This is a genomic window from Lactiplantibacillus daoliensis (genome assembly GCF_005405005.1).
In the GTDB taxonomy this organism is placed as follows: Bacteria; Bacillota; Bacilli; order Lactobacillales; family Lactobacillaceae; genus Lactiplantibacillus; species Lactiplantibacillus daoliensis.
The window spans coordinates 57,672-155,273 of the sequence record NZ_BJDH01000010.1 but is presented as its reverse complement, the minus strand read 5'-3'; the positions used below and the strand labels follow the sequence as shown (position 1 = coordinate 155,273).

General features: G+C 43.6%; 83 protein-coding genes and 1 riboswitch (1 of these 84 cut by a window edge). Of the genes, 45 read left to right on the top strand and 38 right to left on the bottom strand.

What is annotated here, in order from left to right; translation table 11 throughout:
- Positions 1-137: 137 nt before the first annotated feature.
- Complete coding sequence (locus FFM64_RS11000; RefSeq protein WP_137608073.1) at positions 138-332, bottom strand: PspC domain-containing protein; 195 nt, start codon at positions 330-332, stop codon at positions 138-140.
- Between the two features lie 333 nt (positions 333-665).
- Between FFM64_RS11000 and FFM64_RS10995 the strand changes: the two genes are divergently transcribed.
- Positions 666-1,088 carry an Hsp20/alpha crystallin family protein gene (locus FFM64_RS10995; RefSeq protein WP_137608072.1) on the top strand — a complete coding sequence of 141 codons (423 nt, stop codon included), beginning with the start codon at positions 666-668 and terminating at the stop codon, positions 1,086-1,088.
- A 76-nt stretch (positions 1,089-1,164) separates the two neighbouring features.
- Here the strand turns inward: FFM64_RS10995 and FFM64_RS10990 are convergent, their stop codons facing one another.
- Together FFM64_RS10990 and FFM64_RS10985 are read right to left on the bottom strand one after the other, a co-directional pair.
- Positions 1,165-3,363: an SH3 domain-containing protein gene (locus FFM64_RS10990; protein ID WP_137608071.1), complete on the bottom strand. Its 2,199-nt coding sequence runs from the start codon at positions 3,361-3,363 to the stop codon at positions 1,165-1,167.
- A gap of 219 nt (positions 3,364-3,582) precedes the next feature.
- The gene (locus FFM64_RS10985) at positions 3,583-5,538 is read right to left on the bottom strand and encodes an SH3 domain-containing protein (RefSeq protein WP_137608070.1); all 1,956 of its coding nucleotides are present in this window, start codon (positions 5,536-5,538) and stop codon (positions 3,583-3,585) included.
- A gap of 343 nt (positions 5,539-5,881) precedes the next feature.
- Between FFM64_RS10985 and FFM64_RS12515 the strand changes: the two genes are divergently transcribed.
- The 7 genes from FFM64_RS12515 to FFM64_RS10945 all read left to right on the top strand — a co-directional run bounded on the left by FFM64_RS12515 (position 5,882) and on the right by FFM64_RS10945 (position 12,409).
- Positions 5,882-6,079 (top strand): family 1 glycosylhydrolase, encoded by a 198-nt coding sequence (locus FFM64_RS12515; protein ID WP_137608081.1) that lies wholly within the window; start codon positions 5,882-5,884, stop codon positions 6,077-6,079.
- A gap of 993 nt (positions 6,080-7,072) precedes the next feature.
- A complete protein-coding gene (locus tag FFM64_RS10970) occupies positions 7,073-8,302 on the top strand; it encodes an MFS transporter (RefSeq protein ID WP_137608069.1) in 1,230 nt (409 codons plus the stop codon).
- An 81-nt stretch (positions 8,303-8,383) separates the two neighbouring features.
- Positions 8,384-8,683, top strand: coding sequence for an ArsR/SmtB family transcription factor (locus FFM64_RS10965; RefSeq protein ID WP_379858854.1), 300 nt, complete (start codon positions 8,384-8,386; stop codon positions 8,681-8,683).
- Positions 8,684-8,742: 59 nt separating this feature from the next.
- Entirely contained in the window at positions 8,743-9,927 is a 1,185-nt protein-coding gene (locus FFM64_RS10960; protein ID WP_137608067.1) for a CynX/NimT family MFS transporter, read from the top strand.
- A gap of 304 nt (positions 9,928-10,231) precedes the next feature.
- A complete protein-coding gene (locus tag FFM64_RS10955; RefSeq protein WP_137608066.1) occupies positions 10,232-11,104 on the top strand; it encodes an aldo/keto reductase in 873 nt (290 codons plus the stop codon).
- 187 nt (positions 11,105-11,291) lie between these two features.
- A complete protein-coding gene (locus FFM64_RS10950; protein WP_137608065.1) occupies positions 11,292-11,849 on the top strand; it encodes a helix-turn-helix domain-containing protein in 558 nt (185 codons plus the stop codon).
- A gap of 104 nt (positions 11,850-11,953) precedes the next feature.
- Positions 11,954-12,409 carry a nucleoside 2-deoxyribosyltransferase gene (locus FFM64_RS10945; protein ID WP_137608064.1) on the top strand — a complete coding sequence of 152 codons (456 nt, stop codon included), beginning with the start codon at positions 11,954-11,956 and terminating at the stop codon, positions 12,407-12,409.
- Positions 12,410-12,487: 78 nt separating this feature from the next.
- Here FFM64_RS10945 and FFM64_RS10940 read toward each other — a convergent pair whose 3' ends face one another.
- Positions 12,488-13,123 (bottom strand): DUF6198 family protein, encoded by a 636-nt coding sequence (locus FFM64_RS10940; protein ID WP_137608079.1) that lies wholly within the window; start codon positions 13,121-13,123, stop codon positions 12,488-12,490.
- A 195-nt stretch (positions 13,124-13,318) separates the two neighbouring features.
- A complete protein-coding gene (locus FFM64_RS10935) occupies positions 13,319-14,131 on the bottom strand; it encodes an HAD family hydrolase (protein ID WP_137608063.1) in 813 nt (270 codons plus the stop codon).
- A gap of 208 nt (positions 14,132-14,339) precedes the next feature.
- Here FFM64_RS10935 and FFM64_RS10930 point away from each other — a divergent pair, with 208 nt between their 5' ends.
- On the top strand, positions 14,340-16,034 hold the full coding sequence (locus FFM64_RS10930; RefSeq protein ID WP_137608062.1) for an oleate hydratase: 1,695 nt from the start codon (positions 14,340-14,342) through the stop codon (positions 16,032-16,034).
- A 72-nt stretch (positions 16,035-16,106) separates the two neighbouring features.
- Here FFM64_RS10930 and FFM64_RS12360 read toward each other — a convergent pair whose 3' ends face one another.
- Positions 16,107-16,973 (bottom strand): hypothetical protein, encoded by an 867-nt coding sequence (locus FFM64_RS12360; protein WP_171000391.1) that lies wholly within the window; start codon positions 16,971-16,973, stop codon positions 16,107-16,109.
- A 298-nt stretch (positions 16,974-17,271) separates the two neighbouring features.
- Here FFM64_RS12360 and FFM64_RS10920 point away from each other — a divergent pair, with 298 nt between their 5' ends.
- Positions 17,272-18,789, top strand: a complete 1,518-nt coding sequence (locus FFM64_RS10920) for a hypothetical protein (RefSeq protein WP_137608060.1) — start codon at positions 17,272-17,274, stop codon at positions 18,787-18,789.
- A gap of 215 nt (positions 18,790-19,004) precedes the next feature.
- Here FFM64_RS10920 and FFM64_RS10915 read toward each other — a convergent pair whose 3' ends face one another.
- The 8 genes from FFM64_RS10915 to FFM64_RS10880 all read right to left on the bottom strand — a co-directional run bounded on the left by FFM64_RS10915 (position 19,005) and on the right by FFM64_RS10880 (position 26,695).
- On the bottom strand, positions 19,005-19,328 hold the full coding sequence (locus FFM64_RS10915) for a PTS sugar transporter subunit IIB (RefSeq protein ID WP_137608059.1): 324 nt from the start codon (positions 19,326-19,328) through the stop codon (positions 19,005-19,007).
- Positions 19,329-19,464: 136 nt separating this feature from the next.
- Entirely contained in the window at positions 19,465-19,791 is a 327-nt protein-coding gene (locus FFM64_RS10910; protein WP_137608058.1) for a PTS sugar transporter subunit IIB, read from the bottom strand.
- 30 nt (positions 19,792-19,821) lie between these two features.
- Complete coding sequence (locus tag FFM64_RS10905; RefSeq protein ID WP_137608057.1) at positions 19,822-21,294, bottom strand: PTS sugar transporter subunit IIC; 1,473 nt, start codon at positions 21,292-21,294, stop codon at positions 19,822-19,824.
- Positions 21,294-22,676: a glycoside hydrolase family 1 protein gene (locus FFM64_RS10900; protein ID WP_137608056.1), complete on the bottom strand. Its 1,383-nt coding sequence runs from the start codon at positions 22,674-22,676 to the stop codon at positions 21,294-21,296. The genes FFM64_RS10905 and FFM64_RS10900 overlap by 1 nt, the downstream gene beginning before the upstream one ends.
- A 249-nt stretch (positions 22,677-22,925) precedes the next feature.
- Entirely contained in the window at positions 22,926-23,765 is an 840-nt protein-coding gene (locus tag FFM64_RS10895) for an energy-coupling factor transporter transmembrane component T family protein (RefSeq protein ID WP_137608055.1), read from the bottom strand.
- On the bottom strand, positions 23,765-25,465 hold the full coding sequence (locus FFM64_RS10890; RefSeq protein WP_137608054.1) for an ABC transporter ATP-binding protein: 1,701 nt from the start codon (positions 25,463-25,465) through the stop codon (positions 23,765-23,767). The genes FFM64_RS10895 and FFM64_RS10890 overlap by 1 nt, the downstream gene beginning before the upstream one ends.
- Before the next feature lie 2 nt (positions 25,466-25,467).
- Positions 25,468-26,028, bottom strand: a complete 561-nt coding sequence (locus FFM64_RS10885; protein WP_137608053.1) for an ECF-type riboflavin transporter substrate-binding protein — start codon at positions 26,026-26,028, stop codon at positions 25,468-25,470.
- 397 nt (positions 26,029-26,425) lie between these two features.
- Positions 26,426-26,695: a hypothetical protein gene (locus FFM64_RS10880; RefSeq protein WP_137608052.1), complete on the bottom strand. Its 270-nt coding sequence runs from the start codon at positions 26,693-26,695 to the stop codon at positions 26,426-26,428.
- 546 nt (positions 26,696-27,241) lie between these two features.
- Between FFM64_RS10880 and FFM64_RS10875 the strand changes: the two genes are divergently transcribed.
- The 11 genes from FFM64_RS10875 (at position 27,242) to FFM64_RS10825 (ending at position 38,755) form a co-directional block, all read left to right on the top strand.
- Positions 27,242-27,958 carry a GntR family transcriptional regulator gene (locus FFM64_RS10875; protein WP_137608051.1) on the top strand — a complete coding sequence of 239 codons (717 nt, stop codon included), beginning with the start codon at positions 27,242-27,244 and terminating at the stop codon, positions 27,956-27,958.
- Between the two features lie 169 nt (positions 27,959-28,127).
- Entirely contained in the window at positions 28,128-28,466 is a 339-nt protein-coding gene (locus FFM64_RS10870; protein WP_137608050.1) for a helix-turn-helix transcriptional regulator, read from the top strand.
- A gap of 48 nt (positions 28,467-28,514) precedes the next feature.
- On the top strand, positions 28,515-29,309 hold the full coding sequence (locus FFM64_RS10865) for a DUF2812 domain-containing protein (RefSeq protein ID WP_137608049.1): 795 nt from the start codon (positions 28,515-28,517) through the stop codon (positions 29,307-29,309).
- 32 nt (positions 29,310-29,341) lie between these two features.
- A complete protein-coding gene (locus tag FFM64_RS10860) occupies positions 29,342-30,139 on the top strand; it encodes a hypothetical protein (protein ID WP_137608048.1) in 798 nt (265 codons plus the stop codon).
- Positions 30,140-30,491: 352 nt separating this feature from the next.
- Positions 30,492-30,983 (top strand): alcohol dehydrogenase, encoded by a 492-nt coding sequence (locus FFM64_RS10855; protein ID WP_137608047.1) that lies wholly within the window; start codon positions 30,492-30,494, stop codon positions 30,981-30,983.
- A 139-nt stretch (positions 30,984-31,122) separates the two neighbouring features.
- On the top strand, positions 31,123-31,917 hold the full coding sequence (locus FFM64_RS10850) for an SDR family NAD(P)-dependent oxidoreductase (protein ID WP_137608046.1): 795 nt from the start codon (positions 31,123-31,125) through the stop codon (positions 31,915-31,917).
- Between the two features lie 250 nt (positions 31,918-32,167).
- Positions 32,168-33,088 (top strand): ABC transporter ATP-binding protein, encoded by a 921-nt coding sequence (locus tag FFM64_RS10845; RefSeq protein WP_137608045.1) that lies wholly within the window; start codon positions 32,168-32,170, stop codon positions 33,086-33,088.
- Positions 33,089-33,096: 8 nt separating this feature from the next.
- Positions 33,097-34,713, top strand: a complete 1,617-nt coding sequence (locus FFM64_RS10840; RefSeq protein WP_137608044.1) for an ABC transporter permease — start codon at positions 33,097-33,099, stop codon at positions 34,711-34,713.
- A 19-nt stretch (positions 34,714-34,732) separates the two neighbouring features.
- Positions 34,733-35,377 (top strand): TetR/AcrR family transcriptional regulator, encoded by a 645-nt coding sequence (locus FFM64_RS10835; protein WP_137608043.1) that lies wholly within the window; start codon positions 34,733-34,735, stop codon positions 35,375-35,377.
- Positions 35,378-35,462: 85 nt separating this feature from the next.
- The gene (locus FFM64_RS10830) at positions 35,463-37,067 is read left to right on the top strand and encodes an FAD-binding protein (protein WP_137608042.1); all 1,605 of its coding nucleotides are present in this window, start codon (positions 35,463-35,465) and stop codon (positions 37,065-37,067) included.
- 167 nt (positions 37,068-37,234) lie between these two features.
- Positions 37,235-38,755 carry a flavocytochrome c gene (locus FFM64_RS10825; protein WP_137608041.1) on the top strand — a complete coding sequence of 507 codons (1,521 nt, stop codon included), beginning with the start codon at positions 37,235-37,237 and terminating at the stop codon, positions 38,753-38,755.
- Between the two features lie 48 nt (positions 38,756-38,803).
- Here the strand turns inward: FFM64_RS10825 and FFM64_RS10820 are convergent, their stop codons facing one another.
- On the bottom strand, positions 38,804-39,322 hold the full coding sequence (locus FFM64_RS10820) for a folate family ECF transporter S component (RefSeq protein ID WP_137608040.1): 519 nt from the start codon (positions 39,320-39,322) through the stop codon (positions 38,804-38,806).
- A 239-nt stretch (positions 39,323-39,561) separates the two neighbouring features.
- Between FFM64_RS10820 and FFM64_RS10815 the strand changes: the two genes are divergently transcribed.
- From FFM64_RS10815 to FFM64_RS10770, 10 genes are all read left to right on the top strand, one after another.
- Positions 39,562-41,733 carry a glycoside hydrolase family 31 protein gene (locus FFM64_RS10815; protein WP_137608078.1) on the top strand — a complete coding sequence of 724 codons (2,172 nt, stop codon included), beginning with the start codon at positions 39,562-39,564 and terminating at the stop codon, positions 41,731-41,733.
- Between the two features lie 220 nt (positions 41,734-41,953).
- Positions 41,954-43,651, top strand: a complete 1,698-nt coding sequence (locus FFM64_RS10810; RefSeq protein ID WP_137608039.1) for a glycoside hydrolase family 13 protein — start codon at positions 41,954-41,956, stop codon at positions 43,649-43,651.
- A gap of 18 nt (positions 43,652-43,669) precedes the next feature.
- Positions 43,670-44,926, top strand: a complete 1,257-nt coding sequence (locus FFM64_RS10805) for an ABC transporter substrate-binding protein (RefSeq protein ID WP_137608038.1) — start codon at positions 43,670-43,672, stop codon at positions 44,924-44,926.
- Between the two features lie 14 nt (positions 44,927-44,940).
- Entirely contained in the window at positions 44,941-45,840 is a 900-nt protein-coding gene (locus tag FFM64_RS10800) for a carbohydrate ABC transporter permease (protein WP_137608037.1), read from the top strand.
- A complete protein-coding gene (locus FFM64_RS10795; RefSeq protein ID WP_137608036.1) occupies positions 45,840-46,718 on the top strand; it encodes a carbohydrate ABC transporter permease in 879 nt (292 codons plus the stop codon). The genes FFM64_RS10800 and FFM64_RS10795 overlap by 1 nt, the downstream gene beginning before the upstream one ends.
- Before the next feature lie 69 nt (positions 46,719-46,787).
- The gene (locus FFM64_RS10790) at positions 46,788-47,891 is read left to right on the top strand and encodes an ABC transporter ATP-binding protein (protein WP_137608035.1); all 1,104 of its coding nucleotides are present in this window, start codon (positions 46,788-46,790) and stop codon (positions 47,889-47,891) included.
- Positions 47,892-47,995: 104 nt separating this feature from the next.
- Positions 47,996-50,275, top strand: a complete 2,280-nt coding sequence (locus FFM64_RS10785) for a glycoside hydrolase family 65 protein (RefSeq protein ID WP_137608034.1) — start codon at positions 47,996-47,998, stop codon at positions 50,273-50,275.
- A gap of 194 nt (positions 50,276-50,469) precedes the next feature.
- Positions 50,470-51,477, top strand: a complete 1,008-nt coding sequence (locus FFM64_RS10780) for a LacI family DNA-binding transcriptional regulator (protein WP_137608033.1) — start codon at positions 50,470-50,472, stop codon at positions 51,475-51,477.
- 14 nt (positions 51,478-51,491) lie between these two features.
- On the top strand, positions 51,492-53,168 hold the full coding sequence (locus tag FFM64_RS10775) for an alpha-glucosidase (RefSeq protein ID WP_137608032.1): 1,677 nt from the start codon (positions 51,492-51,494) through the stop codon (positions 53,166-53,168).
- Positions 53,169-53,170: 2 nt separating this feature from the next.
- On the top strand, positions 53,171-54,454 hold the full coding sequence (locus tag FFM64_RS10770) for an alpha-amylase family glycosyl hydrolase (protein ID WP_137608031.1): 1,284 nt from the start codon (positions 53,171-53,173) through the stop codon (positions 54,452-54,454).
- Between the two features lie 203 nt (positions 54,455-54,657).
- On the opposite strand, the gene FFM64_RS10765 is transcribed toward FFM64_RS10770, so the two are convergent.
- A complete protein-coding gene (locus FFM64_RS10765) occupies positions 54,658-56,826 on the bottom strand; it encodes an alpha-galactosidase (protein ID WP_137608030.1) in 2,169 nt (722 codons plus the stop codon).
- Between the two features lie 20 nt (positions 56,827-56,846).
- Complete coding sequence (locus FFM64_RS10760; protein ID WP_137608029.1) at positions 56,847-58,805, bottom strand: sucrose-specific PTS transporter subunit IIBC; 1,959 nt, start codon at positions 58,803-58,805, stop codon at positions 56,847-56,849.
- 257 nt (positions 58,806-59,062) lie between these two features.
- Between FFM64_RS10760 and FFM64_RS10755 the strand changes: the two genes are divergently transcribed.
- Together FFM64_RS10755 and FFM64_RS10750 are read left to right on the top strand one after the other, a co-directional pair.
- Positions 59,063-60,511, top strand: a complete 1,449-nt coding sequence (locus FFM64_RS10755; protein WP_137608028.1) for a sucrose-6-phosphate hydrolase — start codon at positions 59,063-59,065, stop codon at positions 60,509-60,511.
- Between the two features lie 20 nt (positions 60,512-60,531).
- Positions 60,532-61,512: a LacI family DNA-binding transcriptional regulator gene (locus FFM64_RS10750; protein WP_137608027.1), complete on the top strand. Its 981-nt coding sequence runs from the start codon at positions 60,532-60,534 to the stop codon at positions 61,510-61,512.
- A 337-nt stretch (positions 61,513-61,849) separates the two neighbouring features.
- Here FFM64_RS10750 and FFM64_RS10745 read toward each other — a convergent pair whose 3' ends face one another.
- Positions 61,850-62,764 (bottom strand): NADP-dependent oxidoreductase, encoded by a 915-nt coding sequence (locus tag FFM64_RS10745; RefSeq protein WP_137608026.1) that lies wholly within the window; start codon positions 62,762-62,764, stop codon positions 61,850-61,852.
- A gap of 130 nt (positions 62,765-62,894) precedes the next feature.
- Complete coding sequence (gene nhaC, locus FFM64_RS10740; protein WP_137608025.1) at positions 62,895-64,292, bottom strand: Na+/H+ antiporter NhaC; 1,398 nt, start codon at positions 64,290-64,292, stop codon at positions 62,895-62,897.
- Positions 64,293-64,971: 679 nt separating this feature from the next.
- Between nhaC and FFM64_RS10735 the strand changes: the two genes are divergently transcribed.
- Positions 64,972-66,645, top strand: coding sequence for a glycoside hydrolase family 13 protein (locus FFM64_RS10735; protein WP_137608024.1), 1,674 nt, complete (start codon positions 64,972-64,974; stop codon positions 66,643-66,645).
- Positions 66,646-67,301: 656 nt separating this feature from the next.
- Here FFM64_RS10735 and FFM64_RS10730 read toward each other — a convergent pair.
- From FFM64_RS10730 to FFM64_RS10720, 3 genes are all read right to left on the bottom strand, one after another.
- Complete coding sequence (locus tag FFM64_RS10730; protein ID WP_137608023.1) at positions 67,302-68,207, bottom strand: LysR family transcriptional regulator; 906 nt, start codon at positions 68,205-68,207, stop codon at positions 67,302-67,304.
- Between the two features lie 984 nt (positions 68,208-69,191).
- Positions 69,192-69,410, bottom strand: a complete 219-nt coding sequence (locus FFM64_RS10725) for a hypothetical protein (RefSeq protein WP_137608022.1) — start codon at positions 69,408-69,410, stop codon at positions 69,192-69,194.
- Between the two features lie 125 nt (positions 69,411-69,535).
- A complete protein-coding gene (locus tag FFM64_RS10720; RefSeq protein ID WP_137608021.1) occupies positions 69,536-70,723 on the bottom strand; it encodes an MFS transporter in 1,188 nt (395 codons plus the stop codon).
- Between the two features lie 968 nt (positions 70,724-71,691).
- On the opposite strand from FFM64_RS10720, the gene FFM64_RS10715 reads away from it, so the two are divergent.
- Both FFM64_RS10715 and FFM64_RS10710 read left to right on the top strand, forming a co-directional pair.
- Positions 71,692-74,730 carry a SpaA isopeptide-forming pilin-related protein gene (locus tag FFM64_RS10715; RefSeq protein ID WP_137608020.1) on the top strand — a complete coding sequence of 1,013 codons (3,039 nt, stop codon included), beginning with the start codon at positions 71,692-71,694 and terminating at the stop codon, positions 74,728-74,730.
- Positions 74,730-74,966, top strand: a complete 237-nt coding sequence (locus FFM64_RS10710; RefSeq protein ID WP_137608019.1) for an LPXTG cell wall anchor domain-containing protein — start codon at positions 74,730-74,732, stop codon at positions 74,964-74,966. Before FFM64_RS10715 ends, FFM64_RS10710 begins: the two co-directional genes overlap by 1 nt.
- 89 nt (positions 74,967-75,055) lie before the next feature.
- Here the strand turns inward: FFM64_RS10710 and FFM64_RS12475 are convergent, their stop codons facing one another.
- The 7 genes from FFM64_RS12475 to serC all read right to left on the bottom strand — a co-directional run bounded on the left by FFM64_RS12475 (position 75,056) and on the right by serC (position 82,764).
- Positions 75,056-75,187: a hypothetical protein gene (locus FFM64_RS12475; RefSeq protein ID WP_263390148.1), complete on the bottom strand. Its 132-nt coding sequence runs from the start codon at positions 75,185-75,187 to the stop codon at positions 75,056-75,058.
- A 90-nt stretch (positions 75,188-75,277) separates the two neighbouring features.
- Positions 75,278-76,120: a helix-turn-helix domain-containing protein gene (locus tag FFM64_RS10705; RefSeq protein ID WP_137608018.1), complete on the bottom strand. Its 843-nt coding sequence runs from the start codon at positions 76,118-76,120 to the stop codon at positions 75,278-75,280.
- 157 nt (positions 76,121-76,277) lie between these two features.
- Positions 76,278-77,933 carry a peptide ABC transporter substrate-binding protein gene (locus tag FFM64_RS10700; RefSeq protein ID WP_137608017.1) on the bottom strand — a complete coding sequence of 552 codons (1,656 nt, stop codon included), beginning with the start codon at positions 77,931-77,933 and terminating at the stop codon, positions 76,278-76,280.
- A 291-nt stretch (positions 77,934-78,224) separates the two neighbouring features.
- Positions 78,225-79,892, bottom strand: coding sequence for a peptide ABC transporter substrate-binding protein (locus FFM64_RS10695; RefSeq protein ID WP_137608016.1), 1,668 nt, complete (start codon positions 79,890-79,892; stop codon positions 78,225-78,227).
- A gap of 168 nt (positions 79,893-80,060) precedes the next feature.
- Positions 80,061-80,495 (bottom strand): GNAT family N-acetyltransferase, encoded by a 435-nt coding sequence (locus tag FFM64_RS10690; RefSeq protein WP_137608015.1) that lies wholly within the window; start codon positions 80,493-80,495, stop codon positions 80,061-80,063.
- 9 nt (positions 80,496-80,504) lie between these two features.
- Complete coding sequence (locus tag FFM64_RS10685) at positions 80,505-81,674, bottom strand: phosphoglycerate dehydrogenase (protein ID WP_137608014.1); 1,170 nt, start codon at positions 81,672-81,674, stop codon at positions 80,505-80,507.
- Positions 81,661-82,764 (bottom strand): 3-phosphoserine/phosphohydroxythreonine transaminase, encoded by a 1,104-nt coding sequence (gene serC / locus FFM64_RS10680; RefSeq protein ID WP_137608013.1) that lies wholly within the window; start codon positions 82,762-82,764, stop codon positions 81,661-81,663. Before serC ends, FFM64_RS10685 begins: the two co-directional genes overlap by 14 nt.
- A gap of 901 nt (positions 82,765-83,665) precedes the next feature.
- Between serC and FFM64_RS10675 the strand changes: the two genes are divergently transcribed.
- From FFM64_RS10675 to FFM64_RS10665, 3 genes are all read left to right on the top strand, one after another.
- Positions 83,666-84,289 carry a histidine phosphatase family protein gene (locus tag FFM64_RS10675; RefSeq protein WP_137608012.1) on the top strand — a complete coding sequence of 208 codons (624 nt, stop codon included), beginning with the start codon at positions 83,666-83,668 and terminating at the stop codon, positions 84,287-84,289.
- A gap of 11 nt (positions 84,290-84,300) precedes the next feature.
- Positions 84,301-84,936 (top strand): GyrI-like domain-containing protein, encoded by a 636-nt coding sequence (locus tag FFM64_RS10670; protein WP_137608011.1) that lies wholly within the window; start codon positions 84,301-84,303, stop codon positions 84,934-84,936.
- 332 nt (positions 84,937-85,268) lie between these two features.
- Complete coding sequence (locus FFM64_RS10665; RefSeq protein WP_137608010.1) at positions 85,269-85,490, top strand: hypothetical protein; 222 nt, start codon at positions 85,269-85,271, stop codon at positions 85,488-85,490.
- Between the two features lie 45 nt (positions 85,491-85,535).
- Here the strand turns inward: FFM64_RS10665 and FFM64_RS10660 are convergent, their stop codons facing one another.
- Both FFM64_RS10660 and FFM64_RS10655 read right to left on the bottom strand, forming a co-directional pair.
- Complete coding sequence (locus tag FFM64_RS10660) at positions 85,536-85,886, bottom strand: iron chaperone (protein WP_137608009.1); 351 nt, start codon at positions 85,884-85,886, stop codon at positions 85,536-85,538.
- A 5-nt stretch (positions 85,887-85,891) separates the two neighbouring features.
- Entirely contained in the window at positions 85,892-86,755 is an 864-nt protein-coding gene (locus FFM64_RS10655; protein WP_137608008.1) for an NFACT RNA binding domain-containing protein, read from the bottom strand.
- 109 nt (positions 86,756-86,864) lie between these two features.
- On the opposite strand from FFM64_RS10655, the gene FFM64_RS10650 reads away from it, so the two are divergent.
- Both FFM64_RS10650 and FFM64_RS10645 read left to right on the top strand, forming a co-directional pair.
- Entirely contained in the window at positions 86,865-88,052 is a 1,188-nt protein-coding gene (locus tag FFM64_RS10650; protein WP_137608007.1) for an acetate/propionate family kinase, read from the top strand.
- A gap of 136 nt (positions 88,053-88,188) precedes the next feature.
- Entirely contained in the window at positions 88,189-88,383 is a 195-nt protein-coding gene (locus tag FFM64_RS10645) for a small multidrug resistance protein (RefSeq protein WP_137608006.1), read from the top strand.
- 44 nt (positions 88,384-88,427) lie between these two features.
- On the opposite strand, the gene FFM64_RS10640 is transcribed toward FFM64_RS10645, so the two are convergent.
- On the bottom strand, positions 88,428-88,781 hold the full coding sequence (locus FFM64_RS10640) for a fluoride efflux transporter FluC (protein WP_137608005.1): 354 nt from the start codon (positions 88,779-88,781) through the stop codon (positions 88,428-88,430).
- A complete protein-coding gene (locus FFM64_RS10635; RefSeq protein WP_137608004.1) occupies positions 88,775-89,164 on the bottom strand; it encodes a fluoride efflux transporter FluC in 390 nt (129 codons plus the stop codon). Before FFM64_RS10635 ends, FFM64_RS10640 begins: the two co-directional genes overlap by 7 nt.
- Before the next feature lie 314 nt (positions 89,165-89,478).
- Between FFM64_RS10635 and FFM64_RS10630 the strand changes: the two genes are divergently transcribed.
- On the top strand, positions 89,479-90,993 hold the full coding sequence (locus tag FFM64_RS10630) for an ABC-F family ATP-binding cassette domain-containing protein (RefSeq protein WP_137608003.1): 1,515 nt from the start codon (positions 89,479-89,481) through the stop codon (positions 90,991-90,993).
- A 54-nt stretch (positions 90,994-91,047) separates the two neighbouring features.
- On the opposite strand, the gene FFM64_RS10625 is transcribed toward FFM64_RS10630, so the two are convergent.
- From FFM64_RS10625 to FFM64_RS10615, 3 genes are read right to left on the bottom strand one after another with little or no spacing between them, the layout of a single operon-like run.
- On the bottom strand, positions 91,048-91,707 hold the full coding sequence (locus FFM64_RS10625) for an energy-coupling factor transporter transmembrane component T family protein (RefSeq protein ID WP_137608002.1): 660 nt from the start codon (positions 91,705-91,707) through the stop codon (positions 91,048-91,050).
- Positions 91,704-93,122 (bottom strand): ATP-binding cassette domain-containing protein, encoded by a 1,419-nt coding sequence (locus tag FFM64_RS10620; RefSeq protein WP_137608001.1) that lies wholly within the window; start codon positions 93,120-93,122, stop codon positions 91,704-91,706. The genes FFM64_RS10625 and FFM64_RS10620 overlap by 4 nt, the downstream gene beginning before the upstream one ends.
- A gap of 15 nt (positions 93,123-93,137) precedes the next feature.
- Positions 93,138-93,716 (bottom strand): ECF transporter S component, encoded by a 579-nt coding sequence (locus FFM64_RS10615; RefSeq protein ID WP_137608000.1) that lies wholly within the window; start codon positions 93,714-93,716, stop codon positions 93,138-93,140.
- A 108-nt stretch (positions 93,717-93,824) separates the two neighbouring features.
- Positions 93,825-93,917: riboswitch (TPP riboswitch) on the bottom strand.
- Positions 93,918-94,068: 151 nt separating this feature from the next.
- Here FFM64_RS10615 and FFM64_RS10610 point away from each other — a divergent pair.
- Complete coding sequence (locus FFM64_RS10610) at positions 94,069-94,542, top strand: glutathione peroxidase (protein ID WP_137607999.1); 474 nt, start codon at positions 94,069-94,071, stop codon at positions 94,540-94,542.
- A 44-nt stretch (positions 94,543-94,586) separates the two neighbouring features.
- Complete coding sequence (locus tag FFM64_RS10605) at positions 94,587-95,417, top strand: aldo/keto reductase (protein ID WP_137607998.1); 831 nt, start codon at positions 94,587-94,589, stop codon at positions 95,415-95,417.
- A gap of 267 nt (positions 95,418-95,684) precedes the next feature.
- On the opposite strand, the gene FFM64_RS12355 is transcribed toward FFM64_RS10605, so the two are convergent.
- Entirely contained in the window at positions 95,685-95,840 is a 156-nt protein-coding gene (locus FFM64_RS12355) for a hypothetical protein (RefSeq protein WP_171000390.1), read from the bottom strand.
- Between the two features lie 292 nt (positions 95,841-96,132).
- Positions 96,133-96,603 carry a transcription elongation factor GreA gene (greA, locus tag FFM64_RS10600; RefSeq protein ID WP_137607997.1) on the bottom strand — a complete coding sequence of 157 codons (471 nt, stop codon included), beginning with the start codon at positions 96,601-96,603 and terminating at the stop codon, positions 96,133-96,135.
- 547 nt (positions 96,604-97,150) lie between these two features.
- Here greA and FFM64_RS10595 point away from each other — a divergent pair.
- On the top strand, positions 97,151-97,602 hold the 5' portion of the coding sequence (locus FFM64_RS10595) for a glucosamine-6-phosphate deaminase (protein WP_137607996.1). 262 nt of this gene lie beyond the right edge of the window; the window shows 452 of its 714 coding nt (coding positions 1-452); its start codon is at positions 97,151-97,153; the stop codon falls past the right edge of the window.

Below are 97,602 nucleotides of genomic sequence, written 5' to 3'. Positions count from 1 at the left end.
GTCACCGAACCAATGCCCTATATTTTTATCATGAATCGTTTATTCAACAACATTCCTATTGACAAGACGTAGAAAAAGGCGACGTCGTTTGGCTTAAATTTGCCAAGCAACGTCGCTTTTGTTTCACGTGAAACATTTTAATTTTCAATAGGATCTTTCATAATTAACCAGAGGACCAAGTAGGCAATAATTCCTGGGAACATTGGTGTAATGGCCAGAATGACAAAAATCAAACGGGCTAAATTGGCATTCCAATCAAAGTGTTCTGCAATGCCACCGATTACTCCTGCAATGACTCGATCTTGACGTGAACGATGAATATTAATTTTCATGATTACTTCCTCCTTTGCTTAGTACTTTGTGCATCAAGTGTAGCTTTTTTAGAGGGTGTAGTCTACCAAAATGATTAGCAGATAGTTAGGATTGATAATGTGAACGAAGTTAAAGCAGATCATTTTCCAAAATATTACAGCGCCAGCTTAATGCATCGAATTGGTGAAATTAGACTTTAAATTTAGCACTCGTTATACGAGAGTGCTAAATCCTTGCAAGTTGAATAGCACCTGTTAGAATAGATATTGAAGGTCAGGAAAGGTCAAAGGAACTCAAATGACACTGACCCGGTAGTTCTAGCCAAGTATTAATTTTGAAAGGGGATTGTGATTATGGCTAATGAAATGATGAATCGGAATGGTTTTGGCATGTTGGATCCTTTTGAACGGATGGCGCAACGTTTCTGGGCACCTTTTGATGATGGTGAACAAGTGCTGAAGACTGACATTAGTGAAACGGACGATCAATATCAAGTGAAGGTTGATATACCAGGTATTGATAAACAAGACGTTAAGTTAGCCTATCGCGGTAACTTGTTGTCGATTAAGGTTCAGAAGCATTCTTTTGTGGATCATAGTGATCAGAAACAGAATGTTGTGATGAACGAACGTCATGAGGGGTTACTGCAACGTGATTATATGTTGCCAGATGTTGACCCAGAACAAATTAAGGCGACTCAAACGGATGGCGTCTTAACGATTACTTTGCCAAAGTCAAAGCAAGTTACGGATAACGGTAAGATCGAAATTGACTAACTTGTTTATAAATTAAAAACGGCGCTTAAACTTGAGATTTTCAAGCTTAGGCGCCGTTTTTTTACAATTGTTTGAATTAGCTAACCATCGCGACATAACGATAGTTGCCGGATGCGGATAGGTATTTCAGCCATTGGTAGCCATTGACTGAAACAAGTCCTAGATAATGAACCGTTTCTCCAGCATAGTACGTGCCAACGATTGAAGCACTCAGGCTCGCAGCAGTTCGGATATTAGTGGTTGCTTTGAAAGTATAGGTCCCTGTCTGAGCTGATGTCGTGCTAGTGTTGGTGGTGCTTGTCGAAGAAGAGGCCGTTGAGCCACTGACTTTAACATACCGTTGAGCACCACTAGCGGCCAAGTAACGTAACCAAGTTTGCCCGTTGACGGTGATCTTGGCATTGTAGTTGACCGTACTCCCTTTGTAATAGGTTCCGACAGTCGAAGCAGTGTCACTAGTTGCTGACTTGATCGCTGTTGCCTGTGTAAAGGTATAAGTGCCAGCGGTTGCAGTCGTTGTCGCACTAGAATTATTGTTTGATGAGGAGCTCGTAGATGAACTTGTTGAACCGCCGCTAATCTTAACGTAACGTTGAGCGCCACTGGCAGCTAAATAGCGTAGCCAAGTTTGCCCGTTGACGGTGATTTTGGCGTTATAGTTGACCGTACTCCCTTTGTAATAAGTTCCAACCGTTGATGCAGAGTCATTAGCAGCCGATTTAATGGCCGTCGTACTACTGAAAGTATAGGTGCCAGCAATGGCTGTAACGGCTTCGCTAGTACTGCTAGTCGAAGTTGAGCCGCCAATCTTAACGTAACGTTGGGCACCACTAGCGGCTAAATAGCGTAGCCAGGTTTCACCATTCGCTGTGATTTTGGCATTGTAGTTGACCGTACTACCTTGATAGTAAGTGCCGACAGTTGATGCCGAGTCACTAGCAGCTGATTTGATCGCGGTAGTACCGGTAAAGGTATAAGTTCCTGATGTTACCGTAGTCGTGGTACTGGTACTCGTATTTCCCGTTGAAGTGGAGCCAGTTGTCGCTGAACTTGTGCCAAAGGTCGCCGTCCCGGCGCTATCTTCAGTTAAGCCAGTATAATCAATGCTGACATCTAAATAGCCAGTGTATGAAGCGCCAGATGGTAACTGTGCTGTTGAAGCAAACTGCCAAGCACCACTAGTCGTATTTAGGAGATTACTACTTGATGGTGAATAAGGATATTGCGCCATCCAAACGCGAGAACTCCCAACGGTATTGGTGACTGCGGTGATATAAGCATAGTATTTTGAGGCATAAACGCCGTGATTTGTATAACCAGCTGCGTCTAAAGCGGACCAGAAGGCATTCAAGTTAGCTTCGGCATTGACTGAATAGGTCAGAGAGTCTTCCATGTCAGCGAAGATAAGCACATTCTTGTTAACACTATTATTCGTTAAAAATGTAACCAAGTTGGTCGCTTCGGCATTGGCTTCTGTCGTTGTATTAAAGGTCGCATAGTGATAAAAATCAACATTCAAACCAGCTTGGTTAGCCATCTTGGCTTCACTAACGGCCGCAGGGTTAACATAGGTGGTGCCTTCTGTTGCTTTGACAATCACGGTTTTGACGCCCACAGACTTCAAGGTATTATAGTCTGATTGGCTCATACCTGATTGATAGGACGCCACGTCCACAACATCGACGCGTGGTCGAGAGGTGTCACCAATGGTCCAAGTATCTGCGGTGGTAGTTGATTCAGCAACCGCCGCAACTGCGGCTTTTTTAACTGTGGTAGCTACTTGACTGTTGGCACTTGTCGCAACAGTTGAGTCTGCGCCACTAGTAGCAGCTGAGCTAGTATTGGAATTAGTGTTTACACTAGAACTATTAGTGGTACTTGAACTAGCGCTAGAAGCAGTACTTGTGCTGGAACTATTAGCGGTGCTAGCACTACTTTCGTTGGAGCTACTACTGGTACTAGTGGCTGTGTCGGCTTGACTTGTACTTGCGCTAGTTGTTTGTGTCGTGTCGGTATCGTTCACGTCAGTACTTTTGGTTGCGGCGCTGACATATGTATTAACACTGCTGGCACTAGAGCTAGTTGCGGCACTACTAGTTGAATTATTAGGCGTTTCGACAGTGTCGGCATGAGCTACTGAATTACTATTGAGTAACGTGCCACCTAAAATTGAGACAAATGATAGTCCAGTTACAAGCCAAAGCTTACCGGATTTATAGAGCTTGAATCTTTTTGATTGTTCAAAATTAAGCTCGTTTCGTGATTTAAAAGCCATGTAAAAATGCACATCCTCATCTATAATCTTATTCGAACAGTTTAATTATAATGAAATTAATAATATTATCAAGGTTTTATAGCGAAATAATTTATACTATTGAAGCTTTAGGCAGTTTTTAGCATTTTTGAGGAGACTAAAAGCCAGCGCATTGCTTAGTCGTTTAACGATTAAGCAATGCGCTGGCTTCATAGATATATTTGAAAAATTATTTTTGGGTTAATTGATTTCTGCAACGTAACGATAGTTGCCAGAAGCTGCTAAATATTTCACCCAAGTATAACCATCAGCTGAGACGGTTCCAATATAGTGAACAGACTCACCAGTATAGTATTCACCAACAATTGATGCATTTAGACTAGCACCAGTCCGAATGTTGGTATTAGTGTTGAAGGTATAGTAACCAGCATTATTTGAACTTGAAGAACTAGCTGTTGTGCCAGCAATTTTGACGTAACGTTGAGCACCACTTGCAGCTAAATAACGTAACCAAGTTTGGCCGTTCTTAGTAATTTTAGCATTGTAACGAACGGTACTACCTTTGTAGTAAGTTCCGACAGTTGAAGCAGAATCATCATCGGCAGACTTGATTGCAGTGGTTCCAGTAAAGCGGTAAACGCCAGATTCAGAGTTAACATTTTCGTTGTTATTGTTAGCTGGAGCACTGACTGTGGCGCCAGCAATTTTGACGTAACGTTGAGCACCACTTGCAGCTAAATAACGTAACCAAGTTTGGCCATCCTTGCTGATTTTAGCATTGTAACGAACACTATCACCCTTATAATAAGTCCCAACGGTTGAGGCAGAGTCACTGTCTGCCGATTTAATTGCGGTTGTACCCGTGAATTTATAGGTGCCAGTTTCGGCAACGTTAGTATTGTTTGTATTACCAGTTACAGCAGTTGAAGAACCATTGGAGAATGTTGCTGTTCCGGCGCTTTGCTCTATGAAGCCGCTATAATCAATAGTGACATCAATTGGACCAGTATAAGTTGACCCAGAAGGAAGTTTTGCGGTAGAAGCGAACTGCCAAGCACCGTCAGTCGTATTCCATAGATCTGTCTTGGAAGGTGAGTATGGCCATTGAGCGCGCCATACGTGTGATGGGCTAACTGTTCTAGTAACGGCATCTCGATATTCATATGAAGTTGAGGTGTAAACACCATGGTTGGTATAACCAGCAGCGTTTAAAGCAGTCCAAAAAGCATTTAAGTTTGCTTGGGCGTTAACGTTGTAAGTATCAGGATCTTCCATATCTGCAAAAAGTAAGACTTTTTGAGAGACACCATTGGTGGTTAAGAAAGAAACTAAGTTAGTGGCTTCAGCTTTTGCCTGAGATGTTGAGCTAAAATGCGCATAGTGATAAAAATCAACGTTCAAGCCTGCTGTATTAGCTTTTTTAGCCTCACTAACAGCATCAGGATTAGTGTAATTCGTGCCTTCGGTCGCTTTAACAATCACAGTTTTAACGCCGACCGATTTCAAAGTATTATAGTCCGACTGTGTCATACCTGCTTGATAGTTAGCGACATCGACTGCATCTACACGTGGCCGAGAAGTATCTCCAATTGACCACGTGTCAGTAACATTGGCTGATCTTGCCAGCATAGCACGTTTAGGTGCTGGCGTTGCGGGGGCTGGGACAACTTTATCAGCAGAAGTATCTTTCTGATTATCAACAGTGTTAACAGGTGAATTGTCACTGTTATTAGCTACATTACTATTAGGCGTATTGTTTCCACTATTTTGGTTGTTGACATTGGGTGTATTGCTATTAGGCGTATTATTTTCGCCAGTTTGGTTGTTGACATCAGGGGTATTGCTACCAGATGTGTTATTTTTGCTATTTTGGTCGTTGACACTAGATGTATTGCTATTAGGCGTATTGTTTGCACCTAATGCATTGTTCTTAGAATTGTTGTTTACGTCGCTAGTTGTAGGATTACTATATGTATCGTTGGCATTATTGCCCACAGTACCGGTACCTTGACTATTCGATTTGGCTGCTACAACTTGAGGGGTAACGTCAGCATGGACGGTTGAATTACTGATTATCGTGCCACCTAAAAATGAGAAAAATGTTAGTCCGGCAACTAGCCAAAGCTTTCCGGATTTGTAAAGTTTAAACCTTTCCGATTGATCAATTTCAAGTTTGTTTCCCGATTTAAAATTCATTCCAATTTACCTACCTTTTTTTCTTTTGTGGACAATTTAATTATAAAAGTTTTCTTAATATTAGCAAGGTCCTATTGTAGAATTATTTAACATGTTGATTTTTAAACTTTCCATCCATATAAGTGTTAAGCTAATTTATCTTGAACTTTGTAATTATCATAGTCCGAATAATAGTTGCAAAAGAGCGATAATAATATGGAAGATACTTGTTGGCTGACAGTTCATTTAAAAAATTCTGTTACAGTAACTTTGAATGATCGGTATGATGCAAATGTATGTGTATACATTTAAAAAATACTTTTTATCAGTTAGAAAAAGTGATTGAGATGTCGATAAGAAAGAAATTAGCACCGCGGAAATAGTCGAAGGCGGGATCTTTGAGGCCGCACGGCACTATACGGCAACGTTACAGCCAGACACGTATTATCTATCCATCACATACATCGAGTGTTTTTATCACCACCGGCGTGAAGATTTAAAGTTGCTCCATGAAGTGGGCTATAACATGTATCGGCTATCGATCTCTTGGACAGTGCCGTGACTATGGAATTGAACCGATTGTTACTATTTTACATTATGAGACACCCTATCATTTAGCGCAGAAGTACTAGGGTTGAGTAGATCGTCAGGTGATTGATTTTTACGTTAAATATTGCAAAGTAATTTCCTGGCATGTAAAACCTGGTCCATTATTGGTTAACTTTCAATGAAATCAACAGTTTGATCATGATAAGTGACTATGTTGGTACCAGATTACCTTTAAAAGATGGCGATACGATGTTTGATGGGTCAATGATGGATGCTACTCAACAAGAAGTGGCAATAAATAATTGATACTGCGGAGACGTGCAGGTGTGTGGGGTTATCCTTACTTTTCTAAACATCATATTGATTTAGTTATTATTCGTCTAGTGCGCGGCTCGCTGAAGCGATTGTTTTACAGGTCTACTTGAATGCGGTTTATGACGTTACGGTGATAGTCGTTGAAAATGGGCTTGATACACGTGACGATCTGACTGCTGATAATCATATTAATGATGACTATGGGATTGTATGCTTGAAAGAATATATCGAAACGATGCATATTGCGATTGATGGTGGGTGTATCCGATTGATATACGCCCTGGGAATGTAGCGATTGGGTGTCAGCAGAAACTGGTCAAATGTCGAAACGTTATGGTTTTATCTAGGTTAACACCGTGATGAGCAACAATGAGGTGACCTTCATCGACTTCCTAAAAAGAGCTTTGACTGGTACCCGGCAAGTTGTTGCATCGAATGGTGCAGATTTGAGCTCAGATGTTTCACAAAAAAGGAATTGTAATTAATTGGTGACTAGTGACTGACTTTAGGCTAGTCGCGGTCGCTTTTTTTTGAGAGTGATAATATTTCCCGGGAAATATCCCGACGCTAGCTGCCGGGGAGTCCGACAAACAAATTAAGTCCGCCTAAATTCGCAAAAATGTGATAAGCTTGTTGACATGACAACTACTTACTGAAAATTAGTTGACCTTTTAATTTGGAGATGACTTTCGTGGACGACGCAGAACGTGAACGTGGACCATGGCATCGTAATTTGATTGTGCTGTGGTTTTGTACGTTTGTTGCTGGGATGGCTTTTAGTGAAATTATGCCATTTTTATCATTATTCGTGAGTCAATTAGGTGATTTTAATAAACAACAAGTGACCTTTTATAGCGGCCTGGCATACGCCGCAGATTATGCCATAGCGGCAATCTCTGCGCCACTATGGGGCATTATTGCGGATAAAAAAGGTCGCAAAATCATGCTACTCCGTGCATCGTTAGGAATGGCGATCGCAATGGGGCTAATGGGTTTTGTGACTAATGTGTGGCAGTTGGTGGCGTTGCGTGCGCTACAAGGTGTTTTCGCCGGATTTATTTCAAATGCGCAAGCGTTAGTTGCCTCACAGACGCCGCGAAAACACAGTGGCCGTGCACTGAGCACATTGATTACGGGTGCTGTTAGTGGCCAACTCTTTGGCCCCGTGATTGGTGGAATATTGGCACAACTTTTCTCAATTCGAAATACCTTCTTTATTACAGCTGGTTTATTGATACTGGCCTTCGTGCTAAGCCTGGTTTTTGTGCAGGAACATTTCAAGCCCGTCGAACACCATCGGCAACCAGGTGAGAGTCGCAATCCGCTAACGGCTTTCAAAAATCCAACTTTGATTATTATGATGCTGTGTTCTACCATGATCGTACAGATGGGGAACGCGTCAATTGCGCCAATCATCAGTCTATATGTGAAGCAGTTAATGCATAACGTTGGTCCGATCACGGTTGTCGCGGGGATTATTGCTGCCTTACCAGGGATTTCAAACATTATTGCGGCGCCAAGGTTGGGTAAATATGGTGACCAACACGGTTCTGGTCGGGTTTTACTCTTTGGCTATATTTTTGCCGTGGTGATGTATTTCCCACAAGGATTAGTCTCAAGTGTGGTTGTTTTAGGATTTTTACGGTTTGCTATCGGAATCTCGGATGGGGCATTATTCCCTGAGATTCAAACGATGTTAACCAAGAATACCCCGGTGCATTTAACATCAACAATTTTTAGTTATAATCAATCTTTCCAAGCCATTGGGAATATGGTTGGTGCCTTTGCCGGTGGGGTGATTGCGGGTATTTTCGACTATAACGCAGTCTTTATTCTAACCGCAGTTGTATTATTAATTAATTTATTGTTGATTCTATGGTTAGTACCAGGTATTTGGAAGAATAATCGTCAAGCAGTCTAATGATATTGAAAATGGTTAGTCAAATTACCGACTAATCATTTTTTGTTGCTGATTTTTTTGATGAAGGGTATACTTAGTTTTGTGAATATCGAACAAGCAAACTCGGCCGCTGAAGATGAGCGGCGCGTGGCAATTTTTAAGGCATTAGCTGAGCAAAATCGGTTACGAATTATCCGGGTACTTTATCAAACACCTCGAGAGATGACTTGCAGTGAAGTGGGGGAGCAATTAAATATTAGCAAGTCCACGGTGTCTTACCATTTTAAAGCCCTGCGGCTAGTCGGATTAACCAATACGCGCCAAGTTGCCCAAACCAAATATTTATCGCTACAGCTAGCGACTTTTGACCGTTACTTACCAGGGTTCTTAGCAACCCTGTAGTTTTTGATTTTGTGGTTCGATAGTTATCGAACTAACGACACAGAAAGCAGGCACTATCCATGACGAAAACACATCAACATAGTCGCTATCTTGCTTTAGGTATGGTGCTAGCTGCGACTAATATGCGGTTACCTATTACTATGATGCCAGGTCTAATTAGCGCTTTGAAGCAGACGCTCGGTTTACCTAGCTCAATGGCAGGGTTTATCACGACAATTCCATTATTAACTTTTGCCATCATGTCACCCATCATCGCTCGATTGGGACATCGTTTCGGTAATGAATTGATTATCTATCTGATGCTAATTGTTCTAGCGGCTGGGAGCTATCTTCGAGTCGTGCCATCAATGATGCTCTTATTTATTGGGACCTTATTAGTTGGGATTGGCGTGGATGGTGGCAATGTTTTGATTCCAGCGATTATCAAAGATAATTTTCCCAAACGGATTGAACTAGCGACAAGTAGTTACACCCTTTCGATGGTATTCGTTGGGTCACTTGGAACGGGGTTATCAGGATTAATGGCAGCACATTGGTCATTGACTAGCAGCATGGCAATTTTGTCCGTGATTGGTCTCGTCAATCTGATCGTTTGGATCCCCAACCTCAAGTACAATCATCGCGCACCACTTATGACGAAGGCTGGTAATCAACAGGATAAGCGTCCTAGTGTTTGGCGACTACCCCTAGCTTGGATCGTGACTGCTTTCTTCGGTCTCCAAGCGTTAGTTTATTATTCGTTATTAACGTGGCTCCCGACAATTTTTATGGCGCGTGGTTTTAGTGTGGTAGTCGCGGGCAACTTGGTCACGATTATGCAGCTGAGTGGGTTACCCATGTCTTTCTTAGTGCCCGCAACTTCCGGTAAAAAAGCTGGTGTCGTGACCATGATTACCGTGATTGGCGTTGGTTTTATGGCCGGTGCGGCTGGAATTTTATTGCCCGGGTTAAGTTTTGGGTTGTCAGTTATCCTTTGTGTGTTACTCGGCCTGGGGTCCGGTGCGGCCTTCAGCTTGGCGGTTGTCTTCTTTACCCAGAAAACAACGAACGGTTTTGAAACGGCGGATTTATCAGGGATGGCACAGTCGGCCGGTTACTTGTTAGCCGCCTTTGGACCGGTGATCTTTGGTTGGCTGGGAAGCCATGTTGGTTGGGGCTTAGTGCTATGGTTGGCAATTGGTTTTTCGGCGTTATTAACGTTATGTGGTGTGATCTTGCAACGGCACGTTTCGATCTATGACTAATAATTGACGAAATCGGCTTGATTTTTGAAACTTAGGGGTTGCCTTCGAGTAACTAGAAGCTTGTATACTCTGTTTTATCAATTTTAAAGCGGAGGGATTCAAGATGGCAATTTTGCAAATTTTAGCAGTTGTACTGGTTGCCACGGGGTTATTGACCTTGGTGGGCGATCCAACCAAGTCTAAACCGCGGACGACGGCCATTAAAGTGAAGACTAAGTAGCGGGCAAAATAATTGACTGTGCCCTTGGTCTAAGGACTACACTATATTGGTAAATAAGGTTAACAAAATGATAGGAGCGATTTGATGGCAACACTTAACGCAGCTAATGCGGGAACCTACGCATTTGATGACACATTTAAAATTAATCGTTTAGGTTATGGCACGATGCAATTAACTGGACCCGGCACTTGGGGGCCATACAAGGATCCTGAAGCTGGGATCAAGGTAATCAAACAGGCGCTGGATTACGGTATCAACTTTTTTGATACGGCTGATTCATACGGTCCTTGGTTCGCTGACCGCTATCTGGCAGCAGGCCTGAAGGGTGCGGCTAACCGTGACCAAATCTTTATTTCAGATAAAGTTGGTCAAACTAGGCAAGGACCGAACGTTTGGACGCCACATGGTGAACCAAACTATTTACGGCAACAAGTTGAAGTTTCAATGATGACGCTCGGTTTAGATCATGAGGACTTAGTGTTCTTACATCGTATCGATACGCATTTTTCGGTGGCAGACCAGGTTGGTGAGCTGAAAAAGTTACAAGATGAGGGTAAAATCAAGCACATTGGCTTAAGCCAAGTAACGGTAGATCAAATCAAGGAAGCACAAAAAGTTGCTAAAATTGATGCGGTTGAAAATCTGTATAATGTGGCTGATCATCGCGATGATGACGTGTTAGCCTATGCAGAATCACAGCAGATGGCGTTCTTGCCATGGTTCCCACTGGCAACTGGGAAATTGGCTCAAGCTGGTAGTCCGTTAGCAACGATGGCACAAAAATATGAAGTCAGTCCGGCTCAGATTGCGCTTGCTTGGTTATTGAAGCGTTCTAAGGCAATTTTACCAATTCCAGGAACGAGTTCCGTTGACCATTTGGCGGATAATGTTGCCGCGGCAAATGTGGTCTTGTCGTATGCTGATTTTAATGAATTAAGTCAATTGAGTGTTAAATAAAGCAATCAACGAGTTAAGTCTACTGATTTGGCTCGTTTTTTTATACAATTCTCGCGTATAATTAAGTTGGAAAGTTACTGAAAAGCGTGATTAATCAAGGTGCAATGCAGCGTTGCGTCCTTATTTAGCGGGGAGCAACGAATTGGTGCATGATTTAAGATTCCAATCAGAATGGGGAACGCTTATTGTGAAAATAGCAGTTGGTAAAAACATCAAAGCGCAGCGTGACAAAAAAGGCTGGTCACAGCAAGACTTGGCAGGTCAGTTACGACTTTCACGTCAAACGATTTCTAAGTGGGAGTTGGGACGGAGCTATCCGGATATCGAAAACTTAGTTCGTTTGAGTCAATTGTTCCATGTCTCGACGGACGAGTTGTTGGATTTAAAACCAGCCAAGCCGAAGAAACCAGCCTTCAGTTGGCTATTTCACAAAAGGAGTTCTAAGACGATGACAACAAGCAAATGGGACACAAGTGGTCAATCAAAGGCTCGCGTGGCGACGGGCTTAATTGTTGAAATTGTGGCAAATTTAGATCCGGAAAAAGAGCAACCGTTGCGTGAGCTCTTGGCAGCTTATTATACTGAATTGATCAATCAGCGTTCTGGTTCTAATTTAGCGGTGTTGAGACGGCTTTATTTAGGTGTCAGCAAGTGTATGCAACAAAATAGCATTATCCTAGATGCTGACAATGAGCAACGGTTGAACGCGTTACTAGCTTTAGGGGCGGTACGTTATCCGAGTTAAAAGGAACGGTGACGGGTAGCAGCGAAAAGTAAAGCTTGTGTTTATCAAGTGATAACGACTAGAATGAAAAAATATTGGATTGAGAGAGAGAGAGGTTGGATAAAATGAAGTCACGACTCAAAAGTGATCACCCCGCAATTTATTTAGCTGGGCCGTGGTTTACGGCTGGTGAGCCAGAACGACTTGCCAAAATTGAACAACTCATGAACGATTTGGCGCTAACTTATTATAGTCCACGTTTAGATGGTATTGATTTAACTCCTGATGCGACTGAAGCGGACCGGAATGCGGTTTTTACAGATAATGTCGCTCATTTAAAACAAGCGCAGTTAGTCGTTGCCGTGATTGATGATTTTGATACGGGCACGATTTGGGAAACTGGGACAGCATTTGGGCTAGATATTCCCGTTGCCTATTACGCCGAAACCTTGGCTGGGGGCACATTTAATGTGATGTTGGCTAAATCTGGTAAAGCGGTGATTGAGAATATGACGGATTTGAAAGCCTTTCTACAGGCCCCAACTTCGGATGCTTTTCAGTATACGGGCCCAATTCGTTAAAATTGAACGACTGGTCAAAAAAGAACTGGGATAATTTTCCCAGTCCTTTTTAGGTTTGATAGTATTTATGCCACTTTTTTAGTCACGTTTAACTTTGAAATTATGCACTAACTTTGGAAAAACCAGCCGATCCGCAGTGGCAATCAGAAAGCCATTCATCAAGAATGAATAGAAAGTCCCAATATTGACGGCATCGACGCGATGGGTAATGGTGAAAGTGACCGCCATGATGATAATTGGTGGCACGAAGTCGATTAACTGTGACGCGGTGGCATTACCTTTCAGATACATGAATCGTAAAATATTGGTTGTGTCATCATTCGGATGCATAAAAATATTGGCGCGTTGGTAAACTGAGATGGCAACACAGAAGGTTGAAACCCCTAAAATAGAAATCAACATGCGCACGAACCACGGTAAACTAGGAATTCCCACGGCTGTGAAAGCCATTGTAAATAGGTCAACAAAATAGCTGAAACATAAGACAAAGACGACTTCGCCAATAAAACGTTTGATATCCAAGCGACGGATGAGAAATTGGTTCGTGATGGCGTTGACCAGGCCGATTAAAAAGAGTAATAAGCCAACGTCCAGGCCGAATGCTTCATGCATATTGACGGCCGAGGCGGTCCAAATCCCACTACCAACGTTTGAAGTGATACATAAGGCATTTCCACAAGCATTTAAAATTAAACTAAAAACTAACGCAGCAATTCTCGCGGTGAGCGAATTGGCGGTTTTGGTTGATTCATGGCTCAAAGTAGTGCCTCCTAGAATATTATCCGGATCGGACCTCACGTCCGCCGATTGAGATTGTGACTTGTCATAAACTTATTAATAAGTGGTAATGAACTTTAAAGTACTGATAAAGCGATGTAATTATTAGTCGAATGACTGGTATTTTGACACTTAGTTCGGTAAGTTGAAGAAGTTCCGAAGATAGATGGCAACCCCATCCTGTGTGTTAGGTAAGGTGATTGCTTGAGCGGCTTCTTTTAGCACGTCGTCCGCATTTCCCATGGCAACGCTGTATTTTGCCACTTTAAACATACCCAGATCGTTCAGGCCGTCGCCAAAGACGATCGTGTGATCATGGTCGATACCAGTGGCAGCTTGAATGGCAGTAATCGCAGTTGCTTTATCAATCCCATGAGGAATGATCTCTAAATTGTTGTCGTTAGAACTTGCAAGGTTTAAGTTGGTCTGCTGTGCTAAAGCGATGCGAACCAAGTTTAAATCGGCAGGTTGACCGTAAGCAATTGCGTTGGTTATGTGACCGGCCAAGTTGGGTAACATTTCTGGGCCAATCAGCGGTAAGGTGTTCAACTCCGGCATGGTGACGACGTTAGCCTGGGCAGCATCTTGCGCATACGGCACTTCATCACCGGTGTAGTAGAGGCGATTGGTTTCAAAAAAGAAGACTTTACAGTTGTACCCAAGGACGACTTCATAGATTTTATCAAGTTGTTCAGCCGTCAGATAGGTGGTGACTAAATCATTATTTTGTTCAAAAGTGGCACCATTGGCCGCAATCACTTTAACGGGGCCACCGACTTGTTTGGCTGCTTGACGTGCTAGTGGTAGCATGCGGCCACTGGCAATATAAAATTGGTGGCCAAGCGCCATGACTTGATGGAGCGTCTGTTTGGTCACATCTGTCAGCTGCGTATGGTTGATCATCAGCGTGCCATCAACATCGGAAAAGATTAAATAAGTTGTCATTATTTTCACTCCTAGTAACTTCAATTATACTAGACCTAAGCGGTTGTAACTCGTTTTATTATTAAATTTATGAGTAGCTCAAAAGTCCGGTATAACAGTGATTCTATGAAAATAATGAAAAATTTTCACTTCAAACTAGACAATTGGTATCCAAGTTGTATAATGTACCTGTAAGCGTTAACAAAAACCGAATTTGGGGGCGTTATTTATGGTTAAAAGTAAAGCAATTATGATTGGTTCTGGGCTATCAAACATGGCTTCAGCAGTTTATTTGATTCAAGATGGCCATTGGGATGGTAAAGACATTACCTTCTATGGTGTTGATATGCACGGTGCCAATGATGGTGGGGTTACGACTGATTTCACAAATGAATATTGGAACAAGAAGCATCCAATGGAAAACACGACCGGGTATGTTGCCCGTGGTGGTCGGATGTTGAACTACCGGACCTATGTTGACCTAATGGACGTATTGGACCGGATTCCATCAGTGACGGAACCAGGGATGACGGCGGCTGAAGATACGCGTGACTTCGATTCGAAGCACCGGACCTTTGACAAAGCCCGCTTATTACAAGGTGGCAAAGGAATTCTCAATGCCAGCAAGATGGGCTTTAACAATAAAGACCGCGAACTGCTGACGAAGTTGATTTTGATGCCTGATAACGAAGAAGAGAAGCTCGACAACGTTTCAATCGCCGACTACTTCAAGGATGATCCACACATGTTCCAGACAAACTTCTGGTATATGTGGGAAACGACTTTTGCCTTCAGAACGCAAAGTTCAGCGCAAGAATTACGTCGTTACATGCATCAAATGATTTATGAATTTACGCAAATTGAACATTTGGTTGGGGTCAACCGGACCCGTTACAACCAATTTGAAAGTATGATTGAACCATTGATCAAGTACTTACAAGGCCAAAATGTTACTTTCATCGACAACAAGATTGTTGAAGACTGGAAGTTTAAAGACACGGCCATGCAAGACGAAATCACAGTTACTGGACTGAAAGTAAAGGATGTTGCCTCTGGCGAAGTTGAAGATGTTGAAGTAGACGATGACACTGCGGTTATCTTTACTAATGGGTCCATTACCGACTCAGCAACCATGGGTGATTACAACACACCAGCACCTGAAAACATGGAATATGGGATTAGTGCCGCGCTTTGGAAGAAAGCTACGGAACGGTTCTACAACTTAGGGACACCAGACAAGTTCTTTAATGATCGGAACGCTAGTGAATGGGTCAGCTTCACCTTGACGACTAAGGACCACTTGTTCTTAAACGAAATCGTGCGGATTACGACTCAGGAACCAGGGAATGCGTTGAACTCCTTCTTGTCAACGACGCCAATTACGCCATTGAATCAAAAGGATATCAACATGTCGATCGTGGTTCATCATCAACCACATTTTACCACTCAAAATCCTAATGAAACTGTGCTTTGGGGCTACTTCCTCTATCCACGGCGGCAAGGTGAATTCGTTCATAAGCCATATATTAAGATGACTGGTAAGGAAATGGCACAAGAATTAATTGGTCAACTCTCCAAGGTTGATCCTGGTCCTGGCAACATCAAGGATAAGGAAAAGGAAATCATGGACAGTATCATCAATAACATTCCAGTTTACATGCCATATGCTTCCGCACTCTTCAACAACCGTGCCAAGACTGACCGGCCAGAAGTTTTGCCAAAGCATTCAACAAACTTAGCCTTCACAGGTGAATTCGCTGAACAACCTTACCAAATGATCTTCACGGAACAAAGTGCAGTTCGTTCTGGTGAGATTGCAGCTTATCACTTTGCAGGGGTTCCAATGGAGAACTTGGTCAAGACACCACGTTATGACAAGGATCCTAAGACCTTGATGAAAGCCACTAAGAAGTTATTTGATTAAGATTTGAACACAAAAAGCGGCTCCGTTGCCAAAAACGGAGTCGCTTTTTCTTATGCCGATCAGGATAACTGATTATTTAGCTGTTTTAAGTGCTGTTGCTGGTGTCCAGCCCGCACCAGTCAATAAGATGTACTCATGGGTGCTGGCTTTGGCGCTAGTTTTAGCGTAAAAAGCTTTGGTTGCGTGGTAAGTCTTGCCGGCTTTGAGCGTGCCGGCCTTGGTTAATGAAACAGTTGGCCGATCCGCAGCGAAGGCCGCCCGATAATAAGGTGAGGCTTTAGCGGAAGTGTAAGCTTTCTTAGTGAGGGTTGCCCGTTTAGTGAGTTCAAGCCAAGTTGTTTTAGCCGCGACGGCCTTTTTAGGCGTCTTTTTTACGGTTAATTTGGCTGTTTTCTTAGGCGTGGTTTTTTTAGTAGCCTTTTTAGTGGTTGCTTTCTTAGTGCTCTTTTTTACCGCTTTTTTGGTTGTGGCCCGTTTAGGTGCTTTCTTTGTGGCTGTCTTCTTGAGTTTAGTCTTTTTGGCAGGAACCTTGTAGGCACCTTTGGTTAAACTAGTCGCTTTTACCCAGCCAACGGCGCTGCCTTTAGTCGTTTTAAGCAAAAGATAGGTCGTTGATTTAGTGCCCTTCTTACCGGTTGTGACATCGACAGTCTTAGTTGTTGTATAAGTGGTCTTGGTGGCAACCGCTTTGGTGGTAGGGGTCAGCGTTGCAACCGATTTGTCAGCGGCAAAAGTAATTTTGTAGATTGGCACGCCGGTTTTGATGGCATGATAAGCGACTTTTTTAATGGTTGGTGCTTTTAAAAGATTTTCAGTGGTTGATTTAGCAGCTTTGGTGGTTGCGGCGTTGGCAAGCAGGGTCGCTGTCGGTGCTAGTGGTGTAACGGCCATTGGCCAAGCTAACGCAACAGTTGCAAGTAATGTTTTAAATTTTTTCATATCTAGAATCCCCCTTGAATAACTCTTTCTTTGATACAGGGACAGTCTAGTGCCTTAATTATATTTTTACAATAATATTGCCAGTAATTGTTTTAAAATATTTGGTTAGCGTAGTTATTATAATTAACGGGTTAATATCGCGTTTTGAAATTGAAATTTTGACTTAAGTGCGGTCGAAATGATAGCCAATATTTTTCAGAGCTATACAAGAAAAAATCAAATTTTAAGGCATGGAAGAGGGTCAGAAGCAGTGAGTGTGCTATGCTAGAAAGGTATTTTTTTCGAGGAGGGGACAACCATGCCGACAGTGACAACTTTAATTACCCCGGCAGAAAATCGATTCTTTCGACTGAGTGAACAAGCACGCCGCACCACGTCACTACAACAGATTAGTGGCCTATTGCGCGAGCATGTCACGGTCAAAGTCGATAGTCCATTTTTATTAGATACGGTTCGTAACTTAATTATGCATGATCATGCGACCTGGTTAACGACTTGTAGTCACGAGTGGCAGCTGTTAGCAAGCTTGCCTTACGTGATTAATCCAAGTGATAACCGTCGTCAATGGCAGCATTGCGAACTATGTCATAAGCCGGTACGCTATGAATATCATGTTCAAAATAAGCATGATCAACGTGAGCTCGTAGTCGGTTCCGAATGCGTTAAGAAATTTATGAATGCCGAAACGCGCTATTTAATGGTGATTACTACCGAGGATAACTTTTACGCGGTGGCCCAATATCAAACTTTGACGGCACAAGTTCCAGCGGTACCGACCATGATGTTTAAACAACCGTGGTTTCAGCAACTGCCATCAGCACATCAAGCAGAAGCCCGTACTGTTCGGCGTGAGACACATCAAACGGTCACAACTTACTTGAAGCATCGTACTAAGAGATTGCCATTAAGTGATTTAACGCCAGCTGTGAAACATTATGAGACGTTGGTACAGTTGGAAACTGAGTCGATTAAAGCCCAGCAGTCTGCTCAGGCCGAGCAGACTGCCAAGGCACAACATCAAGCTCGTACAAGAGCCCAGCAAGTTGCAGCGGCCGATGAACAAAATTTACGCCAAAGCCAGGCTTACCGGCAATATTTGCGACAATTAGCTGGTATTTTGGTACAACGCCCCACTAGAACTGTGGCTAAACAGTTATTTGATGGGCTAAAAGGACCGGATTTGAAACGCCCATTAGTTAATTCATATCAGTTCGGTTTAATGGTGACAGAGTATGCACAAACGCGGCAAGTTCAAGTGCGACGGCTAGCAATGTTGGATCGTCAATTTGTCGCGGATCTAAATCAGTTGACCCAACAACTTGACCAGCGGCAGACGACGCGCTTTTATGATGATGTCTTTAACAGCTGCTGGGGGTGGGATTATCATCGCGAGGCCGACCAGCAAGCTGATTGGCAACGGTTGTTAAGCACGCGCTGGGCAATCAAGTTATCATTAGACTGGTTTCAACAAGCCGCACAATTGAGAACGGTGGCTGAGATTCAAACGTGGTTAAAATCCCAGCCAGAATCATCACTAACTCAGCAATTAACACGACGAATCGCCGCACAGCCACAATTAACTGCCATTCCGAGAAAGCAGCTTAAGCGTTCTGACTTGCGCGAGTTTTGTCGACGTGAATTAACAACTAGTGCCGATTTAACGACCTTTGTGCAACGGTTTGGAACAGCTTACCAGCTGTCTGACACGAAACAGGCTCAGACACAGGAAACTTTAGCTTATTATTATATCGCCAAACATAGTGCTGGTGATCATCAAGTTGCGTTAGCACAATTAAAGATGTTACTGACAGATTAAGGCTAAATGAAAAGAGTCTAGGACAAAACCCCAGGCTCTTTTTGTTGTTCCTAATATTTATAGCTGAAACGTGGAACAAAAGGCTGCGACCTCCGCTTAGCTACGAAAGTCGAACGATTGAAAATGCCAATCATTCGACTTTCTAGGCTATGCTCGGTAGCAGACCGCCTTTTATCCCACTCTTTGAGTAGAGTCGTTGTTTCACGTGAAACATGTTAGTCGTTTAAGAGCCGTTTAGCGGTATTTAAGACTTTAACACCGTTCATGGTACCGTAGTCATGCATATTAATGACAGTCATTGGAATGCCAACTTGGTCTGCCACAACCTGTGCTTTGTCGGCAATATAACGAATCTGTGGCCCGAGTAGCAAGACATCGGGACGATGATCACCAGTCAAGCGATCCTGAATTTCAGCCGCCGCAGTGGCAAAGATTTGAAAGTTATCGTGGTTCGCTTTGGCCGCGGCTTTCATTTTAGTGACTAGCAGTGAAGTCGACATACCACCGGCACACGCCAGCATAATTGTTTTTTGAGTCATAGAAAACGCCTCTCATTTCGGTTATTCGATAAGTAACGGTAGCATAGTTTTTATAAAATAGAAAGCCAGACCAATCAGCGGAGACGCAAAAAAGCTGCCCAACAACTTGTATGGTTGTCGGACAGCTTTCTTTAAATTACTTGTCGCCAAGTAATTTTTCAGCATTTGTCAAAACGGCTTCACCGTTCATCATGCCATAATCTTGCATGTTAATCATGGCCATTGGAATACCAACTTTGTCAGTCTTCTGCTTAATGTCATTAGCCATGTAGCTAATTTGTGGGCCAAGGAGTAGGACATCTGGCTTGGTCTCACCAGCTAGTTGATGGTCAATGTCAGAAGCGGCAGTTGCGAAGATTTTGTAGTCAACGCCATCTGCCTTGGCAGCAGCCTGCATCTTAGAAACTAAGAGTGATGTTGACATGCCAGCAGAACAAGCCAACATAATTGTTTTTTCAGCCATAATGATTAAATCCTTTCTAACTTCGAACAGTTACTTAGCAGCTTCTGCTTTGCCAGCAGCGGCTTCAGCAACTTCTTTATCATGTTCTTGTTTCGTCAAGACAGCATCATACTTCTTAGCAAATGGGAAGTAGATTCCGACGGACATTAACAAGGTAATCGTTTGCCAAATAGCCATCTTCCAACCACCGATTAAGAAACCAGAAATGATGGCAGGAGTTGTCCAAGGCGCAGCGAAACCATTTAATGGTGGCACGATCCCGAAACGGATGACCAGGTAAGTGGAAGCCGCAACGATGACTGGTGTCAGGAAGAATGGAATTGCCAAGAATGGGTTCAAGACGATTGGTAACCCAAACAGGAATGGTTCGTTAATGTTGAATAAAGCTGGAACCAATTCAATTTTACCAATGGTCTTAAATTGAACTGAGTGAGCCGCAACTAAGGTAAAGACAACTAATCCAATCGTAATCCCAGAACCAGTCAAGTTAATGAAGTTATTGTAGAATTCGTTGGTAACCACGTGGGCACCTTGGGCGATTGTTAATTTACCAGCGTGATATAAAGCAGCGTTATCAAAGGTGTTAGGAATTAAAATCCCACTTGTAATACCACCCATGATTAAACCACCATGGACCCCAAAGAACCAGAAGAATGGGACTAAGAAAGCAATGATAACTGCACCACCGAAGGAATCAGATAAGCCTTGAAGTGGCGTTTGAAGTAATTTGTAGATTAATTGCAAAACATCGGTATTGCCGAAAGCAGAGAAGGCTGCGTAGATTAACATCGCAACGATCAAAATGACGCCGGCAGGAATCATGGCAGTAAATTGGTTAGCAACACTTGATGGGACTTGTTCTGGTAAGGTAATCTTCCAGCCCTTACGAATCATAGCAGAGTAAGCCCAACCAACGATAATCCCACAGAGAATAGCGGCAATCATCCCTTGGCCACCAAGCCAAGTAATGTTAATGACACCGGTAACTGGGGAGGTTAAGAAACCTTGTAAAGCGTGTGGCAATTTGTCAATGTTGGCAGCAACAGCAGTGCCAGACATAACAGTTTTACCAGCGGCATTGGTGATCCCAGTACCAGATTTGCCCATGGCACCAACCAATGGGCTAGCAATGTTCAATGTTTGGAGCAGTAAGAAGGTTGCCATGGAAGTTAATCCGGCTGGTAAGGCTTCATACCCTTCATTGCGAACATAAACATAAGCAATCCCAACAGCGGCCCAAAGCGCCATAATCCCGAAGGTAACGGTATAGGCTTGATTGAAGAAGGCTGCCCAGCCAGAAGCTTTCATGGCCGCGGCAACGGCTGGAATAGGAATGTTGGACAAGATCAAGAAGACTGATCCAATAATGATAAATGGTAAGGCGTAAACCATCCCATCTTGTAAGGCTTTCACTGGTTTAGTGTTAACAAACTTCATGACCGGTGGCAAAATTTTGTTGTTAACGAAGTTACTAAACGCACTATTACTTTGCGTATTATCCATTACAATTCATCTCCGTTTTTTTCTAGTAAGGCTTGTAACCAATAGAAGGACTTTTTAGGAACACGCTGCAAGTCTTTCAAATCGTGGTTACTGCGGTTGACATAAACGACCCCGTAACGTTTTTCGATATCAGCATGTGAACTTGGAATATCAATTAATCCCCAGCCAAGATAACCTAAGACCTTGGCACCATCAATGAACATGGCATCTTTCATCGCCTTGATGTGTTCTGCGTGATATTTGATCCGTAAATCATCTTCGATCATATGCTGGCCGTCCCAATGCTCGCTAATCCCGACACCATTTTCGATTGGGAAAACGGGGACTTGGTAGCGATTATATAGGTCGGTAATCAAGGTACGAAAACCAAGTGGATCAATGGTCCAATCCCATTCATTGCTGTCAAGGAAGCGATTATCTTCCATACCATAATTTAAATAGCGATTAGGCGCTGTCCCTGCTGGAATCTTATCGGCATTGATCGTGGTCGTACGATAATAGCTGAATGAAATAAAGTCAGCGTGCATTTTGGCGAGAATTTCGTTATCGCCAGGTTGCAAGTCATAATCGATATCATGATTCTTGATATAGGTTAAAACTTCGTGGTCATAGTGACCGTAAACGAACGCTTCGTTCAAATTTTGATTTGAAAATTGATCTAACTGCCGAGCAGCAAAGACATCGTTGGGTTTAGCGGTGGCCGGATAAACTGGTGTATCCGCTAACATTCCGCCGAATTGAACATCGTCATAATGATCGTGAACATATGCATCTAGTTGCGCGTGAGCGAGCATGGTGTGATGGAAGATGGTGTACATATCGTTGAGGGAACGATCACCCTTGGTGTAACCAGAAATATTGAAAACTTCATCACTGAAGTAGAGATTGTGTTCGTTGAACGTAATCCAGTATTTAACGCGATCCGCGAAGTGGTCGATTACTTTTTTGCCAAAACGAACGAAGGCGTCAACCGTGTGGCGTGACATGAATCCGTTTTCTTTTTGTGCTAACGCCAGTGGCATATCAAAATGGTACAGACAAATCATTGGGGTGATGCCACGTTTGAGCATGGCGTTCACGAGTCGGTCATAGAATGCTAAACCGGCCTCATTAAAATCACCATCACCATCGGGAACGACTCGTGACCAAGAAACTTGGATCCGATACATATTCATATGCATTGACTTCATCAAGTCAAGATCTTCATCGTAACGATGATATTCATCGATGGCATCGTGCCAATCGGAAGTCTTGTCGGTCGCTGGGCGCACGTCGTAAACGGACAACCCTTTGCCGTCAATATTCCAGGCGCCTTCGGTCTGCATACTTGAAACTGAGTTACCCCAGAAAAAATCTTTGGGCATTTTACGTGAAACTGACATAGTCTCCTCCAATCTGAAATTTATCAGGAAGCGCTTTCCTTAACATTGGATAGTATAAACTGAATTGGTGTTAAAAACAATCCTTTTGACGCTGTTTGTATAGTCTTTTATAAAAACTAGTATATGTAATCGTTTTCAATCCCGTCAAAATAGCATTCTGGAAAATAAAAGTTTTTAAGAAAGAATAAAAAAGTGCGTCGACGGTCAAAGTCGACACACTTTATCTAAGTTAACTAGCAGTGGTATCTTTTAAGATTTGAATGGGTTCCAGAAACGGCCGGCATTCACTTGGAATAGCCAAATGCCTAGGATAATCAATCCGGCAACGACTAATAATGCTAAGTAGTCATTCTGTTTGAATTTCTGTGCCATGTACCAGCTGCGATGTTTGCCCTTACCGAAGCGGCGAAGTTCCATCGCTTGGCTGATAATTTCAATTCGATCTAAACTCGAAAAGATTAATGGTAGCAGAATTTGGATGCCACCACGGACACGGGTCATGAATTTAGCTTTTTTGGAAATTTCAAACCCACGGGCCTGTTGAGCCAAACTAATCGTACGGTAATCGCTCTGAACATCGGGGATGTAGCGTAGCGCGATTGCAACGGAGTAGCTCACGCGGTAAGAAATCCCAATTTTGTTCAGACTGGCCGCGAATTCACTGGGATTGGTTGTCATCAAAAAAATCAACGCCAGCGGCACCGCAAAGGTATATTTCAAAAGTAGGTTGAATTCATAAAATAACTGTTCCGTCGTCAGGTTGAAATAGTGTTGGTTACTTCCCAGCAATAAGTGCTCGGTTCCATAGATTGAGACCCCATAGTGGGGGGCAAACACATAGACCATCACGAGGTTTAAAACTGAAAAACCGATGATGACACTGACAACGAATGAAATTTCACGGGTTTTGATTTTTGAAAAATGAAAGATGACCAGTGAAAACAGCATGATGCCAATCAGATAACGGGTATCGTACGTCATCATCCCAATGACGGATAGGCCGACGAAGCAGAGTAACTTGGTACTGCCGCTCAACCGGTTTAAAAAAGTCTGGCGATCCGCATAGCCAATTAATAGTTGGTGTTGCATTAGCGGGCCTCCCGTTCTGCTTGGACAAATTTAGCGACAAAGGCGGTTGGATTGAGTTGGTTTTGTTCAGCCAACGTGTAAAGACTCGTTTTCGCCAATGAGGCTTCTTCAATGATGGCATCGTTGGTCAACACATCAGCTGGGGCAGCGTCCATCAAGACGTGACCATTTCCGAGAACAATGGTGCGATCTGTATATTCGAGCATCAGATGCATATCATGGGTAATCAACATGATGGTCATCCCTTGTTCATGGTTGATTTTGGTTAAAAAGGCCATCATTTCCGTATAGTGTTGCAAGTCTTGTCCGGCAGTCGGTTCATCGAGAATTAGCATTGCTGGTTCGAGGACTAAGATGGCTGCAATGGTGACCCGTTTCTTTTGCCCAAAACTTAGCGCTGAGATTGGCCAGTGCCGAAATTCATAGAGACCGCAGACTTTCAAGGTTGCGAGTACGCGTTGTTCGATGGTTTTGGCATCAAGGCCGCGTAAAACTAAGCCGGCAGCAACTTCATCGAAAATCAAAGTCTTCGAAAGCATTTGGTTAGGATCTTGTAAAATATAACCAATGTGATCGGCGCGTTCTTTGACGGACAAGTCAGCGAGATTCTGGCCGTCAAAGGTCATTTTTCCAGCTTGTGGCGTTAGGAAACCGGTCATCAGATTACTCAGCGTTGATTTACCGGTCCCATTTTGCCCGACTAGGCTAATCATTTCACCACGATGGAGCGTTAGTGAAAGGTTGTCGATAATTGGCCGCTTAGGCTCATAACCGAAGGATAACTGGTCAATGGTTAGTAGTGGCTCAGTATGCACGACCGGTGCCTTGAGTGTGACACCGGCTGCCCAAGTTTGTAAGCGCTGGGCTAAATTAGGCACCGTTAATTCGGCTAGACTGTCCAAGTGGTCGCAATCCTCTAAATCAATACCCGCATGTAATAAAGCTGACAGGTAGAGCGGCTCATGCAACCCGAGTTGAGCCATCAGTGATTGGCGCAAAATGGGTTCTGGATGGTCGTTGGCAACAATTTTGCCTTCTTGCATGACGACTAGTCGGTCGATCGGCTGTTGTAGGACGTCTTCAATGCGGTGTTCAATGATAATGACCGTTAAGTCTTCGGTATGTGCTAGTTTATCAATTAAGGCCATTGATGCCTTGCCAGATGCAGGGTCCAAACTTGCTAAAGGTTCATCGAATAGTAAAATTTTACTGTTATCGATGAGGACGCCGGCCATGGCAACGCGTTGTTTTTGACCACCAGATAACTCTTGTGGTCGGTGTGTCAACAAGTTTTGTAGGTCTAGTGTTTCGGCCCACTTAGCGGTGGCCGCACGCATAGTAGTCTGGTCCTGCTGGTCATTTTCTAATGAGAAGGCCATGTCTTCGACCACGGTCAGACCAACGAATTGACTGTCGGGATCTTGTAAAACCGTGCCAACTTGCATGGACAGATCAAAAATAGAGCTGGTTTGGATTTCTTGGCCGTTGATCAACACTTGACCACTAATCTTACCGGGGTAAGATTGTGGAATCAGCCCATTTAAACAGCGGCCGAGTGTGGATTTTCCAGAACCAGAAGGGCCCGCGATTAGGACTTTTTCACCGGGATAAATATCCAAATTGATGTGTCGTAAGGTGGGCTCAGTTTGACTATCATATTGAAATGAAAAATCTTTAAAACTGATGATCGGTGCAGTCATAATTAACGTTCCTTTGTTAAGCTCCCGCGTTGAGTTCGAGTTTTAGCGTATAAGACGAGTAAAATCGTCCCAATCACGGCAACTGAGATTGAATCCACAATCCAAGTTGTAATCCCTTGAATGTAAACTTTGTTAGCTGGTTCATGATAAATAATGATATCACCGGTTGGCGCCAAAAGCACCCAACCAATGAAGTTGACGATAATTTGGTATATGTTGAACCAAATTAACTTGGCTTTACCAAGGACGCCAGAGTCAATTTTGAGTCGGTTTTTGGCGAAACCAAAGGCAACCCCAATTAAACCATCGACAATGACCCAGGTCCACCAGGGTGAACCGTAAGTTACGAAGTCATTGAGGGCGTGGCCGATGAAGACGGCAAGTCCGGCGGCAACTGGGCCAAAAATGGCGCCTAATAACGCCAGAAAACCGATGGCAACGTTGACTTGGGTGTTTGGAATCCCAGTTGGAATCGCGACAAACTTCATCAGGACAAAAATAACGGCGGCGCCGATACCGGTCGCAACGACGGTACGGATGGAATTAGATTGTTTGTTTTGCATAATCAAGACACTCCTTAAGATAGATGATAGTAGTAACAAAAAATAATGGCAGGTTAATTCAGCAAACTAAAGCCAACAAAAAACGCGTCCGAAAGCGAATGCTTTCAAGGACGCGTTAGCGCGGTACCACCTAGTTTTTCCGATGACTCGGACTTCTCTTGATGGTAACGGATCGCTCCGGCTAGGCTGAGCCTAGCAGCTTCTTCAAGACCATCTTCAACGTATGTTGCCATCGCTCACACCAAACGCGACTCTCTGGGGACAATCACACGGTTACTCATCTTGTCACAGCTTTTTCTCATCTGAATTTAACTTATCATAGCATACGCCAATCTGTGGTCACACGCAAGCAAATCCGAACGAATGAAGCCGGTTACATACTGATTGACCGGATAATTTATTTTTTATGAACTTTATGAGCCATATAGTAAGCGCCCCATTCGGCTAATTGACCTTTTGAGATGGCCTTGGCGTAACCTTGTTCTAATAATTCTTCAAAAACTGGCAGAAATTGAGCTGTCGTCTCCTTAGCGAGAATGCTAGCTTCTTCTTGATTGGTTGTTTTAGAAAAATCAACATCGATTTCTGGTTTAAAACCAGCAAGTGCTTTAATGGCAGCGGAGTAGATGACTGCCTCTTGATCGAGTTTAAAAGTATGGACTTCCATGTGGGTCACCTCAGTTTGATTTTTTTGTATTTAAGTGCAAATTGTGGTTAATTGCCGCCTGCCGGTTGGCAGCGATGAGGCTGGAACGTGGTGGGCACGTTTACGAGCCAAAGGGCGGTCTCGTAAGCCGGCCTTTTACTAAGCCACCGGCTGATCCCGTCGCTGACTAAGTAAAATTTCACCACTGGGCCTCATCACTGCCAACCTCTCAGCTAAAGGTTGAAAGACCCAAAAGCCATCGTAAATGTCGTAGTACCAGTAACTATCGCATCTAAAGTAGCTTCACCCAAACTCAGCACTCCGTCAGTCAAAATTTGTGAGATTGAATATAGGTAAAGACTGTTTCATCCTCATCTGACTTGACCGGCAGGGGGGACACGTTGTTATCTAAGTATTATAGCGATTTAGCAGTTGTGGTGGGTACTTAAAGCTCTGGTCAAACAAAAATGAGTTTTTGAATAAAAAGTATATACAAATGTTTCCTTTTGGGTATGAAATGGGGTAAACTATTTGACAAGAAGTTAACAAAGAAAGAATGTGACTAATTTGGCTTACAAGTATGAAGCAATCGCTGACAGCTTGCGTCAGGACATTAAAACTGGTAAATATGCGCCTGGGGAGCTCATGCCTGATCAGAACAAACTGGCAGCGACGTTTGATACAACCCGGATTACGATTCACAAAGCCATTCAATTGTTAATTATTGAAGGGATGGTTTATTCGAAGCGTGGTGCGGGGACTTTTGTGCGTAAAGATTTCGGTCTGACGAATGCTCGGCAAGAATCACAAGTTGATCGCCCATTGGGGACCACGCGAACCAACCAAGGTAAAAAAGTGACGAGTAAAGTTTTGGAATTGGAAGCGCGACTCCCAACTGAACTTGAAGCTGAACAATTAATGATCGATGCCATGGACCCCGTCTATGTGATTCGGAGGACGCGGTATGTTGAGGGCAAGGTTTGGGCATATGAACATACAATCATGCCGACCAGCATTGTTACTTTGACCAAACAAGTTTTGGAAGGTTCAATCTATGGTTATCTTGAAAAAGAACGCGGCCTGTCAATCGCTGGCACGCACCGTTTGATTTCAGCGGCCAAAGCGACGGCAGAGGATGTTGAAGCCATGGATGCTAAGCTTGGTGATCCAGTCTTAGTGATTAATCAGGTGAGCTATACTGATGATGGGCAACCGTTCGAAGTTTCAGAATCACACTTTCCATATGCTAGTAGTACAGTGGTGGCAGATATTCAAGTCCACTAGGGCACGAAAAGACTCGTTAAGGGGTCTTTTTTTATGGCTCATTTTAAGCTATAAACTGCGTCGTATCGGTAATTTGGCATTAGTTGAGCTGGTTTGCAATCACAAAATAAGAGGTGCATAATTTAGTTAATTAAGTAAGCGCTTTCTATAATGAAAAGGAGTTGTTATTATGGCTGGGAATTTTTATCAACGGTTAATCGATAAGTACGAACCAATGACTGAGGCGGCATTTTTGACACTGGTCAGTGTTCGCAAGCCCATTAAAAGTGATGATATTCCACAAAAAATTGCAACGCTGACCCAAAATAAATTGCAATTGGGTTTAGGAACCTTATTCACAAATTTACATGCAATGACGAAAGACTATTTGATGACCGAACGTGTTGATACAGATGATGTGCATATTTATGAAATTACTGGGAGCGGTGAAGCCCTGCTGATTGCTGAGCGTGACCGGCTGAAGCTACTAACTGAAATAATCGAAAATGAAGATCTAAAAGTAGAATAGTGATTGGACTAGGGGGAGACTAGTTCAATTGAACGGGGAGTGGTTGACATGCGACGTTATCGAACGTTGATAAAGGGATCATCAACAGAATTAAGCTGGTTAAATAAACAGGCCGCTAAAGGGTGGTTATTAACGCGGGTTCATGGTAATTGGTATGACTTTGAAAAAACGACAGCTCACTATCGCATTTTTAGTGAGTACGTGCCCAATGAGTTAGCGCCAACTTTAGCCAATCATGAGCAAGTCTTCAAAATTTTGGCAACGACACCATTAACTGTTGAAGACGTGCAGGTGATGTATACCGGTAGCTCAGAACCAAAAATGCAGCAGCCGCGGGTTGATCGACAGGATGCGCCCCTACAATTGAAGATTGCGCTCGCAATGCGGACACATGATTTAAATGTGATGAACGTCTTTTTCTTCGTTGGTCTAGTCTTTATCATTACGGCAATTTTTGTGACGAAGGATAGTATTCCGGATAATATCGGTGAATTGATGCTTAGTATTTGGTTACTAATTGTCGCCGTTTTAGCCATTCGAGCCATAAAAGTACACGCGATTGTTGCGCGGTTGCGTCGCCAGACCCAAAATTATGATGGTGCTTGGATGCCAACCAAGCATGTTTTTATTAAACATTTGGCAACGGAACTAGAAACCGAAAAAGTGGCCAGCTTGGGAAGTTGGCAGCTAGTTGGTCATGATAAAAAGGGATTCTATTGGTACGATATTCGCACATTAGCCAGTGACACTGAAGTTCGAGATGCGGTTAAAGCAATTGTGCCAACTGAAGCCACGGTAACTGTGGTTGGTATGTTGGGACTAGCACCAATCGGTTACTTTTAAAGGAGCGTATTACTAAAAGGGGAAGCGATAAAATGTGGCGATATCGGTTTTTAATCAAGGGATCTGAACAAGAATTAAAATGGTTGAATAAGCTAGCACAGCACGGCTGGTGTTTAGCCGGTTTACGTGGTAATTGGTATCATTTTAAACACGTCAAGACGACCTTTCGAATTTTTAGTGAGTATGTCCCAAGTGAATTGGTGGCAGAAATGACAAAATCAAGCCACTTATTCCAAGTCCTAGCAACGGTTCAAGTTCAAAAGCCAGATATTCAGGTTGTGTATACGGGTAGTGATCGTCCAGAAGTAGTGGCGGCTCAAGTCTCGCCAGGCGATCCCAAAATGCGGTTGGAAGTCGCACTGGGGATGCGTGATAAGGCGATGAACACCATTAATTTGCTGATCTACTTAGGCGTCGGTTTCTTTGGGGTCTTAATCTTTACGATGCAAACTGGTAATCAGTTGCTGATTTCACAAATATATATGTTGATTGGTGTTTGTGTTTTGTTCCGGTTTTGGTGGAGTGCTAAAAATTTACAAAATCAAATTGTCATTCTGCGCCGTGATACGCGGGAGTATGATGGCGCGTGGCTGCCGACCATGCATGTGTACATTGAGCCACTAAAAGATGGTATTGATACGGATACTTTAAAATCATTGGGACGCTGGCACTTGGTTGGGCATAGTCGTAAAGGCGGATATTGGTATGACCTGCAAACACTGGCGACCGAAAGCGAAATCAAGCAAGTTTTACGACCAATGGTCCCAACTGAAACAACGGTGAACGTGATTAGCTGGTTGGGATTGGCGCCAATTGGCTGGATTATTTAATGCTATATCGTTTGCATAGCGCTATACAGATGATTAAAAGTCTAATGACTGGCGTGACCAATAAAAGTTGGAAACGCCTTTTTTTGTTGTGTGCTCAATTAGTGTAAGTTTGAAATAATTATTATATAAATAATATTAAGTGACATTAAATAAAAATAGTAGTATTCTATTGAATGACTAAAGCCGGTATGGGTTGAGTGTTTCAGAAATTCATGGCTAAAATTTAGATTTAAATAAATAATGCTATGAATATTTTTGTATTCGTCATACTATTTTCATAAAATCAGTATAGATTGTACTTAAGGCCAATGAGTAATAGGTACAAGAAATAGATAAAAACGAGGTGAGTTTGATGCGACTAAAAGATTTAACTGGTGAGACGTTTACCCGATTAACGGTCATTAAGCGTGCAGAAAGTGCGCCAAATGGGAATGCCCGGTGGTTGTGTCAATGTTCATGTGGTAACCAAGTTGTTGTCGACAGTTATCGGCTTCGTAAGGGAATTACTAAGAGTTGTGGTTGCTTACGTGCTGATGTCAGTCGTAAGAATATTTTTGATAACCCTAAGACGCGCCAAAATATGGGGCGGAGCGATAATTTACCACTCTATCAAGGAACTTCAGTGGATCGGTTGAAGCCGAATAGCCGTAACCGTAGTGGTGTCATTGGCGTTTCCTTTGATCGTTGTTCCCAAAAATGGGTGGCACGATTGATGTATCGTGGTCATTTAGTGTTAAATCAACAATTTGCCGATATGGATGATGCCATTGTGGCACGGAAACAAGCCGAAGAACGTTATGTTAAACCAATTCTAGAAGCTTATGCTAAAACGAGCGCGGAATAAAACGCGTACATATAAAGACGAGTCGCAGCAATCATTGCTGGGCCCGTCTTTTTTGTCACTTAAAGGTAGTTTAGTTGTGTTTCAAGCAAGGAACCGCTAAGCTTAGTCAGAAAATTAAGTTGAACGGAGGATTTCACGAATGGAAATGGGTTTGGAACATAAACGAGTGTTGGTCACCGGATCGACCAAAGGTATTGGTCGCGCAATCGCTGAAGCATTTGCCAAAGAAGGTGCGGACGTCGTGATCAATGGGCGGCGGGCAGAAACTGTTCAAGCGGTTGTGACGACGTTAGCGGCAGATTATCCTGAAACACAGCCAATTGCGGCCCCGTATGACATTAGTGATCCAGCGGAAGCGGCTCAGTTATTTGAACAGGTGCCGACCGTGGATGTGCTGGTTAATAATATGGGAATCTTTGCCCCGATGGCTTACGATGCCATTGATGATGCGACTTGGGAACGGTTCTTTAAAGTGAATGTCCTATCCGGAAACCGCCTCGCACGTCATTATTTACCGGCGATGTTAGCAAATGATTTCGGTCGCGTGATTTTTATTGCGAGCGAAGAAGCAGTCATGCCTTCTGGTGAGATGCCACAATATTCGATGACGAAGTCAATGAACTTATCCTTAGCAAAAAGTTTATCAAAACTGACGGTTGGCACACACGTTACTGTGAATACGGTCATGCCGGGTTCGACGTTGACGGAAGGCGTCCAACATATGCTGAATGAAATGTATGCTGATTCGAACTTGCCGGCGGATCAATGGGAACATGATTTTATGATCAATCATCGCCCCTTATCTCAAATTCAACGCTTAATTCGGCCTAACGAAATTGGTCGGTTAGCTGTCTTCGTTGCAAGTCCATTCGCTAGCAGCTTTTCAGGTGAGGCCTTGCGAGCTGACGGTGGGTTAGTGCCAACGATTTTTTAAATTAATGAATGAGCAGCGGCTAAAAAGAGTCGCTGTTTTTGTTAGTCGTTATTTAAGTGAATTTCAGATTATAAGTGCCCGATTTATCAGTGTTTTAGTCGGTATAAAAAATTTTAGATGATTATTGACTCACAAGTCATTGACTTGTGAGTCAACGTGGATTATTATTGCTTCTGCATTAGAAAATCTTAGTGTGACTGCACGCATCAGACTGACAGCTTGCGTGGTCACATCCGAGGGGGAAACGACGATGACAACGCCATTATTAAAGATTTCGCATTTACAGAAACGTTTTGGCAAGTTTCAAGCGTTAAAAGATATTGATTTTGAAATTTATCCGGGGGAAGTTTTTGGGTTTATCGGCCCTAACGGCGCTGGTAAATCGACGACAATCCGAGTGTTACTAGGTATTTTAAAGGCGAACGGTGGATCCGCAACTATTTTTGGTGAAGATGTGTGGGAAAAGAGTGTCGCCATCCATCAGCGGATTGCCTATGTGCCGGGGGATGTCTATTTATGGCCTAACTTGAGTGGCGGTGAAATCATTGATCTTTTCTTGAAGATGAATGGTGAACACCATTCGGAAAAGACGGATGCCTTGATCAAAGAATTCGGCTTAGACCCACGTAAAAAGGCCCGGACTTATTCAAAAGGAAATCGTCAAAAGGTCGCTTTGATTGCAGCGTTCTCAACGGATGCGGATTTTTATATTTTTGATGAGCCGACTTCCGGCTTAGATCCACTTAATGAACAGACCTTCCAAGAACACGTGCTCCAGCTTAAATCTGCGGGAAAGAGTATTTTACTCTCAAGTCATATTTTGTCAGAAGTTGAAAAAATGTGTGATCGGATTGGCATTATTCGGGAAGGCGCCATTGTTGAGACTGGCACATTGGCCGAGATGCGGCATTTGACGCGCACCACGATCGATGTGCAGACGGTACAGCCATTAACGGGCCTAGCAACGTTACCAGGGGTCCATGGTCTAACGACCAAACATGGTGAGAATCATGTCAGCTTGGCTGTTGAAGCGGATCAGCTCACTGCAGTCATGCAGTATTTAACCGCGAAACAACTAGTCACTTTGACGAGTACCCCGCCAACTTTGGAAGATTTATTTATGCGGTATTATGAATCACCAAATGATGCGCGGACTGCTGATGGGGAGTGAGTCGGATGATGTCAGGACAATTATTTAAACGGACCGGATTACTAATTCGGCTTAATTTAAAGCGTGATTGGACGAAAATCTTGATTTGGACGGTCACTTTGGCGGGACTATTAACAGCGATTGCCGCTAAGTTCGATGGCATTTATAGCACATCCAAGGCCATTGACTCGATTGTGAAAACGTTGAAGTCACCAGCGATGGTCTCTTTGTTTGGGGCCTTCATGGCGAAACCACCCTATACGACCGCAAAGATTTTTGCGACGGAAATGGTGGTGTTCATGGCCATCGTTATGGTGATTATGAATATTATGTTAGCCGTCGCAACGACCCGGGGTGAAGAAGACGATGGCTTGTTAGAACTTGTTCGCGCACATGCCGTTGGCCGTCTAGCACCACTAACAGCGGGCGTTGTGGAATTAACTGGACTGAATTTTGTCCTCGGCTTACTGTATGGGGCGGGGCTACAAGTTTCAGGTATGCCAGGTGCTGATACGGCTGGTAACTGGCTGATTGGTTTTGGTCTGGCTGCGATGGGTTGGTTATTTGGGATGCTGACACTACTCATTGCGCAATTAGCCGATAATGCTGGTGAGACGACCATGCTCAGTTATGCCATTTTTGGTGTTATGTATATCGCACGGATGAGCACGGATGTCAGTGACCCGCAGACCACTTGGTGGATTCCATTCGGTTGGATCGAAAAGTTGAGTATTTATCAAAATAATGATTGGTTACCGATTCTTTGGATGCTACTGTTTGGTTTGGTCTGTGCAGGTTTGGCGGCGACGTTGAATTGGCGACGCGACATGGGTGCCGGTTTCATCGCGACACGTCAAGGTCGACGGACGGCATCACCATTTTTGGCTGGACCGATGACGTTACTGTGGCGTGAATCACGAACCGCCTTGCTAGCCTGGACCGTTGGTAATTTAGTCTTGGGTGCTGCTTATGGCTCCATTTTCAATACGATTGGTGATTTAGCCAAAAGCAATCCAATGATTAAGCAACTATTAGGGACCTCGGCATTAGCGGCCGCAAATCGGGTGATTGTGAAAAACTTTATCGCTATTCTTGCAATCGTAATTGTGGTCGTGGCATTGATTCCAGCAGTTCAGACGATGTTGAAATTAGTGAGTGACGAGAATAAGGGTTATTTGCACCAATTATATGCGACCGCCACATCACGTTGGCATGTGTGGGCCAGTTACACTGGCTTTGCGTTGGCTGAAGCTCTGCTGGTTTATTTGGCAGGACTAGTTGGCATGTATGTGACTGGGCTGACTGTCATGACTGACCCGATTAAATGGGGGACGTATTGGCAAGTTTGGTTAGCCTATGTGCCGGCCATGCTAGTAATGGTAGCGGCGGCGAGTTTACTAGCTGGATGGTTACCAAAATGGCGCTATTTAGCCTGGTTCTGGGTATTGTACGGGTTCTTTTCGCTGTATTTAGGCAGTCTAATCAAGTTGCCAACTTGGGCGAAAAAGGTGACACCACTCGGATTTGTTAATAAAGTGCCACTCAAGGCGATTGACTGGTCAACCAGCTGGTGGCTGCTGGGACTAACTGTGCTAATATTAGTGATAGCAAGTATTGGCTATCGGCGCCGGGATTTGGCGCAATAGCAGAAAGGGAGTCACGCAAATGGGACGAGAAGCTACTCCCAAAGACCCTAAAAAGGTTGCCCGGATTATGGCAGCGGCCACACATGAATTTGCGGTTCAAGGCTATACGGCTGCCAAAACGGATCAGATTGCGCAGGTTGCCAAAGTCTCAAAGGGGTTAATTTTTCACTACTACGGTAGCAAACAGCAGCTGTATTTTCAGACGGTCGTTGCCGCCACGGAGCGAATTAAAGCCGAAGTGACGCCGGCAGCTTTTGAAACACCGGTTGATTTGGTCGCGTTAGTCGTGCGCAGTACCAAATACAAGGCTGACTTTGGCCGTAAACATCCAGATGAAATGCGGCTGATGATCAGTGCTTATGGCAATGCGGATAAATTACCGGCGAAAATCCAGAGCGAGTTGCAGGAATTGTATACGCAAAGTTTGCAACTTTCACAGCTGATGATTGGTGAGATCATTGATCGCCTTCCATTACGACCAGAAGTTGATCGCGAAACGGTGATTGAGTTGATTATGGGGATTTATAATCAAATTTTTGCTGAGTTTCAAGCCCAAGCAAAAAAACGTCCTGAAATGAAAACAATGGCAGATGCACAATGGGTCGCTGAACGAGCAAAAAAGTATATGGCGATTTTGGAAAATGGGTTTATTGATCCGAAATAACGGACAAGGTGGTGACGATTGTCACTGCCTTTTTTGTGAGTTGTGGTAAATTAGAGCTAAACACTTAAAGAAGCGAGGTCGCGGGATGGATGAGAATTTAACTGCCGAACAACGAGAGCTATGGCAACATTTAACGAAGTTTAGTCAGGAAAAATTAGCGCCATTTGACGCGCAACTGGCTCAAGGACAGCAAACAAGTGCTGAGGCTTATCAATTATTGGTCAATGAAGGGTTACCGGAACTGGGATTGGCAAAACCATTTGGGATGGCCGCCAGTCTTTCAGAACAGATTTTAGCATTAGCGGCGATCGCTCAAGGCTCAGTGAGTGCAGCGGTAATGTTAGCTAGTACTTGGGTGGCCACTACTGCCTTAACGCTATATGGCAAACCAGCTCAATTCGCTGAAACGCTACAAGCAGCACAGACAACGCCGCTTGCCATTGCGGTTACTGAACCAGATGGCGGTGGTCGTTCGGCAATTCAGTGCAGTGCTTCTAAACAAGCGGGCGCAGGCTGGTCACTGACGGGGGACAAAACTTTGGTCGTTAACGCCGGTCAAGCTGCTGCTTATGTTGTGCTGGCAAAGACTATCCAGGATAATCAGCTGCAATTTGTGATTCCGGCAGATCGAACTGGGCTGCGGATTCAACAACCAATTCGGTTAGCAGGCTTACCAGCCGTCCCAATGGCTGCCGTACGTTTAAATGAGGTAGAAGTGACCGACGAGCAACGGTTAGGCTATCAAAATCAAGGTGCAACGATTGCGCGCCATATGACCGCTTTGGGCAATATTATGATAGCTGCTATTAGTGTTGGCATTGGTCAGCGCACCTTAGCAACAGTCAAACGCTATACGAGTCAGCGTGTCATCGGCGACGCCTTGTTGAATGCTGATGCGACAGCTCAATTGCAGGTGGGCAAACTAGCCACTAAATTACAGCTAAGTGAATTAATGACGTGGCATGCGGCGCAACAGGTTGATCAAAAACGTGATTTTGAAACTGTCGCGGCAATGGCAGCCGTGACAAGTAGTCAGAATAGCTTGTTGATGACACAACAAGCCACCCAGTTGTTAGGTGGTGCCGCGGTCACGACGGTGCTGCCGCTGACGCAGTTAATGGCGGAAGCCCAGGCACTAACGTTAGCGACTGGCACGCCGGTGCAGTTGCAGCAGCAAATTGGTCGGCATGCCTTGGGACTTGATCATTGGGATCCACTGAAGGCTGACCAACCAGTGGCAGTGGCTAAGCGGATTCAGGTGACTGATTTACATCAAGTTGTTAAAACACTTGGTTTAACTGAGGCAGTACCTGTAAATGTCGGGTCAATCAAGAATGCGAAGCGGATCATTGCGTTAGGCCAAGGCGCCTTGGAACCGGCGACATTGTTGCAGGCTCAGCAATTGGCAAAATGGATTGGGGCAGCGATTGGGGTGACCCAGCCGTTAACTAAATTGGAAACGTTTAATGCTGAACAATTGATTGGGATTGATGGTATGACGGTCACACCAGAGGTTATTATTAATATTGGGATTTCTGGCGCTGAACAGTATGTGCTTGGCATGGCTGGTGCGCAACATATTATCGCGGTAAATCCTGATGAAAAAGCGCCGATTTTTAAAGTTTCGCAACAAGCTTTTGTTGGTACTGCGACCGATTTCTTAACGGGTATGATTGCAGCCTTGAATTAAAAATTAATTTTGTGAAAGATGATCTAACTCAAATTGAGAAAGCTCTTTTTTTGACGCGGATGTGTCAGCTAAGCCTATGAAAGGGGTTCCATTAGTTAGTTAACTTATGTTACAATTAATTCAGCACTTCACAATATCGAAAAAATAACGCTTTGGAGGGAAATATTATGAAGACACGTGGCTTGGCCTTAGTTGCCAGCTTAACGCTGGTGGTCGCCAGTTTAGCCGGTTGTGGGAATACCAGCTCGACTAGTACAAAATCAAGTAGCAGTAAAAGTAGTTCATCGAAGAAGACGGAGGTCACTTCGGGGGCTTCGAAGACGCAGTATTCATCAATGAAAAGTCTGAAGTCTAACTATGACGTGGTCATTATTGGTGCTGGTGGTGCCGGGATGTCGGCGGCATTGGCAGCCAAAGAAAAAGGGTTAAAACCAGTTATTTTGGAAAAGATGCCCGTTGCTGGTGGGAACACGTTGAAAGCCTCTTCGGGAATGAATGCCTCGGAAACGAAGGTTCAGAAAAAGGCTGGGATTAAAGATTCGAACGATAAGTTTTATCAGGAAACCTTAGCTGGCGGGCATGGGACCAACGATAAAGCGATGCTACGTTTCTTCGTTGACCACTCCGCGAGTGCGGTTGATTGGCTAGATGGTATGGGAATTAAATTAACCAATTTAACCATTACCGGGGGTATGAGTGTTAAACGGACTCATCGTCCCGCCGATGGTTCCGCGGTCGGCGGCTACTTGGTGAGTGGCTTACTCAAAAATGTGAAGAAACAAGCGATTCCAATTTATGTGAATGCGGATGTCACGAAGATTAATGAAAAAGCCGGCAAGGTTGACGGCGTTAAAGTGAAGTTTGATCAAGATAAGACGAAAACGATTAGTTCCAAAGCAGTCATTGTGACGACCGGTGGTTTTGGTGCCAGCAAGGCGATGATTAAGCAGTATCGCCCAGATTTGTCGAAATATGTGACGACGAATCAAGCCGGCAGTACTGGTGATGGGGTTAAGATGATTACTGATTTGGGTGGCTACACAGTTGATATGGATAAGATCCAAATTCACCCAACGGTTTATCAAAAGCCACCATATTTAGTTGGTGAAGCGGTGCGTGGTGAAGGTGGTATTCTGATAAATACAGCCGGGGATCGTTTCACGAACGAAATGGGCACTCGGGATGTCGTTTCCGCAGCGATCAATAAACAACCAGATCAATATGCTTACGTCTTATTCGATGGCGGTGTCAAGAAACGGGTCACTGCGATTAATCAGTATGAAAAGAAGGGCATGGTTGAATCAGCCGCAACACTGAGCGAATTGGCAAAGAAGTTGACCGTTCCTAGTAGCGAACTTGAAAAGACGGTTCAGACGTGGAATGACGACGTTAAGGCTAAAAAAGATGGTCAGTTTGAGCGGACGACCGGGATGGATAATCAGTTAAATACGCCGAAATACTATGCAATTAAGATTGCCCCTGGGATTCATTACACCATGGGTGGCGTGAAGATCAATCCGCAAACTGAAGTCTTGAAGAAGTCAGGACAAGCGATTCCGGGCCTTTATGCCGCTGGTGAAGTTACCGGTGGCTTGCACGGTGACAACCGGATTGGTGGGAATTCCGTGGCAGAAATCGTGATCTTTGGTCGCCAAGCTGGGACTCAAGTCGCTAAATACGTTAAATAGGTATGACAAAAATGATCGATTAACCAAACACTGGCTAATCGATCATTTTTATTTGGCGTTAAACTGAGCTGTCAATTGGTTAATAATGGGTACTTTGAACAGTAGCACGAGAACGGTCGTATAGACTAAGTAAGAGACGATTTCTTGAATGAACCGAGTCGTCAGTAAGGCTGACCAAGGTGTCAGGTACATGATATGTAACCAGAGACTGTTGAGAAATAGATTCAGAATAAAGAGAACGATGAAGTTTGCTAGCAGAATACGGGTTAGTGAGGTGCGCTGTTGAAAGGCAATCCCGAACACAAGACCAGTTACGAACGCAGTTAGGATAAAACCAGGGAAAAACGTAAACTTTGGAAAGAGGACCATGCCGAGAAAGTAAGCTAAAGCCGTGCTTCCGGCCGTTACGAGTGGTGAAAAAAGCCGCGCCGTAATCGCGACAACAACGAATGCAAAGGCAATCTTAGTGGTTAGAAATTGAATGGATAATAGGCTGTTCAACATAATCTGCATGGCGGTTAAGACGCCGAGTAACGTGATTGATTTGACGGATGCGTGGGTGGACATGGTAGGGCCTCCTGTTTTGGGTTGTTTGATTAGTATTGTACTGGAAACGAGTGGTTAAAGCTAGTGGAAAAAGTCCTTTTTTTATTTTAAGGACATAAAGCTATTCCGTGTGTTGAAAGCGGTTATCTTTGTGGTACTGTATAGATATTCAAAAAGAAAGTGCGGTGAAATTTGTGAAAACGAATGTCATTACAGTTGGATTAGCTCGCTTCTCAGTGCTGGATGCGGGATTATTACGGATGGAATATTCAGAGACGGGGCAATTTGAAGATCAGACAACGTCATTGGTTCAAAATCGGCAGTTAAAGTCGACTGACTATGAAATTATGACGGTCGCTGGTTATGAATTAGTTTTAAGAACGGCTAATTTCACCTTATATTATGTTGGCGGCAAGTTTGATGCTGGCAGCTTATTTATTGATGCGCGTAGCAACTATGGAACCCATTACAGTCGGTGGCATTATGGTGAAAAAGTTAAGTACAATCTCAAAGGGACGGCTCGGACGCTGGATAAGGCTGATGGGGCAATTCCGTTAGAAGAAGGGTTAATCTCCAAAGATGGCTTTGGTGTGATCGATGATTCGGAGTCATTTCTATTGGTTGGTGATCAAGTTAGTCGGCGCGAACACGCAGAACAAGATATGTACTACTTCACGTATGGTCGTGATTTTCGTCAAACGCTCAAGATGTATTACGAATTAACTGGTTTTCCGCCAATGGTACCGCGCTTTGCGCTAGGAAACTGGTGGAGTCGTTACTATCCTTATCACCAAGATGAGTATTTAAAATTAATGGCTAAGTTTACTGAACAGCGGATTCCAATTGCCGTTTCAGTTTTGGATATGAATTGGCATACAACTGATATTCCAGCGAGGTACGGTAGTGGCTGGACTGGCTATACTTGGGACAAAGCTTATTTTCCAAATCCGAAAAAAATGATGGCAAAGTTGCACGCTACTGGCCATAAAATCACCTTGAATGTTCATCCAGCAGCAGGGATTCGACCAAACGAAGAAACTTACCCGCAAGTTGCGAAGGCATTACAGCTTGATACGGCTAAAGAAGAACCAGCAATTTTTGATTTGCAAAATGCTGCTTTCCGGAAGGCTTACTTTGAGATGGTGCACACAGCTCTCGAAAAGCAAGGGGTCGATTTCTGGTGGATTGATTGGCAACAAGGTGGGCAGCGTGGTGCCAAACAGGTGGATCCACTCTGGTTATTGAATATTGCCCACTATCAAGATCTTAAGCGCAAGCGGAACAATGATGCGCTAATTTTGTCACGTTACGCTGGACCAGGTAGTCATCGTTATCCAATTGGTTTTTCCGGTGATACGGTAGCTTCGTGGCAATCGTTGCAATTTCAACCATACTTCACTGCCACTGCTTCTAATATTGGCTACACTTGGTGGAGTCATGATATTGGTGGTCACATGTTTGGTAGCTATGATGGGGAGTTAGCCTTGCGTTGGTTGCAATTTGGGGTCTTCAGCCCGATTTTGAGAATGCATAGCTCAAATAATATTTTTATGGGAAAAGAGCCCTGGAATTATCGGTCTGATATCAAGCAGATCATGATCAAATTCTTACAACTACGGAGTCAGTTAATTCCTTATTTGGACAGTGAAAATTATCGAACCCATACGGATGGGACACCTTTAATTCAGCCGCTCTACTATGGTCATCCAGAAGATGAAACGGCTTATCATTTCAAAAATGAATATCAATTCGGGTCAGCGATGCTGGTTGCGCCAATTACGACACCCATGGCAGATGCGGCTCAGTTGGGAAAGGCGAAGACCTGGTTACCCGCCGGAACTTGGTATGATTGGTTTACGGGCATTCGCTATCAAGGTAATCGCGTGGTAACCGCGTTTCGGCCATTGGCTCAATATCCGGTATTCGTTAAAGCCGGCAGTATTGTCCCATTAAGTGTCGATTACATGGCACCTGCCGATAAATTGCCAAGTCAGCTCGCCTTGAAAGTCTTTGGTGGTAGCGACGGCCAATATGAGATGGTCGAACATACAGCGACCGCTATTGCTAAAACGCACTTTGATTGGCAAGATGCGACGGGTAAATTGACCATTACGGTTGACGATCCACAACATATTATTCCAACTGATCGGCAATATACTTTGCAGTCAGTGGGGATGAGCTATGATCGAATTGAATCGTTAGTTTCAGGTGACGGTTATCAAATGATTCAGCCACAACTTGCTGATCAGAAAGCAATCGTTGAACAGGAACTACAAAAGAAATTACAATTTGCAAAAATTGATTTTAGTTTAAAGCAGACGATTTGGCAGCAATACCAGACCCAAGATCGGGCTGGATTTATCAGTTATTTAACGAGTATTGATGTTCCTAATATTACTGAAATGATTCTTGAATTAATGTCTGTGGAGTAGGATTGGTATAGTTACGCAACCGATTGCGTAAAATCCAAAAATAAATATATTTAATTGCGAATATTAATTCTATTGACAAACGAATACGCTTACGTATAATAGACATGTAAGCGATTCCTTTTAACTATGCAACAACGTGCAAACGGTTGCGTAAACGTTTAAAAAGAATTGTATAGACATTTTAAATGGTTGTGTATTTATCACTTTTGGAGGCGAAATAATGGGTGAACGGGATTCAAAGGCACAATGGTGGCAAAAGTCCGTTGTGTATCAAGTATATCCACGTAGTTTTCAAGATAGTAACCATGATGGTATGGGAGATTTAAATGGGATTACCAGTCGCTTGGATTATATTAAAGATCTTGGCGTTGATGTCATTTGGTTAAACCCGGTTTATGCTTCACCAGGTGTTGATAATGGCTATGATATTAGTGATTATCAAGCAATTAATCCTGAATTAGGGTCGATGGCTGATTTTGAAAGACTGTTGGCCAAAGCACACCAACTCGGGCTGAAGATTATGATGGACTTGGTTGTTAATCATACTTCGGATCAACATAATTGGTTTGTTGAAAGTCGAAAGTCGACCGAAAATGCGCATCGTGATTATTATATCTGGCGCGATCCAGTCGATGGTCATGCACCTAACAACTGGGGCGCAGCATTTTCCGGCCCAGCTTGGACATACGATGAGGCCACGAAACAATATTACTTGCATTTGTTTGCACCCGAACAGCCAGATTTAAACTGGGAAAATTCGGAGATGCGCCAGTCAGTCTATGACATGATGAACTGGTGGTCTGACCGTGGTGTTGATGGCTTTAGAATGGATGTTATTAGTTTAATTTCCAAACCAGCTGGCTTACCAGATGGTCCTAAGTCTGAAGGCGCCATGTATGGAAATTCGGGATTAGTTTCTAACGGTCCGCATGTCCATGAATACCTCAAGGAAATGAATCAACAGGTCATGAAAAAACATGATTTGATTACTGTTGGTGAAACGCCTGGGGTGGATATTGAAAATGCCTTGAAATATTCTAATCTGAATAATGATGAGTTGAATATGGTCTTTCAATTTGAACATATGGGACTGGATTCAAACACCAATCCAGCACTAGGTAAGTGGGATTCACGTAAAACAAATTTGGTTGACTTAAAGAATAACTTAACTAAATGGCAAGTGGGTCTCTACGGTAAGGCTTGGAACTCATTATATTGGAATAATCATGATCAACCACGAGCCGTTTCCAGATTTGGGGACGACAGTGAAGCTTACCGAGTTCGTTCTGCCAAGATGTTGGCGTTAGTCTTGCATATGTTGCAAGGGACCCCATACATTTACGAAGGTGAAGAACTTGGGATGACCAACGCCAATTTCAACTCATTAAGTGATTATCGTGATTTGGAATCTATCAATGCCTATCATGAATTGGTCGATGACGAGCAGCTAGTTGACGGGGACACGATGCTAGCATACTTGCGATTCCATTCACGGGATAATGCCCGGACACCAATGCAGTGGTCGACTGAAGCCAATGGTGGGTTCAGCGATCATGAACCATGGCTGGCCGCTAATCCTAATTATAAGGAAATTAATGCTGCAGCCGAATTGAATGATGATCATTCAGTACTCGCTTTCTATAAAGAATTAATTCGTTTACGTCATACGCTAGATGTCATCACGGATGGCCGCTATGAACAAGTTCCGGGGACTGAACAAAATGAAAGCGTTTATGCTTACACACGAACAAATGCGCAACAGTCATTATTAGTCGTCGCTAATTACACTGATCAAATCATTCAAACAGAAGTTACACCAGATAGTAATAGCAATTTATTAATCAGTAATTACGATGACGACCGTGGCAGTGAGCTACGTCCGTTTGAAGCCAAAGTTTATAGCTCGATTATCGGGTAAAAAAAAGGGGAAATAAACATGAAAAAAGGAACTAAGTTACTCGCAGTTTCAGCTAGTTTAATTGCTTTATCACTAGTAACAACCGCCTGTGGAAACAGCAGCTCTTCAAAGAAAACAACTTTACAATTTTTCTCAACGAAGACTGAAAATGCACCAACTTACAAAAAGATGATTGCATCATTTGAAAAGAAAAATCCAGATATCAAAGTTCAATTATCATCACCAAGTAATGCCGGGACAGTTTTGAAGTCAGATTTGGCTAAAAACTCAATTCCTGATGTGATGGCTGTTGGTGGGGATGTTAACTATCAACAAATCCAAAAAGCTGGTGTCTTAGTTGACATGAGCAAGGAATCATTCACGAAGAACACCATGCCACAATACCAAAAGATGATTACTTCAATCTCTAAAGGCGGCAAATTGGATGCGGTTCCATATGCAACCAATGCTTCTGGTATTGTTTATAACAAGGCCTTATTCAAAAAGGCTGGCATTACTAAGACACCAACGACTTGGGATGAATTAATTGCCGATGCCAAGACCTTGAAGGCTAAAGGCATTACGCCATTTGAATTGCCATTCCAAGACAGTTGGACCACCATGGGCGTCTTTAACCAACTTTCATCGAACATGGTTGGTAGTTCATGGATCAAAGAACGTAAGAATAACAAGACCACCTTTGCCTCAACTTATAAACCAGTTATGACGAAGTATCTTGAAATTTCTAAGTATGCTCAAAAAGATTACATGGGGACCACTTATAACGATGGGACCAAGGCTTTAGCTGAAGGTAAAGCAGCCATGATGATCAATGGTAACTTTGTCATTCCACAAGCTAAGACCAGCAAAAAAGATGTTGATTTAGATATGTTCAAGTTGCCAGTTAACAACGATGCCAGCAAGAACAAAGTTACTTCAGGGATTGACGTTGCTTTAGCTGTTTCTAAGAATTCTAAGAATAAAGCAGCTGCCATGAAGTTTGTTAAATTCATGATGACTGACAAGAATGCCAAACTTTACAATAAAGAACAATTCTCATTCTCAGCAATTAAGGGTATCGACCAGAATGCTGCTTCCCTTAAAGGCATTTCAGCAGATTTAGCTAAGGGTGATGTTGTCAACTACCCAGACCACTACTATCCAGATGGTTTCGATATGACTCAAGTCTTAACTCAAACTGGTGTTAACCAAACTAAGGGTATGAGTGATGCCACTAATATCACTAAGAGTTTGAAGAAAGCTGATTCTGCCTTTAAGTCTGCCAATGTAAAGTAAAGGATCGATAACTAATGCAAGAGACGATTAAGAGAAAACCCAAACGTAAGGGGAAAAAGATACCATTTGCATATTATATGATGGTGGTTCCAATTGGGATCCTATTCTTCATTTTTCATACCATTCCGTTTTTACGCGGGGTATTTTACAGCTTCACTGACTGGAGCGGGTATGGCACTTGGAAGTTTGTCGGTCTAAAGAACTATCTGTATATGTTCGGTAACAGTAATATTACGCATGCTTATTGGTTTACGTTTAAATTTGCCTTGTTTGCCACAATTTTAGTTAATGCAATTGCTTTGGCGATTGCCGTTGGCTTGAATGGTAAAATCAAGTATCAAAATTTCTTGAAGGCAATTTATTTCTTACCATACATGCTAGGGTCATTGATTGTTGGGTTCGTGTTTAAGTTTATCTTTGGTAACATGTTACCAAGCTTAGGCCGGGCGCTACACTGGGGCTTTATGTCCAGTAACATCTTAGGGACAACGCATGCTTGGGTTGGAATTTTAATCATGACCATTTGGCAAGGATTAGCGTTTAATACCTTGATTTACCTGGCTGGACTTCAGTCAGTTGATCCAGAAATTTATGAAGCTGCGGCCTTAGATGGTGTCAACCCATGGCAAAAATTCATGCGTTTGACATTCCCATTGATTGCACCGTTCTTCACGATTAATTTAGTCTTATCAGTTAAAGGTTACCTCATGGTCTTCGACCAAATCATGGCGATGACTAATGGTGGCCCAGGTAATAGTACAACGTCAATTTCAGTTGAAATTTATACGCAAGGTTTCCAAGGCTCACAATTCGCAGTTCAATCTGCGAACGCCGTGGTACTGTTCATTGTTGTACTTACAATCTCACTCATTCAGTTGAGAGTTTTGAATAAACGAGAGGAGCGGTTGGGATAATGCAAGCTAATGCAGATTTGAATAATAATACGCCGGCTCCACGTAAGTCCAAGAAGCGTAAGAAAAAAGTAAACTGGACACTGACTAGTGTCATGATGGTGCTTGCAATTTTTGCAATCTTAGGACCGCTTTATATCACGATTGTGATTGCGTTAAAAGATCCGAGTCAAATGAGCAACGTCTTATCATTGCCTAAGCAAATCCATTGGGAAAACTTTAAGAACGCTTGGCAAATGACAAACTTTCCCAAGATGTTCTTGAACACATTGTTTATTACGGTTGTTAATGTCATCTTTACGATCTTCACAAACTCAATGGCGGCTTATGTCATTACGCGGTATCGCTTAAAGAACAAATTCTTTAATATGATGTATTACTACTTCATCAGTGCGATGTTTATTCCGTTCAATGTCATCATGTTACCGTTAGTTAAAGAAGTCAGTGCTTTCCATATGGATAATATTATTGGGATTACATTCCTATATATTGTCTTTGGGTTACCACAAAACATCTTCCTCTATTCAGGATTTGTTAAGGAAATTCCAACAGCGCTTGAAGAAGCCGCTGAAATGGACGGCGCTAAGCCAATGCAGATATTCTTTAAGGTGATCTTCCCACTAATGAAGCCAATGCATGCCACAGTTGCTATCTTGTCATTTATGTGGACTTGGAATGACTTCTTAATGCCATTGGTTCTGTTGAGCAATCCAGATCAACAAACGTTACAGTTGGCACAATATGTGTTCCAAGGTCAATTCTCAACGCAATACAACTTAGCCTTTGCTTCATACGTCTTAGTTTTACTGCCGGTCTTAATTATGTATGTCTTCTTCCAGAAATACATTATTGCTGGGGTAACAAGTGGGTCAGTTAAATAGTTAGTGTAACTGTATTCATATTAAGCATTGATGCGATTGGTGAAATCGGAGTAAGGGGAGACAGTTAAGATGGTTGAAATTAATTTAAAGCATATTTATAAGGAATACGATGGTAATGATAGCTATTCCGTAAGTGACTTTAATCTAGATATTAAAGATAAAGAATTTATTGTTTTTGTCGGTCCTTCTGGTTGTGGTAAATCAACCACGTTACGGATGATTGCCGGCTTGGAAGATATTTCCAAGGGTGATTTAGTGATGGATGGCAAGGTCATTAATGACTTGGCACCTAAGGATCGGGATATTGCGATGGTTTTCCAAAACTACGCACTATATCCAAACATGACCGTTTTTGACAACATGGGTTTTGGACTTTCAATTAAGAAAATGCCAAAAGACGAAATCAAAAAACGGGTTGATAATGCCGCTGAAATTTTAGGGTTGACTGATTTTCTACAACGGAAACCAGCTGCATTATCTGGTGGGCAACGGCAACGTGTCGCTTTAGGACGAGCAATCGTTCGAGATGCGAAGTTGTTCTTACTTGATGAACCCCTCTCAAACTTGGATGCTAAGTTGCGGGTTGATATGCGGACACAGATTGCCCAATTACATCAACGGTTACAAACAAACATGATTTATGTGACCCATGATCAAGTTGAAGCGATGACGATGGCCGATCGAATTGTTATCATGAACGATGGTAAGATTCAACAAGTCGGAACACCAGATGAACTTTACAATAAGCCAACCAACAAATTCGTGGCTGGGTTCATGGGATCACCTTCAATGAACTTCTTTGATGCTGAATTGAAGAATGGTCGTGTTTCTAATGGTCGTGGCTTGGATGTTGCGGTTCCTGAAGGTCGGTTAAAGGTCTTACGTGAAAAAGGTTACGATGGTAAGAAATTGACAGTCGGGATTCGTCCTGAAGATATTCATACCGAACAAGTAGCCTTAGAAGCGATGCCTGATGCGGTTGTTAGTGCTAAAGTTGAAGTTTCAGAATTCTTAGGTACTGATTCAATGCTCTATTCACGTACCGGTGAAACTGAATTCGTAGCCCAAGTTAATGCACGTGATTATCATAAACCAGGCGAAGAAGTCGAAATGGCGTTTGAAATGAGTAAAGCCCATTTCTTCGATGACGAAACTGAATTAACGATTGAATAATGAGTCGTTAACACGGTCGCGTTAGATGGATTTAGAAGGGAGTCTGGAGACATTATTGTCACAGACTCCCTTTCTATCGCAATTATTTAGGAGGACGTATCAAGATGAAACGTATTTTTGAGGTCGATCCGTGGCACGTGATTAGTCATGAATTAGTGCCAACGGATAAACGGTTACAAGAAAGTATGACCAGTATCGGGAATGGCTATATGGGGATGCGTGGGATGTTTGAGGAACATTATTCCAATGACACCTTGAAAGGCATCTACATCGGCGGAGTCTGGTATCCAGATAAGACTCGGGTCGGCTGGTGGAAGAATGGCTACCCAGACTATTTCGGTAAAGTGATCAATGCGGTCAATTTTGTCAAAGTCAATTTAACGATTGATGGCGATCAAGTTGACTTGGCAAAAGACGAAATCAGCGACTTTATGATTGATTTGGATATGCACACAGGTGTCTTACGCCGGTCATTTATCGTGACCAAAGGTGAAAAACGAGTGCAATTCCAAATTGATCGCTTCGTGAGTGTTGCTCAGAAGGAATTGTTCGATGTCCATTATAGTGTGCATAATTTGAGTGATGAGCCCGTCCAAATCGGCTTCATTTCACAGATTGATGCGGATGTCTTCAATGAAGATGCCAACTACGACGAACAATTCTGGCAAGTGCTTGACAAGAGTCATGCGGTCACTGGTGGCAGCATGGTTGCACAAACCAAGCCGAATGATTTTGGAACACCACGGTTCACCTTAGGCATGCAAATGATGCACTTGACTGATTTTAGAGGTTCAGCTGCACCTGATACGGAAAAAGCCGTCACAAACATTTTCCGTGGAACTTTGGCGCCTGATGAAACTAAGAATTTTGAAAAACGGGTGGTCGTCGTGACTTCCCGGGACTACTCAGACATGTCGGCATTACGTACTGGCATGGCCAAATTGGCTGAAGCGGTTCATGCGCAGACTTACGAAGAATTGCTGAAAGCGCATGTAGCAGTTTGGGCAAAACGTTGGGAACTAGCGGATGTTGCTATTGAAGGTGACGATGCGGCACAACAAGGGATTCGTTTTAACCTATTCCAATTATTCTCCACTTACTACGGTGAAGACAAGCGCTTGAATCTTGGACCAAAAGGGTTCACGGGTGAAAAGTACGGTGGCGCCACTTATTGGGATACCGAAGCCTTCGGAGTACCGTTCTATCTGTCGTTAGCTAAGCCAAAAGTGACTGAAAACTTGTTGGAATACCGTTACAATCAATTAGACGGTGCGTTCCACAATGCGAAGATGCAAGGCCTCGATGGGGCACTCTTCCCGATGGTCACCTTTAACGGGATTGAATGTCATAACGAATGGGAAATTACCTTTGAAGAAATTCATCGGAATGGTTCAATCGCTTATGCCATCTATAACTACACCCGTTACACCGGTGATGAAACTTACTTGAAGGAAAAAGGAATCGATGTCTTGACTGCCATTTCACGGTTCTGGGCTGATCGAGTACACTTCTCCGAACGTAAACAGCAGTACATGATCCACGGCGTTACTGGACCTAATGAATACGAAAACAACGTTAACAATAATTGGTACACCAACTTCTTGGCACGCTGGACGTTGCAATACACGTTAGCCAGCTTGAAAAAGGTTGCTGATGCCAAACGCGACGCATTAAACGTGAGTGCCGACGAATTAGCAAAATGGCAAGATATTGTTGACCGGATGTACTTCCCACATGATGATGACTTAGGCATTTTTGTTCAAAATGATACGTTCTTGGATAAAGATTTGAAACCAGCTTCATCAATTCCAGCTGATCAACGGCCCATCAATCAACACTGGTCATGGGATCACATCTTACGGTCACCATACATCAAACAAGCGGATGTTTTACAAGGCATTTACTATTTTATGGATCACTTTACGACAGCGCAAAAGAAGGCTAACTTTGATTTCTACGAACCATTAACGGTTCATGAATCAAGTTTGTCTCCCGCTGTTCACGCAATTTTGGCTGCTGATCTCCATTATGAGGAAAAAGCAGTTGAAATGTATCAACGGACCGCCCGGTTAGATTTGGATAACTACAACAATGACACGGTTGACGGGTTGCATATTACCTCAATGACTGGGTCGTGGTTGGCAATTGTTCAAGGCTTTGCTGGCATGCGGGTGCGAGATGGTAAATTATCCTTTGCACCATTTGCGCCAAAGGAATGGTCACACTACCAATTCCATATTAACTTCCGAGGTCGGTTGTTGAAGGTCGATGTGGATCAAACTCAGACGACTGTTGAATTAGTCAGTGGCGATGCCTTAACGATTGAATTGAACGGGGAAGACGTGATTTTAAAAGATCAAGTCACGGCTGCTACTAAAGCTTAATGGTTGTTGAGATTAATCCTTGATTCGGTATGACATTGATGTTAATAGGCTGATGATTAGGCTGTGCATTGTGCACGGCCTAATTTTATAGGTATAATAGATTTTCAGTATAAAAGATTTAATGTTTGAAAAGTCAGACAAATCTGTCTGACGTGTTTCAAAATTGGCAGTGAGAACATGCAGGAGATGAGATTATGGCAACAATTAAAGATGTTGCAGAATTAGCGGGTGTTTCGCCGTCAACTGCTTCCAGAGCAATGCATAATAATCCAACAATTAGTCCAAAAACGCAAAAAAGAGTCCATGAAGCGATGGCCAAATTAAATTATGCGCCAGATTTCAATGCTCAAAGTTTAGCTAATAAGCAGAGTAACGCGATTGGCGTTGTATTACCCGTTGATCACCAAGATGTTTTTGGAAACCCGGTCTTTATGGAAATTATTCGTGGCGTGAGTGAAGTCTGTTATGATGCGAAATTAATGGTTAACTTGGCTACGGGGACGTCACAAGAAGAATTATTGAATAGTATTAATACAATGGTCACTCAAGGTATGATTCGGCGATTTATTCTATTATATTCTGAAAAAAATGATCCGATCGTTGAGAGATTGACCGCCCTGAAAGTACACTTTGTTATCGTTGGGAAGCCATACCGGCACGTCAATGAAACGCCCTATGTTGATAATGATAATATCTTGGCTGGCGCGGATGCTACCCGTTTCTTAGTAGATCATGGGCATCAAGAAATTTGTTTTGTTTATAGCGATTTAATAAAGATGGCTCAAAATGATCGGCTAATGGGTTATCGACAAATTGTTGAATCACACGGGTTTGCGACCCGTAAACTTAAGATCGTTTTCGCCAAATATGACGATGATTTTGAAATTGTGAAACAATATAGGCACGACAATCCAAATGTAACCGCTTTTGTAGTTGTTGATGACATGCTGGGATTGCGATTACAGCATGTCTTGGGTGCTGTTTGTTCGGAAGATGAGCGACCATCTGTCATTGCGTTTAATAATTCAATTTTTGCGGAAACCGCTCGTCCGATGTTAACGTCGATTGAAATTTTTCCACGGCGGTTGGGCATGGAAGCCGCTCGAATTGTGATTGATCTGAAACACGCTGACAGTCTGGCCACAAAGATTATTGTGCCACATCGAATTATTGAACGGAATTCGGTTCAGACGTTAGCTTAGGAGGAACAACTGAAATGGCAAAATGGCATGAAAAACAAGTTATTTATCAGATTTATCCTAAAAGCTTCAATGACACGAATAATGACGGCATTGGTGACTTGCAAGGCGTTATTCAAAAAATTCCATACCTGAAGGCTTTAGGAATTACGACAGTTTGGCTGAACCCAATTTATGTGTCTCCCCAGGTTGATAATGGTTATGATGTTGCCGATTACTATCAAATTGACCAATCTGTCGGGTCGATGGCGGACGTTGAGGATTTGATTCAAGCATTGCATCAGAATGGGATGCATTTGTTATTGGATTTTGTTATGAACCATACATCTGATCAGCATCCTTGGTTTAAAGCAGCTTTGAAGGATCCGCAAAGTGCCTATCATGATTATTATTTATGGGCCCAAGCGCAACCAGGACAGTTACCTAATAATTGGGGCTCATTCTTTGGTGGTAGCGTCTGGGAGCCAACGCCAAAAGAGCCGAATAACTATTACTTTCATTTATTTGATCGGCATATGCCAGATCTGAATTGGCAGAATCCGGCTGTGAGACAGGCGATGATTGAGATCGCCAAGTTTTGGCTCAATAAAGGAATCGATGGGTTAAGACTGGATGCCTTTATTCATATTGATAAAGCCAATTTCAAACAATTTGCAGTCGGTGATCCGCAAAAACCAATCATCGATGATACTTTTTACGCGCATCTTAGTCGAGTACAGCCTTATTTACGTGAATTCTGCCACGCTTTACGCGCCATCAAGCCAGATGTCTTTATTTTAGGGGAAGCAGCTTCGGCTAGCCCTGAGCTATTGATTGATTACAGTCGCCCACAAAATGATGAATGTGATGCGGTGATTACGTTCCGTTCGATTGTCGATCGTATGGATCAGCTTGATTCGCGATTGCCAGCAGAGTTCCAGCCTAAAGCGCTGGATGTTGATGGGATGCGCCAACGGTTAACGACGATTGAAACGAAGCTTGCGGATGTCAGTCTGCCAGTTCTGTATTGGAGTAATCATGATATGGCGCGGGTTGCCTCACGCTATGCTAGCCCGGCTTATTATTGGCAAAGCTTAAAGTGTCTGGCAACAATGTTGTATTTACAACGGGGCCTGCCCATTATTTATTACGGTGAAGAGCTTGGCTTAGAAAATAGTTCTCTGAACCAATTGTCAGATTTTCATGATCAGACCGTGTTGCCATTTTACCAGCAGGCACTCGCAGCTGGTTATTCAGCGGATGCGGCCATGAAAATGCTAAATTCCACTCACAAGATGGCTGCTCGGGGTGTCATGCCGTGGGACACTGATCAACCATACCAAGGTTTTTCAGAACATGAGCCTTGGCTGAATGGGCAACCAACAAAGTCCGTCTCAGTTGCGGCTGAAATGTTGGATTCGACAAGTTTATTAAGCTTTTATCGGGAGTTATTGCGGCTGAAACAAACTTCATTATTTACAGCAGGGGATGAAGTCATTCAGCCGACGGTTAGTGGGGTCTTTCAATATACCCGCCAATTAGCGGATAAAGTTGCTACGGTAACTTGTAATTTAACCGATACAGCCAAAGTGGTGAGTGTTAGCAGTGATGCTAAACCGACTTTAACGGTCGGAATGGTTGAACAACAAGCTGATCAGAATAAATACCAGCCGTGGTCGATGACAGTGACAATTGATGACGTAAAGGAGCGGTGAAAATGGCAATTGGAACAGATATCAAATTGCGCCAACAACTAATTTATTCAGTTTTTACTCGTAATTATTCAAAACAAGGATCTTTTAAAGCTGTACAGGCAGATTTGCCACGGATTAAAGCCTTAGGAACCGACATTATCTGGTTAATGCCAATCCAGCCAATTGGCCAGAAAAATCGCAAAGGAACATTAGGGTCGCCATATGCGATTTCGGATTATCGCGGGATTAATCCAGAACTCGGCACGATGGCAGATTTTATCGCCTTAACAAAAGCCATTCATGACCAAGGTATGCGAGTCATGATAGATGTTGTTTATAATCATACTTCCCCAGATTCAAAACTGCTGCAGCAGCATCCAGATTGGTTTTATCATAAGCCAGACGGTAGTTTTGGAAATCGAGTGGCTGACTGGTCAGACATTATTGATTTAGATTATGGTCATCATGAATTATGGGATTATCAAATTCAGACTTTGAAACAATGGGCCGATTATGTTGATGGCTTTCGTTGTGATGTTGCGCCGCTAGTCCCATTGGCCTTTTGGCTAGAGGCGCGGCACGAATTGGCTGAATATAAGCCTGGTCTAATTTGGTTAGCTGAAACGAATGGCCCTGATTTTATCAAACAAGTGCGTGAAGCTGGTTTTGATGATTTATCTGACAGTGAAATCTATCAGGCCTTTGACTTGACCTATGATTATGATGTTTTGGAAGATTTTCGGGCAACGGTTAAGGGCGAACGGTCCTTGTCAGAACTGGCACGGATTCTAATGAAGCAAGATGTCACCTATCCGAAGAACTACGTTAAAATGCGGTTTTTGGAAAATCACGATGTGCCACGAGCGGCGCAATATTTGCCAGATCCTCAAATGAGACGTAACATGCTGTCCTTCAGTCTTTTCCAAAAGGGTGCTGGGCTCATCTATAATGGGGAAGAATTTGGTGCGGCCCATTTGCCAAGTTTATTCGATGCCGATCCCATTGCCTTGGACGGGACAGCTAATCTTTCAGAGCTGATTAGTCGATTAGCGACGTTAAAACATCAGCCTATTTTTAGCACAGGTGCGTATACGATTAAGGCAGAAAACAAGTCCGTCATGTCAGTAACGTATACTAGTGGGTCACAAAAAGTCATTGGTTACTTTGCTTTCAGTCACTTCATTGAAGCGGTGGCCTGTCAATTGCCAACGGGTGATTATCAGAACAAAATTGATCGAACGACGATTTCAGTGGTCAACGAGAAATTCACTTTCACCGGGGAACCAGTCATTGTCGGCAATATTTGACTTAATAAAAAGGCGCCCGCACGACCGTTAAAAGTCGTGCGGGCGCTTTTCGTTACGAAAGCTCGCAAATTGCGCTCAAAAAATACCTCAGGGGGTGTTGCGTTGATTCATGATTAAATATACCTAATCAATACATAGTTTTCATGTAGCTTGTGTATGGAAAATGTAAAGATTTAAACATTTGGACGGCAAGCACGTCAATTTTAGTCGGTAGCTTGTAACCAAATGAGCTGACTTTCAAAATCTTGTTTAGCGGGTAAAATCGTTAGACCAACTTGGTTTAAGCCATGTCCTGCATATGAGTGACCATTCACGAGATAGTGACGTTGATCTGCAAGGTAGTGCAGTGGAAGCTGGGTAGAAACCTTGACTGCCGAGCTTAAGCTCCTTGTATAAAAACAGAGCGCTTGTTGTTGATCACGAGTGACTAGCAACCAAGCCTGATAATCTGGCTGGTCTCGCCAGTCTGTGAGCCGATAAAAGCGGGCGTCATTGAAAGCTGACCGCCAGCGCTTTGACTGGTTAACTTGAGCTATTACGCGTTGCTGTTCGGCAGGGGTTAAGTTTTCTAAAGCTAGTTCAAAGCCTAGATTCCCAATTGAGGCTAAGTTCAGTCGCGTCTGTAAAGGTGTTACGCGGCCATTCTGACCATTAGGCGATGCCGAGACATGCGTGCTAAAGCAAGATGGTGGAAATAGATAGCTGAAACCATTTTCGATTTTAGCACGATCAACTGGGTCGGTCAGGTCACTTAACCACGTTTGATTGGTGTAGGCCAGCATCCCAAAATCTAGTCGACCGCCGCCAGCAGAGCAATTTTCGATGATCAGTGCCGGAAAGTGAGCACGTAATTTGGTCAAAAGCCTATAGAGACCAGTCACGTAGCGATAATATAATTCACCTTGTTGGTTTCCAGGCAAAAGGTCATTGCCAACTTGGGTTAAATGACGGTTCATGTCCCATTTCAAATAATCTAGTTGGTTGGTTTCAATCAGCTCGATGATTGTGGTTAATAAATGTTCTTGAACAGCTGGTTGTGACAAATCTAGGACTAACTGATGCCGCGCCGTGATTGGGGCGCGCTGTTGATAATGTAACGCCCAATCGGGGTGGTCACGGTACAGCTGACTGTTGGTCGTAACCATTTCCGGCTCAAGCCATAAGCCGAATTTAAGGCCCTGTTGATGAGCCTGATCAGCTAGTGGCCGCAAGCCCTGCGGAAATTTAACCGAATCAACTTGCCAGTCTCCAAGCTGACCATTTTCACCATGACGATTTACGAACCAACCATCATCAACGACGACCATCTCTAGTCCCAAATCAGTTGCTTGGTCAATCAGTTGGCGAACCTTGGTAGCGTCAACGTCAAAGAAGTCACTTTCCCAGGTGTTTATCGCAATTGGATCCGGAGTTAGGCTTGGTTGCAGCTGATTACCGAAGTCATGAAAGACTTGTGATAAGCCGTTGAACCCATCCATCGACCAAGTTAAAATGGCTTCCGGTGATTGAAAGGACGTGCCTGGTGTCAGTTGCCACTGAAAGGTGGTTGGTTCAAGCCCTAGTGTTAGCCGTGAATGTGCGTACTGATCGACTTCGACTGCGGCCTGAAAATTACCGCTCCAAACGAGGGCCGTTCCCAAGACCTCACCACTAAATTCGGTCGCTTGCGGTCGTGCTAATCCCATAAAAGGTTGTTGTTGCGGCCCACTAGTCCCACGCAAACTACGTTGACATTGTATGCCGGGACGCAATGGGGCAAGTGTTGGATTGGCTTCGTGCGCATGCGTGCCGTTAAAAGTTAGTGCATCGTATTGGTCATCGGCCAAGTCTAATTGCAGGCTATTGATAGCGTTTAGCGTAAGGGATGCGGTTCCGTGATTTATCACCGTGGTACTACGTAAAATTAAAGCTGTATGTTCAAAAATTGTATAATTTAAGTCGAGATTGAGCCCCGTCACTGGATCAGCTAAATGAATGATTAGGGTTGTCACAGCCGTGCCTTTAGCGACTGTCGGCGGTAATTGCGTCAAGTTGAGTGGCTTTTCAGTTACTGTGATGCCAGTGGCGGTCAAAATTGGTAATAATTGACCGGCAGGGGACGTAATCAGGTACCCCGGTTGACGATAATCGCCGCTACCAATCGTCGAGTATTCTAAAGGCAGCGAAGTCACTGAATATGGAAAGTCCGGTTGTGTATCAACAGCAAAAGCATGATTACCAGTTGGTAATGGTGGCAATGTCGTCATATCAGTTAAGACGGTCCCAAAGTAACGGTGTACTGGGTAACGATGGTCCAAGATTTGAATAACATAGCTGATTTGATCGTTATAAAGGTTGATTAAACCAGTTTTTTTATCGACTTCAACGGGCAAACTCAACCCTCCTTAGCAAGTTAGATCGCAGCAGCAACACCAGTTTGTGCTGGTTCAGTCAAAGCAACAATCTGATCACCGGCGGTAACTTGTTGTGCTTTTAGACGTTCAACGTTTGCATAGTCAGCGGTATTCGTGATGACGAGCATAACCGTTGGATCATAGTTAGCAGCTTTTAGCGCTTTTACATCGAAAGTTCCTAGTAAATCACCTTGATGAACGGTATCACCCTTTTTAACGTTAGTGGTGAAGTGTTCACCGTTTAAATTGACCGTGTCGAGACCTAAATGAATGAGGACTTCGGCACCATCGGTAGTTTTAATCCCATAAGCATGTTTACTATCATAAGTGACGGTAATGGTCCCGTCAGCCGGAGCTAAGACTTGGTCATCGGTTGGGATGAATGCCGCACCTTTACCCATAATTTCAGCAGAGAAAACTTGATCCTTAACATCGCGGAGACTTTCAGCAGTCCCACTAACTGGTGCAGCTAAGACTTCGTCACTAACTAAGCTAGCGACTGGCGTGGTTGAAGTACTTGGTGTTTCAACTTGGTCAGTGTCATCACCTAAGGTCCGTTTTGCATAAACGAAGGTTGGGATGAAGGCAACGATAAATGAGATTACAGCACTTAACATGAATGCTGTAATTGATTTTGACGCAATTGAGATAAAGCCGATGACGGATGCAGGTCCCATCGCAACAGCCAAAACGTGGAATAACCCTAAGAAGACACAGGCAATCCCAGAAGCAATTGCTCCAAAGACGAATGGAAACTTCATCTTCAAGTTGACCCCGAAGATAGCCGGTTCAGTAATCCCAAGTAACGCTGATAGGCCGGCTGATGACGTCAAAGCCTTTTGTTTTTGACTCTTAGTAGCGAAGAAGATGGCTAAAGTTGCGGCCCCTTGACCAATGTTAGCCATGGAAGCAACTGGGAAGATGAATGAACCACCAGTTTTAGCAACGTTAGCGAGCAACTGTGTTTCGATGGCTGGGAAAGTTTGGTGTAACCCAGTAATGACAATCGCGGAATATAAGAGCCCGAAGATCCCCATTCCAATCCAGCCAGTCGTGTTATAGAGGCCAACTAAACCATTTGTTAAGGCGTCACTGACCGTTCGTAAGACTGGGCCGACAATCGTGAAAGTTAAGAAACCGGTAATAACAATTGAGAACATTGGGGTAAACGTAAAGTCGAAGGCCCCTTTGATATGTTTGTGGAAGAATTTTTCCAAGGTTGCCAAGATGAAGGCAACTGCTAAAACGGGTAAAACTTGGCCTTGGTAGCCGGCTTGTGAAATGTGTAAACCGAAGACGTTCCAATAAGGCATTTTACCAGCAGCCATGGTTGCAGCAACGCTGTAGCCGTTGACTAAGTCTGGTAAGACCATAATCATCCCCATGGCGGCCCCTAAGTAGGGGTTCCCACCAAATCGTTTCGTGGCTGAGAAGCCTAACAGGATTGGCAAGAATGTGAACGGTGCACTGGCCATGGCGTTGATCATTTCAGCAATCCCTTTGACGCCGGGATAAACTTCAACGACTGATTTTGCCATGAATAAGTGTTCAGCCGTTAAAACGTTGTTTAAAGCCATTAATAGCCCACCAGCGACCAACGCTGGAATAATAGGAATAAAAATATCTGATAGCACTTTAAGAAAGTCCATTAATGGATTACGTTTTTGACCAGCACTGGCAACGGCTTTAATGTCGTCGGGAGTAGCTTCTTTGAGACCGGTTTCAGCAATGAGCGCATCGTAGACGTGATCGACATCACCAGGGCCGATGATAATTTGATATTGACCGTTGGTTTCAAAGGTTCCTTTAACATCTGGGTCATCATCTAAAGCTTTTTGGTTAATTTTAGATTCATCCTTGATGACTAACCGTAAACGAGTCGCACAGTGGGCGGCAGCTTGGATATTGTTTTTACCAATCGCAGCTAAGACGCGATTCGCAACTTCTTGATGGTTCATTTAAGACCACTCCTTTTGAGTTTTGCTAATTTAAAAGTTTTCGTTTTGCAAGCGCTTTACAAAACCAATCATAACAAGTTTTGAATTTATGTCAAGCGTTTGCCACAAAAACATTTTAGCTAAAAAAGATACTGATAACGGCGATTTAGCAGAAAGCAGCATAAAATTAGTATAAAAATGATAAACGTTTGACATACAGTTGTAAGCGGTTTTATAATGGGGTCAACTTAAATTAACAATCGGAGGAGTTTTAAATAATGATTTGGAATCGTGAAACGAGATATACCTCATATAAGGCGTGGCCCAAGGAAACTTTACCAACTTTACGTAAACAAGTCGCTAAGTCTAAATGGCGACTACAACATCACATTCAACCGGCTTCCGGCTTACTAAATGATCCCAATGGCTTTTCTTATTTTAATAATCAATGGCATTTATCCTATCAAGTTTTTCCATATGGTCCCGTTCACGGTTTGAAAGCTTGGCAACATCTGATTTCAACGGACTTGAACCATTGGCATGATGAGGGTTTAGTGATTCAGCCAGATTCTAAATATGATTCTCATGGTGCCTATACTGGGACGGCGTTACCAGTGGGAGAGCGCTTGTTTATGATGTACACCGGCAATGTTCGTGACGCCGATTGGCAACGCCATTCATACCAGATTGGTGCTTGGATGGATAAAAATAATCAGGTTCAGAAAGTCACGCCACCAATGATTAGTTCAGCCCCCACTGGCTATACTTCGTCGTTTCGTGATCCATATTTATTTGAACGCGATGGTGAGTATTACGCGTTGATTGGGGCCCAAACAACGGCTGAGGTTGGTGCGGCGTTACTTTACCATAGTTCAGATTTAAAGCAGTGGGCGTTACAGGGTGAACTTAACTTGCCAGCGAATCTACGTGGCTATATGGTTGAATGTCCTAACTTAGTCGAAATTAATGGACAACCAGTCTTAATCTTCTGTCCCCAAGGATTACCCAAAACAACCCTCGATTATCAAAATATTTATCCGAATATTTCCTTAATTGGTCAGCGGCTTGATTTAGACCAAGTTAACTTTACGGCTGCGGCTGCGCCGACCCAATTAGACGCAGGCTTTGATGTTTATGCAACGGAAGCATTCAATGCCCCAGATGGCCGGGCGTTAGCAGTGAGCTGGATTGGCTTACCAGAAATTTCGTATCCGACTGACGCTGAAAACTGGGCCCATTGTCTCAGTTTAGTGAAAGAACTGACTTTAAAAGATAATCATTTATATCAAAATCCAGTTGCTGAGACGAAAAAATTACGCGCAACCGCGCAACCAATTCAGGCTAAAGTCATTGACCTCCCAGCGACATTTGAAACAGAATTTACCCTTGAAGCAGATGAACAAGTCCGGCTAAAGGTCGCGACGACCGACGCCGATCACTATTTATTAATTGATTTAGATTCACAAGCCGGCACAGTCGCGATTGACCGTAGTCATACTGGTCATCCCTTTGGTGAGAAGTATGGTCAAACGCGGACAACACAAGTTAAGCCGCATAGTGCCCTTAAACTGCGACTCATCATAGATGTCTCAGTTTTTGAATGCTATATTAATAATGGCTATACAACCATGACCGGCCGGTTCTTCTTGGATGATGCTGCGACGCAACTACAACTAGCTGGTAATGTTGCAGCAGTGAGTGGAACGGTCTGGGATTGGCGCAAATAAGAATTATTGGAGCGGTTGAGATGAAACCAAAATTGAACGATGTGGCCCAGCTTGCGGGTGTGTCGGTGACGACTGTCTCGCGGGTGATTAACGATCACGGCTATCTCAGTGAAAAAACTAAACAAAAAGTATTCGCAGCGATGCGAGAGTTACATTATCAACCAAATAATATGGCTCGGTCATTACAAGGAAAAAATACGCAATTAGTCGGCCTGATTTTTTCAGATATCAGTAACCCATTCTTTGCGGAACTCGTTTCTCGGATAGAAAAATTACTATTTGCGAAAAACTATAAGGTGATTCTTTGTAATAGTGCGGATGATCCGCAAAAGGAACGAGATTACTTGCAGATGTTGATGGCTAACCAAGTTGATGGCATTATTGCGGGGGCGCATAATCTCGGGATTGAAGAATACCAACAATATGGTCTGCCGATTATTTCATTTGACCGCTATTTGTCAGATAATGTCCCTATTGTGAGTTCGGACAACTTTAACGGTGGCTGGTTAGCCGCGCAAACCTTGCAACAAGCTGGCGCCGATAAGATTGCAATTTTTACGGGTAAAAGTCATGCGGGTTCGCCAACGAACGGCCGGCGAGAAGGCTATGAAGCCTATTTGAAGCAGCAAGGACTAACCCCACATGTCCATGAGTTGCCATTTGAATTGTCACCGGCGCTAAAAACGATGGAAATTCGGACGATTTTAGAGAATCATGCTTATAATGGTGTTTTTTGTAGTGATGACTTAACGGCTTTGCTGACGGCGAATGTCGCCCAACAATTAAAATTAACGATTCCAACGGATTTACGGTTAGTGGGTTACGATGGGACCGCATTGATTCGTAACTATCATCCTAATCTGACGACGATTGAGCAACCGTTAGCTGATATTAGTACGTTGCTAGTATCGCTATTATTACAACGGATTGCCGATGCAAACTGCACCTTAGAAGAAAAGTATGTTTTGCCAGTGAAATTAATTAAAGGTATCACTGCATAGATTGTTAATGATTAGTAACTGTGCCGAAGATGCTGGCAATCAATTGCGCCCTTATGTCAATAATCAGGCAGTGGAAACTAGTTGATTACTGCCGCTTCCGGTTGTTGCCGATAGTATGCGGACGAGGGGACCGGTTCAAGCCTCAGAAACGTCTTGAACCTTGCCCCCCACACACACCGATTTTGACTGACGGAGCGCTGAATTTAGACAAGTCTACTTTAGACATAAGGGTCACTGGTACTGCGACATTTGTGATGTTTTTGAGTCTTTCAACCCTTAGAATGAAATAAAAATCGCACCTAGCATGGTCTGAAAAGACTGGCTAGGTGCGATTTTTTTATTTTTCAATCACGATCCGACCGTTATGTGGCTGATCCAATAGTTCATGACCTTGGATGAAGCCAGCCAGATTGAACGGTAATTGGTAACCGATATTGGTCTGCAGTTGACCAGTACTTAATAGTTTAAAGAGCATTTGCAACGCGGCTTGGTCAGAAATTGCGTCAGTTGCGTGAATGGATCGGAAACGAATGGACTTACTAGTCGCTGGTAAGCGGGTCGCGATGGACGCAATGGTTGCGTCAAACTTGGCCATGGCCAAGTCCGCTTTGCCATCGACGCCATTCAACGCTACGTTGATGACGACATCGCCACAATCAGCTAGAACATGGGCGGGATCTTGTCGATCATAGGCCACAAACTGGTCAACGCCTAATGCGGTTAAAGTGTCGGCGTGTCGTTGACTGGCGACGGCAATCACTTTGGCACCGAGCCGTTTGGCTAACTGGACGACTAGTGAACCTACCCCACCGGCGGCACCTTTAACAATCACCGTCTGATCTGGTTGCACATCTGCAAAATAACGGACCGTTTTATAGGCTGTAATTCCGGGTGTAATCAGGCTGACAGCCTGGGCAGGTGTTAAATTGTCAGGCACGGTGACGGTACTGTCAGCGTCCAAACAAACTTGTTCCGCGTAAGCATGATCTGTGTGTGCGGCCACTAAAGTACCAATCGACAGATCAGTCACCGCCGCGCCAACTTGAGTTACGCGGCCAACGACATCGTGACCAGGAATCATTGGTAATGGGGTAGTCGCATTGGCGCCTAAGCGTTCAATGCGATCCTCATCATTTAAATTGAGTGCTAGTGTTGTAATAATAACTTGATTGGCTGCTGGTTTTAACGCCGGCTGATCAAGTGTTTCAAAGACAGCGGGTCCCCCAAATTTTCGATAACCATATGCAAGCATCGTATGCCCCCTCCTTGATAAAAAGTCCTTTTATCTAATTGTAGGGGGAGCATGGGTATCTACACAAGCCGCGACCATCGGATTCGAGCTTGTGTTTGCTGACTAACTTAGTGGGGGCTTTTGCTTGCTTTTAAGGGTTAACACTCTTTTGACGCTTGAGTCCCCAACCGGTAAAGCCACTAATAATGGAAAAGACTGGCGATAACAAGCTGAAGAAACAGAATGGCAGGTAAGCCAAGGTTGAAACGCCCAGCGTGTTTGCCGCAAATGCCCCAGCAACACCCCAAGGAATCAAGTAGTTGATGACGGTCCCGCCATCTTCTAGGACCCGGCTTAGTGCTAAATTAGCCAGTCCTTGTTCATTAAAGGTCTTCTTGAAAGCTTTACCGGGAAGAATGACAGATAAGTATTGTTCACCAACGAATACGTTGACGCCAATCCCGGCTAAAATCGTTGCGGTAACAGTCATTCCGGCGCTTCGCAGACGCTTGGCGAGCGGCACCATGGCGGTTTGAATCAAGTTGAAACGCATAAGCAGACCACCCAAAGATAAGGTTAATAAAATTAATGAAACAGTACCCATCATTGCACTGATTCCACCACGTGATAGGAGTTGATCCACCCCGGCGTTGCCCGTTTTTGAAACGAAACCAGTTTCAATCATCGTCGCGATTTTGACCAAGGGCGTTCGCGGATTCTGGCTAAAAATCATGACGATGGCTAAAGCAATGTTTATTAGAAGTGTCGCAATTGCTGGGACTTTTCGAATGGCACATACGAGCATCACGATTAAAGGTAATGCTGCCCACCAGCTGATGGTGAAGTTTTGATTGAGAACGGCTAAGGTTGTATTAATTTTCCCAAGATGAGTTTCAGTCGCTGCGCCTGCGCCTAACACGGTGTACAAGATTAGTGAAACAACGAAGGCGGGAATCGTGGACCACATGAGATTTCGGATGTGATCAAATAGGTCACTTTCGGCGATAGCGGCTGCCAAATTAGTAGAGTCAGAAAGAGGGGACGTTTTATCCCCAAAAATGGCACCGGAGATAATTGCCCCAGCAATCAACGCTGGATTAATCCCCATGGTAGTCCCAATACCAAATAACGCGATGCCGATGGTCGAAATAATCGTAAAGGCACTCCCGATTGAAGTCCCGATAATCGCACAAACTAAGAAGACGGATGGGACAAACCATTGGGCCGAAATCAGGTGGAAACCGAAGACCATCATGGATGGAATGATGCCAGCCGCGATCCAAACGCTGATTAACGCCCCGATTAGTAAGAAGATGAAGATGGGGATAATGCCAGTTTTAATTCCGTCGATGATGCCGCCGTGGATATCATCCCAGGCGGCCCCGCGTACTCGAGCCCATAAGATAACCAATGCGATGACCAAGATAACAGGCGTTTGTGGCGAAAGGCCGAATTTGATGACACCTAAGCCCATGATGGCCAACATAATCAGTAGTACTGCTAAGGCTTCCGGCAGATGTACCGGCCGCCAAGTCGCTGCTTTTTTCATAAATTAAGTCACTCCTCTAAAATTTTTCAACAAAAAAATCGTCCTCGCTGCAACAAATTGCAACAGGGACGATTGATTAGACCGTGGTACCACCCAGCTTGAAAAGACAAGTTCTTTTCCACTCACTAGCTGATAACGGTGCTAATTACAATCCGCCGGGCACACCCGGACAACGGCTAACTGTATTTCATGATGTCACACCTGATCGATTCGCAGCAACCACCGACTTCCTGACGCACAGTGTTCATCCTACTTGAAAGTAGCCTAAATGTTCCTTATGAAGTTAACTGCGATAATAGCATGAACTTTTGAGGGCGTCAAGGATTGGAACAAGCTAGATTACTGTAAATTGCCGCTACAGGTTAGTGTTACTTAGGGCTGGAACGTGGTGGGCCGTTTTCGAGCCAAAGTGCGGTCTCGAATGCCGACTTGAGAGATAAAATGTTTAACCATCTAATCGAGTTTAAGGTTGTTTCAACTTGACGATGATCGGCGGTGACCACGTTCCAGTGGCAGTCTAGTCAAATCAGAGCGGCCATGTAACGGTATTTCAAATGGATTCACAATTTTGAAACGTATTCCAGAATTAGAAATCGTTTCGCCGTTAATCGCCGGAGTTCAATGTTAAAATAGAACTGTTGGAAACGCTAACATAAATAAACTTAGAGGAGTGATTCTTTTGACAACACAATGGTGGCAAAAAGCTGTCGTTTATCAAGTTTACCCGCGTTCATTTCAGGACTCGAATGGTGATGGGATCGGGGATTTACCTGGTGTCACTAGTCGACTCGACTATATTAAAAAACTCGGGGCTGATGTGATTTGGTTGAATCCGATTTATCGTTCGCCTGGTGTGGATAATGGTTACGATATTAGTGATTATTATGATATTAATCCAGAATTTGGGACGATGGCCGACTTTGATAAATTGTTGGCTGGTGCTCATAAGCGTGGGTTAAAGATAATGATGGATATTGTCGTCAATCACTCTTCGATTGAAAATAAGTGGTTTAAGGAAAGTGCCAAGAGTAAAGACAACCCTTATTCAGATTACTATATTTGGCGTGATCCGGTCGATGGGCATGCACCCAACAACTGGGGCGGCTTTTTCGGTGGTTCTGTTTGGGAATACGTTGAAAGTCGTCAGCAGTATTATTTGCACTCCTTTGCGGTGGAACAAGCTGATTTAAATTGGGAAAATCCAAAATTACGTCAAGCTGTCTATGACATGATGAATTTCTGGGTTGAAAAAGGCGTTGATGGGTTCCGCTTAGATGTGATTAACTTAATTTCGAAACCTGCCAGCTTTGCGGATGGTCAGCCTAATCCTGGGGAACCTTATGCCGACATCGGCCCAATCATTGCGAATGGTCCACGGCTGAGTGAATTCTTACAAGAAATGCACGCCAAGGTTCTAGCCGGTCATGACCTGATCACGGTTGGCGAATCACCAGCTGCCACGGTAGCCGATGCCCAGCAATCTGCGGGACTAAAGACGAATGAGTTAAATATGGTCTTTGAATTTGAACACATGGGACTAGATGGTAATCCAGCGCCAGAACTCGGTAAGTGGAATGATCAGCCAGTAAAATTGGTTGATTTGAAACAAAGTTTAACTAAGTGGCAAACTGGGTTACATGGCACCGCTTGGAATAGTTTATATTGGGATAACCATGACCAGCCGCGGATCGTTTCACGGTTTGGGAATGATCATCCAGCTTATCGAGAACGCTCAGCTAAGATGTTAGCGACGTTATTACATTTTCTTCAAGGGACGCCGTACATTTATGAAGGTGAAGAGCTGGCCATGACCAGTGCCCACTTCACCAAACTCAGTGACTATCAAGATTTGGAATCGTTAAATGCGTATCACCACTTCGTTGATGAAGAACAACGTGTGCCAGCCGCCACGATGTTGGCTTATTTGGCTCATATTTCACGGGATAACGCCCGGACGCCAATGCAATGGGATGCGAGTTTAAATGCTGGCTTTTCAACTGGGACGCCTTGGTTAGCGGTTAATAAAAATTATCCGGAAATCAATGCCAAGCAAACGTTAGCTCAATCAGACTCGGTGTTCAACTACTATCAACGGTTAATTGAATTACGGCATACCTTACCGGTTATTACGGATGGGGACTATCAATTATTGGCCGCCGATGACGCGGAAGTTTATGCCTACTTGCGTCAAGATAAAGCGGAAACGTTGTTGGTTATTTGCAACTTTACTGAAAAATCGCAAACACGGCATTTTGACCAATTACCGACGGACGCAAAATTGTTGATTAGTAACTATGCGGATGATGCTGGCGATGAATTGCGGCCATACGAAGCTAAAGTTTACCAATTCTAGTTTTCGTCGGCATTTGGATCTTTAATGCCAGTTAAAGGTTGAAAGTCTCAAAAACATTACAACTGTAGCAGTAACCGTCACATTTAAAGTAGACTTGCGCAAACTCAGCGCTCCGTCGGTCAAAACCGGTGTGCTGTGGGGGACGGCGCCAGCCACAGTACGGTCTGACGCCTCAATTCAAAGCCGATAAAACACGTCTTTGAATTGCCCAGCAAGAATAGTCAGCTAAGAACGCTAACTATTCTTGCCGATACTGCACACCGATTTTGGCTGACTCCACTAAACATAAATAACTGATTTATCCTCTCAAAGCTGCTGATTAGCTGGAGGCTGTTGCTGGTAGCATCGGACGTGCAGGTGGCGTTTGACCGGCGTTTCTTGCCGGCCTTACAACCACGGACGGTCTGGTAGATTTGCGATTTTGGCAAAGCTTCCAGGCGAGGGTCAAGACGTTTCTCAGGCTTGACCCAGTCCCTCGTCCGCATGTTATCAGCAACAATTGGAAACGGCAGGACTAGTTTTCATCACCTGACTATTGACATAGTGGCGCAGACTGGCAATTTTTAACTGGCAACCTTTAGATGACACTAAAAAAACAGATCAAGCAATCCAATGATTGCGTGATCTGTTTTTAATTTAGGCCTAAAGCGCCTGCGTTATTCTTTCGCAGCGGCATCTTCCGTTTTGAAAGTTTCTTCGACAATATCCATAATCTGCTTGAACAAGCCAATTGGAAATTGATGGGCTCGACGAATCAGATTGATATGCACGCTAGGAACTTGGACGTCTTCGACTGGAATTTCAACGAGACCATCTGCTGGCGGCGTTGCGATATCAGAAATAAAGCCAAGCGCTAAGTTTTCGCGGACTAAGCCGCTAATTAAAGTGCTGTTATCAGATTCGAACAGCACTTGTGGTTCAATTGAAAGTTGTTCTGCCAATTGATGAAAGACCAATTTATTTAAGTAAGTGGCATTTAAAATAACAAATGGTGATTTAAGTGCTTCTTTAAAGGTTGGATGCGCCATTTTAGCCAGTGGATGATTTGGATTAGCGAGAATTTTAAATTGGAACGAACGTAAAGGCGTGACAGCCAAGCGTTCATCCAGTGTTTGATCTAAATTACCACTAATTGCAAGATCTAATTGACCACCGAGAACTTGTTTAACTAATTGGTTAGCGCCCATTTCAACCGTGTGCACGCTGTGTAATAAGTCTTGTTCGATAATTGGTTTCGTGATTGCAGGCAAATAGTGTTCGCCGACAGCAGGTTCGATACCCAAACGAAGTGTGTGCTGACGTAAATGGCCAATTGATTCGTTGACGTGTTGCCAGTTAGAAATAATATCGTTAGCGGCTAACAAGAGTTGTTGACCACTAGGCGTTAAAACGAGTGCTTTTGTTTTGGCCTGACGGAAAAAGAGCGTCGTTTGAAAATGACGTTCCAGTCGTTTAATGGCCTGCGAAATGGTGGGCTGACTGACATGGAAATCAGCAGCTGTTTGCGTGTAACTTTGAGTACTGATTAGACGCTGGAAGTAATACAGATCCTTAATGTTCATGAAAAATGCAGCCTCCATAAAAAATATTAATGTTAATGGGTATTTAACCAAGTGAACTTGGATTTTGATTGGGCGTTTATCAATCTTCGGATTAGTTACCGATTAATCATACCACTGCCAAAATAAATAAGTGTGTTGTTGTAACCGTTGTCGAATAATCTGTAAAATGGTTGACGCCTTAAATTGATAAGCAACGCTAATGTTCATTTAAATCGAATTATGTTAAACGTTGTTATAACAGGATTTATATAAATACTGTTATCCATTTTAGTTATCGGTTAAAGGGGTATTACAATTTAAATAACTTTTTTTGTCCCAATAAGCCTAGTATCTGTCACTTTAACAAATATTCTTAACCTAAATAGTAATTAATTGTGAATAATATTTGACGATTGACATAAAGGTTAATGGGTTAAAGTGATAATTAAAATTTATCGACTGTTAAAAATTTATAAGCTGTCCATAGATGAAAATGTTAATCGATAAAAAAACGGTATAACTATTTTTAATCGATTAACGCCCTGTCATATATCAGGTGATAATTGAAAGGATATGTTGAGACCCTATCTAGGAGTATGCTTACACCTATTTTAGCGTACTTTATAACGGATAGCTCGGATTAAAGTTGACCCCTTGAAACTATAAATGAGTCTAATGAGTGTTTCTAATCGCTTGGCTCTAGTATAACAGAGATTAGAAGGTTTATTAGCATAAACATAACGCCAGCTTATCGGTTAAAGGGGTGTGACAATTCGTCAAGAGAAAATAATCGGTAACCTTCCTTTGAGACAAGTTGTGAGCAAGAGTCCGTTGAAATTGTAACGATTATTTAATTGAACATAACTTATTATAATACCTAAACAATAAAAATGCCTACAAATTGCAAAATAACGGCATGTTTGTTAAGTGAACATAAATTTTTATAATAGTTAATGATGATAATAAAAAAGTGCGAGTCATTGGCTCACACTTTGGATCCGGTTATTAGTCTTGATCATCGTCATCATCAGTCGCTAGTGATTGTAATTTGAGTCGTCCGAAAATATCGAGTCCAATTCCTAAAATGACCATCCCTGTTAAATACAAGCGGAGTGTCGAATAAACGGTGGCCGGATTATCGTGCAACGTGATCAAGGCGGCACCGATGACACTGATTAAAGCGAACACGAGCCGGCCGTTGACTAGAATAAGTTTTTGATCCAAATCAATTTTCCTCTCAGTTATGGGAACTAACTTACATACCAATTGGGCAAAATTATAAAGGCGACAGCGTTTGCAAGTCAATCCATTTGACTGAAATTTAGGAAAATGCCATTTTCAGCAACTCGTTACTGTTTTGTTTCGCATTTAGCGTGCGCGACGACCCGGTTGAGAACGATAACGGTGATTAAGGCTAAGCTAGAAAATACGGCGGCGCCGTAGCCTAAATGTGACAAGCCACCGTGGGCCATTACAGTCGCGGCCGTCGCTGAACCAATTGAGATACCAATATTGAAAAAGATGGCGTTGAGTGATGATGCCAACAACGTTGCTTGCGGATAATCGGCTTCAGCCACGCCTAGAAAATGAATTTGAATTGGGGCATTTAAGACGGTGATAATTAATCCTAAGACTAACAAAATATTCAAAGCAACCAAGGGCGTTGTCATTGCTAATGGGAGGCTCAATAAGAGCACGATATCAATGAGATAGAAACGTGGTAAGGTCCTTAAACCATGACGTTCAGCGACAAAACCTGAAAGACGATTGCCTAGAATGTTCATAATCCCTAGTGCCAAAAGTAACCAATTTAGCATCGTGGTACTGAAGCCCAGGCCTGTCGTTAATAACGGCCGAATATAGGTGTAATAGGCGTATAAGGCGGCTGCCGAGAAGAGAATGAGCAATGTACCCAAGATGATTCGTTGATCAGTAAGCAACACGAGCTGACCTTTTAGACTGCTTTTACCGGTCGCTTTAGCAAGATGACGTGGTAGCATGATTATTAGCGCTAAGCAGGTCAACAGGCTGAGAACTGAAATCAGATGAAAGGCCATATGCCAGCTAGTCGCAGTACTAATTGCCGTGCCAATAGGCAAACCAATGACTGAAGCAATACTAAATCCAGCAGCTATCCAAGAAATCAAACTAGCGCGTTTGTGACGGGGAGCCAGATCGTAGGCAAATAGCGTAATCAACGATTCAATCGTGCCTGCAACGGCAGCAGTCACTAACCGTGAAGCCAGGAACCAACCATAGCTGGTGGCAAAACCACTCGCTGTATTACCAATTAGAAAGATGACCATCAGAACCATCAAGGCGTGGAAGCGGTCAAAACGATTCGCAAACAGGGTCACAATTGGTGTGCTGATGGCGTAAACAATGGCAAAAATGGTTACTAAATAGCCTGCGGTAGCGACCGTTACTTGCAGTGATTTAGCAATGTCTGAGATAACCCCAACGACCATAAATTCATTACATCCCAACATAAATGAAACAAGCACTAAGACACTGGCTTGCCAGCGGTATTTAGACACAACGGTCATCTCCTGACTAGTTATAGTAGTTTTGAGACACTTGATCTAATTCTGCCGTGATCAAGTGTCAAGTTATCAGTCAATTATACTAGTTTCAGTGGTTTGACTAAAGAACGGAAAAGATTCCTAAATTAAACGGCTGTTTTGCGGCGTTTAGCAGCCATTTAAAAATGTCTAATTAAAGATTGCAAGTTGAAGATTCTTGTCCTGTTCCACCATAGCAATATTCAGGCTATGGGAAATAGTTAAATACTGCCGCTTCCGGTTGTTACTGATAACATGCGGACGAGGGACCGGTTCAAGCCTTAGAAGCGTCTTGAACCTCGCCCGGAAGCTTTGCTAAAATCACAAATCTACCGGACCGTCCGTGGTGTAAGGCCGGCAAGAAACGCCGGTCAAACGCCACCTGCACGTCCGATGCTATCAGCAACAACCTCCAGCTAAGTCAGTAGTTATTTTTTGATAATCCGTTAATTACGCTTAGCGGAGTCAGTCAGAATCGGTGTTCAGTGTCGGCAAGATTAGTCGGCGTTTTTAGCTGACTAATCTTGCGGGGCACTTCAAAGACGTGGTTTTCCGGCTTTGAAGTGAGGCGACAGACCGTACTCTGGCTGGTGCCGTCCCCCACAGCACACCGGTTTTGGCTGACGGAGCGCTAAATTTGGGTGAGTCCTACTTTAGACGTAATGGTTACTGGTACTGCGACGTTTGTGACGCTTTTTGAGCCCTTCAACCTTTAGATGTTTAATCATTAGTGATGCCAAGAAACTAATCTAGGGACGTTGCAGTGAAGTGGGGGCTAGTTGCCCTATGGCCCTTAAAATTACAGTTATCTAGCAACAGTTAATCGGATTGATAATATTCTGTTCCAATCATTGTTATGTTCGTACAAATGGGCTTATAATTAATTGGTTAGGTTAATCTCTGATTGACCTTAACCTTCAATCTCATTATAGAAGGGAGGGAAAATGATGAAATTAAATAAGACAAATAAACGCTTTAAAGCCTTTTTAGCGGGGACGGCAACGTTACTGACTTTGTTGGCAACCACCGCCACTGCCGCTAAAGCAGATTCAACAGCTAACACTGTTGCTGAATCAACTGTTGATGCAGCCGCAGCTTCAAGCGAGAAATCAGTGAAGCCGGCCAAGGAAGTTGTTTTAGATAATCATACTTCGACCAGTGTTAACTCAGAAAGTAGTGCTAATTCTAATAGTTTCTCAACAGCATCTTCGGCTAGTCAGAGTAGCAGTACTGCCAGCTCAAACTCAACTTCATCCGATACGACGGATCAAGAGAGTTCTGCCAGCAGCAGTTCTGAATCTCAGGCTAGTAAAAGTGATCCAGTCAACGTGAAAGCTGCTGCTAAATCTGATAATGCTGAAACGAGCAAGCAACAGACTGTGACGCAGCAATATACCCCTAAGACGACTAGTCAAAATGGGTCGGATCGTCACATCTTGCCCAAAGCCAGTTTAATGAAACTGAGTCTCAGTGAATTTACAGCTTTGGCTGCCCAAGCTAAGTTAGCCGCTGATGACGTTTCAGTAAGTGATGCTGTGGTGACAGATAGTACTGGTAAAGTCTATAGTGCCGACGATGTGCTCAGCCTTTATGCGGGCTACATTGCGACCATTCAGTGGTCAATCAAGGATGGTGTACCAGTCAAAGCTGGTGATACTATGACGATAAACTTACCAAAGAATGTTCTGTTCACTGCTAATACCACCGCAGTCAATATAGCTAATGCTGCGAATCAGTCGATTGGAACCTTCTCAGCCAAGGCGGGTACCCAAACCGGGACGTTGACTTTTAATAATTATTTCGAGTTAAACAATGTGTCTAGTCGACAAGGAACTTTGATGTTCCATGTCACTGGGACGGATACCAATATTGGTGATGACAAGGCCAAAATCAACAAAGTTGGTTGGTGGTTGTCAGATGGTAAGTCGATCGAATGGCAAATCGTTGTCAATCTAGGTAGCGAGGATTGGAATAGTGTCGAGGTTGTTGATCAATTAGGTCAATATCAAAAGCATAATAGTGAGATCACTTTTGAAAGCGGCGCTTATATTAATGGCAGCTTTGTAAGTGGCTCTTATGTTGATGGCAGTTTTGTACGTTCTGATCCTGGTGTCTCTGGTAATCTTGGCAAATACGATCTTGAAACGGGTGTTTTCACACCTGCTAAAGGCGTGTCGCCTAAGGCCGTATCGATATCAGTGGTTGGTAATCAGATGACCATTGAGTTAGGTGATATCTCGACTGCCATTAACATCTATTACTCAGTTGCAACTGAAGCACCTGATCAAATCTACACGAATAGTGCGACTGCGAATTACAAGTTACCTAGTACAACTGATCCTGGTGATGGTGGAACCACGACTCCGGGTGGCGGTGATAGCGGCAACAGCGGGAATACGCCTGATGACACGAATAAAGCTAGTTCCAGTCCATTCTTAGCTTCTGGTGCCGTTGCGTCGGCCGATTGGCACACCTATACGCTCTTTGTCACTAAAACTGATAAAGATACGGGGGTTGCAGTGCCGGATGCTGTTTATGAATTACAAACAACAGATGGCTTAGTACTGCAGTCTGGTTTAAAAACCGATAAGAATGGTCAATTGACGATTTCAAATTTGGCGGCCGGAACGTATCAGCTTGTTGAAACAGCCGCTCCTAACGGCTATTTGTTGGACAAAACGGCTCATGTAATTGTGATTGATCCTCACGCTGCGACGACTGTGGATGGGGTTAATACCTATCGTGTTTCAGAACCGGTTACCGACACAGCAATTCCAACGACTAGTTTGGCGGTTAAAAAGGTTTGGGTCAATATGCCAGTAGGCACAAAGCCTAGTGTCACAGTGACCTTGTTTCTGAATGATAACTCAACTAGCCAAACGTTGAAGTTGACAGCTGAAAATGGTTACCAAGGGTCATTCGATAATTTGCCAACTAGTGATGCTAACGGTAAGCTTTATGCTTACACTGTGCAGGAATCTGCAGTGGATGATCAGAAAGCTGCTTTGGCTGATTATGCAATCAGTCAAGTTAAAGACGGCAATATGGTTACGCTGACGAATACTTATCGGACGATTACAGTCACTAAGACTGATGAGAGTGGTAATAAGTTATTAGCTGGTGCAACCTTTACGTTGACGGCTACTGATGGTAGCGGGTTTACACAAACACAAACAACCGACGAAAATGGTCAAGCTGTGTTTGCCGGTTTAGCACAAGGCACATATCAGATCCAAGAAACGAACGCACCTGCAGGTTATACTTTGAATTCTGTACCTACTAAAGTTACCTTAGATAGTCAAACTAACTATCTAACAGTAGCAGTTAAGGATGCTGAAATTAAAGGTAGCCTCACGGTGACTAAAGTTGATGGCACGACAAATGCTAAGTTAGCTGGTGCGACGTTTGAATTGCGTGATGCAACGACTAAGCAAGTCGTTCAAACGGCGGTAACGGATGCCAATGGTCAACTCATTTTTAATGATTTAGCCTTGGGTACGTACGACTTAGTAGAAGTAACTGCTCCTACTGGTTATCGACTTAACACGAAGTCACTACAAGTTGTGATTTCTGCGGATAATACTGACCAAGTACAGACAGTTGCGGATGACGCAATTAAAGGTCAATTAACGATTACCAAGGTAGACAGTGCGACTGGCGCAACGTTAGCCGGTGCGACTTTCGATTTGAAGGATGCAACGGGTAACGTGGTGGCAACTGGGACGACGGATGCCAATGGTCAACTCATTTTTAATGATTTAGCCATGGGTACGTATTCCTTAGTTGAAACAGTTGCGCCAACTGGTTATCAATTGGCGACAAAAGCTCAACCGGTTACTTTATTGCTCGGGGACACGACTGCTACCGTTACAGTAGCGGACACGGTATCCCGACGACGCCGGAAGAACCTGAGAATCCGACTGAACCAGAAGTACCAACGAAACCAACAACACCAAGTCAACCGGCACAACCGGATCAAGTGATGCCGTCACCAACGACACCAGTTCTTCCAGTGAAGCCAGTTGATGAACCGACGGCAGTGACTGTTCCAGTCACGCCAACGGTGGCGAAGACAGTTGTGGCGTCTAAAGCGACGACTCACAAAACTGCTCAAACCTTGCCACAAACTGATGAATCTGAATCAGTTTGGTTAATGGCAATTGGTTGGTTAATGTTCATGTTAGCTGGCTGGTTTGAAACTCGGCGCAAACGCGCTTAGTTCAGGTTTAAAGTCAGACTAAAAATAGCTCGTTAGGATTGTTTATTGCAATCCTAACGAGCTATTTGTGTTTAATGGCTGATTTAAAGTTATCGACGATTTTGGCCTGAGCGTTCATCGTGTCGTATTCTGACTGGTTGTGCTGCTGGAACGCGATTGCCAGCGACGACGCCAGCAACTGCAGCTAACCCAGCTGCCGCTAATAAACCTGCTAATAACATGGGCAGGACCTCCTTACCGTCTAAACCACTTCCACTTGATACCTATAGCTTAGGCGATATCTGGTTAGGATGCAATTAATAAGCAAGCCCTTAACGAGATTTTGAAAAATTTGAAATTTTCTTAATTAATTGACGATTATTGTTGATGCGGGCAAAGGCGGTAGCGTCATTCAATAATTCCGTCGTCTTAGCTGGGTCAATACTCAACTGTGCCTGTAGGAATTTAATCTTGGCGACGTAAAAGGTTACGTGGAACCGCGCACAGATTTCAATCGCATAGGCCAACAACTTTTCACTTTGGGCAATTTCATCAATACTGGCGTAAAAACTCCCGGTATAGTAGGCCAAGTTAATCACGCGCCAAACACTAGCGGTGGTTTCTAATGAGAGATTTGGGAGTGCATGCCGAACCTTTTCAAAGTAATACTGAGCCTTATCAGGTTCATGATTATTTTGATAAGCAATCCCCGTACCGCAGTAAGCCAACTGGGTATAAATTGAGGCGTGTTGTTCATCTAAATCTGTAATGATTTGGTCAAAGTTGAATAAAACATCGCTGATTGGCTGCTGATTCAGCGCCGCCACGTAACCCTTTAGAAAACAATATTGCAGCTTTGTTTCTTGATCGTGGCGTGGTTCGTCAGCAATCTTGTCTAACCGCTTTTCGGCATCCGCGTATTCACTCGTAATTAAGTCGAATTCGATTTTTTCCATTTCGGTCAAAACGGCGGCATCTGCCACGCGTTCTGTTGGAAAAACGTCCTCCAGTTGTAAATGCAATCGTTGGCAGAGTTGGGCAACGATGCGAATTGCAGGTGCTTTCCCGTTATTCTCGAATTTGCTCAATGTTGCTTGTGTACAGATCCCCGCTGATAACGCCTTCTGCGATAAGCCTAAAGCCTTTCGGCGGGCGATGAATAGTTCAATGTTCAAGTGACTGACCCCCCTTAAAGGTTATCGCATTAACTTTAGCAGACTTAGCGGCGCACGACAAGCTAAAAACTGGTTCAAACCCAGTGCCGAAACAGGCGGATTAAGGGGTCATCGGACAGAAAAAGCGTTTGGCAAGTGCCGAACGCTTTTTGTGAAACTATTTGGCCATGTAGGCTTCCTTAAAGTTGTAGTTGATACCGGCAGTGTTGTAAACCAGCCCTTTCAGCTTGGGATTGACCATTTGGGCAACGACATTTTGGGATAATGGTGCAACCCCTTGATCTGTGCCGATTTCTTTTTCTGCCTTAGCTAAAGCTGCCCAACGCGCTTTGGTACTAGTCGTACTGTTAGCGGTATTGATGGCTTCGTCGTAAGACTTGTTGGTCCATTTACCGAAGTTGTAATCGTTGGTAGACGTCATGATACCAAGGTCGGAGATTGGATCCGCAAAGTCGGCTTGCCATGCTGAGATGACAAGTTCAAAGTTACCGGCGACTTCCCGTGCGATCCGAGTCTTATAAGGAACCGTGACACTCTTGACGGTCAAACCAGGAAGCTCTTTTTCCAATTGCCCTTGGAGGTATTCGGAGAGAGCTTTCATTTGGTCAGTGTCATCATGCGTTAATGTCAAAGTTAATTTCTTCTTACCAACTTCTGCTAAACCTTCCTTCCAAAGCTTTTTCGCTTGGGTTGGATTGTAGTCAACTGAACTGGCAACTTTATTTTCAGTTGCAAAGTCTTTCCCAGTGGTTGGATCTTTAGCGAGACCAGCCGTCACAAAGCCTTGTGGTGTGACTGAACCATCGCCTAAAACATTGTTAACTAGTTGCTTCCGATTCAAGGTTAAGGACATCGCTTGACGAAGTTTCTTATTGCTTAGTTCCTTAACTTTCTTTTGGTTGAATTCCAAGTAGTTCAAGCGTGAAGATTTACGGATGACGAGCTTCTTGTTATTCTTTTCATTCTTAACTTGTTGGCCAGATAACGTGGCCATATCAAGTTTGCCACTCTGGAATAGGTTAAAGCCGGTTGTCGTTGATTTGACGACTTGATCTTTGATCTTGGTTAAATGCACGCTCTTCTTGTCCCAATATTGATCATTTTTAACCAAGGTCCAAGTTGAGTTAGTGCCTTGCCAGCCGGTCATCTTGAATGGGCCGTTGTAGACCATCTTGCTGGAACTAGTCCCATAATCCTTACCGTATTTGTCAACTGCATGTTGGTTTTGTGGGAAGAAGACGACGAAGCCCATTAATAGTTTGAAATATTGGATTGGCTTTTCCAAAGTAACGGTCAGCTTATAATTACCATCTGCTTTAATCCCTAATGTAGAAGCTTTAGCTTTACCGTTAGTGATTTTATCGGCGTTCTTGATGCCAGAGTAGAGGTAGGCGTATTGCGAAGCTGTCTTTGGATTAACGGTACGCCGCCAGCCGTATACGAAGTCTTTAGCGGTAACTTTGTCACCATTACTCCATTTAGCATTCTTACGTAGCGTGAAGGTGTAGGTCTTTTTGTCTTTTGAAACCTTAGTGGCGGTCGCAATCCCTGGGGTGACTTTACTGTTGTTGCCCAGGCGATAAAGGCCTTCCTGTGAGTTATTGATCATCGTCCCACTGATGACATCAACGGCCAGCGATGGATCCAAGGTTGAAAGATCTTGGCCATTTTCAGACCAGTTTAAAACCTGTGTTTTGGCTAAATTACCGCTGTTAGCGCCGGAAGAAGATTTTGATTGGTTCCCGCAACCAGTGAGCAAAAAGCCAGCCGCGGCGGTGACCACTACGGCAGTAGAAAGTGTTTTCCATTTCATATATGTATGCCCCTTTTTATGTGTGCTGTCGTTGTAACGAAAAATAAGTGCGATAGCAAGTTGTTTATGATATAACAATGAGAATACATTAAAAATAGATTAAAATCAGGGCTAAATATTCACATTTTTATCAACTAAACAACAAAAAACGCTCGGAAAGACTAGTTTCCGGGCGTTAAAAAATTTATGAATTAATTTTTTGGTATTGAAGAACTGTGCTTGTCACTTACGTTGTCCCCTGATCCTACGATTGGATGTTATCAGTGACAATTGAATGCGGCAATTACAAAGCTATTTAGCCATATAAGCACTCTTGAAGTTGTAATCCAAGCCGGCGGTATTGTAAACCAAGCCCTTCAACTTAGGATTGAGCATTTGAGCAATCACGTTTTGTGATAATGGTGCAACGCCTTCGTCAGTACCAATGATCCGTTCAGCCTTAGACATTTCTGACCAACGTTCAGTTGAGCTGGTCGTCGCGTTCGCGGCTTTGATCGCATTGTCGTAGTCAGTATTTGCCCAGTGGCCGAAGTTGTAGCTGTTGTTAGAAGTCATGATCCCGAGGTCGGAAATGGGATCAGAGAAGTCGGCTTGCCATGCGGAAATGACTAACTGGAAGTTCCCAGCAGTTTCACGGGCTAACCGTGTCTTGTAAGGCAAGGCGATACTGGTAATCTTCAATCCTGGTAAGTCCTTTTCCAATTGACCTTGGACGTATTCGGAGAGGGCCTTCATTTGGTCAGTATCATCATGCGTTAAGGTTAAAGTGAGACTCTTCTTACCAGTTTCCTTCAAGCCTTCCTCCCAAAGCTGTTTAGCCTTAGTTGGATTGTAATCAGTCGAGCTGGCGGTCGCATTTTCAGCGGCGAAGTCTTTGCCAGTGGTTGGGTCCTTGGCTAAGTCATTAGTGACGAAGCCTTTTGGTTGAACAGAGCCGTCGCCTAAGACATCAGTGACCAATTGTTTACGATCAAGTGTCAAAGACATCGCTTGACGTAATTTGGTATTAGACAATTCTTTGACTTTCTTTTCGTTGAATTCCAAGTAGTTCAACCGAGAAGATTTGCGGATGACCAATTTCTTGTTGCTCTTTTCGTTTTTAACTTGTTGGCCAGATAAGGTTGCCATATCAAGTTTGCCACTCTGGAATAAGTTGAAGCCGGTCGTTGTCGATTTAACATCTTGATCATTGATTTTATCTAGGTAGACGTGTTTCTTATCCCAGTAATTGTTGTTACGGACTAAGGCCCAAGTCGAGTTAGTGCCTTTCCAACCAGTCATCTTAAATGGCCCATCGTAAACCATCTTGGCTGAACTGGTCCCGTAGTCTTTGCCGTATTCTTGAACCACTTTTTGATCTTGTGGGAAGAAGACGTCAAAGCCCATTAATAATTTGAAGTATTCCAAAGGTTTTTCCAAAGTGACGGTTAATTTATACTTGCCATCAGCTTTGATCCCTAAAGTATTGACGTTCGCTTTACCCGCGGAAATCTTATCGGCATTTTTGATGCCTGAATATAAATAAGCGTATTGCGAAGCGGTCTTTGGATTAACGGTACGCCGCCAAGCATAGACGAAATCTTGGGCGGTGACTGGATCACCGTTACTCCATTTGGCATTTTTACGTAGCGTGAAAGTATAAACTAACTTGTTCTTAGATTCGGTGGTGCCCGTTGCAATCCCAGGTGTGACCTTACTATTATTGCCTAAACGATACAACCCTTCTTCGGAGTTGCTGATCATTGTACTACTGATGACGTCGGTTGCGAGTGACGAGTCTAGGGTCGTAATATCCTGACCATTTTCTGACCAATTTAAGACTTGTGTTTTAGCCATATTCCCATTTAAATTACCCGCGTTTTCACCACCAGAACTAGCTTTTGTGCTGCCGCAACCAGCTAGTAATAATCCTACCGAGGCGGTGACTGTTGCCGCCGTCCCAATCATTTTCCACTTCATAATGATTCCCCCTCGGATCCTTTTATATGATACGAGTCTGAGAATACATTAGAGAATGGTTAAAATCAATCCGAAATACAACAAAATTTTTATAACTGAAAATCAAAAACACGCAACCCCCGTCTAGCTTGAGCTGAAGGGGGTTGCGTGTTTGATTAGCAAGCCTGATTAACGATGCCAACGCATATTGTATTCAGGTTGGTTAGTCGCCTTATCGATGGTCTGCGCGTGAACTTGAAAATCACTGTGATGATAAAAAGCGACCGCTGAACGATTGGCGATATAGACGTCTAATTGCAACTTAGGCTGCTGGGCTTTGGCAGCGTTTAGTAGGGCTGTGCCAACACCGTGTTTTCGAGCGGTGTTGGCCACAAAAATACCGGCAATGTAGTTGCCTTGCAGTCCTAAGAAGCCAATGATTGTGTCAGCCTCAGTGGCAACAAGCAAGCGTGTAGTTGGTAAGGCTGCTCGGACGGCTGGTACCTGCTTGCGCCAGTAGTCGGCTTTGACAAACGGATGTCCAGCTAAATTTCCAGCCAGCCAAATTGCCATGAGTTGGTCTAGTTGTAAGTCAGTCGGTTGTTTCAATGTTTCGATTTGCATACGAAGTCCTTAGTGATGAATTAACAGTCGGACGCGATAGACTGCTGGAATTTTATTTAGCGCGTCAATTAAGTGTTGGCTGCTTTCATGGTCGAGGTCATCCACATCAATAATCGTGTAAGCAGTGTGCTGCTTAGCAGCATTTGCCATGGTTGCGATGTTTAAGCCGGCATCTGCAAGTTTCGACGTGATCTGACTAACCATATTTGGGACGTTTTGATGGATGACAGTAAAGCGATAAGCGGCATTGAAGGGTACCGTTAAATCCGGCAAATTGATCGCGTACTGGACGTTACCAGTTTCCAAATAAGTCATAATGGTTCGCGCAGCTTGTGTGGCACCATTAACTTCGGCTTCGATGGTTGATCCGCCAATGTGGGGAGTGACGGTCACGGCAGCTTGATTTGCCAATTGGGGTTCACCAAAGTCAGTGTAGTAATGAGCAACTTTTCCGGTTTGGATCGCGGCAAGGACAGCAGTGTTGTCCACGATACCACCGCGAGAGTAGTTAAATAGTTGGACGCCCGCCGGCATGGCTGCTAAATCAGTTGCACCGATCAGATTTAAGGTGTCTTCACTCTTAGGTACGTGAACGGTGACATAATCCGCGTGGCTCACTGCCATTTGTAAAGTTGCGGCCCGTTGAACTTGCTTGGAAATATTCCAAGCCGCGTCCGCTGAGAGATAGGGGTCATAACCAATCACATTCATCCCAAGGTTTAAAGCAGCATTAGCGACTAAAGAACCGACGTGACCTAGGCCGATGACGGCTAAAGTTTTGCCGAGCAGTTCCGTGCCGTTAAACTTTGTTTTATCATGTTCTGTACGTTGAGAAACGTCGGCCTCAGTATGTTCAGCAGAATAATCTGCAGCTGCCATCAAGTTGCGTGAGGCAATCACGAGCAAGGCAATCACGAGTTCTTTGACGGCATTAGCGTTACTTCCAGGTGTGTTGAAAACGGCGGTGCCGTTATTAGTCGCAGCGGCTAATGGAATATTATTGACCCCCGCGCCAGCACGGGCAATCACTTTGAGTGACTTGGGGAATGTTTGCTGGTGCAAATCGACGGAACGAATGAGATAGGCATCAGGTTGGTCTGATTGATTTAAAGTATAGTCGCTGGTAAAGGTTTCTAAGCCTGCTCGGGCAATTGCATTATAAGTTTTAATTTGATACATGAGTAAGTTCTCCTTTGGCATGGTTGGCTTCAAAAGCAGCAAGGTAATCTACAAGGGCTTGAACACCGGCGAGTGGCATGGCGTTATATAAACTGGCACGCATACCGCCCACCAACCGATGGCCTTTCAAGTTTAGTAAACCGTGTTGCGTTGCTCCAGCAATGACTTGGGCATCTAAAGCCGGGGTGCCGGTGACGAAAGGCACGTTCATGAGTGAGCGGTCAGTTGGCTTAACTTGGCAAGTGAATAACTTAGATTGATCCAAGAAATCATAAAGTAGATTGGCCTTGGTACGATTATGTTGTTCAACGACTTTGAGCCCACCTTGTTGTTTGAGCCATTTTAAAACCAATCCGGCGGCGTAGATGGCAAACACAGGTGGCGTATTGAACATTGAGCGCTTGTCGGCAAATAGTTGGTAATCCAGCATACTTGGTAAGTTTTGCGCTTGACCGATGAGATCATCGCGGACGATGACAATGGTTAAACCGGCAGGGCCGAGATTTTTTTGAGCCCCGGCAAAAATCATGCCGAAATCGGACACGTTGTAGACTTGGCCTAAAAAGTTTGACGACATATCGGCGACCAATGGCACGTTGCCGGTGACAGGCAACGTTGTATAGGCCGTGCCTTCAATGGTGTTATTAGTAGTGATATGGACGTAATCCAAGTTTTGGTCGACCGGTGCCGTCAGTGTCGGTAGTGCGGTAAAATGAGTCGCAGCGGCAGTTCCCAGAATATCGACTTGTGTGTTGACCCGTCGTGCTTCGTCAGCGGCTCGACTGGCCCAGTGACCGCTATCCAATAAACCGATGTGATGATGTTTGGTCGCTAGATTTAGTGGTGCCGCGGTAAACTGTAAGGTACCACCACCTTGGAAGAAGAGCACGTGATAATTATCGGGAATCGCCATTAAATCACGTAAATCGGCCTCGGCGTCATTGATGACTTGATCAAATAATTGAGAGCGATGGGAAATCTCCATAATACTCATTTCGGAACCTTGAAACGATGGTAGCTCGGCTTGAATTTGCTCAATTACTGGTTTTGGCATCACTGCTGGACCGGCAGAAAAGTTGTACGTTGACATAAAAAAATCCCCACTTTCAAATTTAATCTTTTAAGGCTTAAGCAAAAAGGTTGCAAGTTAAAAATCCTGTACCTGTGCCACGAAGTCAATAATTAGGTGGTTCCGGTTGTTGCTGATAACATGCGGACGAGGGACCGGCTCAAGCCTTAGGAACGTCTTGATCCTCGCCCGGAAGCTTTGCTAAAACCGCAAATCTCCCGGACCGTCCGTGGTGTAAGACCGGCAAAAAGCGTCGGTCTTACACCACCTGCACGTCCGATGCTATCGGCAGCGACCTCCAGCTAATTCTGTAAATCAGTTAATTACGCTAGCGGAGTCAGTCGAAATCGGTGTGCAGTGTCGGCAAGATTAGTCGGCGTTCTCGGCTGACTAATCTCGCGGGGTAATTCAAAGACGTGTTTTGTCGGCTTTGAATTGAGGTGTCAAACCGTACCTTGGCTGGCGCCGTCCACCACAGCACACCGGTTTTGACTGACGGAGCGCTAAATTTAGGTGAGTCTACTTTAGACGTAATGGTTACTGGTACTGCGACATTTGTGATATTTTTGAGTCTTTCAACCTGTAGTTTAAGCACAAAAAAAGTCCTGATGGTTATGATAACCACGAGGACTGTTGATTTCAGTAGTAGTAAGCCCTCGTCATCGAATGTTGATAGACATCCATGAGGGCTTGAATTCACACGAAATTAGGCCGACACAGATGTTTGTGTTGACCAGGAGGAGACGATTAAGTTAGCATAACGATTAATAAACATACTGACCACTCCTAAAATTTCATTGCCTTAAATTTACCAAGTTGGTAAACTTTTGTCAAGATGAAAAATTAGAGATAACCGTTCTAGTATTAGAAAACAAACAATTATTTTCATGAAAAACTAATTTTATGTAAAGGCGTGATTTAAATGACAACTTTTTACATTGTCCGACACGGACAGACGACTGCAAATGCGCAAAATTTGAAACAGGGGACTATTAACACGGCCATTACGCATTTGAATGCGGTCGGTGAACAGCAAGCGCAGACATTGCATGCGGCGTTTGACATCAGTTTCGCAGACCGTTTGTTTTGTAGCCCGTTAGCCCGGACCCAAGAAACGGCCGCAATTTTGAACCATGGCCGTGATCTACCCATCAAAACGGATGCGCGGTTACTGGAAATTTCATATGGCCAGTGGGATGGGCAAAAAAATGATCAATTAAAGGCCACTTATCCGCAATATTTTGATCAGGCGTTGCAGGATGTTTTGCCAACGTATGTGAAAGTCGCGACTCAAGGAGAAACCTTTGAAGAGGTTATTGACCGTGCAAATGACTTTTTGAAGACGACTGCTGATCAGTTCCCCACTGAGAAAATCATTGTGGTGACGCATGGCTTTACAGTTAAGGCAATGGCGTTAGCGGTATTACAACCAAAAGATCCAATGAGCTTTCCAGAACCAGAAAATACGAGTGTCACGAAAATCGCGGTTGAGCCAAAGTTAAACCGGTCTTATTTAACTTATTACAATCGACAAGTTGGCTACTAGGAGGTTTGATAATGACTAAATATGAATGGCGTAAGGCCGATAAAGCATTGTATCTGCCAAAAGCGGTACCGACACCAATTCAGATTCCCGCGATGAATTACTACACGATTACTGGGCATGGCGACCCTAATGAGGCGGATTTTGGGGCGCGAACAGGTGCCTTGTATCAGGCTGCTTATGGGATTCGCATGAGTCCTAAAAGTGACGTGATACCAGCCGGCTATTATGAATATACTGTTTTCCCCTTGGAAGGACTGTGGACGTTGGATCCAGCTGACGTCCGAGCAGACGGGCATTTTGACAAGGCGGACCTCAACTACAAAATTATGTTGCGACAACCAGATTTTGTCACACCGACCATAGCCGCAGAAAATTTGGCTCGGGTGCAGGCCAAAAAGCCCAATCCGTTATTGGCAGAGGTTCAATTTGAAAAGTTAACGGATGGCAATTGTTTGCAAATCTTACACATTGGGTCGTATGACGATGAACCGGCGACGTTTCAGCAATTAGCGGACTATGCTGCCGAACATCAATGGGAGCGCCGAACGTTAGCTCACAAAGAAATTTACCTGTCTGATCCGCGGCGGACAGTGGCTACTAAGCGCAAGACCGTCTTGCGCTGGTTAATGATGCCACTAAAGGCTTAACGAATCAGTTATTTGGTCCTACAATGGACTAGGTTGACTTGGGTCACCCTAGTCTGTTGCTCTCGGACCCGAGTTCTAAGTACAAGTAGCAGCAACAGCAGACATCACATATCTGTAAACTCCTAAGTGAAGGCAATCCTGACAAATGCGAGGACTGCCTTTTTTATTTTTCGGTTAATTATCAAATATCAGTCATTGATGGTTCAGTTTTTAAGGATGCTGGCTGACGATTTTAGTGGTTTGATCAGTAATCAAAATGTAATCTAAAACATCGAACACACGTTCTAAAAGTGTGCTATGATTAAGCTACTATTTTCGATGAGGTGATCTGAATGGAACAGCTGAAGACGTTAGAAGCGTCATTATTACAAGCTTATGAATTAAATTGCGTGGTACGGTTGACCTTGGAAGATGGGCAACGACCCAGTGGCTTGATTGCAGCCGTGACTGCTGGGAAACTCTTATTAAATCAACGGGCTGGCGTGGTGACGCAACTTAACATCAGTGATGTGACTGAAATTACCTTTTTGAAAGAACCATGGTGGCAGCGTTAAAAAAACAGGTTATTTGCCAATAAGTGACAAATAATCTGTTTTTGGTTACAACTGATATTTAGTGATAATTTCTTGTTTGCGAAATTCAGTGATGCGCCGAACGAGGTCAAGTGGTAATGGGGCAGTGAGGGGCAACTGAATCGCTCCCTTACTTGTCTTGTAGTCGGTCAATTCGGCAGCAAAGGCGGTGACGCCACTTGGTGTTGGGTACAAACCAATGTGCTGCTTAAACAATGCAAAATGCATCACATTTTCGTGCCAGTAAAATGTCGGCATCTGGTATTTTAACTGTTCCTCAGCGTCAGGTAGAACCGTTAGAATCGTGGTTCTGAGGGCGTTTAGTTTGGCGTGCATTTCAGCTGGTGTCGTCGCAATATAACTTTCAACAGGGGTCATTTTGATCATTCCTCAACACGTAATTGTTTGACTAAATCGGCATCTGGCCGAACGGTAATCGTCGACGCTTTTCCAGAAAAAGTTACTAGGCCGGATTTAGCGCCCTTGGGTTTGCGTAATTGGCTCACTTTTAAGACGTCCACGGGAACTCGTGGGTATTTGCGACCTTTGCTGTAATAGGCGGTCAAAACCGCGGCTTCCTCGAGTGTTTGTTGACTGGGATGATTACTGTGGATTACGACGTGTGATCCAGCAAGTTCACTGACATGCATCCAGTAGTAATCTTTCCGCGCGGTCAGGGTTAAATGGTCATTTTGATCACTATTTTTGCCCACTTCGACTAAAACGTGGTCAGTGGTATAGAAACGCCGTGGATGAGCGGGCTCGGGTGCCTTAGATGAATGTAGAACTTTGGTCTTTAAGGCCCCTTCGGCAATCAGCTGTTGCTTAATCGCTGCTACTTGATCAGGTGATTCAGGGTCGAAGCCGGCTTGACGAGCTAATTGTTGTTTTAAGTCGGCTTCGGCTTGGTTGCGATTGCTAGTCACTGTTTGCAGCCCACGTTTGTCCTTGCGGTATTGATGAAAATAAGCCTCTGCATTGGCCATAATTGATTTAGTAATATCGAGTTGAATCGTTAAGGTTTGATCGGGGTCACGATAATCGGGGAGTTCAACAAAGTGATGATGTCCCTCAATCTGACTCGCATAAGTTTTTAATAACGTGCCCTTAACTTGTAAGTCCGTGGCATCGTCGACACGATCAATAGCGCGTGTGAGTGCCTCAATTTGTTTATTGGTACGAAAGATTTGACGAGCCATCGCATCTTGAACGACGGCGGCGTCGGTTAATTCGGCTTGGGTTGACATAGTTGGCCGTCCTTTTTTAAAATTAAGTTTGGTTTTAGTATACCGCAGACAAAATAATTCAGCAGTTTTCATGAAAATTCGGTATTCTAGTAGAGGGAGCGTGATAACGATGCAAAAAACATTAATTATTAATGCTGGTAGTTCGTCATTAAAGTGGCAATTATTTGAAATGCCAGCGGAAACAGTCTTAGCCAGTGGACTCGTTGAACGAATTAGTATGCCAGGTTCCATTTTTACAATCAAATATGGTGATCATCAAAAATTTGAAACAACAGTGGATAACTTAGACCAAGGTCGGGCGGCTAAGATGATGCTCACTGAGCTGCAACGCTTGGAAGTGATTCAGTCGTTAAGTGAAATTACCGCCGTTGCCCATCGTGTGGTAGCTGGTGGTGAAACGTTTAAACATGCAGTTGAAGTCACGCCAACGGTTTTAGACGAGATCAAAGGGCTCAGCAACTTTGCGCCGTTGCACAATCCAATGGAAGCTAAAGGGATTGAAACAATGGCACAGACGTTACCAGGCGTGAAACAATATGCCGTTTTCGACAGTCAATTTTTCACTGACTTACCAGAAATGAATGCCATTTATAGCTTGCCTTATGAGCTGACTCAAAAGTATCATATTCGGCGCTATGGTGAACATGGGATTTCCCACGGGTATTTGACTGGTCGGGCGGCAGAATTACTGCACAAATCTAAAAATGAGCTTGATTTAGTTACGCTCCATTTAGGAAGCGGGGCGTCCTTGGCTGCAGTTAAAAACGGTAAGGCTTTTGATACCTCGATGGGCTTCACGCCGTTAACCGGCGTCACGATGGGCACACGTTCTGGTGATTTAGACCCATCAATTTTGCCATTCTTGATGAAAGAGCTTAAAATCAGTGATCCGAATGAAATCATGATGATGCTTAACAATGAGTCTGGACTATTAGGTGTTTCTGGTATTTCACCAGATATGCGCGAAATCAAAGCACAAGAGCACACGAACCCCCGGGCAAAATTAGCGATTGATATTTTTGTTAATCGCATTGCCAAGTATGCCGGGAGCTATTTGACCGAATTACACGGCGCGGATGCGGTTATTTTTGCCGGCGGTATTGGTGAACATAATGTTGAGTTGCGACAACAAATTATTGATGAACTACAAGTCTTCAATATTAAATTAGACACTGACTTGAATGCAGCTGGTAATGAAGGGATTATTAGCAGTTCAGATTCAGCCGTCAAAGTTTTGTTGATTCCAACTAACGAGGAACTCGCAATGGTGCGCCAAGTGGCCGCCTTACAGGAGTAATTAAACTTTTTTAAAACTCAGTCGAGTTGCTAGTGTTGACTTGATTGCCATGCTAAACTAATGGACAAGAACAGTGATGTTCAACCAGCGGTCGCGACGACCGTAAGGAGGGAAGCGCCAAATTAGGCGCGGATAAATGATCGGTTTATTGATTGCTTTGGTGATTGGATTCTGGTTGCTAAAAGTTGTCTTTAAAGTTGGTTTTTGGCTACTGGGTGTGATTGCCGTGGTCGTAATTGGGCTATTTTTAATTCGAGTTGTTTTATGGCTGGGGTTAGCGGTTGCCGCAATCGGTGGTCTGGCACTCTTAGCAATACCATTTCACAGTTAATTATAAAAATAAAGGATTGAGCAATCTTGCTCAGTCCTTTTTCATTACAATAAGGTTCCTAACCAAACCATGGTTAGACCGCCAATTAAGCTTAGTCCAAAATACCAGCTGGCGGTGGTAAAATGACGACTTTGAATGAGTAAGACAATTTCATTAATCATCGTTGAAAAAGTGGTGAGACCACCCATGATGCCGGTCCCCAGAAATAGTTGCCACAAGGTCGGAATTGGACTCGTCATGACCCAACCGAGTAGCCCCGCACCGATGAGGTTAATGCCGAGGGTTGCCAAGGGTAATTTGAGTCGTGGATTCAGTGGCTTCGTCAGCTGCATAATTGCATAGCGGGAAACCGCGCCCAATGCTGATCCTAAGCTAACGACGGTTATCGTGATTAGCATGGTTCATCCCTCACTAGTAAGCAGTGATTACTTAGTAAATTACCGGCAATCCCGGCAATTAAACCGAGGCCCAAGCTGGCACCAACATAAGCTAAGACTAAAACGCTATGCCCTTGCTGCATGAGTTGTAGCGTTTCAAATGTAAAAGTTGAAAAGGTTGTGAAACTACCAATCAAGCCCACACTCATACCGGTGACAAGTGCCTCAGAAATGGGAAGCTTGGCCGGCAGCAGCGTGGTCACGAGGCTTAATAAAAAGGCCCCACTCACATTGATGATGACGGTAATCCAAAAATGTTGTGGCCAGCTGATCAAGAGGTTAAGCCATTCACGAAAGCCACCACCAATCATGGCAAAAATAATAATCGCAAAAACTTTTTTCAACATCTGTCATCCTTTCAGTAAGTAAGGCTAGTTTACAGAAAAAGATCGGTGAGGACAACTAGCCGTGAGTTGCAAAAACAATTAAACCATGATAACCTATGAATCAACTTATGAAAACACGGAGGATTTCAGCCAATGCGCAACTAATTAATTCTAGCAATTAAACAGTCAAACTAAATTATCAGGGGTGGACTGTCTTTTTCGGGATTAATTAGTTGTGCTGGCTGGAATTCGAATGCCAGCGGTCTCTACGTAAAAAGGGAACGCTTTTTTTGTGCGACGATTTAATCCTTGAACCTAAGGAGGAATTTTGAATGTCTGAAATAAAATTATCAAAAATTGAAAAATTAATTAATGGTCGCCCACTATTTACGATTGAGCAACTGATGGCGACTAGTGGCGATCACATCGGGATTGTCGGTCGTAATGGGGCTGGTAAGTCAACATTAGCGCACCTCTTAACTGGTGTTGATAAAGATTATACTGGTCAGCTGCTAGTAGATGCGCCAGTGACGCATGTTGCCCAAATTGCGCCCACCCAAGATCGTAGTGGGGGACAAGCAATGATGGCGCGTGTTCGGCAAGCGTTGAGTGAACGGCCTGAAATTCTAATATTAGATGAGCCGTCATCAAACTTGGATGAGCCACATCAAGCTTGGTTGGTTAAAAAATTACGTCAGTATCATGGCCTATTATTGTTGATCTCCCATGATCGCCAATTATTAAATGCGGTCACGACGCAAACTTGGGCCGTCAGTCACCAAGAATTTAAGGCTTATCCAGGAAACTACGCGGCCTATTTGGCACAAAAAAATCAAGCCATTGCCACCCAGCAAGCGGCCTATGTACGCCAGAATCGGCATGAACGTGATTTAAAACAAGCGATGCAAGCACGCAAGGAAAAAGCGCAACGAATTCGTAAGGGTAATCGACGAATGACTGCTGGTGAACGGGCTAATTCGAGATCATTACGAGAAGCGACGGCCGCGAAGATGGATCGTAGTGCGAAGAACTTGATGACACGGGCTTCACGTGAAGCAACGGTGACTAAGCCGTTTACACAAGTTGGCTTCAAATTAGTTGCCACGGACTTTCCAGCTTTTACTGGTAAAACAGTAGTTTACGCCAGTGATTTAACGCTGCGTGAACATAATGAAACGTTATTGAGACAAACGAGTTTTCAAATTAAACCCGGTGAACGAGTTGCGTTAGTTGGCCCCAATGGTTGTGGAAAAACCACGTTGTTAAAAGCTATTTTAAATGGGTGTCAGGGGTTATCGGTATCGGCAGCAGCTAAAATTGGTGTTTTCCAGCAGGACATGACTGCGTTAGATGGTCATTTGACAGTTTGGCAAACCGTGCGTGCGGCGAGTCAGCTACCAGATCAAACAATTCGGAATATCATGGGTGCGTTGGGGTTACCAGCACGCTTTTACGATCAGACGGTGGTCGGCTTGAGCGGTGGTGAATTAGTTAAACTGCAACTAGTCAGTATTCTAGTTGGAGCGTATAACGTGTTGATGCTTGATGAACCAACCAATTATTTAGATGTGGATGCCTTAGACGCCCTAGCAGACTATTTACAAAATTATCCTGGTACTGTCATTTTCGTTTCTCATGATGAAGTCTTTCGCCAGCAAGTTACGACGCGAACATTGGCTTTTAAAGCGCAGCGGTTAGTCGATCCTGATCAAGTGGCAATCAAGGCCAGTGCACCCTCAGACTTACCCTTATTACAATTTAAATATGATCAGTTAATGGCGGATCCAATGTCATCTACGGCTGAAATTCAAGATTTACGAGCACAAATTGAAGCGGCTAAACGGTAGATGGCTGGTGGCTAAAAAAAGACGCGGCCCAACTTCAAATGGGCGACGTCTTTTTTAATGCCATGGTAGGAGAAAAGCGCCAACTTGCATCAAAATAATGCTAACTGTGAAAATTGCCCAGTCTTGCCAAACTAATGGGCAGTGACGAAAGTGAGTCCGGGGCGCATCTTCAACAAACCCATGTGAAACCATGGCCTGAGCTAAATTTTGGGACCAATTGATGGATACGAGCACGGCCTTAAAATAGAGCTTGGGCGACCAGAATGAAAGTTGCTGACCCCGCATTAGGCCCGCAGCCCGAATAATCTTAACTTCGTGCTGAATTTTTGGCACCAAGTTATAGGCGGCGAGCACGCCATAAGCAAACTTGGCCGGTAAATGCCAATTCTGTTCCAGTGAGTCGGCGAGCTGCAAAATATTGGTAGTCAAGGTAAACGTGGCACCGGTAAAAACGAAAGTATAGATACGGCTAAATAGGACCCACGCCATCAATGTTTTGTTGCCACTTCCATTAATATACTGGGTACTCCAAAGACCAATCGCTGGTAGTAAAGGGACAATCAATAGCCAACCGATGGTCCGTAGTTTGGTGTGGTGAATGAGTAAGTAAGCAATCGCCAGCACAATTAAGGCCACGTTCAAACTAATAATAGTCGTGAACGAGATTTCTAACGCAATGATAAAAAGCAATAAGAGCTTAATACTGGGATTCATTCGATCGCCTCCCGGTAAGTGAGCTGTTGATGATCAAAACGTAAGTGGTAGTCGATCAGCGGTGTCAAGCCAGTTAGTTGATGACTAATGATAATCAAAGTTTGTTTTGTGACAGCAATGGTCGACTTTAATAATGACACGAGGGCGCGTACTGATTTTAAATCCAGTCCCTTAAGCGGTTCATCCATCAGTAAGACCGGAGACTGCATAATTAGCATGAGTAAAATTTGGAGCTTTTTCTTTTGGCCTTCGCTCAAGGTGTAAATGACTTGGTCCTCATGCCCGGTCAAGTTTAATTGTGTCATGGCTAAGGCGATGCGGGTACTAGTGAAGTAGTTACCATAGGCGTATTTTTTGCTTTGAGCTAATTCTTCCGCAACGGTAATGTTTAAGAATTGCGTCTCGGCATCTTGAAATAATAAAGCAACTTGGCGGGCATAGCGCTTTCGACGTAGTGTTTTAATGTCGTTATTTAAATAGGTAATCTGCCCGTCGTAAGTTGTTAAGCGGACGAGGCTCTCAAATAAGGTCGATTTACCACTGCCATTAGGGCCAGTAATCAAGGTGTTGTGGTGTTGTAATAGCATTAAGTCAGTCGTTCTTAAGAGCTCGTGCTGACCTTGTTTGAGACCAAGCTGGTTGAACCGAAACAAGGGTGTTTGTGGTTCGGTTGGTAATGGCCAAAGCTGATCAGAGTGATTAGTCTTGGCAAAGGCAGCAAACAGGTTCGGCCAATCGGCAGTTGGCATGGTGGTCAACTGCCGGTCTGCGGTGATACGGACAACTTGGTCGACAATTGTCGCGTAATCGGTTAGGTCGTGATCGGCTAAAATAATTGTCTTGCCAGCGTCATCACGCAACTGAACAAGTCGTTTTAACAAACTAGTGCGTGCAGCTGGGTCAACGCTCGCGAAGGGCTCATCTAATAAGATGACATCACTGTCCATGGCAACGATGACGGCTAAAGCCACCTTTTGCTTTTCACCACCGGATAGTTGATTGAGCTCACGTGAACGCAAGTTACTAATCTCAACAAAAGCTAAAGCAGTCGTGATTTTTTCGGCTATTTTATCAGGTTGAACGCGTCGGTTTTCTAAAGCGAAAATAAGCTCATTTTCCACCGTATCCATCGCGAATTGTTGATTGGGATTTTGAAACATTAAAGCCACTTGACCTGCACGCATCGTCGGGTCAATTTGGGACAGGGGCTGACCATCGTAACTAATTGTGCCTTGATCACTAGGTAAGTTTAAGAGCCCAGTCATCAATTTTAACAATGTAGATTTACCTGTGCCAGAAGGCCCGGTTAGTAGCGTAAATTGATGCGCTTTGAATGTGAGCTGAACGTGATTCAGGGTTGGCGCTTGCGCCTCAGGATAGGTATAGGTTAAATTTTTCAGCGCAATGTTCGCCATGTTGCTCCCTCGTTTCTAATTGTTAGTGTGCGTTGATTTTAAAACGTGACTGCGGTCCAACATATCCGTGATTAAGCGGGTTAAAACGCCACCGAATAGGAACATTGAACAGAATCGGACGACGAAATATAAGATCAGTAGCCATAACTGCAATTTGAAGTAACCATTCCGAGCTAAGTCCCAGCCAAAGGTGACGAGCGTTGTTGTTAGCACTGAAGCCGTTAAACCAAGCCAGTCATAGTGTTTATAACGCGTAACGATATAGCCTAATTCAGCCCCAAAACCTTGAGTCACACCAGAGATCAAGGTTGAAATTCCCCATTGACCGCCGAAAAACATTTCAACCGTCGCGGCTAGTAATTCGCCCAAAGTGGCTGAACCTTTGAGGCGTAACACATAACCGGCCAGCATTCCGGGCATACACCACAAGCCTAACAAGAGCTCGTTAGCGAGTCCGGATAATCCAACTGGTGCCAATGCTGCGGTTAAAACGTCGTAAACATAGTTCGTTCCCATAAAGATGGCACCGAAAAAGATACCAATTAATGCGATTAAGATAATGTCACTTAGTCGCCATGCTTTTGCCCATTTCATTCGATAAAACCTCCCAAAATTGTTATCATTCATGCCACCGTGAAAAAAAAAACGGTCATCACTAGTTTTGACAACTAAGTGATGACCGGCTAAAGTCCGTATTGATGGTTCCCCAGATAAGCATTGCTCCCTTGCGCTGGCATTATCCAGATCAGGTTCAATGGGTATTATCTCAGCCGAATGGCACCCCAGTTGCTATGAATGATTGTCCTTAGTGTAACCGAATTCAAGCAGCAACGCAATTAATATTTTTGTCACTGAGCAAAGTTCATTAGAAAGTCACGATTTTGTGCTTTACTATAAGTTAGTAAGACTCGCAGATTAATTGACCAACGAGTTGGAGGCTAATTAGATGACAACAATTTATGATTTTAAAGAAACTGAAATGAGCGGTGAAGAAATTGCCCTTGAAACCTATCGTGGACAAGTCTTATTGATTGTGAATACCGCCAGTAATTGTGGCCTAGCCCCTCAGTTTAAGGGCCTAGAAGCCCTATATCAAAAATATCAATCGGAAGGGCTAGTCGTTTTAGGGCTACCGTCCAATCAATTTCATCAAGAAAAAGCGGATGATGAAACGACTCACGATTATTGTCAGCGTCATTATGGGGTTACTTTTCCAATGACAAAGCGGGTGATGGTCAATGGTGATGAAGCCGATCCGTTATTTAGTTATTTAAAGCAGGAGGCTGGCCATGGTCGGATCAAGTGGAACTTCACTAAGTTCTTGATTGGTCGGGATGGACAAGTTTTGGAACGCTTTGCGCCAACGACACGACCGCTCACATTTGAAACGGCGATTCGTGATGCCCTTGCTGATCGGTGATCACGCTATGAAATTAGTATTATCATTTGAGGAGGCTGCTTGGTTTGGAAACCTATACATTACGTGATGGTTTGACTTTACCTAAGGTTGGATTTGGAACTTATAACTTAAATGGTGCTCATGGTGTCAACGTCATTGATTCTGCGATTGACCGCGGTTATCGATTGTTAGATACGGCTTTTAACTATGAAAATGAAGGTGCGGTTGGTGAAGCAGTTCGGCGGTCATCCGTGCCGCGGTCGGAGTTACTGATTTCATCGAAGTTACCCGGACGTCATCATGACTATCACGCGGCCATCAACACGATTCAAGAGTCACTATATCGGGCTGGATTGGACTATTATGATCTTTATTTGATTCATTGGCCGAATCCGAAAGAAGATCACTATGTCGAAGCCTGGCAGGCGTTGATTGATGCGCAAAAATTTGGTCTGGTACGTTCGATCGGTGTTTCAAATTTTCTACCGGCGCATTTAGATCGTTTGGCAAAAGAGACCGGCGTGCAGCCAGTGATTAACCAGATTGAACTACATCCTTATTTCAATCAACAAGCGCAGCGCGAGTATGACGCAGCCCATGGTATTTTGACCCAAGATTGGAGTCCGCTTGGCCGGGCCGTTGAATTATTGCAAAATCCAACGTTGAAGCAAATTGCAGCCGAATATGGTAAAAATGTTGGTCAATTGATTTTACGTTGGGAGTTACAGCTAGGCACGCTGCCGATTCCAAAGTCTTCAACACCAAAGCGGCAGGCCGGTAATCTCGACTTGTTTGATTTTGAGATTTCAGCTGCGGATATGGCAACCATTAATGGGCTGAGCTCGGCGGATGGACGCTTGAATAATCAAGATCCAGCGGTTTATCAAGAATTTTAGTGAAAAGTTAATCGGTTTTTAGAAATAGAAAAGCCCTAAGGTTAGGCAAAAATTGCCAAATCTTAGGGCTTTGTTGTCGTTTGATTTGTTTGAAAAATAAGGGTTAGTTCATGCCCAAAAAGACCGGATCAAGGCTTGTCACAAGGCAAAAAAACTGGGTAGCGAGTTTCCAATCGTGTAACGGAAACTGACTATCCAGTGATTAATGACCATTCTGTAGTCAACTGTTGGCTCACTTCGATTCCTTGTAATGACTAAACAAGTGATTTAAAGAAAGTCGATTTGGTGGAGGTTTGCTGGCATTTTACCATATTGGTGTTCTGCCGACTTCATGTGCATTGTGTGTGCGCCATTCACAAAATGTGCACCCGTTGCTGCAATCAAACCCATACCTAAAATAGTAATAATACTCAATACCATCATTATTCACCCTTTTCTGTTTACTTTACGATTCTATTGTAGCGTTTACATTGCTCGTGTCATTTGAGAACCATTAAAGAAAGATTAGGGTTTTCTTTTTTTTTGTATTTTACGTTAAAAACGTTAGATTCTTAAGTTTAAAGCGGTACCAACTGAAGATTTCGTGCTTTTAGGCTTTATAATATAAAGTCCTTTTTGACGATATTTTTCGTCAAAAAGGACTAAGTAATACAGTGCTGAAAAAATTGCAACATACTTTTAAGTATTTTGCTGATCTAACGGCTAAATTAACTTTTTAGCTGCGATGAATTTCGATGATTTTAACTTGGTAATTTCCATTTGGTGCAGTGACTGTAACAACATCGTTGACGGTGTGATGATCAAGTGCGGCTCCGATTGGCGAAGTGAAGGAAATCTTATTTTGTTCTAGATTTGCTTCTTGTTTACCAACTAGTTGATAGGTGACTTGATCGTGATCGTCCATGAATTCGAGTGTCACGGTTTTGCCGATGTCGAGCTGGTCATTATCAGCTGGTTCAACGACTTTAGCGTATTGTAATTGTTTATTCAGGAAACGGACCCGACTTTCCAGGCGGCCTAAGTCCCGTTTGGCATTAGTATATTCGGCGTTTTCGGACCGATCCCCCAATGCAGCCGCAGCGGCTAATACTTTGATTCGGTGTGGTCGCTGCGCAATTAAATCGGCAATTTCTTGCTCAATGGCATGATAGCCCGCTGGGGTCATTTTATTAAAAGTTGGTTCCATGTGATAAAACCTCGCATTTGTTGGATTTTACTGGGAATAGTTTAACGCACTTTGTTGAAAATTTGAATTTTTGTTTTAGAAAAAAATTTTGTGATGATTGTGTATGCTTGTGTGTAATTTTTAGTGGTTGGTTCTTGGACAAAACGTGGCGGGGTGTTGGGTTTATCTTGATAGTCGTAACGTGCAATTCAGGGCAGCAACCTGTGCTTGCTACGCTAATCAACAACTCGGAGAAATCACCGAGTCATTGGTTAGCTAGGTAATGCTCGGTGGCTGTACGCCCTGAGTTGCACTCATAAAAAATAGCCAACGACTTTGCAGCCTTGGCTAGTCGTAGAGTTTTTCACGCTCTACGGAGTTACGAACTCCTTAAGTATAGGCAAATTGATAGGATAATACAATTAATATGTTATTTTGTGAGCCGATAGTTGGCTGTAAGTGGTAACGGTTACACATAAAAATTAACTATTTCGAACAAACCTCTTGAATTTTAGTCTAGACCAATATACAATTGGACTATACCAAATAAAGAGGGAGTCAGTTAATTATGAAAGTTATCGTAGTAAAGGATCAAGCTGCCGGCGGTGTAGAAGGATACAAAGTATTTAAGAATGCCTTAGACAATGGGGCTAAAGTATTTGGGTTGGCAACTGGTTCGACACCCGTTACAACTTATCAAGAAATCGTAAAGAGTGACTTAGATTTCAGTAACTGCACATCCGTTAACTTGGATGAATATGTTGGTATTGCACCAGATAACGACCAAAGTTACAAGTACTTCATGCAATCACATTTATTTGACCAAAAACCATTTAAAGAATCATTCTTGCCAAACGGTTTAGCTGCTAACCCAGCTGAAGAAGTTAAGCGTTATGACAAAGTGATCGACGAACATCCAATCGACTTACAAATCTTAGGTATTGGCCGTAATGGTCACATTGGCTTTAACGAACCAGGGACTGCCCGCGACGTGACAACTCATGTTGTTGACTTAACGGA

Coding starts and splice junctions, on each gene's coding strand:
- FFM64_RS10665 (WP_137608010.1), top strand. CDS start 85,269: ATGGAACAGCTGAAGACGTTAGAAGCGTCATTATTACAAGCTTATGAA.
- FFM64_RS10915 (WP_137608059.1), bottom strand. CDS start 19,328: ATGACTCAAAAAACAATTATGCTGGCGTGTGCCGGTGGTATGTCGACT.
- FFM64_RS10895 (WP_137608055.1), bottom strand. CDS start 23,765: ATGCAACACCAACTATTAATTGGCTATGCGGATCGCCAGACTTTTTTA.
- FFM64_RS10715 (WP_137608020.1), top strand. CDS start 71,692: ATGATGAAATTAAATAAGACAAATAAACGCTTTAAAGCCTTTTTAGCG.
- FFM64_RS10910 (WP_137608058.1), bottom strand. CDS start 19,791: ATGGCTGAAAAAACAATTATGTTGGCTTGTTCTGCTGGCATGTCAACA.
- FFM64_RS10930 (WP_137608062.1), top strand. CDS start 14,340: ATGGTTAAAAGTAAAGCAATTATGATTGGTTCTGGGCTATCAAACATG.
- FFM64_RS10730 (WP_137608023.1), bottom strand. CDS start 68,207: ATGAACATTAAGGATCTGTATTACTTCCAGCGTCTAATCAGTACTCAA.
- FFM64_RS10805 (WP_137608038.1), top strand. CDS start 43,670: ATGAAAAAAGGAACTAAGTTACTCGCAGTTTCAGCTAGTTTAATTGCT.
- FFM64_RS10755 (WP_137608028.1), top strand. CDS start 59,063: ATGATTTGGAATCGTGAAACGAGATATACCTCATATAAGGCGTGGCCC.
- FFM64_RS10890 (WP_137608054.1), bottom strand. CDS start 25,465: ATGACTGCACCGATCATCAGTTTTAAAGATTTTTCATTTCAATATGAT.
- FFM64_RS10660 (WP_137608009.1), bottom strand. CDS start 85,886: ATGACCCCTGTTGAAAGTTATATTGCGACGACACCAGCTGAAATGCAC.
- FFM64_RS10690 (WP_137608015.1), bottom strand. CDS start 80,495: ATGCAAATCGAAACATTGAAACAACCGACTGACTTACAACTAGACCAA.
- FFM64_RS10860 (WP_137608048.1), top strand. CDS start 29,342: ATGTGGCGATATCGGTTTTTAATCAAGGGATCTGAACAAGAATTAAAA.
- FFM64_RS10830 (WP_137608042.1), top strand. CDS start 35,463: ATGGATGAGAATTTAACTGCCGAACAACGAGAGCTATGGCAACATTTA.
- FFM64_RS10625 (WP_137608002.1), bottom strand. CDS start 91,707: ATGAATCCCAGTATTAAGCTCTTATTGCTTTTTATCATTGCGTTAGAA.
- FFM64_RS10905 (WP_137608057.1), bottom strand. CDS start 21,294: ATGGATAATACGCAAAGTAATAGTGCGTTTAGTAACTTCGTTAACAAC.
- serC (WP_137608013.1), bottom strand. CDS start 82,764: ATGTCAACGTACAACTTTTCTGCCGGTCCAGCAGTGATGCCAAAACCA.
- FFM64_RS10840 (WP_137608044.1), top strand. CDS start 33,097: ATGTCAGGACAATTATTTAAACGGACCGGATTACTAATTCGGCTTAAT.
- FFM64_RS10670 (WP_137608011.1), top strand. CDS start 84,301: ATGACTAAATATGAATGGCGTAAGGCCGATAAAGCATTGTATCTGCCA.
- FFM64_RS10900 (WP_137608056.1), bottom strand. CDS start 22,676: ATGTCAGTTTCACGTAAAATGCCCAAAGATTTTTTCTGGGGTAACTCA.
- greA (WP_137607997.1), bottom strand. CDS start 96,603: ATGGAACCAACTTTTAATAAAATGACCCCAGCGGGCTATCATGCCATT.
- FFM64_RS10815 (WP_137608078.1), top strand. CDS start 39,562: ATGGAATATTCAGAGACGGGGCAATTTGAAGATCAGACAACGTCATTG.
- FFM64_RS10750 (WP_137608027.1), top strand. CDS start 60,532: ATGAAACCAAAATTGAACGATGTGGCCCAGCTTGCGGGTGTGTCGGTG.
- FFM64_RS10885 (WP_137608053.1), bottom strand. CDS start 26,028: ATGCAAAACAAACAATCTAATTCCATCCGTACCGTCGTTGCGACCGGT.
- FFM64_RS10855 (WP_137608047.1), top strand. CDS start 30,492: ATGCGACTAAAAGATTTAACTGGTGAGACGTTTACCCGATTAACGGTC.
- FFM64_RS10760 (WP_137608029.1), bottom strand. CDS start 58,805: ATGAACCATCAAGAAGTTGCGAATCGCGTCTTAGCTGCGATTGGTAAA.
- FFM64_RS10955 (WP_137608066.1), top strand. CDS start 10,232: ATGGCAACACTTAACGCAGCTAATGCGGGAACCTACGCATTTGATGAC.
- FFM64_RS10945 (WP_137608064.1), top strand. CDS start 11,954: ATGAAGTCACGACTCAAAAGTGATCACCCCGCAATTTATTTAGCTGGG.
- FFM64_RS10800 (WP_137608037.1), top strand. CDS start 44,941: ATGCAAGAGACGATTAAGAGAAAACCCAAACGTAAGGGGAAAAAGATA.
- FFM64_RS10795 (WP_137608036.1), top strand. CDS start 45,840: ATGCAAGCTAATGCAGATTTGAATAATAATACGCCGGCTCCACGTAAG.
- FFM64_RS10820 (WP_137608040.1), bottom strand. CDS start 39,322: ATGTCCACCCACGCATCCGTCAAATCAATCACGTTACTCGGCGTCTTA.
- FFM64_RS10620 (WP_137608001.1), bottom strand. CDS start 93,122: ATGGCGAACATTGCGCTGAAAAATTTAACCTATACCTATCCTGAGGCG.
- FFM64_RS10880 (WP_137608052.1), bottom strand. CDS start 26,695: ATGGAAGTCCATACTTTTAAACTCGATCAAGAGGCAGTCATCTACTCC.
- FFM64_RS10675 (WP_137608012.1), top strand. CDS start 83,666: ATGACAACTTTTTACATTGTCCGACACGGACAGACGACTGCAAATGCG.
- FFM64_RS10825 (WP_137608041.1), top strand. CDS start 37,235: ATGAAGACACGTGGCTTGGCCTTAGTTGCCAGCTTAACGCTGGTGGTC.
- FFM64_RS10695 (WP_137608016.1), bottom strand. CDS start 79,892: ATGAAGTGGAAAATGATTGGGACGGCGGCAACAGTCACCGCCTCGGTA.
- nhaC (WP_137608025.1), bottom strand. CDS start 64,292: ATGAAAAAAGCAGCGACTTGGCGGCCGGTACATCTGCCGGAAGCCTTA.
- FFM64_RS10870 (WP_137608050.1), top strand. CDS start 28,128: ATGGCTGGGAATTTTTATCAACGGTTAATCGATAAGTACGAACCAATG.
- FFM64_RS10995 (WP_137608072.1), top strand. CDS start 666: ATGGCTAATGAAATGATGAATCGGAATGGTTTTGGCATGTTGGATCCT.
- FFM64_RS10935 (WP_137608063.1), bottom strand. CDS start 14,131: ATGACAACTTATTTAATCTTTTCCGATGTTGATGGCACGCTGATGATC.
- FFM64_RS10610 (WP_137607999.1), top strand. CDS start 94,069: ATGACAACAATTTATGATTTTAAAGAAACTGAAATGAGCGGTGAAGAA.
- FFM64_RS10645 (WP_137608006.1), top strand. CDS start 88,189: ATGATCGGTTTATTGATTGCTTTGGTGATTGGATTCTGGTTGCTAAAA.
- FFM64_RS12475 (WP_263390148.1), bottom strand. CDS start 75,187: ATGTTATTAGCAGGTTTATTAGCGGCAGCTGGGTTAGCTGCAGTTGCT.
- FFM64_RS10790 (WP_137608035.1), top strand. CDS start 46,788: ATGGTTGAAATTAATTTAAAGCATATTTATAAGGAATACGATGGTAAT.
- FFM64_RS10850 (WP_137608046.1), top strand. CDS start 31,123: ATGGAAATGGGTTTGGAACATAAACGAGTGTTGGTCACCGGATCGACC.
- FFM64_RS10865 (WP_137608049.1), top strand. CDS start 28,515: ATGCGACGTTATCGAACGTTGATAAAGGGATCATCAACAGAATTAAGC.
- FFM64_RS10810 (WP_137608039.1), top strand. CDS start 41,954: ATGGGTGAACGGGATTCAAAGGCACAATGGTGGCAAAAGTCCGTTGTG.
- FFM64_RS12360 (WP_171000391.1), bottom strand. CDS start 16,973: ATGAAAAAATTTAAAACATTACTTGCAACTGTTGCGTTAGCTTGGCCA.
- FFM64_RS10630 (WP_137608003.1), top strand. CDS start 89,479: ATGTCTGAAATAAAATTATCAAAAATTGAAAAATTAATTAATGGTCGC.
- FFM64_RS10770 (WP_137608031.1), top strand. CDS start 53,171: ATGGCAATTGGAACAGATATCAAATTGCGCCAACAACTAATTTATTCA.
- FFM64_RS10960 (WP_137608067.1), top strand. CDS start 8,743: ATGACGAAAACACATCAACATAGTCGCTATCTTGCTTTAGGTATGGTG.
- FFM64_RS10835 (WP_137608043.1), top strand. CDS start 34,733: ATGGGACGAGAAGCTACTCCCAAAGACCCTAAAAAGGTTGCCCGGATT.
- FFM64_RS10700 (WP_137608017.1), bottom strand. CDS start 77,933: ATGAAATGGAAAACACTTTCTACTGCCGTAGTGGTCACCGCCGCGGCT.
- FFM64_RS10775 (WP_137608032.1), top strand. CDS start 51,492: ATGGCAAAATGGCATGAAAAACAAGTTATTTATCAGATTTATCCTAAA.
- FFM64_RS10710 (WP_137608019.1), top strand. CDS start 74,730: ATGCCGTCACCAACGACACCAGTTCTTCCAGTGAAGCCAGTTGATGAA.
- FFM64_RS11000 (WP_137608073.1), bottom strand. CDS start 332: ATGAAAATTAATATTCATCGTTCACGTCAAGATCGAGTCATTGCAGGA.
- FFM64_RS12355 (WP_171000390.1), bottom strand. CDS start 95,840: ATGATGGTATTGAGTATTATTACTATTTTAGGTATGGGTTTGATTGCA.
- FFM64_RS10985 (WP_137608070.1), bottom strand. CDS start 5,538: ATGAATTTTAAATCGGGAAACAAACTTGAAATTGATCAATCGGAAAGG.
- FFM64_RS10845 (WP_137608045.1), top strand. CDS start 32,168: ATGACAACGCCATTATTAAAGATTTCGCATTTACAGAAACGTTTTGGC.
- FFM64_RS10650 (WP_137608007.1), top strand. CDS start 86,865: ATGCAAAAAACATTAATTATTAATGCTGGTAGTTCGTCATTAAAGTGG.
- FFM64_RS10655 (WP_137608008.1), bottom strand. CDS start 86,755: ATGTCAACCCAAGCCGAATTAACCGACGCCGCCGTCGTTCAAGATGCG.
- FFM64_RS10990 (WP_137608071.1), bottom strand. CDS start 3,363: ATGGCTTTTAAATCACGAAACGAGCTTAATTTTGAACAATCAAAAAGA.
- FFM64_RS10920 (WP_137608060.1), top strand. CDS start 17,272: ATGCCGACAGTGACAACTTTAATTACCCCGGCAGAAAATCGATTCTTT.
- FFM64_RS10640 (WP_137608005.1), bottom strand. CDS start 88,781: ATGCTAATCACGATAACCGTCGTTAGCTTAGGATCAGCATTGGGCGCG.
- FFM64_RS10615 (WP_137608000.1), bottom strand. CDS start 93,716: ATGAAATGGGCAAAAGCATGGCGACTAAGTGACATTATCTTAATCGCA.
- FFM64_RS10785 (WP_137608034.1), top strand. CDS start 47,996: ATGAAACGTATTTTTGAGGTCGATCCGTGGCACGTGATTAGTCATGAA.
- FFM64_RS10685 (WP_137608014.1), bottom strand. CDS start 81,674: ATGTATCAAATTAAAACTTATAATGCAATTGCCCGAGCAGGCTTAGAA.
- FFM64_RS10780 (WP_137608033.1), top strand. CDS start 50,470: ATGGCAACAATTAAAGATGTTGCAGAATTAGCGGGTGTTTCGCCGTCA.
- FFM64_RS10745 (WP_137608026.1), bottom strand. CDS start 62,764: ATGCTTGCATATGGTTATCGAAAATTTGGGGGACCCGCTGTCTTTGAA.